The sequence below is a fragment of the Sorangium sp. So ce362 genome, from assembly GCF_051519845.1.
Taxonomy (GTDB): Bacteria; Myxococcota_A; Polyangia; order Polyangiales; family Polyangiaceae; genus Sorangium.
Window position 1 is genome coordinate 11,326,724 of sequence record NZ_CP150332.1, and the last position, 115,343, is coordinate 11,442,066.

General features: G+C 71.7%; 88 protein-coding genes and 1 tRNA gene (2 of these 89 running past the window's edge). 49 read left to right on the plus strand and 40 right to left on the minus strand.

The window, feature by feature from the left end; genetic code table 11:
* The 7 genes from WMF17_RS43395 to WMF17_RS43425 form a co-directional block, all read left to right on the plus strand.
* Positions 1 to 204, plus strand: the end of a protein-coding gene (locus WMF17_RS43395) for a carboxypeptidase-like regulatory domain-containing protein (RefSeq protein WP_437646762.1). Its footprint begins 1,473 nt before the window's first position; 204 of the gene's 1,677 nt are visible here — the last part of the coding sequence; its start codon lies beyond the left edge, outside the window; the stop codon is at positions 202 to 204.
* 57 nt (positions 205 to 261) lie between these two features.
* On the plus strand, positions 262 to 1,491 hold the full coding sequence (locus WMF17_RS43400; RefSeq protein ID WP_437599426.1) for an ATP-binding protein: 1,230 nt from the start codon (positions 262 to 264) through the stop codon (positions 1,489 to 1,491).
* Positions 1,492 to 1,671: 180 nt separating this feature from the next.
* Positions 1,672 to 1,753: transfer RNA gene (locus tag WMF17_RS43405), tRNA-Leu, on the plus strand.
* Between the two features lie 883 nt (positions 1,754 to 2,636).
* Positions 2,637 to 3,647 (plus strand): hypothetical protein, encoded by a 1,011-nt coding sequence (locus WMF17_RS43410; RefSeq protein WP_437599428.1) that lies wholly within the window; start codon positions 2,637 to 2,639, stop codon positions 3,645 to 3,647.
* Positions 3,648 to 3,657: 10 nt separating this feature from the next.
* Positions 3,658 to 5,223 (plus strand): hypothetical protein, encoded by a 1,566-nt coding sequence (locus tag WMF17_RS43415; protein WP_437646764.1) that lies wholly within the window; start codon positions 3,658 to 3,660, stop codon positions 5,221 to 5,223.
* A 15-nt stretch (positions 5,224 to 5,238) separates the two neighbouring features.
* Entirely contained in the window at positions 5,239 to 6,030 is a 792-nt protein-coding gene (locus tag WMF17_RS43420; RefSeq protein ID WP_437646765.1) for a hypothetical protein, read from the plus strand.
* Between the two features lie 163 nt (positions 6,031 to 6,193).
* Positions 6,194 to 6,952 (plus strand): hypothetical protein, encoded by a 759-nt coding sequence (locus WMF17_RS43425; RefSeq protein ID WP_437646767.1) that lies wholly within the window; start codon positions 6,194 to 6,196, stop codon positions 6,950 to 6,952.
* A gap of 180 nt (positions 6,953 to 7,132) precedes the next feature.
* Here the strand turns inward: WMF17_RS43425 and WMF17_RS43430 are convergent, their stop codons facing one another.
* The 4 genes from WMF17_RS43430 to WMF17_RS43445 are packed head-to-tail and all read right to left on the minus strand — an operon-like array spanning position 7,133 to position 12,902.
* Positions 7,133 to 8,203, minus strand: coding sequence for a hypothetical protein (locus tag WMF17_RS43430; protein WP_437646768.1), 1,071 nt, complete (start codon positions 8,201 to 8,203; stop codon positions 7,133 to 7,135).
* A gap of 30 nt (positions 8,204 to 8,233) precedes the next feature.
* The gene (locus tag WMF17_RS43435; protein ID WP_437646770.1) at positions 8,234 to 9,292 is read right to left on the minus strand and encodes a hypothetical protein; all 1,059 of its coding nucleotides are present in this window, start codon (positions 9,290 to 9,292) and stop codon (positions 8,234 to 8,236) included.
* Positions 9,289 to 11,490: a hypothetical protein gene (locus tag WMF17_RS43440; protein ID WP_437646772.1), complete on the minus strand. Its 2,202-nt coding sequence runs from the start codon at positions 11,488 to 11,490 to the stop codon at positions 9,289 to 9,291. The genes WMF17_RS43435 and WMF17_RS43440 overlap by 4 nt, the downstream gene beginning before the upstream one ends.
* Positions 11,487 to 12,902, minus strand: coding sequence for a hypothetical protein (locus tag WMF17_RS43445; protein ID WP_437646774.1), 1,416 nt, complete (start codon positions 12,900 to 12,902; stop codon positions 11,487 to 11,489). Before WMF17_RS43445 ends, WMF17_RS43440 begins: the two co-directional genes overlap by 4 nt.
* Before the next feature lie 811 nt (positions 12,903 to 13,713).
* Here WMF17_RS43445 and WMF17_RS43450 point away from each other — a divergent pair.
* From WMF17_RS43450 to WMF17_RS43470, 5 genes are all read left to right on the plus strand, one after another.
* On the plus strand, positions 13,714 to 14,550 hold the full coding sequence (locus tag WMF17_RS43450) for a hypothetical protein (protein WP_437646776.1): 837 nt from the start codon (positions 13,714 to 13,716) through the stop codon (positions 14,548 to 14,550).
* A 411-nt stretch (positions 14,551 to 14,961) separates the two neighbouring features.
* The gene (locus WMF17_RS43455; RefSeq protein ID WP_437646778.1) at positions 14,962 to 15,351 is read left to right on the plus strand and encodes a hypothetical protein; all 390 of its coding nucleotides are present in this window, start codon (positions 14,962 to 14,964) and stop codon (positions 15,349 to 15,351) included.
* Between the two features lie 164 nt (positions 15,352 to 15,515).
* On the plus strand, positions 15,516 to 16,778 hold the full coding sequence (locus WMF17_RS43460) for a TolC family protein (RefSeq protein WP_437599438.1): 1,263 nt from the start codon (positions 15,516 to 15,518) through the stop codon (positions 16,776 to 16,778).
* Entirely contained in the window at positions 16,775 to 18,304 is a 1,530-nt protein-coding gene (locus WMF17_RS43465; protein ID WP_437646780.1) for an efflux RND transporter periplasmic adaptor subunit, read from the plus strand. The genes WMF17_RS43460 and WMF17_RS43465 overlap by 4 nt, the downstream gene beginning before the upstream one ends.
* 16 nt (positions 18,305 to 18,320) lie before the next feature.
* Positions 18,321 to 21,548, plus strand: a complete 3,228-nt coding sequence (locus WMF17_RS43470; RefSeq protein WP_437646782.1) for an efflux RND transporter permease subunit — start codon at positions 18,321 to 18,323, stop codon at positions 21,546 to 21,548.
* A gap of 40 nt (positions 21,549 to 21,588) precedes the next feature.
* Here WMF17_RS43470 and WMF17_RS43475 read toward each other — a convergent pair whose 3' ends face one another.
* The 3 genes from WMF17_RS43475 to WMF17_RS43485 form a co-directional block, all read right to left on the minus strand.
* Positions 21,589 to 23,226 (minus strand): ATP-binding protein, encoded by a 1,638-nt coding sequence (locus WMF17_RS43475; RefSeq protein WP_437599441.1) that lies wholly within the window; start codon positions 23,224 to 23,226, stop codon positions 21,589 to 21,591.
* Positions 23,223 to 23,639: a response regulator gene (locus WMF17_RS43480; RefSeq protein ID WP_437599442.1), complete on the minus strand. Its 417-nt coding sequence runs from the start codon at positions 23,637 to 23,639 to the stop codon at positions 23,223 to 23,225. Before WMF17_RS43480 ends, WMF17_RS43475 begins: the two co-directional genes overlap by 4 nt.
* A 277-nt stretch (positions 23,640 to 23,916) precedes the next feature.
* Positions 23,917 to 26,763 carry a hybrid sensor histidine kinase/response regulator gene (locus WMF17_RS43485; protein WP_437646784.1) on the minus strand — a complete coding sequence of 949 codons (2,847 nt, stop codon included), beginning with the start codon at positions 26,761 to 26,763 and terminating at the stop codon, positions 23,917 to 23,919.
* Between the two features lie 550 nt (positions 26,764 to 27,313).
* Here WMF17_RS43485 and WMF17_RS43490 point away from each other — a divergent pair.
* From WMF17_RS43490 to WMF17_RS43505, 4 genes are all read left to right on the plus strand, one after another.
* A complete protein-coding gene (locus WMF17_RS43490; RefSeq protein ID WP_437646786.1) occupies positions 27,314 to 27,478 on the plus strand; it encodes a DUF1328 domain-containing protein in 165 nt (54 codons plus the stop codon).
* Between the two features lie 251 nt (positions 27,479 to 27,729).
* The gene (locus WMF17_RS43495) at positions 27,730 to 28,284 is read left to right on the plus strand and encodes a hypothetical protein (RefSeq protein WP_437599444.1); all 555 of its coding nucleotides are present in this window, start codon (positions 27,730 to 27,732) and stop codon (positions 28,282 to 28,284) included.
* Between the two features lie 48 nt (positions 28,285 to 28,332).
* Positions 28,333 to 28,551, plus strand: a complete 219-nt coding sequence (locus tag WMF17_RS43500; protein ID WP_437599445.1) for a hypothetical protein — start codon at positions 28,333 to 28,335, stop codon at positions 28,549 to 28,551.
* Between the two features lie 16 nt (positions 28,552 to 28,567).
* On the plus strand, positions 28,568 to 28,852 hold the full coding sequence (locus WMF17_RS43505) for a hypothetical protein (RefSeq protein ID WP_437646788.1): 285 nt from the start codon (positions 28,568 to 28,570) through the stop codon (positions 28,850 to 28,852).
* A gap of 148 nt (positions 28,853 to 29,000) precedes the next feature.
* Here WMF17_RS43505 and WMF17_RS43510 read toward each other — a convergent pair whose 3' ends face one another.
* Both WMF17_RS43510 and WMF17_RS43515 read right to left on the minus strand, forming a co-directional pair.
* Positions 29,001 to 29,480 carry a hemerythrin domain-containing protein gene (locus tag WMF17_RS43510; protein WP_437599447.1) on the minus strand — a complete coding sequence of 160 codons (480 nt, stop codon included), beginning with the start codon at positions 29,478 to 29,480 and terminating at the stop codon, positions 29,001 to 29,003.
* Between the two features lie 84 nt (positions 29,481 to 29,564).
* A complete protein-coding gene (locus WMF17_RS43515) occupies positions 29,565 to 30,044 on the minus strand; it encodes a hypothetical protein (protein ID WP_437646790.1) in 480 nt (159 codons plus the stop codon).
* Positions 30,045 to 30,971: 927 nt separating this feature from the next.
* Between WMF17_RS43515 and WMF17_RS43520 the strand changes: the two genes are divergently transcribed.
* The 3 genes from WMF17_RS43520 to WMF17_RS43530 are packed head-to-tail and all read left to right on the plus strand — an operon-like array spanning position 30,972 to position 33,484.
* Entirely contained in the window at positions 30,972 to 32,405 is a 1,434-nt protein-coding gene (locus tag WMF17_RS43520) for a sigma-54-dependent transcriptional regulator (protein ID WP_437599449.1), read from the plus strand.
* A gap of 27 nt (positions 32,406 to 32,432) precedes the next feature.
* Positions 32,433 to 33,116, plus strand: a complete 684-nt coding sequence (locus WMF17_RS43525; RefSeq protein ID WP_437646792.1) for a histidine kinase — start codon at positions 32,433 to 32,435, stop codon at positions 33,114 to 33,116.
* Positions 33,113 to 33,484, plus strand: a complete 372-nt coding sequence (locus WMF17_RS43530; protein ID WP_437646794.1) for a response regulator — start codon at positions 33,113 to 33,115, stop codon at positions 33,482 to 33,484. The genes WMF17_RS43525 and WMF17_RS43530 overlap by 4 nt, the downstream gene beginning before the upstream one ends.
* Before the next feature lie 19 nt (positions 33,485 to 33,503).
* Here the strand turns inward: WMF17_RS43530 and WMF17_RS43535 are convergent, their stop codons facing one another.
* Positions 33,504 to 34,934 (minus strand): helix-turn-helix domain-containing protein, encoded by a 1,431-nt coding sequence (locus WMF17_RS43535; protein WP_437646795.1) that lies wholly within the window; start codon positions 34,932 to 34,934, stop codon positions 33,504 to 33,506.
* A 213-nt stretch (positions 34,935 to 35,147) separates the two neighbouring features.
* On the opposite strand from WMF17_RS43535, the gene aceB reads away from it, so the two are divergent.
* From aceB to WMF17_RS43560, 5 genes are all read left to right on the plus strand, one after another.
* Positions 35,148 to 36,770, plus strand: a complete 1,623-nt coding sequence (gene aceB, locus WMF17_RS43540; RefSeq protein WP_437646797.1) for a malate synthase A — start codon at positions 35,148 to 35,150, stop codon at positions 36,768 to 36,770.
* A gap of 75 nt (positions 36,771 to 36,845) precedes the next feature.
* A complete protein-coding gene (gene aceA / locus WMF17_RS43545) occupies positions 36,846 to 38,144 on the plus strand; it encodes an isocitrate lyase (RefSeq protein ID WP_437646799.1) in 1,299 nt (432 codons plus the stop codon).
* Positions 38,145 to 38,375: 231 nt separating this feature from the next.
* Entirely contained in the window at positions 38,376 to 40,727 is a 2,352-nt protein-coding gene (locus WMF17_RS43550) for a glutamine--tRNA ligase/YqeY domain fusion protein (protein WP_437599455.1), read from the plus strand.
* Between the two features lie 190 nt (positions 40,728 to 40,917).
* Positions 40,918 to 41,766 carry a hypothetical protein gene (locus WMF17_RS43555; protein ID WP_437599456.1) on the plus strand — a complete coding sequence of 283 codons (849 nt, stop codon included), beginning with the start codon at positions 40,918 to 40,920 and terminating at the stop codon, positions 41,764 to 41,766.
* An 11-nt stretch (positions 41,767 to 41,777) separates the two neighbouring features.
* The gene (locus WMF17_RS43560; protein WP_437646801.1) at positions 41,778 to 45,719 is read left to right on the plus strand and encodes a serine/threonine-protein kinase; all 3,942 of its coding nucleotides are present in this window, start codon (positions 41,778 to 41,780) and stop codon (positions 45,717 to 45,719) included.
* Positions 45,720 to 45,795: 76 nt separating this feature from the next.
* On the opposite strand, the gene WMF17_RS43565 is transcribed toward WMF17_RS43560, so the two are convergent.
* Positions 45,796 to 50,079: a serine/threonine-protein kinase gene (locus WMF17_RS43565; RefSeq protein WP_437646803.1), complete on the minus strand. Its 4,284-nt coding sequence runs from the start codon at positions 50,077 to 50,079 to the stop codon at positions 45,796 to 45,798.
* A gap of 7 nt (positions 50,080 to 50,086) precedes the next feature.
* Positions 50,087 to 50,848 carry a hypothetical protein gene (locus tag WMF17_RS43570; protein WP_437599459.1) on the minus strand — a complete coding sequence of 254 codons (762 nt, stop codon included), beginning with the start codon at positions 50,846 to 50,848 and terminating at the stop codon, positions 50,087 to 50,089.
* A gap of 247 nt (positions 50,849 to 51,095) precedes the next feature.
* Here WMF17_RS43570 and WMF17_RS43575 point away from each other — a divergent pair, with 247 nt between their 5' ends.
* On the plus strand, positions 51,096 to 52,586 hold the full coding sequence (locus tag WMF17_RS43575) for a serine/threonine-protein kinase (protein ID WP_437599460.1): 1,491 nt from the start codon (positions 51,096 to 51,098) through the stop codon (positions 52,584 to 52,586).
* A 244-nt stretch (positions 52,587 to 52,830) separates the two neighbouring features.
* A complete protein-coding gene (locus tag WMF17_RS43580) occupies positions 52,831 to 53,985 on the plus strand; it encodes a ferritin-like domain-containing protein (RefSeq protein ID WP_437646806.1) in 1,155 nt (384 codons plus the stop codon).
* 69 nt (positions 53,986 to 54,054) lie between these two features.
* Here WMF17_RS43580 and WMF17_RS43585 read toward each other — a convergent pair whose 3' ends face one another.
* A complete protein-coding gene (locus WMF17_RS43585; protein WP_437599462.1) occupies positions 54,055 to 55,134 on the minus strand; it encodes a hypothetical protein in 1,080 nt (359 codons plus the stop codon).
* 333 nt (positions 55,135 to 55,467) lie between these two features.
* The gene (locus tag WMF17_RS43590) at positions 55,468 to 55,686 is read right to left on the minus strand and encodes a hypothetical protein (protein WP_437599463.1); all 219 of its coding nucleotides are present in this window, start codon (positions 55,684 to 55,686) and stop codon (positions 55,468 to 55,470) included.
* Positions 55,687 to 55,991: 305 nt separating this feature from the next.
* Between WMF17_RS43590 and WMF17_RS43595 the strand changes: the two genes are divergently transcribed.
* The 9 genes from WMF17_RS43595 to WMF17_RS43635 all read left to right on the plus strand — a co-directional run bounded on the left by WMF17_RS43595 (position 55,992) and on the right by WMF17_RS43635 (position 69,164).
* Positions 55,992 to 56,765 carry an RNA polymerase sigma factor gene (locus WMF17_RS43595; protein WP_437599464.1) on the plus strand — a complete coding sequence of 258 codons (774 nt, stop codon included), beginning with the start codon at positions 55,992 to 55,994 and terminating at the stop codon, positions 56,763 to 56,765.
* Positions 56,762 to 58,066 (plus strand): FecR domain-containing protein, encoded by a 1,305-nt coding sequence (locus WMF17_RS43600; protein WP_437599465.1) that lies wholly within the window; start codon positions 56,762 to 56,764, stop codon positions 58,064 to 58,066. Before WMF17_RS43595 ends, WMF17_RS43600 begins: the two co-directional genes overlap by 4 nt.
* Positions 58,067 to 58,278: 212 nt before the next feature.
* Complete coding sequence (locus WMF17_RS43605; RefSeq protein WP_437646808.1) at positions 58,279 to 60,405, plus strand: biotin carboxylase N-terminal domain-containing protein; 2,127 nt, start codon at positions 58,279 to 58,281, stop codon at positions 60,403 to 60,405.
* Between the two features lie 205 nt (positions 60,406 to 60,610).
* Positions 60,611 to 61,735, plus strand: a complete 1,125-nt coding sequence (locus tag WMF17_RS43610; protein WP_437646810.1) for a hypothetical protein — start codon at positions 60,611 to 60,613, stop codon at positions 61,733 to 61,735.
* Positions 61,736 to 61,782: 47 nt separating this feature from the next.
* Positions 61,783 to 63,156, plus strand: coding sequence for an SIR2 family protein (locus WMF17_RS43615; RefSeq protein WP_437646811.1), 1,374 nt, complete (start codon positions 61,783 to 61,785; stop codon positions 63,154 to 63,156).
* A gap of 282 nt (positions 63,157 to 63,438) precedes the next feature.
* Complete coding sequence (locus tag WMF17_RS43620; protein WP_437646813.1) at positions 63,439 to 63,870, plus strand: hypothetical protein; 432 nt, start codon at positions 63,439 to 63,441, stop codon at positions 63,868 to 63,870.
* Between the two features lie 115 nt (positions 63,871 to 63,985).
* Positions 63,986 to 66,964 (plus strand): hypothetical protein, encoded by a 2,979-nt coding sequence (locus WMF17_RS43625; protein WP_437646815.1) that lies wholly within the window; start codon positions 63,986 to 63,988, stop codon positions 66,962 to 66,964.
* Positions 66,961 to 68,556 carry a hypothetical protein gene (locus WMF17_RS43630; protein WP_437646817.1) on the plus strand — a complete coding sequence of 532 codons (1,596 nt, stop codon included), beginning with the start codon at positions 66,961 to 66,963 and terminating at the stop codon, positions 68,554 to 68,556. The genes WMF17_RS43625 and WMF17_RS43630 overlap by 4 nt, the downstream gene beginning before the upstream one ends.
* Before the next feature lie 143 nt (positions 68,557 to 68,699).
* Positions 68,700 to 69,164 (plus strand): hypothetical protein, encoded by a 465-nt coding sequence (locus WMF17_RS43635; RefSeq protein WP_437646819.1) that lies wholly within the window; start codon positions 68,700 to 68,702, stop codon positions 69,162 to 69,164.
* Positions 69,165 to 69,626: 462 nt separating this feature from the next.
* Here the strand turns inward: WMF17_RS43635 and WMF17_RS43640 are convergent, their stop codons facing one another.
* On the minus strand, positions 69,627 to 69,878 hold the full coding sequence (locus WMF17_RS43640) for a hypothetical protein (RefSeq protein WP_437646821.1): 252 nt from the start codon (positions 69,876 to 69,878) through the stop codon (positions 69,627 to 69,629).
* Here WMF17_RS43640 and WMF17_RS43645 point away from each other — a divergent pair.
* The 3 genes from WMF17_RS43645 to WMF17_RS43655 all read left to right on the plus strand — a co-directional run bounded on the left by WMF17_RS43645 (position 69,859) and on the right by WMF17_RS43655 (position 74,179).
* Complete coding sequence (locus WMF17_RS43645) at positions 69,859 to 71,580, plus strand: helix-hairpin-helix domain-containing protein (RefSeq protein WP_437599476.1); 1,722 nt, start codon at positions 69,859 to 69,861, stop codon at positions 71,578 to 71,580. The genes WMF17_RS43640 and WMF17_RS43645 overlap by 20 nt on opposite strands.
* 206 nt (positions 71,581 to 71,786) lie before the next feature.
* Positions 71,787 to 73,187: a pyridoxal-phosphate dependent enzyme gene (locus tag WMF17_RS43650; protein ID WP_437599477.1), complete on the plus strand. Its 1,401-nt coding sequence runs from the start codon at positions 71,787 to 71,789 to the stop codon at positions 73,185 to 73,187.
* Positions 73,188 to 73,255: 68 nt separating this feature from the next.
* Positions 73,256 to 74,179 (plus strand): cyclase family protein, encoded by a 924-nt coding sequence (locus WMF17_RS43655; protein WP_437599478.1) that lies wholly within the window; start codon positions 73,256 to 73,258, stop codon positions 74,177 to 74,179.
* Between the two features lie 172 nt (positions 74,180 to 74,351).
* Here WMF17_RS43655 and WMF17_RS43660 read toward each other — a convergent pair whose 3' ends face one another.
* Together WMF17_RS43660 and WMF17_RS43665 are read right to left on the minus strand one after the other, a co-directional pair.
* The gene (locus tag WMF17_RS43660; RefSeq protein ID WP_437599479.1) at positions 74,352 to 75,203 is read right to left on the minus strand and encodes a hypothetical protein; all 852 of its coding nucleotides are present in this window, start codon (positions 75,201 to 75,203) and stop codon (positions 74,352 to 74,354) included.
* A gap of 466 nt (positions 75,204 to 75,669) precedes the next feature.
* Positions 75,670 to 76,671 carry a DUF4349 domain-containing protein gene (locus WMF17_RS43665; RefSeq protein ID WP_437599480.1) on the minus strand — a complete coding sequence of 334 codons (1,002 nt, stop codon included), beginning with the start codon at positions 76,669 to 76,671 and terminating at the stop codon, positions 75,670 to 75,672.
* Between the two features lie 150 nt (positions 76,672 to 76,821).
* On the opposite strand from WMF17_RS43665, the gene WMF17_RS43670 reads away from it, so the two are divergent.
* A complete protein-coding gene (locus WMF17_RS43670; protein ID WP_437599481.1) occupies positions 76,822 to 77,745 on the plus strand; it encodes an NAD(P)/FAD-dependent oxidoreductase in 924 nt (307 codons plus the stop codon).
* A 122-nt stretch (positions 77,746 to 77,867) separates the two neighbouring features.
* Here the strand turns inward: WMF17_RS43670 and WMF17_RS43675 are convergent, their stop codons facing one another.
* The 14 genes from WMF17_RS43675 to WMF17_RS43740 form a co-directional block, all read right to left on the minus strand.
* On the minus strand, positions 77,868 to 78,377 hold the full coding sequence (locus WMF17_RS43675) for a hypothetical protein (RefSeq protein ID WP_437599482.1): 510 nt from the start codon (positions 78,375 to 78,377) through the stop codon (positions 77,868 to 77,870).
* Complete coding sequence (locus tag WMF17_RS43680; RefSeq protein ID WP_437599483.1) at positions 78,374 to 78,763, minus strand: hypothetical protein; 390 nt, start codon at positions 78,761 to 78,763, stop codon at positions 78,374 to 78,376. The genes WMF17_RS43675 and WMF17_RS43680 overlap by 4 nt, the downstream gene beginning before the upstream one ends.
* A complete protein-coding gene (locus WMF17_RS43685) occupies positions 78,756 to 79,322 on the minus strand; it encodes an RNA polymerase sigma factor (protein ID WP_437599484.1) in 567 nt (188 codons plus the stop codon). Before WMF17_RS43685 ends, WMF17_RS43680 begins: the two co-directional genes overlap by 8 nt.
* A gap of 29 nt (positions 79,323 to 79,351) precedes the next feature.
* Positions 79,352 to 80,500, minus strand: coding sequence for a Spy/CpxP family protein refolding chaperone (locus tag WMF17_RS43690; protein WP_437599485.1), 1,149 nt, complete (start codon positions 80,498 to 80,500; stop codon positions 79,352 to 79,354).
* A 158-nt stretch (positions 80,501 to 80,658) separates the two neighbouring features.
* Positions 80,659 to 81,150: a GreA/GreB family elongation factor gene (locus WMF17_RS43695; RefSeq protein WP_437599486.1), complete on the minus strand. Its 492-nt coding sequence runs from the start codon at positions 81,148 to 81,150 to the stop codon at positions 80,659 to 80,661.
* Positions 81,151 to 81,390: 240 nt separating this feature from the next.
* Positions 81,391 to 82,542 carry a methionine aminotransferase gene (locus tag WMF17_RS43700; RefSeq protein ID WP_437599487.1) on the minus strand — a complete coding sequence of 384 codons (1,152 nt, stop codon included), beginning with the start codon at positions 82,540 to 82,542 and terminating at the stop codon, positions 81,391 to 81,393.
* A 13-nt stretch (positions 82,543 to 82,555) separates the two neighbouring features.
* Complete coding sequence (locus WMF17_RS43705; RefSeq protein ID WP_437599488.1) at positions 82,556 to 83,827, minus strand: MFS transporter; 1,272 nt, start codon at positions 83,825 to 83,827, stop codon at positions 82,556 to 82,558.
* A 3-nt stretch (positions 83,828 to 83,830) separates the two neighbouring features.
* Positions 83,831 to 85,123, minus strand: coding sequence for an ATP-grasp domain-containing protein (locus WMF17_RS43710; protein WP_437646822.1), 1,293 nt, complete (start codon positions 85,121 to 85,123; stop codon positions 83,831 to 83,833).
* 48 nt (positions 85,124 to 85,171) lie between these two features.
* On the minus strand, positions 85,172 to 85,993 hold the full coding sequence (locus tag WMF17_RS43715; RefSeq protein WP_437599490.1) for a nicotianamine synthase family protein: 822 nt from the start codon (positions 85,991 to 85,993) through the stop codon (positions 85,172 to 85,174).
* Between the two features lie 15 nt (positions 85,994 to 86,008).
* The gene (locus WMF17_RS43720; RefSeq protein WP_437599491.1) at positions 86,009 to 86,914 is read right to left on the minus strand and encodes a phytanoyl-CoA dioxygenase family protein; all 906 of its coding nucleotides are present in this window, start codon (positions 86,912 to 86,914) and stop codon (positions 86,009 to 86,011) included.
* Entirely contained in the window at positions 86,911 to 88,356 is a 1,446-nt protein-coding gene (locus WMF17_RS43725) for a DUF3526 domain-containing protein (RefSeq protein WP_437646824.1), read from the minus strand. Before WMF17_RS43725 ends, WMF17_RS43720 begins: the two co-directional genes overlap by 4 nt.
* Positions 88,353 to 89,786: a DUF3526 domain-containing protein gene (locus WMF17_RS43730; RefSeq protein WP_437599493.1), complete on the minus strand. Its 1,434-nt coding sequence runs from the start codon at positions 89,784 to 89,786 to the stop codon at positions 88,353 to 88,355. The genes WMF17_RS43725 and WMF17_RS43730 overlap by 4 nt, the downstream gene beginning before the upstream one ends.
* A gap of 39 nt (positions 89,787 to 89,825) precedes the next feature.
* Entirely contained in the window at positions 89,826 to 91,931 is a 2,106-nt protein-coding gene (locus WMF17_RS43735) for a TonB-dependent receptor (RefSeq protein ID WP_437646826.1), read from the minus strand.
* Positions 91,928 to 92,704 carry an ABC transporter ATP-binding protein gene (locus WMF17_RS43740; protein WP_437646828.1) on the minus strand — a complete coding sequence of 259 codons (777 nt, stop codon included), beginning with the start codon at positions 92,702 to 92,704 and terminating at the stop codon, positions 91,928 to 91,930. Before WMF17_RS43740 ends, WMF17_RS43735 begins: the two co-directional genes overlap by 4 nt.
* A gap of 103 nt (positions 92,705 to 92,807) precedes the next feature.
* Between WMF17_RS43740 and WMF17_RS43745 the strand changes: the two genes are divergently transcribed.
* Positions 92,808 to 93,026: a hypothetical protein gene (locus tag WMF17_RS43745; RefSeq protein ID WP_437646830.1), complete on the plus strand. Its 219-nt coding sequence runs from the start codon at positions 92,808 to 92,810 to the stop codon at positions 93,024 to 93,026.
* A gap of 70 nt (positions 93,027 to 93,096) precedes the next feature.
* Entirely contained in the window at positions 93,097 to 93,822 is a 726-nt protein-coding gene (locus tag WMF17_RS43750) for an SDR family oxidoreductase (RefSeq protein ID WP_437599497.1), read from the plus strand.
* A gap of 35 nt (positions 93,823 to 93,857) precedes the next feature.
* Here WMF17_RS43750 and WMF17_RS43755 read toward each other — a convergent pair whose 3' ends face one another.
* Entirely contained in the window at positions 93,858 to 94,823 is a 966-nt protein-coding gene (locus tag WMF17_RS43755; protein ID WP_437599498.1) for a class I SAM-dependent methyltransferase, read from the minus strand.
* A 40-nt stretch (positions 94,824 to 94,863) separates the two neighbouring features.
* Entirely contained in the window at positions 94,864 to 95,601 is a 738-nt protein-coding gene (locus WMF17_RS43760; RefSeq protein WP_437599499.1) for a YncE family protein, read from the minus strand.
* 245 nt (positions 95,602 to 95,846) lie between these two features.
* Here WMF17_RS43760 and WMF17_RS43765 point away from each other — a divergent pair, with 245 nt between their 5' ends.
* Positions 95,847 to 96,098 carry an endo alpha-1,4 polygalactosaminidase gene (locus tag WMF17_RS43765; protein WP_437604371.1) on the plus strand — a complete coding sequence of 84 codons (252 nt, stop codon included), beginning with the start codon at positions 95,847 to 95,849 and terminating at the stop codon, positions 96,096 to 96,098.
* 822 nt (positions 96,099 to 96,920) lie between these two features.
* On the plus strand, positions 96,921 to 98,363 hold the full coding sequence (locus WMF17_RS43770) for a PAS domain-containing protein (RefSeq protein ID WP_437599500.1): 1,443 nt from the start codon (positions 96,921 to 96,923) through the stop codon (positions 98,361 to 98,363).
* Positions 98,364 to 98,385: 22 nt separating this feature from the next.
* On the opposite strand, the gene WMF17_RS43775 is transcribed toward WMF17_RS43770, so the two are convergent.
* A complete protein-coding gene (locus tag WMF17_RS43775) occupies positions 98,386 to 101,163 on the minus strand; it encodes a hypothetical protein (RefSeq protein ID WP_437646832.1) in 2,778 nt (925 codons plus the stop codon).
* 276 nt (positions 101,164 to 101,439) lie between these two features.
* Here WMF17_RS43775 and WMF17_RS43780 point away from each other — a divergent pair, with 276 nt between their 5' ends.
* Positions 101,440 to 101,817, plus strand: coding sequence for an ArsR/SmtB family transcription factor (locus WMF17_RS43780; protein WP_437604372.1), 378 nt, complete (start codon positions 101,440 to 101,442; stop codon positions 101,815 to 101,817).
* Positions 101,814 to 102,317: an SRPBCC family protein gene (locus tag WMF17_RS43785; protein ID WP_437646834.1), complete on the plus strand. Its 504-nt coding sequence runs from the start codon at positions 101,814 to 101,816 to the stop codon at positions 102,315 to 102,317. Before WMF17_RS43780 ends, WMF17_RS43785 begins: the two co-directional genes overlap by 4 nt.
* Here the strand turns inward: WMF17_RS43785 and WMF17_RS43790 are convergent.
* The gene (locus WMF17_RS43790; protein ID WP_437646836.1) at positions 102,287 to 104,119 is read right to left on the minus strand and encodes a hypothetical protein; all 1,833 of its coding nucleotides are present in this window, start codon (positions 104,117 to 104,119) and stop codon (positions 102,287 to 102,289) included. The two genes, WMF17_RS43785 and WMF17_RS43790, sit on opposite strands and share 31 nt — an antisense overlap.
* Before the next feature lie 60 nt (positions 104,120 to 104,179).
* Positions 104,180 to 106,063 (minus strand): hypothetical protein, encoded by a 1,884-nt coding sequence (locus WMF17_RS43795; RefSeq protein WP_437646837.1) that lies wholly within the window; start codon positions 106,061 to 106,063, stop codon positions 104,180 to 104,182.
* 195 nt (positions 106,064 to 106,258) lie between these two features.
* Between WMF17_RS43795 and WMF17_RS43800 the strand changes: the two genes are divergently transcribed.
* The gene (locus WMF17_RS43800; RefSeq protein WP_437599505.1) at positions 106,259 to 106,789 is read left to right on the plus strand and encodes a GNAT family N-acetyltransferase; all 531 of its coding nucleotides are present in this window, start codon (positions 106,259 to 106,261) and stop codon (positions 106,787 to 106,789) included.
* A gap of 53 nt (positions 106,790 to 106,842) precedes the next feature.
* Positions 106,843 to 108,486, plus strand: coding sequence for a 5'-nucleotidase C-terminal domain-containing protein (locus tag WMF17_RS43805; protein WP_437599506.1), 1,644 nt, complete (start codon positions 106,843 to 106,845; stop codon positions 108,484 to 108,486).
* Positions 108,487 to 108,868: 382 nt separating this feature from the next.
* Here the strand turns inward: WMF17_RS43805 and WMF17_RS43810 are convergent, their stop codons facing one another.
* The 4 genes from WMF17_RS43810 to WMF17_RS43825 all read right to left on the minus strand — a co-directional run bounded on the left by WMF17_RS43810 (position 108,869) and on the right by WMF17_RS43825 (position 112,843).
* The gene (locus WMF17_RS43810; protein ID WP_437599507.1) at positions 108,869 to 109,366 is read right to left on the minus strand and encodes a hypothetical protein; all 498 of its coding nucleotides are present in this window, start codon (positions 109,364 to 109,366) and stop codon (positions 108,869 to 108,871) included.
* A gap of 4 nt (positions 109,367 to 109,370) precedes the next feature.
* Entirely contained in the window at positions 109,371 to 109,886 is a 516-nt protein-coding gene (locus tag WMF17_RS43815) for a hypothetical protein (protein WP_437599508.1), read from the minus strand.
* Positions 109,887 to 109,922: 36 nt separating this feature from the next.
* On the minus strand, positions 109,923 to 110,645 hold the full coding sequence (locus WMF17_RS43820; protein ID WP_437599509.1) for a hypothetical protein: 723 nt from the start codon (positions 110,643 to 110,645) through the stop codon (positions 109,923 to 109,925).
* A 326-nt stretch (positions 110,646 to 110,971) separates the two neighbouring features.
* On the minus strand, positions 110,972 to 112,843 hold the full coding sequence (locus tag WMF17_RS43825) for a glycoside hydrolase family 15 protein (RefSeq protein WP_437599510.1): 1,872 nt from the start codon (positions 112,841 to 112,843) through the stop codon (positions 110,972 to 110,974).
* A 115-nt stretch (positions 112,844 to 112,958) separates the two neighbouring features.
* On the opposite strand from WMF17_RS43825, the gene WMF17_RS43830 reads away from it, so the two are divergent.
* Complete coding sequence (locus tag WMF17_RS43830; RefSeq protein ID WP_437599511.1) at positions 112,959 to 113,336, plus strand: SCP2 sterol-binding domain-containing protein; 378 nt, start codon at positions 112,959 to 112,961, stop codon at positions 113,334 to 113,336.
* An 18-nt stretch (positions 113,337 to 113,354) separates the two neighbouring features.
* Positions 113,355 to 115,343 carry the 5' portion of an amylo-alpha-1,6-glucosidase gene (locus tag WMF17_RS43835; protein ID WP_437599512.1) on the plus strand. It continues 69 nt past the right edge of the window, so the window shows 1,989 of its 2,058 coding nt (coding positions 1-1,989); the start codon lies at positions 113,355 to 113,357; the stop codon falls past the right edge of the window.

Below are 115,343 nucleotides of genomic sequence, written 5' to 3' on the forward strand. Positions count from 1 at the left end.
GCCATGCCGTATCCGGCCGTGCTCCAGGGCGTCGTCCGCGACGCGTCGGGCGCCGAGCTCGGCGACGCCGCGGTCGTGGCCTGGCTTCCGGTCGAGAGCAAGGCCGCGCAGGGGACGCTCACGGGGGTCATCCAGGTCGGCGAGACCCGGTCGGCGCCCGACGGCTCCTACGTCCTGCTGCTCCCCCCGTCGACGTCTCGGTGAAGTCGGAGCGAAAAAGGGCGGTACCAGCTCAGCGCGGAGCGAGATAGGCTAACGCCCGTGGCGCAGCCGACGCGCGATGGGATATCGGAGCCTTCAACAGACGATGGCCTGACCTTCGCGCCACCTCTGCGCGGCGATCCGGGACAGCGTACCGAGGAGGAGCGCGCGAGCGCGACGTCCCTACCGTCCGCGCACGAGCTCGCGGTCGCGCTGCACGAGGTCTCGAATGCGCTCACGGTCATCGTGGGTTGCGTCGAGCGGGCCCAGGGCGAGCAAGGCCCCGAGCTGAGCCGTGCGCTTGGCGTCGCCGTGTCGCGGGCGCGTGACGCTCGCCGCCTGATCCGGCGAGCCATCAGCGCCGACGCCGAGGGGCGTCCGGCCGGCGAGGTCGCGCCGACGGCGCTGGGCGAGCCGACGCGCCTGCTCGCCGATGTCGTCGACGATGCGGTGACCGGGCTCGATTCCGAGGCGCGCCGCTCGGCGATCGCGCTCCGCGCGGCGATCGATCCCGCCGTCGCGCGGACCTGCGTGAGCAACGGCGCCGCGGTGGTGCAGATCTTGACGAACCTGCTGCTCAACGCCGTCGCGCTCTCGCCCCGCGGCTCTGCTGTGCGCGTGGATGCCAGGCTCGACGGTGCTGCGGTGATCGTCGGCGTGGCCGATCAGGGGCCCGGGGTGCCGCTGTCGCGCCGCGCGACGCTGCTGAGCTCCGGCGTCTCGACGCGTCCGGGCGGGGCGGGCATCGGTCTCCGTCACTCTGCGGCGCTGGCCAGCGCCGCCGGCGGCGCGCTCACGCTCGCCCCGTCGGAGGAGGGCGCCCGCTTCGAGCTGCGCTGGCCCATCGAGGGCTTCGCGCCTGCCGACCGCCCGTCCGGCGGCGGAGAGGCCGAGGAGGCGCCGCCTGTGCCGCGGAGCAGGACGTCGCTGCTGCCGGGGGCGGTCCTCGACGGCGTGAGGATCCTGGTGGTCGAGGACGACGACGCGGTGGTGGATCTGCTCGACACGGCGCTCACCGCGCGCGGCGCGAGCATCGTCAGCGTGCAGAGCGCGCTCGAGCTGCCGGGCGCGCTCGCGTCCGGTCCGTTCCAGGCGGCGTTGCTCGACATCTCGCCGATCGAGCAGGACGTCCTCGGCACCGTCTCCGCCGTGCGCAGGGCCAACCCCGACGCGCGGCTCGTGGTGATGTCCGGCAGCGCCGTCGCCGCTCCCCTCCCTTCGAACTCCGGCGTGTCCTGGGTGCGCAAGCCGTTCGAGATCCGCGAGATCGTCGAGGCGCTCGTCCGCTGAGGGGCGCGCCTCGGGTCGCATCTCGGGTCGCGCCGCGCACCGAGGGATGGCCGCCGCCGCCGACGCCGCTCGGCCGGCACGCTGCGCTGGGCGGCGCGAGAACCGCGCCGCGGGACGGCTCCGAGAGGATTAGCTTGACTTCCCTGGCCAGCTGGGTAGGTTCCGTCCCGCAACGCACTCGCGAAGGTGGCGGAATTGGCAGACGCACTAGCTTGAGGTGCTAGCGGGTAACACCGTGGGGGTTCAAGTCCCCCCCTTCGCACTGCCTCTCACTCGACGCATCGTTCTTCAATCCTTGTACGCACCTGGCTGAGTGCGTTCCCACACGATTCGTGTGGAGTACCCGCGGTGCCGTCGTTGTATCTCGACGGGGCACGCTCGGTGCTGGAGATCGCGTCTGAGCCTCGACGGCCTGCCCTGGTACTGTTGAGCGGTCGTGTTTGCCCAGCTGGACGCCCGGCGGCGCCCGCGGGCTGCACATGCCCTCGGGCGAGGGGGGGTCCGGCCGAATGAAACCTTCCGCCGTGAGGCGGCCGGAGGCGGACGCATCGCGTCGTTGCTCCTTGTCGCCCTGCTTCAGCAGGGCACCTGGTCGCGCAGAGCGCTGCGCCTACTCTCGGCTGCCTGGCTCGGTCCGGTCGTGTTCGGCGCCCGTGCGCGGTTTCCGAGGAGCGTCGATACCCAGGTCGTCGCGAGGTCGCAGAGACCTCGCCGCGGCCGAGCTGCTCAGCATCGGCGATGCGGTGCGGCCTGTGCGCGAAGGCCTCGCCCTGGCGGTTGATCTCGGAGACGAGTTCCCCCACGGTCGATTTCGTCAATTGTGCTGAGAATTCTGGACGCTCGTTCGGAAAGATCTCTCGGGAAAAGCGGCGCGCGACCGACGAGACGGGCGCTTGACTGCCGTGCCACGAGAGGATGCTATGGGTGACAAATGAAACGACGCCGCGCTGGGCGAGCCAGCACGGCGGCGGCTCCCCCTCGATAGCGCGATGTATGCCATGCGGTTGTGCATCCTACGAGAGTGCTTGTCGCAGGCTCGGATCACGCCATCTTGCGTGGCGGCGCTGTTGTTTCTTGCTGCAAGCCTGGCTGTCGCTGAGCCAGGCCGTGCCGACCCACCTCGGCTCGACGACGTCGGGCCTTCGGTGGCGGCGGGGGGCAAGCCTGGCGTCGATGTCCAGGCGCTGATCCGCGTGGGAGACATCGCCCGCAACCAGGGAAGATGGGAGCGGGCGGAAGAGGCCTATTACCTCGCGTACAGGCTCGGCGTAGGCGGTAGGGTCCGCTGCGAATGGGGAATGGCGCTGCTCGCCCTCCGGCGGCATGTCGACGCCGCCATGGCCATCGACAGATGCCTCAAGGATCCGGGCGCGGGAACGGCCGCCGAGCGGCGCCGTTACACGGACGGCCTCGAGAGAGCCCGGCGCGAGGTGGGCCAGATCGACTTCGACTTGAGCCATCAGGGCGCGCTGATCACGATCGGCGCGGAGGTCCGGGACAGGGACGCGTCGACGACCGGCTATGTGTACGTCGAGCCTGGCGCGCACACGATCAAGGCCACGCTCCCCGGCTTCCTCGATGCCGAGCAAACCATCCAGGTGGAGAAGGGGAAGGCAGTCCAGGTCGTGCTCCGGTTCGTCGAGAGGCCCAAGGAGGCGCCGGCGCCCGCTCGCGCCTCGACCCAGCCCGCGACCCCCAGGAAGGCCGTGGCCAGGCCCCGGGCCAAGCCCCTGACCCGACCGGATCCGCCTGGGCCGTTCGACGGGATGGCGGGCGCGGCGCGGATCGGCGGGATCGGCGCCACCGCGCTCGCGCTCACCGGGGGCCTCGTCGCCTCGGGTCTCGCGGCGCAGTACGGCGAAGAGGCAGAGCGGCGCGCCGCTGTGCTCCGGCGGAACAACGACGACAGCTCCTGGATCTGCGCGTCGCCTTCGTCCAAGCACGCCGTGACATGCGCTGAGATCAACGATTTCTATGATGCGCACGAGATTGCCCGGGACGTCGCGACAGGCTTCTTCATCGGCGCGGGTGTCGTCGCCGCCGCGACGATCGGCGCGTTCATCTACGATGGCGTCGATCGGAGCCGGCGTCCTGTGCGTGTGGTGCCGATGATCAACGGCGATCAGGCCGGCATCTGGTTCAGCGGGGTGTGGTGAAGTGACCTCGATGCAGCGATCCATCCAGCGCACACGCTCGCGGCGCGCTGCCTTCGCGGAGGTCGTGGTCCTGATCCTGGCCTCCTGCGTCCTCGGCGCCGGGTGTGCCGAGGTCCCCTGCGGGCCTCGCCTGCGCTGTGAGCCGCCGCCGCCCGTCGAGGAACCGCCTTGTCCCAACGAACCCCAGGAGGGCCTTGAGGCGACGGACGCGTGCGGCGTCTTCGTCAGCTCGAGCATGGGCGACGATGGGCAGCCGGGGACGAGCGAAAAACCCGTCCAGACGATCGCGCGGGCCATCGAGCTCTTGGCCGAGAAGCCCGAGCGGCGTCCGAGGATCCATGCCTGTGGCGAACGCTTCCCCGAGGCCGTGCGCGTCCGCGGGACCCTGGAGATCTGGGGCGGGTTCGCGTGCAAGCGGAAGTGGATCCACAACGGTGGCGGGAGCAACACCGTGATCGAGCCCGGGCCGGACGAGATCCCGCTTGCGTTCGAAGCCGGCGCCATGACAACGGTCTTCGATCTGGTGGCACAGTCGGCGCCGGCCACGACGCCGGGCGGCTCCTCGATCGCGGCGATCGTGCTGGAGGGCGCCGGGGTCACCTTGCACCGCGGTGAGCTTGTCGCGGGCGACGGCGCGCGGGGCCACGACGGCGCGCCGGGCGAGCTGAAGCAGACGCCGGCCTGGACGGGGCGCCACGGCCGGTTCGGGCAGGACGCGTGTACCGGCGACTTCGTGTCCGGCGCCGACCCGGTGCAGAGCGCCTGTGAGCAAGGGGACTCGATCGGCGGATGGGGCGGTGATGGAACGATCGACCACGGAGCGCCCGGCGGCGACGGCGAGCTGATGCCGATCCCGAACCCCAGCGGCTTCGGCCTCGGTGGCCAAGGCGCCAGCCGCACCGACGATTGCTTGAACGGGCGCACCGGCGCGAACGGGCTCGACGGCGCGAACGGGCTGGGCGCGCGAGGCCTGGGCGCGTTCGACGCGCAAGGGCTCTACCGCGGGGTGAACGGCGGCGACGGCGGCGACGGGCTCCCCGGGCAGGGGGGCGGCGGCGGGGGTGGCACGCGGGCCGGCGCGATGTTCTGCGGCACCCCGCGCAAGGCCGGCGGCGCGGGCGGCGGCTCCGGCGGCTCGGGCGGCTGCGGCGGGCACGGCGGCCGCGGCGGCGGCCATGGGGGCGCGAGCATCGGCCTCTTCATCCTGAGCGCACGCGTGGACCTCCACGGCACCCAGATCGAAGCCGCGCGAGGCGGCGACGGCGGCCATGGCGGTCTCTTCCAGATCGGTGGGGCGCCTGGGCTCGGGGCGCCCGGCGGGCAGGGTTTCGGCGGCTCGCCCTTCGGGTGCTCCGGCGGCGACGGCGGCAAAGGGGGCAACGGCGGGCACGGCGGCGGAGGGCAGGGCGGGCCCTCGATCGCCATCGCCGTGGTGGGAGCATCGCTCCCGGGGGTGACGGGGCCTGATCCCAAGGTGGGAACAGGCGGCAAGGGCGGGCTGGGGGCGAACCCGAGCGTCCCTGGGTCCGCGGGCGACGATGGGCTGGCCCTCGGCGTGGCCGGCTTTCCCCAGTGAGCCGAGGAGGAACGAATGAATCGGTCGGCGCTCGTTGGTCTCGCGATGGTCGCGCTCGCGGCGGTCTCCTGCGGCGGCGACGGGGGCGACCACCCCCCCGTGGAGGTCGCGCCCGTCGACGTCGCGGAGCTGCTCGCGCGCGCTGGGCACAGCTGGGACGATGACATCTTGGCTTCGACCCCTGGGATCCGTGATCTCGTGTGCAAGGACGACGTCTGGCTCCCCGAGGTCGACTGGCTCCCGCTCAGGTCGCCGCGGCTCGTTCGCATCGTGTTCGTCGCATGGGACATGCCCGCTGGCACGCTTCGAGGCTGGGATCTCGTGCGGAACGCGGCGGACCGCCGCATCTGGTCGGCGGCGCTGCCCGCCGCGGAGGTGGGCTTCGGCTGCGACGAGCGCTATACGACGGGCTTCTTCTTGCTGGCGAGCTGGCCGGAGGACAACGTCTCTGTAGCCGTCGGCTTCCAGCGAGCCGATCGAGACGCCTTCTCCGAAGATATTGATTCCAATGACGGTGTGCTGGTCGACTACTATGCCTCGGTCCACGTCGACAAGGCCAACGTGCCGGCGCCGGACACGGCGACCTTCTACCTGAAGAACCTGTTCACGGGCGCCACGTTCAGCACCGATGTTCCAACCGATGGCAACGGGGACGATGCTCCGGATCATTCCGCTGAGCTCGAGGTCGATTACGGAGAGCTCGGCCTTGGCGTGATGACCGATGTGGTGACGTGCGTGGTGTACAAGCGCGATGGCGCGGAGCTGATGAACCAGTGCCTTACCGTGCTAGTGACCTCACTCCCGTAGCGCGCGGTCGGGCGGTTCGGCGTGCAGAGGACCTCGCCGCGGCCGAGCTGTCCGGCGCCCTCGACGTGGGCTTGGGGCGAGCCCGAGCGTCCCTGGATCGGCGGGCGAACATGGGCTGGCCCTCGACGTGGGCAGTTTTCCCCAGGGAGCCGAGGAGGAACGGATGAAGCGGTCGAAGCTCGTTGGTCTCGTGATGGTCGCGCTCGCGGCGGTCTCCTGCGGCGGCGACGACGACCCGCCCGGTGTCGCGGAGCTGCTCGCGCGCGCCGGGCACAGCAGCGACGATTACAACGTGGCTTCGAGCCTTGACCGTGTTCTCTGGTGCGAGGACGACCTCTGGCTCCCCGAGGTCTACGGGCCTCTGCTCGAGTGGCCGCGGATTGAACGCATTGTGTTCGTCGCATGGGACATGCCCGCTGGCACGTTCAGAGGTTGGGATCTCGTGCGGGACAAGGCGGACCGTTTCTACTGGTCGGTGGCGCTGTCCGCCGAGGAGGTGGGGTTCGGCTGCGAGGAGCGCTACACGACGAGCTTCTTCTTGCTGGCCAGCTGGAAGGACAACAGGATCTCTCGAGCCATGGGCCTCGAGCGAGGCACGCGATCCGCCTTCTACTACGGGGTTTCGTCCGATGACGCTGTACTGGTCAACCTCTCCGCCGGGATCGACCCCGACAGGGCCGATGTGCCGGAGCCGGACACGGCGACGTACTACCTGAAGAACCTGTTCACGGGCGCCACGTTCAGCACCGACGTTCCAGCCGAGCGCAACGAGTCTGGGCATTATTGGGCTCGGATCGAGGTCGATTACGGAGCGCTCGGCCTTGGCGCGATGACCGATGTGGCGACCGGCGTGGTGTACAAGCGCGACGGCGTGGAGCTGACGAACCATGGCCTTACCGTGAGGGACACGACGCTGCCGTAGCGCGCGGTCGGGCGGTTCGACGCGCAGATGCCCTCGCCGCGGCCGAGCCGCTCAAGGCCCGCGACATGGCCGAGCTCGCGCGTCATGGACCGCCATGGTCGCAGGGAGCACGGGCGTGCCTCGGACGAGCGACGGGACCGGGACGAGCGCCGATGGCGCCGTGAAGGCGTGCGCCCTGCGTCAGGACATCAGGCCGAGCGCGAAGAGCGCGTCGGACCAGAGCGGCCAGAGCGTGCGGTAGGGGTGGGTCGCCAGCACCACGCCGCCGCTCGGCAGGCGCCGGACGTAGAACCGGGCGCGGTGGACCAGGAACTCGAAGTGGTCGAGGGTGATCTCGACCTGCGAGAGGGGCGAGCCGTTGCCCGTCTCCGTGCCCTGCTCGTCGCGCCCCCTGAACGGGAGCGTCCGCTCGTAGATCTCGCGCGCGCGCGGCTCTGCGGCGCGCCACGCGCCATCGGGCTTCTCCGCCGCTGCTTCGAGCGCCTCGAGCAAGGCGGAAGGCGGAGTTTCCAGCGCCTTGAGGACGGCTGCACGGGAGAGCGAGCTCGAGTGCCCGGTGCTATGTCTCAGCGCAACGCACGCCCCAGGCGGCGCGGCTTCCACCCGCGCGCGGAGCGCTTCCAGCGACAGCCCCGCGGTGCGCGACACCCTGTCCTTGTCGTGGAGGCAGAGCCACGAGAGGGCGAGATCGCGCGCGATGTCGCGGGCGTCCGCGTTGTACGTCGCGCACAGGGCGACCGGCGCGAGCCAGGTCCGCGCCGTCGTGCAGCCGCCGGTCGGGACGCGCCCGCTCGCGTCCGGCGCGCAGAGGCGGAGCAGGACGTCCTCGATGTCTTCCAGCGCCATGTGCCACGCGAGCACGGCCTCGGCCTGCACGGAGCGCGGGCCCCTCCCCAGGGCGAGATCCATGTGCATGGGGGAAAAGGCCTCGATCTGGCGGGCGTGCATGTGCATGGGACCCATCGGCTTGAGACGTTCGCTCTTGTCGGTGAAGCAGCGAAGGATGCAATGGACGAAGTGTTCGTAACTCAACGATGCGACGAAATAGGTTTCCGCGTCGGTGCGCCCGAAGTGGGCGCGGAGCATCGCGACCACCTCGTCCACGGAGGTCGTGTTGCATTCCGTGTCGCGGTCCATGATCGCGCGCATACTGTACTGTGGCTCCTTGATGAGGGCCGACAGCGCCGCGCCGAACGCATCGACCCTCTGTGCCTCGTCACACCAGGCGAAGAAAAACGGCCCTTCTCTCATCGCTTGATCATCCTCATGAGGTAGCCTGCGTCAGGACAGGAGGCCGAGCACGAAGAGCGCGTCGGCCCAGAGCGGCCAGAGCGTGCGGTAGGGGTGCGTGGCCAGCACCACGCCGCCGCTCGGGAGGCGGCGAACGTGGAAGGGGGCGTGCTCTTCCAGGAAGCGCGTGTGCTCACGCGTCGTGATGGTTATCCAGAAGGCGGGTGGGACCTCCCCCGCGGCTTCGTCCTCGATCTGGCGGCGTAGCTCGAGGAGCTCGCGCGCCTGGGGCTCCGCCGCGCGCCACGCCTCGTCGGGCACCGCCGCGGCCTCGAGCGCATCGAGCAGCGTGGCCGGCGGCGTCGCGAGCGCCTTGAGCACGGTCTCGCGCGAGAGCGAGCCCGTGAGCTCGCTCGTGCCTTTCATGGGCACGCGCGCGCCGCGCGGCGCGGCTTCCACACGCGCGTGGAGCGCCTCCAGCGACGTACCGGCGATGCGCGAGACGCTCTCCTTGTGGTGGAGGCTCACCCACGAGAGGGCGAGGTCGCGCGCGATCTCCGCGGCGTTCGCGTTGTAGGTCGCGCACATCTCGACCGGGGCACTCCAGTCCTGGTTGGTCGTGCAGGCGCCGGTCGGCACGCGCCCGCTCGCGTCCGGCGCGCAGAGGCGAAGCAGGAGCTCCGCGATGTCGCCCTGAACCAGGTGACAGGCGACCGCGGCCTCGGCCTCGACGCAGCGCGGGCCCCTGCCCACGGGGATCTCGTAGGGGTAAAAATCCCACTTCCGTTCGCCCGCACTCAAGCAGAGCGGGCCCCAAGGACAGAGACGTTCGCTTTCATCGGTGTAGCACTTGAGGCCGAACAGCATGCCGCGCTCGGAGTCGCTCAGGCTCACGCCGGACAGGAGGTGAACGTTGTTCGTTCCTCCGAAGTGGGCGCGGATCATCGCGAGCACTTCGTCCACGGAGCGTGTCCGGCACCCTTGCTGGTGGCTCATCATCAGGCTGATGAGAGCCCCCGGACTGACGAGGGCCGACAGGGCGGCGGCGAACGCGTCGAGCCGTTCTGCCTCGTCACACCACGCATAGAACCAAGGTTCTGATTCGCTCATAGCCGGATTACCATGATGAATCTATCGGAGTCTATCAAGGTCACGTTCTTGCCCGTCTTCCAGTTGAACAGGTAGCCGTCCCGAACCGTGATGTTCGGGTCATTAAACTTCGCGCCCTGCTCCATGATGAGCTCGTACCGGGCCACATCTCCATCGAGCCTCCTCTTCTTCAACGCCATCATCGCGTTCGTGAGCTGATTGCGAACCTTGCCGACATCGATCTTCCCGCCCTTGGCCTCGCTCACGATCAGCTGGTGCCCGCTGGATATCGACACGAAGTCGGGCGCCGCCCCCTCGCTACCCCCAGCGCTCGATTCCCTCGGAATGCCGACCACGTCGCGCACGGCATCGTCGCCGACCCCGATGAGCGATCTTCCGTCGTCCACCAGGAACTTGGCCGCCTTCTTCTCGAAGATGTTCACCTCGAACTTGGTGATCGCCCCGGTGAGCCCCTTGTACCCCCTGACGCGGTTCGTCTTCACGATCTTGGCGAACGCCTCCTCGATCTCGGCGATCTCCCCGGCCACCCGGATCGCGGACGGCCTGAGCCCCCCGCTGGTCTTGACCACCCGCCACATCGGCCCGACCGCCCCGAGCCCGAAGCCCAGTCCCGAGAAGATCCGCTCCTCGTCGCTCAGCTCCTCTCCCGACGGCAAGCACCACGCCTTCCCCGTCACGGCCTCGCACAGGTCGAGCGCCGGCCCCACCACCGGCACGAAGCCGACTCCGATGCGCGTCGTCGCATGCACGAGCGTCTGCATCACCCCCGCGTACGCCTCGAAGCCCTCGCCGACCGTCGACATCGCCCCCGCGAATGCGCTGATCGTCTGGTAGAGCTGCGTCTGCTCCAGGTCGAGCCCGTCCCCCGTCCACTGGTTGAGGCTGTCCTTCATCTGGTCCGCGAGCGCGTCGAACCTCGGCTTCAGCACCGTGTCCACCTGCGCCCGCAGGTCCGCCGGCACCGGCGAGTCCTCGAACCAGTCCGACGCATCCATGTACCGCCGCACAACCCCGGTGATCCGGTTCTGCGCCTTCAGGAACGCGTTCGTCTCCGCCAGCGACACCCCCATCCGGTCGCGCAGCGCGATCTCCAGCGCCGCGCTGTTCGCCCGCCACGCCCGCACGTTCGCCACGAAGTCCGCCCGAAGGACCACCACCCGGCCGCTCACGTCCGCCTCCAGCGCCGCGATCACGCCATCCGCGTACGCCGCGTACGGGTCCCTCCCCTCGTCGAACGCCCCGTCCACCTCCGCGATGTCCGGCACCTCGACCCACGGCACCTCGCTCTCCCCGAGCGCGTACGCCCCCGTGTCGTCCGGGTTCCACCCCTCGGCGCGCGCGTCCTGCGTCGCCAGGTCCGCCACCTCGTCCGCCTGCGCGCCGAACTCGTCCATCAGCCGCGCGAGCTCGTCCTCGAGATCGCTGACGCTCTTCTTCAGGTCCTCGACGAGCTGCTCCATCGCCGCCCGCGTCTCCGCGCCGACCACGTCCTTGTACCGGTCGAGGATCGCGTCGAGATCGGTCCGCGAGATCTCGTCCAGCGGCCGGCTGACCAGGTCCTTCAGCTCGGTGTCGAGCTGCTGGAGCAGGTCCATCTTCTCCGCCAGGCGCGCCACCCGCGGCGCGTTCGCCACGAGCGCCTTGCGCTCCTTGGCGATCTCGGCGAGCAGGATCTCGATGTCGCGCGCGAGCGCCGGGTTGATCTCGGCGAGGCTCAGGTCGACCTCGGTGCTGCCGGAGAACTTCGCCCCGCTGCGCCGGACGTTGAAGAGCGGCTTGTTCAGCCCGAGCGGGACCGAGACGAGCGTCACCAGCTCGTGCGCGTCGGTGCACCAGTCGTCGCCGCCCGAGTTGGCGACCGCGAAATGGAACTCGTTTGCTCCCATTCCCAGCAGCACCGAGTCGAAGTCCGCCTCGGACCGGTGGCTGCGCGATCCATCGCCGTGGGTCACCAGCGTGCCCGGGACCTCGTAGGTCGGCAGCGGCGTGTCGTTCACGCGGAAGAACGGGTCTCCATCCTCGACGAGGAAGGGGCCTTCGCACGACGTGCTGGACTGCGTGCTGACCCAGTCGAGGCTGTACGGCGTGCCGGCCCGCGCGAACGACGGCGACAGCACCGCCAGCGCTGTGACCAGCACGAGCCTCTGGAACACCGCGGCGCAGAAGCCACGCAGCGCAACATCCTTCGAGCCTCTCATGTCCCCTCCGCGTCGCGCACGGCGGCGTCATATGCCATCGCGGCGCCCTTCACGTCACCCGCCGCGAGCCTCGCCTCGGCCGCGTCGAGCGCCGCCGCGGCCATCCCCTTCTCCCGCAGCGCCGCGAGGCCCGCCGCGATCTTCCGCGGCAACCCCGTCCTGAGCTCGGCCTCCGCGGCGTCGAACCGCTCCCGAAGCGCCGCGCACCCGGCCTCGCGCCACGACGACCCCGCCGCCCCGCAGAGCGGCCGCAGCTGCACCAGCGCCGAGAGCTCCCCGCACCGCTCGGCCAGCAGCGGCAGCCTGAGCTTCTCGCTCACCGGCGGCGCCGCCGACAGCGCCGCGACCTGCGCGCGCGCACGCTCCCCGAAGGCGTCCGACGCCTTGCGGGTCCGCGCCCCCGCGATCGCCTCGCGCGCCCCCTCGTCCATCTGCGACACGCGGAGCGCCTGCCGGCGCAGCGTGATGCCGCCGAGCAGCGCCGCCGCCGTCGCGTCGCTCCGGGCCACCCGCCGCTGCACATAGCCCAGCATCGCGCTCAGCGACCGCAGCGCCCCCGAGGTCATGTCCGGCAGCACCGCGCCGTGCGTCGCGAGGAACTCCCTGTGCGGTGCCATCGCCTCGTCGAAGGAGGCCGCGAAGACCTGGAGCGCCGCCGACGACCTCAGGATCTCGGCGGCGAGCTCGCCGGGCGCCCGGCTCGCCTCGCGCGCCGCCGCGAGCACCGCCTGCTCCACGCCGTCGAGGCCGTCGATGTCCGACCGCGACGCCTGCTCCGAGAGCGCCGCGTACGTCGCCGTCTCCGCCGCCTCGGTCGCGCGGTACGCGGCGAAGCGCGCCGCGACGCCCGCGTACTTCGATCGCAGCGGGGCCGCGTCGCTCCGGCCCTGGTCGAAGATCGCCTGCACGACCGCCATGGCTTGCTTGTCGGCCGCGAGCGCCGCGGCGAGCGGCTCCGTCTCGGCGCTCGCCTTGTCGATCATCGCCGCCTTGAAGCTGCCTGTCGCGTCGACCGGCGCCTGCGCGAGCAGCGCCCTCTGGCGGTCCCTCGCCTCGTCGAGCAGCGACTCGAGCTTGCCCGCGAGCGTCGCCCGCAGCGACTCGGCGTTCCTCGCGTCGTCCCGCACGTAGTCGATCGCCTCGTCCACATGGCGGAACCAGACGTCGAGCGAGGTGCCGCTCGCGACGATCGCATCCAGCGTCTTGTTGGTCGGCCACGTGGCCCACATCTCGATGGGCAGGGCGCCGTCCTTCTCGGCCTGACTCCACGCGATTCCCGGGCCCAGGTTCTCGCCCACGCAGTGCTCCTCGCCGCCCACCGCCGCCGCGCAGAAGCTCCCGAACGTGCGGTCCTCCCGCTCCCACAAACACCCGGCCCCCGCCGCGCCAAGTGCCAGGGCGCCGACAGCCACTGCGAGGATCGTCCTCCGTCGCCACGGTTTCGATCTCTCGCTCATGCTCATTCCCTCCACCCCGCGATTTTTCTCGCCCATGCACGCTCGCCCGCACGTTCTCTAGACACAAGCGTCCTCACGAAAGCGGTAGGACATTGCTCGGCCCTGGATCGCGCTCCGAGCGCCATGTCGTCCGTCTTCAACGCACGGACCGTCGCCGGACGGGGAGGCCGTCGCCTGGCGGCGGAGGAGTCCTCCGGTGCGTCCGACTCGTCGCGGCGCGGTTGGCCCTCCCTGATGAAGCCGTGGCGAGTGCTCCGGCGCGGTTCTGAGGGGCCATCGGCATGCTGGAATCCGGCCAGTTCGCCGCAGCTTCGAGCGACACGATGGGATAACGAGGCCGCGCCGCGGCACGACGAGCGCGGATGGCGCCCTGAAGACGTGCCCGTTGGCCGGATGCAGCAGACGGCCCGGTCCATTTCCTGGACGGCCCGGTCCATTTCCTGGACGGCGCGCCTGGGTTCCTGGACGGCCCGGTCCATTTCCTGGACGGCGCGCCTGGGTTCCTGGACGGCCCGGTCCATTTCCTGGACGGCCCGGTCCATTTCCTGGACGGCCCGGTCCATTTCCTGGACGGCCCGGTCCATTTCCTGGATGGCGCCGCGAACGTCCTGGACAGCATGGCGCCCTCGCCGCCGCCGCATTCTTGCTCTCCTCGGCGTTTCCGGTCGAGCGCTCTTGCCGCTCGTCGCTTCCGCCTGTTAGCCAGGAAGGCTTGGGGAGAGGCACTCTCCCCAAGAACAATCCCTCGGCACATCAGGAGATTCCGATGCCCAAAGCGAAGACCGATCTGGACCTGTGGATGAACGAGGCGCTCGCCTCTCCGGATACCAACGAGCTCTCCCTCTCCGTGCCCCTTCATGTGCTGTTCGGTGAAGCGGTCGACGTCGCGAGGTTCCACAAGAGCTACTGGAAGCCGGAGGTGAAGGACGGGAAGGTGGTGCGCCGCGGCCTCGAGATGGCGGCGAGCAAGAAGAAGAACGGGAACGCCCTGACCGCGAAGACCGGCGAGGAGATCCTCTCGCTCCAGCGCGCTGCCGTGGAGGCGGGCACGCGTTACCTGCTCGCCGTGGACCCGAAGAAGGCGAGCCCCTTCGAGCGCGGGCAGGTCGTCCTCGACGAGATCACCGCGACGCTCGAGTGGCTGTTCGACGATGGCGTCGAGGACGCGAACGACGCGAGGCTCACCAGGCTCGGACAGGCCCACGCGGGCGACCCCGCCACCGCCGACGCGCTCGCGCTGGCCCTGGACGACTATGCCGCCCTCGCAGCGCCCCACCGCGAGGCGATGGACGGCCTCGGCGGGTTCGACGTGGCCATGCTCGACGAGGCCAAGGAACTCGCGGCCGGGCTCCGGGCGCACCCCACCCAGAGCGCTGGGCTCGGCGAAAAGGCGCGCGAGGCGCTCGTCCTCCGCAACAAGGTGATCGGGCTCCTGAACGCGCGGATGGCGACGGTGCGCGCGGCGGCGCGGTTCGTGTTCCGGGACCGGCCGGACATCGTGCGCGAGGTGACCAGCGCCTATGGGCGGCGGCGCCGGGCCGAGTCTGCGCGCCGGGCGAAGAAGAAGGCCGACGCGCCGCTGCCTCTTGTAAGCCCGATCTGAAGCGGCCGTAGCCCGCCGTCCCGCCCCGCGCCGCGTTCCTTCACCCAATGCACCGAGGACGGCGTCCCGAGATGGGATGTGTTCTGCCCGATCCTCATCGATACGCGATGGACTCGCCTTGAACGGCCTGTAAGTTGGCCCGCGCGAAGGGGGCCAGTCCGGATTGATCCCGACCTTCAGGGGTTCGTTATGCGGTTCGCGCTCAGGCAATGGTCACGTTGGCCCAGAGCGAGCTCACATGAAGGCGTGAAGGCAGGAAGATCCTTGGTCTCTTCTTCCTGCTTCCTGCCTTCACGCCTTCATGTTCAAATCGGACCCCTACCCTCCGACCGGCGGTAGCTAGGTCCCCTCGTTCTGCGAGGCGCGGGCCCTCCTTGACGCTCGTCCCATCCTCCTCCACCCTCGTGGCGGATGTTCCGCGTCCGGCGACCCCACCGTAACCGCAGCGCGATCCTTCGCTGGATCTGCGCCGCGCTCTCGGTGTTCCTCGTCGTCGGTCTCCTGGCTCAGGGACATACCCTCCAGGCGCTCGGCGTGGCGATCGCTTGCGAGCACCCGATGCTCGAGTCGTCCTCCGCCCATGACGCGGACGACGGGCATCCGGACAGCTCGCACGACGACTGTCCGCCCAGCTGCAACGACTGCGCTTGTGGCCGCATCCCCATGACGCTGTCCCTGGAGGAGGTGCTGCCCTACCTCCTCCTCGAGGCGTACGAGATCGCCGCATCGACGCCGCCCGAAATGCCTGGGCGCTGCCCCACCTGCCGCCTCGAACGGCCGCCCCGACGCCCGCGCGCTTGAGGCGCCCGCGTCAGGCATCGCATCCACGAGCACGGCAACCGCGCTCGGGTGCGTGAGCGCCCTCGCGCCACGCCGCCCCGCGCTCGGCCCCCTCGCGCGATCCTGACCGGGCACAACCGCGGTTCTTCGCGCGAGCGCTCCACGCGCTCGAGGGCTGCCCGTCCATGCTCCATCCCTGCGTGCGTCGTCCGTTCGTCGCCTCCTCGATCGCCCTTTGCCTCCTGCTCCTCCTGCTGCTCGCGCCTGCGGCGGCGCGCGCCGCGGATCCGCCCCTCACCCGCGCCCGCGTCGCCGACCTCGCCCGCGCAGCGCCGAGCGCGCGCGTGGCCACGGCCGAGGCCGGCGTCTCCCGCGCCGCGACCTCGGCGGCCGGCGTGCTCTCGCTCGAGAACCCCGTGCTCACGGGGATGGGCGGCGTCCGGCTCAACCCCGACGGGAGCAAGCCGGCGGCCGCTGAAGCGTCCCTCGAGTGGCCGATCGAGCTCGGCGGTCAACGAGGCGGGCGCATCACCGCGGCGAAGGCCGAGCAGCGCGCCGCCGAGATCCACGCCGAGGACGGCCGGCGCCGCGTCCTGCTCGCCGCCCTGCTCCAGCACGCCCTCGTGCTCCGGGACGAGCGGCAGGTGCAGCTCGCCCGCGCGCGCGTCGCCCTCGCAGAGCGGCTCCACGCCGCGGCGGAGCGCCAGCGCAGGGCGGGCGAGGTGCCGGAGGTCGACGTCGCCCTGGCGCTGCTCCAGAAAGGACGCGACGTCGCAGCGGCGAAGGCGGCGGAAGGCACGCGGGACGCCGACAGGGCCGCGCTCCTCGCCCTGCTCGGCCTCACCTCGCCGGGCGCGCAGCGCCTCCCGGTGGAGGGGCCGCTCGTGCCTCCCGGCGAACCGCCGGCGCTCGCGTCGAGCCTCGGCGAGGTCGAGCGGCGCCCCGATGTCGGCGCCGCCGAGGCGTCGCTCGATGCCGCGCGCGCCAAGGCGGAGCGAGAGCGCTCGGCCAGGTGGCCGACCGTCAGCGTCATCGCCCAGGTCGAGCACGACGACGGCGCGAACATCGGCATGCTCGGCCTCGCGGTCCCGCTGCCGATCCTCAACGCCAACCGGGCCGGCGCCGCGACGGCCGCCGCGGAGATCGATGTCGCCCGGGCGCACGCCGACGCCGCGCGGGCCGGCGCCGTGGGCCAGATTCACCAGCTGTACGCGCGCTACCGGGCGACGAAGGAGGCCCTCCAGGCCCTCGCACCGACCGCCACCCTCATGGAGCAGGCGGCCGCGATCTCGGCGCGAGGGTACGAGCTCGGCGAGAAGGATCTCGCGAGCGTCCTCCTGGTGCGCCGCGAGGTCATCGAGACCGAGGCGGCGCTGCTGGAAGCCGAGCACGCCCACGCGGCGGCCAAGATCGAGCTCCTTGTCGCGGCGGGGAGGGCGCTCCGATGAGCGCTCCCCAGCGGAAGATCGAGCTCTCGCCGAAGGCGGTCGCCGTGATCGCTGCCGCGGTGCTGGCGCTCGTCGTCGCGGCCGTCGCCCTCACGGTGCTCATCGAGCATCGACGCCACGGGCACGAGGCCGGCCACGGAGACGAGGACGGGCACCACCACGGCGAAGGCGAGGGCCACGCCCACGGCGAAGGCGAGGCCCACGCCCACGGCGAAGGCGAGGACCACGCCCACGGCGAAGGCGAGGACCACGCCCACGGCGAGGACCACGCCCACGGCGAGGGCAAAGGGCCCGCGCACGAGGCCGGGGAAGTGCACGCCCACGGCAGCGGCAGGGTCGAGCTCTCGCCCGCGATGATCCAGAACGCCGGGCTGGAGATCCTCACCGCCGGGCCGGGCAAGGTCGCCGTGACGGTCACGCTGCCCGGCGAGGTGGCGCTCAACGCCGAGGCCATCGCGCACGTCACGCCCCGGGTGCCGGGGACGGCGCGGGAGGTGAAGAAGCAGCTCGGCGACACGGTGAAGCGCGGAGAGGTGCTCGCCGTGCTCGACAGCCGCGAGCTGGCCGAGCTCCAGCGCGAGCTCCTGGCGGCCAAGGAGCGCCTCTCCCTCGCCGAGACGAGCTTCACGCGCCACGAGGCGCTCTGGAAAGAGCGGATCTCGGCCGAAAAGGAGTACCTGGCGGCCAAGCAGGCGGTCGCCGAGGCGCGGATCGAGCACCGGAGCGCCGCCCATAAGCTCAGCGCCACCGCGGGCTCCGGCGCGACCCGGGGCACCGGCTACGCGCTGGTCGCCCCGATGGACGGCACCATCATCGAGAAGCACATCGCCATCGGCGAGGTCCTCAAGGAGGACACCCAGGTCTTCGTCATCGCCGACCTGTCCACGATCTGGGTCAACGTCACCGTCTACGCCAAGGATCTCAGCCGCGTGCAGGTCGGCCAGACGGCCTGGGTCAAGGCCGAGGGGATCGAGCAAGCCGCGCAGGGCACGCTGGCGTACCTGGGGCAGGTCGTCGACGAGCAGAACCGCTCCGCGGTGGCCCGCGTCATCCTCCAGAGCCCGGGCGCAGCCTGGCGCCCCGGGCTCTTCGCGACCGCCGACATCGCCGTCGAGGAGGTGGCCGCGCCGGTCGTCATCTCGGACGAGGCGATCCAGCGGATCGAGGGCAGGGAGGTCGCCTTCGTCGAGCAGCACGGCGGCTTCGAGGTCCGCCCGGTGAAGATCGGACGCCGGGGCATGAGATCGCCGGGGTCCGGGGCGAAGGGCGCCGACAGGCGACCCGGAGCCCCGAGCGTCGAACCGGGGTCCGGGGCGAAGGGCGCCGACGGGCGACCCGGAGCCCCGAGCGTCGAACCGGGGTCCGGGGCGAAGGGCGCCGACAGGCGACCCGGAGCCCCGAGCGTCGAGGACGCGCCGGTCGTCGAGATCCTGGCGGGGGTCGCCGCCGGCGAGCGCTACGCCGGCAAGAACAGCTTCATTCTCAAGGCGGAGCTCGGCAAGTCCGAAGCCGGCCACCAGCACTGAGGAGCGCGACGGCCCCATGCTCACCTTGCTCTCGCGGCTCCTTGCGCTCTCGGTGCGCCATCGCTTCCTCGTCGTCGCCCTCACGATCGCGGTCGGCGCGCTCGGGGCCTACAACTTCACGCGCCTGCCGATCGACGCGGTCCCGGACATCACCAACGTCCAGGTGCAGATCAACACCTCGGTGAAGGCGCTCTCCCCCGTGGAGGTCGAGCGTCAGATCACCTTCCCCATCGAGTGGGCCATGGGCGGGATCCCGGGCGTCCAGCAGGTGCGCTCGCTCTCCCGCTACGGGCTCTCCCAGGTGACGGTGATCTTCGAGGACGACACCGACATCTACTGGGCCAGGCAGCTCGTGGCCGAGCGCCTCGGCGCCGCGAAGGAGAGCCTGCCGCCGGGGCTCGGCGAGCCGCAGCTCGGCCCGATCGCGACCGGCCTCGGCGAGATCTACATGTGGACGCTCGAGGCCGCGCCGGACGCCCGGCGGCCCGACGGGCAGCCGTACGACCTGACCGATCTACGCACGATCCAGGACTGGATCGTGCGGCCCCAGATCCGGACCGTGCCAGGGGTCACCGAGGTCAACTCGATCGGCGGCTATGAGCGGCTCTACCAGGTCTCGCCGGACCCGGCGAAGCTCGTCGGCTACGGGCTCTCGTTCCGCGACGTGCTCGAGGCGCTCGCGGCCAACAACGCCAACGCGGGCGGCGGGTACATCGAGCACAAGGGCGAGCAGTACCTCGTCCGCGCCACGGGCCTCGTGCAGAGCGAGGACGACATCCGGGGCATCATCGTCGGCGACCACGGCGAGGTGCCGATCCGGATCGAGGACGTCGCCGAGGTCGGCGTCGGCCGGGAGCTGCGCACGGGGGCGGCGACCGAGGACGGCGAGGAAGCGGTCATCGGCACGGCCATCATGCTCGTCGGGGAGAACGGCCGCGCCGTCTCCAGGCGCGTGGACGAGCAGATGAAGGCGGTCAACAAGTCCCTGCCCGAGGGCGTGACGGTCAAGACCATCTACGACCGCACCTACCTCGTCGACGCCACCCTGAGCACCGTGCGAGACAGCCTGCTCGAAGGGGCCGCGCTGGTCGTCGTGGTGCTCTTTCTCCTGCTCGGGAACCTCCGGGCCGCGCTGATCGCCGCGCTGGCGATCCCGTTCTCGATGCTGATCGCCGTCACAGGCATGGTCGAGGGCAAGATCAGCGGCAACCTGATGAGCCTCGGCGCCATCGACTTCGGGCTCATCGTCGACGGCTCGGTGATCATCGTCGAGAACTGCGTGCGGCGCTTCGCCGAGGAGCAGCGCCGGCTCGGGCGCGTGCTCACCCGGGACGAGCGGCTCGGCCTCGCCTACGACGCGTCCCAGGAGGTCCGCCAGGCGACGATCTTCGGTGAGCTCATCATCGCGATCGTCTACCTGCCCATCCTCACGCTGACGGGCATCGAGGGGAAGATGTTCCGGCCCATGGCGCAGACCGTCGTCCTGGCGCTCGCGGGGGCGACGATCCTGTCGATGACGTTCGTCCCGGCGCTCGTGGCGCTGCTCCTCACGGGCAGGGTGTCGGAGCAGGAGAACTTCCTCTTCCACCACGCGAAGCGCGCCTACGGCCGGGTGCTCGCCTGGGCGCTCTCCCACAAGCCGTTCGTCGTCGCCGCCGCAGGCGTCGTCCTCGTCGCCTCCGGCCTGGTCGCCGCGGGGCTCGGCCGCGAGTTCGCGCCCAAGCTGAGCGAGGGCGCGCTCGCGCTCCAGCCGGCCCGCATCCCCTCGATCAGCCTCACGACGAGCGTGGCGATGCAGGCGCAGCTCGAGCGCCTGCTCAAGGAGCGGTTCCCGGACGAGATCGAGCACATCTTCGCCCGCACCGGGACGGCCGAGGTCGCGACCGATCCGATGGGCCCGAACGTCTCCGACACCTACCTGATGCTGAGGCCCCGGAGCGGATGGACGAAGGCGGCGACGCAGGAGGAGCTCGCCGAGGCCATCGAGGAGGTGATCCGGGAGCTGCCGGGGCAAAACTACGAGTTCAGCCAGCCGATCGAGCTCCGGTTCAACGAGCTCATCAGCGGCGTGCGGAGCGACGTCGCGATCAAGGTCTTCGGCGACGACCTCGAGGTGATGCTGAAAGAGGCGAGCAAGATCGGCGCCCTCCTGCGGGCGACGCCGGGCGCGGCCGACGTCAAGGTGGAGCAGGTCACGGGCTTGCCGGTGCTGACCATCGACGTGGATCGGCGCATGGCGGCGCGCTACGGGCTCAACGTCGCCGACGTGCAGGCGGTCGTCGAGGCCGCGATCGGCGGCGTGAGCGCCGGCGAGGTCTTCGAGGGCGACAAGCGCTTCGATCTCGTGCTCCGGCTCCCTGACGTCATCCGCCGCGACATCGGGGCGCTCGAGCGCCTCCCGATCCCGCTCCGGCGCAAGCAGGAGCACGCGCCCGGCCCGAGCGGTCCGACCCTCGCCGCGGCGGCGCGGGCGCCCGACCGGGCGGCGTTCGTGCCGCTCGGCGCGGTGGCGAACCTCCGCGTGGAAGAGGGCCCCAACCAGGTCAGCCGGGAGAGCGGCAAGCGCCGCGTCGTCGTCCAGTGCAACGTGCGCGGCCGCGACCTCGGCGGCTTCGTCGCCGACGCCGAGGAGCGGATCGACGCCGAGATCAAGCTCCCGCCGGGCTACTGGATGTCCTGGGGCGGCCAGTTCGAGAACCTGCTCGCCGCCGAGCGGCGCCTGGCCGTGGTGGTCCCGCTGGCGCTCGGGCTGATCTTCGGCCTGCTCTTCGTCTCCGTCGGGACGCTCGGCAATGCCGCCCTGATCTTCACCGGCGTCCCGCTGGCGCTCACCGGCGGCATCCTCGCGCTGTGGGGCCGCGGGCTCCCGATCTCGATCTCGGCGGCCGTGGGCTTCATCGCGCTCTCGGGGGTCGCGGTGCTGAACGGGCTCGTGATGGTGACGTTCATCGAGAACATGCGGCAGCGCGGCGAGGCGCTCGACGACGCCGTGCTCCACGGCTCGATCGCGCGGCTCCGCCCCGTGCTCATGACGGCGCTCGTCGCGGCGCTCGGCTTCGTCCCGATGGCGCTCGCCACCGGCACCGGCTCCGAGGTGCAGCGCCCGCTGGCGACGGTCGTCATCGGCGGGATCCTCTCCTCCACCACGCTCACGCTGGTCGTCCTGCCGGTCCTCTACCGGCTGACGCATCGACAGGGAGCGCCGAGGGCGCCCGCGGACGCGGGGACGGGCTCGGCGGGATGAGAGGACCGCGCGCATCGAGGCGCGACGCGATGACGGGCGCTCAGCTCGCCAGGGGCAGCGAGAAGTGGATCGTCGTCCCCTGGCCCGGGGTGCTCTCGACCGCCACGGTCCCGTGGTGCGCCTCGACGATGCCGCGCGCGATGTACAGGCCGAGCCCCGCGCCGGTGCGCGACTCCTGCGCGGCCTTCCAGTAGCGATCGAAGAGGTGCGGCTGATGCTCGGGCGGGATGCCCGGGCCCGTGTCGACCACGGAGAAGCGCGCGAGATCGCCGACCCGGCAGAGCGACACGCTCACCACGCCGCCCTTCGGCGTGAACTTCAGCGCGTTGCCGAGCAGGTTCGAGAAGACCTGCAGCACCCGATCCCGGTCGGCGAGGACCTCCAGGCCCGCGTCGAGCGGCCCCTGCGTCACCCGGCAGCCCTTCGCCTCGGCGAGCGACGCGGCGGCCTCGAGCGCCTCGCGGACGAGCGCCCCGCCCCGCTCCACCCGCGGCGACACAACGAGCCGCCCCGCCTCGATGCGCGACGCGTCGAGCAGATCCTCGATGAGCCGCGTCATGCGCTGGATCCCGCGGTCCATCCGGTCGACGAGCTGGACGGCGTCGTCCTCCTCGCCGTCCTTCCGCTGGAGCAGATCGCTCCGCAGCAGCGACGCCGTGATCGCGATCGTGTTGAGCGGGTTCCGGAGGTCGTGCGACACGATCGCGAGCAGGTCGTCCCGGGCGCGCGTCGCGGCCTGCGCCTCGTTGTACAGCCGCGCGTTCTCGAGGGCGACGGACGCCGACTGCGCGAGCTGGGTGAGCAGCACCTCGTCGCTCTCCACGAACGGCCCGTCGCGCCGGTCGAGCAGCTGGAGGCTCCCGATGCACTGGCCGTCCCGCCCGCGCAGCGGCGCCGCGACGAGCGAGCGCGGGTAGAGCTCCGCCGGCGCGCGCGACAGCACGTCGGCGCACGTGGGATCGCCCGCGATCTCGTCGCCCGTCAGCCGGACGCTCGCGCTCCTCCGCTCGATCAGGCCGCACGCGGTCTCGCGGATGCTGTCGCGGTCCTCCCGCGCGGCGTACTCCTCGGACATCGAGAGGCCCGTCAAAGGACGCTGCTCCACGCCCCGCGAGGCCAGCCGCGCGACCGCCACGTTCGCGTCGAGCAGCGCGCGCGCCTCCTCGGTGGTGCGCTGGATCAGCTCGTTCAGCGAGAGCGACCGGTGGATGCGCAGCGTCGCCTCGGTGAGCTGCGCGAGCTGGTTCGCGTGGCGAGCGAGCGCCCGCCGCGCCTCGTCCTCGCGGCGCTCCGCCTCGTTCAGCCGGAGGACGTAGCGCAGGCTCTGCACCAGCCGCTCGGGCGTCAGCAGGTTCTTCGGCACGTAGTCCGCCGCCCCCCGCTTCATCAGATCGACCGCCAGCGACTCGTCGCCCTGCCCGGTCAGCATGATGAACGGCGCCGTGAGCTTCGCCTTGCGCGCCGCCTCGATCACCGTGAGCCCGTCGCCCCCGGGCAGGTAGAAATCGAGGAGCACACAGTCGATCTGCTGCTCGTACAGCACCGCGAGCGCCGAATCGACGGAATCGGCCTCCCTGATCTCGGCGTCGACGCGGCCGATCCGCAGCGCGCGCAAGATCGCGAACCGATCGACCGTGTCGTCGTCGACCACGAGGAGACGAACCGACCTATGGCTCAAGGCATCTCCACGAGCGTCCAGTACCGGTTCAGCGCCGTCATGAGCTCGACAAAGCTCAGAAAAGTCACCGGCTTCAGCAGGTAGCCGGCGACGTTCAGATCGTACGCGTCCACCTTGTCGCGATCGTCGTTCGAGGTGGTCAGCACGACGACAGGCGTCGCCCTCAGCGCCGCGTCGGACCGGAGCTCCCGGAGAAACTCGATGCCGTTCATCCTGGGCATATTCAGGTCGAGCAGGATGAGGCGCCGGTCTCTGGGCACCTGGGTGCCGCGCAGCAGGTCGAGCCCCTCCACCCCGTCGCCCGCGACCCAGAGCGGGTTCGTGATCTTGCCCCTCTCGAACGCTCTCCGCACGTTCATCACGTCGACGGTGTCGTCCTCTACCAGGATAATATTCAGGATTTTACCGTCCATCCTCGTCCTCGTTGAGGGGCAAAGCGCTGGCCCGTCGATAGCATACGAGAGCAACGCTGCACGTGCGCGGGGTGATGGCGACGGAGCTGGAGGCCGGCTCACTCGTTTCCGGGGGACGGAGAAACCGCAACCGGCCTGCTTCGCGCGGCTGACATTAACGTGGGCCTACGGCGCCGGGAAGAGCCGAGTGGAGATAGCGTGGGCTCGGGTGCCCCATGACGGCCGCCCGCGCCGGACGGCGCGCTCGCACGTGCCATGGGCCGCGCCCCGGGAGGCGCTACGGCCAGCTGCCGCGGGGGCCCGCGCGGCCGACGAGGTGCGCTACCGCCGTCACCAGGCTGCTCGGCTCGATGGGCTTGGCCAGGTGCATCTGGAAGCCGGCGGCGATCGCCTGACGGCGGTCCTCCATGCGCGTGTACGCGGTGAGCGCGAGCGCCGGCAGGCCGCTCGCGGGGACCTCGGCCCCCAGCGCGCGCAGCCGCCGCATCATCGCGTAACCGTCCTCGCCCGGCATGCCGATGTCGCTCACGAGCACGTCGAACTCCTCCGCGCGGAGCGCCTCGAGCGCCTCGCAGGCCGAGGCCGCCTCGCTCACCGAGGCCCCGGCGCGCACGAAGATGATGCCGAGCAGCTCGCGCGCGTCGGTCTCGTCGTCGACCACGAGCACCCGGATGCCCTCGAGCAAGCGGCGCGCGGCGCCCCCCGGCGCGTCGCTGTCCCGGTGCTGCGGGGACGGCAGCGACGCGTGCGCCTCGGCGCGGATCGGCAGCTGCACCCGGAAGCGCGCGCCCTTGCCCTCTCCGTCGCTCGCCGCGCTCACGCTGCCGCCCTGGGCCTCCGCCAGGTGCCGCACGATGGCCAGGCCGAGCCCCAGGCCGCCGTGGGCCCGGGTCACCCCCCCGTCCGCCTGACGGAACCGCTCGAACAGGAACGGCAGGAAGCTCGTCGGGATCCCCTCGCCGTTGTCCTCCACCTCGACCTCGAGCATGGCGTCGACGCGCCGGGCAATGGCCCGCACCTGCCCCCCCGAGGGCGTGAACTTCACCGCGTTCGTGAGCAGGTTCCACACGATCTGCTGGAGCCGATTGGCGTCGCCGAGGAAGATGCCCACGTCCTCGACGACCCAGGCGTTGACCGTGACGCCCTTCGCCAGCGCCGCCGGTCGCACGAGATCGAGCGCCGTGGCGAGCACCTGCCGCACGTCGACCGGGTCGGTGCGGAGCTGCAGCTTCCCCGCGATGATCGTCGAGGCGTCGAGGACGTCCTCGATGAGCTGCGACTGCGCCTTCGCGTTGCGCTCGATCGTGGCGAGCCCCCGCTCGAGCGACTCGGTGTCCACCTCGCCCGTCCGGAGGATCCGCGCCCAGCCCAGGATCGACTGGAGCGGCGTCCTGAGCTCGTGCGACACCGTCGCGAGGAACTCGTCCTTGAGCTTGTTCAGCTGCTCGGCGTGCTGGCGCGCCTTCTGCTCCTGCTCGAGGAGCTGGGCGCGCTCGGCCTCCGAGCGCTTCTGCTCGGTGATGTCGTGGAACGAGACGCCCACCCCGTCGCCCAGGGCGACGGCGATGGCGCGGAACGTCTGCGGCGCCCCTTCATGCGCGCAGAAGAGCTCGATCCGGGCAGCCTCCCCGGTCTCCACCACGTGCGCGTACGTGTCAAAGGCGCTCGCGAGCGAGCTGCCCGTCATCTCCACCAGCATTCGCTTGCCCTCGAGATCCTTGCCGCGGCCGCCGACGATGGGCCCGGTGGCGGGGTTCACGTAGACCCACTCGAAATCGGAGATCGCGCCGGACGCGTCGCGCACGCTGCGCAGGATCATGAACCCGTCGGGCGACGCCTCCTTCACCGTGCGGAACCTCGCCTCGCTCGCCCGCAGCGCCTGCTCGATCGACTTCCGCTCCGTGATGTCGGTCGCCGTGCAGGTGATGCCGACGATCTCGCCCGCGTCGTCGGTCAGCGGCTCGATCGAGATGTCGAGGTGCTGCGTGCGCCCGCCGGCGTGCAGGGCGATCTCGCGCCGCTGGCCGACGCCGCTGGACAGCACCTCGCGCTTCGCCCGGTCGAGCGCCCTCGCGGCGTCCGGGTCCTCCAGCACCTCCGCGTCGGTCTTCCCGAGCACCTCGCGCTCCGACTTGCCGAACGAGTTGTGCATCCACGTGTAGCGGAGGTCCCGGTCCTGGTTGAACACCATGACCGGCGACCCCCGGAGCGCCTTGCGGAAGCGCTCCTCGTTCACGCGGAGCGCCTGCTCCGCGCGCAGGCGCTGGGTCACGCTCTGCTGGAGCTCGAGCGCGAGGCGCTCCGCCTTGCGGCGCGCGGCGATCTGCTCGGTCACCTCGAACGCCGTCGCCACGACGCCCTCCACGGCGCCGCTCACGTCGTGGACCGGATTGCACAGGACGTTGTACAGCCGCTCCACCACCTCGCCGGTCCAGTGCATGAGCCGCAGCGGGATCTCGCTCGCCACGCTCGGCGAGCCGCTCGCCATGACGGCCTCGAGCTGCGCGTGCAGCGCCTGCCCGCGGAGCTCCGGGACCGCCTCGACGAGCGGCTTGCCGAGCAGATCGTCGCGGCCGACCATCTGGCAGAAGAGCGGGTTCGCGAGCTCGAACACGAGATCGGCGCCCTTGAGGAGACAGATCGGCGCGGGCGCCTGGGCGAGCAGCGAGCCGCTCCTGCCCCGCTCGAGCTCGGTGCGCTTGCGCTCGGTCTCGAGCGCCGCCAGCTGGAGCCGGGTGTGCTCGCTGACCGCCTGGGCGATCCCCGCATCCACGCGCTCGGAGAGCGCCTCGACCTCGCTCAGGCTCGGCGTGATCCCCGCCTCCTGGAGCTCGCGGAGGATGGATCGCCGGAGAACGCCATATTCGCGGACCATCACGTTCAGGTTGAACCCGTTCTCCCAGCGCATCTCCCCGTGCTCGCGCGCGGCCTCGTCGCTGCCGCTGGTGGACGCCCCCATCTCCAGGCTGGCGGCCACCTCGTCGAGGAAGCTCGGTAGCGAGTTGATGATCAGGGGCTTCGGCATGTCGCGCACCGCCGAGCTTCGCCTGCGCAGCTCGCCGACGAACCGCTCGATGATGGCCTCGCGGCGGGTCCTGATGAGCGTGGAGAGCGGGATCGTCATGGTCGGGTCGTTCGCGGCGTGGGGCCCATCCCGGCAGACATCGCCGTCAGGGGCCCGGGCGACCAGCGGGGAGCGGCCCTGGGTGACCTGGGACGCGGGTGGCGTCAGCGAGCACGACATATTCGGCGAGCTGGCCGAGCGCCACAAGGCGCCCCGCCAGCGCAGCCCGCGCGGCGACGGGCAGGCGACCGCCGCCTTCATGGGACAGCCGCCCGCGGTCCTCCGTCGAGGTCGGCCTCGACACGGGTGTTGAGCCGAGCCCGATTTTCCACGCACGCGCACAAGCCAAGGCGCGAGCAAGCGCTGTGCCGAGCTCGGACGGCCGGTGTTCGCGGTGATGTGCGGCGCGCGCTGTCACGAACGAGGCAATATGCCGCAGCTCCTCCGTCCGCTCCGGCCGCGCGACGGCGCCTGAAGCGGGCTGTGGGGCGTCGGGGGGATCCGCCGTCTTGAACGACGCGTTGGTCGACATGAGACATCGCGGCACGGCGGCTGCAACACCGCTGGTTCGAGACCCTGGAACATCAACTCACCCGATCTGGAGGTTATCATGCTCAATTGGAGTGTTGCGTTCTTCATCGTCGCGATCATCGCAGCCATCTTCGGTTTCGGCGGCATCGCCGCGAGCGCCGCGTCGGTGGCGAAGCTGCTCTTCGTGATCTTTCTCGTCCTGGCGGTCGTCTCCCTCGCGCTCGGCCGCCGCGCCCCGACCTGACGCCCCTGTGTCATCGATGTCGGCCTGCGCGCGCCCGGAGCGCACGATCGGGGCGATATGTCTCGCCGGGGGCGGGCGATCTCCGCGGTTCTGCGTGGCACGCCGGTCGCAACAGGCCCTGGCGAGACCCATCAGGGCGCCGGGAGATCGATCCCGGGCAGCTTCGATGGGGCTTTTCATGTCGTGATGTCGTGCCGGGCTGTTGCCCGGGCGCAAGGTCGGGCCAGAGCGGCAGACCGGAGGAGATCATCATGCTGACCGTCCGTACATTCCTTCCTATCGCCATCGTCATGAGCGTCTTCGCGGGCTGCGAGTCCCCCTCAGACGCGCAAGCCAAGGCCGAGCGCGCGCAGCGCGAGGCGGAGCAGAAGGCGGCGGAGGTCGCCGTCGACCTCGACAAGAAGGTCGCCGAGATCGACCAGCGGGCCGGGCGGGAGACCGACAACGCGCTCCGGGAGGCCGCGGAGAAGCTCAACAACGCTGCCCTGGAGGCCCGGGAGAAGACCGTGGACGCGCAGGCGGAGCTCCTGAAGGCGCGGGAGGACGTGCGCGCGTCCACGACGCGCAAGATCGAGGACCTGGAGAAGGACGTCTCCGAGCTTCGCGCCAGGGCCGAGAAGAAGCTGTCCAAGGACGACGTCGACACGATGGTGAGGGAGCTCCAGGACAAGTCGGAGGCCGTCCGCAGGAGCCTGCGCGACCTCGACGCCGCCACGAGCACGAACCTCGATCAGGTGAAGAAGGGCGTCGACCAGCGCGTGCAGGAGCTCGATCGCGCGATCCAGGAGGCGAAGCGGCGCGTCTGATCGCACCCCGCAGGCCTGACCCAGCAAGCTCAACACGAGGAGGACACGATGGATAACCAGAAGGCATCTCAGCAGAACCAGCCGGCGGACATCGAAGGCGAGGGCAACCCCACGGCCGATCGGCGTTACCGGGAAGGCGTGGAGAGGTCGGTGAAGGGCGGCAAGATCGAGGAGCACGCGGAGGAGGCCGCCCAGGCGCTGGATGGTCCCGAAGGCGACGAGCTGCGCGAAGCCCAGGAGGCGACGCGGCGCGGTCGACCCAGCTGATCCCGGCGAGCCAGCGATGATCCGCGAGCTCCGCTGCAACTCCTGTGGCCGCCGGTACATCTTCGTGTCGACGGCGGCCATTCCCTGCCGGGCCTGCGGCTCGGCCCTCGACGAGACGGAGCTCGAGCGTGGCGTCTACGAGCTCGCCTCGGACGACGCGCGGAGCGCCGCCTCGCCTGTCCCGTCGAGCCCGGCGGACACCATGGTCCCCGAGGATCTCGGCTACGGCGAGTCCCACGGGTACGGGCCCGCGCACGGCGGCCCGACTGGCCCCGGCGACGCGCCGGCGACCACCCCGTGAGCCCACCGGCCTCCCGCTGACCCCTGCAAACCACGATGACCCCGGGCTGCCCGGCCCGGGGGCGCGCCGCCGGGCGCGGGACCTGCCCGCGGAGCGTTGGATTGAAGGATGGGAGAGGAGGCTCGGCGAAGGGGCGCGCCGTCAGGCGTCAGGCCGCGGTCGCGGTGCGCTGGGCGGCGTGGCTCGAGCCGTGGGCGCGGCGGGAGTGGGCGATGAGCGCGTCAAACAGCTCCAGCATCTGCTGGCCGAGCCGCTCGTTCGTCTCCTCGCTCAGCTCCGCCTCGATCCACGGCAAGAGCTCCCGCTCCTCCTCGTCGATGTGGCGCAGGACGAGCTCCCTCAGGTTGGCGAGCTTGGCCTTGAAGCTCGGGTCCTCCGGCGCCGTGTTGACGACGCGCCGGATCTCGAACCGCGCGACCGTGTGCTCCTCGCAGGCCGCGCCGACGAGCTCCGGCTCGATCGCGAGCAGCTCCGGGAAGAGCACCACCTGCTCGGCGAGCATGTGCGCGAGCAGGTGCTTCGTGAGCTCGTCCGTCACCCGCCCGACATCGCCGATGCCCGAGATCGCCAGATCGAATAGCCTCTCGGCTTCGCGGTGCTGCCCCTTCAAGAGCTGTGTCGCTTTCATGCATTCTCCTCCCGGATACCGGACGTGGTATTGTTGTTTATCGAGGCGAAACAGGGACCTTGTTGTCCTCGCGCTGCGACCGGCTCAGGCCGCGGCGCGGGCCGCCAGGTGCGCGAGGCCGCGCAGCGGCTCGCCGCGGGGGCCCTCGAGCGAGAAGGTGACGGCGCCGCTGCCGCCGAGCAGCTCGCGCATCGTCAGCGACAGGCCCGCGAGCTCGTGAACCGCAGGGGCCTGCGCGTCCGAGCCGGGGCAGAGGACAACGCGCCTGACGCCGGGGAGCCCGCCGAGAACGGCGCGCATGAGCGAGGACCGGACCGTGAGCTTGTTCGCGGTCGAACCCGCGACGAACACAGCCGTGCTCACCGCGCCGAGGCGCCGGAGCTTCTCTTGCAACCGCGATTGAAACGTCGAGGGGGGCTCGTTGGGCAGCTGGACCACCGTCTCGACGTCGCGCGTCTGGGTGCTCAGCCAGGCGGCGCATTCGGTCCAGGGCGCGCCGGACTCAGCAACCAGCAGGCAGGTCTCTTCTCGGCGCTCGACCCTTCGCCCCCTCTTGTTCTTCATGAGACCCCCTCAAGCAACCCTCGTGCCGATTGGGCATATTCTGGATGCGCGCATGTCTGGGGCGCCAGATGTGACCTGTCGATGTGGAATTTCGCCTCTCACCGGCAACTCGGACGGAGTTGACAGATTGACAGAACCAGGGCAGTCGAGGTGCTCAGGCCAACGCTGGCACGCGGCGCCGGCGCGTGACCGATGGCAAAATAGGGGCTTATCGCCCCATCTCGCTCGGCGCGCGGGTGTCCGTCGCAGGGAAGACCGCGAATTCCATTTTCTCCGCGAACGCCCCTTCCCCGCGTCGCCCGACAGCGGTCCTGCGCCGCCCTGCGCGCGTGCGCCCGAGCTCGCTGCCGACCGCGGGCTTCGCGCGGCCTCGCGCGCGCGGCCGCCGCCTGCGCTGCATCTGCGCGGGACCCGATACGTACGTTTGTCGCGGCCGCGCCCGCCCTCGGAGCGGCGCCCCCCGCCGCGCCGCCTCCCCGCGCGCACCGGAGAGGCGCGCGATGTGCATCACCGGGCGACGTGCTGTCAGCCTGTGGAAATCCAGGCAGCGGGTAACCCGGCCGGGGACGGCGACCGAGGGTGGTGGGGTCATTTGAACATGAAGGCGGGAAGGCGGGAAGAAAATCATCAATGATCTTCCCGACTTCCCGCCTTCATGTGACATCTCTCTGGGCAAATGCCCCCACCACCCGACCGAGAGCGCGGCCGCTCTCGGTGAGCGCGCGGCGGAGGAGGGAGCGCATCGGCGCCGCGTCCACGAGGCGCCGTAGGCAAGGTTGAGGCAGGAAATCGCACCTGTGGCGAAACGTCACGCTCGAAACACCGGGGATAAGCGGCCTGGGCTTGATGGCGCGATGTCTCCGTGGCACGTTCCCTGCAACTGCAGGCAGCGGTCGACCTAGTGAAGCTGCCGGGGAAGGACACGCGATGAGCGGCAGGATACTCGTCGTCGATGACGACGAAGCGACGTGCGATCTGGTCGAAGCCCTCCTCAAGAGGCAGGAATTCTCGGTGGCGGCGCGCACCTCCGCCAAGAGCGCGCTGGAGCTCGTGAGCGATGACGACTTCGACGTCGTGTTGACCGACGTCGGCATGAGCGAGATGAGCGGCATCGAGCTGTGCGAGCGCATCCTCGGCGCCCGGCCCGACATGCTCGTCATCGTCATGACGGCGCTCGGGAGCATGGAGACGGCGATCTCCTCGATGCGCGCGGGGGCGTTCGATTTCGTCACGAAGCCGCTCGACGCGAACCTCCTCGGCCTGACGGTCTCGCGCGCCGTCCAGCACCGGCGCCTCCGGTCCGAGGTGAAGCGCCTGCGTGAGGCGGCCCACGACGTCCAGCAGACAAAGGGCCTCGTCGGGCGCAGCCCCGCGATGAAGCGCGTCTACGACCTCATCGGGCGCGTCGCGCGGAGCGACGCCTCGGTCCTCGTGCATGGCGAGACGGGCACCGGCAAGGAGCTCATCGCGCGGGCGATCCACGAGGCCAGCGGCCGCCCCGGCCCCTTCGTGGCCGTCAACTGCGCCGCGGTGCCCCAGGCGCTCCTCGAGAGCGAGCTCTTCGGCCACGCGCGCGGCGCCTTCACCGACGCGAAGACCCAGCGCACCGGCCTGTTCCTGGAGGCGAGCGGCGGCACCATCTTCCTCGACGAGATCGGCGAGATGCCGCTCGAGGTCCAGCCGAAGCTGCTGCGCGCGCTCCAGGAGCGGAAGGTGCGCCCGGTCGGCTCGAACGCCGAGATCCCCTTCGACGCGCGCATCGTGACGGCGACGAACCGCGACCTCGAGACCGAGGTGTACGAGAAGCGGTTCCGCGAGGACCTCTTCTACCGCGTCAACGTCGTGAAGATCGACCTGCCGCCCCTGCGCGAGCGCGGGACGGACGTGCTCCACCTCGCGATGCATTTCCTCGAGAAGTTCTCCTCCAGGAGCGGCAAGGGCGTGCTCTCCCTGTCGACGGCGGCCGCGGAGAAGCTCACCGGCTACAACTGGCCGGGCAACGTGCGCGAGCTCGAGAACAGCATCGAGCGCGCGGTGGCCCTCGCGCGCTTCGAGCAGATCACGGTCGAGGACCTGCCGGACAAGGTCCAGGCCTACCGGCCCGACCGCTTCGTCGTCGCCGTCGACGAGCCGGCGGAGATCATGACGATGGACGAGCTCGAGAAGCGCTACATCAAGCGCGTGCTCGCGCTCGTCGGCGGCAACAAGTCGCGCGCCGCCCAGATGCTCGGGTTCGACCGGCGCACGCTGTACCGCAAGCTGGAGCGCTACGGGGAGCAGGATGGTCTGGGCGGAGACGAAGGCCCGGACAAGGACAAGGCTGCCTCTTCGCCGGGGTCGGCGAGCTCGTCGCTGAGCTGAGTTGAGGCGCGAGGTAAGGCGGAAGGAATGACGGAAAAGGCGCTCTCCGAGTCGGTCGACAAGCTGTTCGCGCGCACGGGGCACGACGTTCGAGGGCCGGCGGGCGTCGTGGCCGGCGCCCTCGACGAGCTGGAGCGCGCCCTCGGGGGCGAGACAACGGCCCGGAACGCGGCGTTCTTCACCATGGCGCGCCGGGGGGTGCGCCGCCTGCTGCGCCTCGCCGACCGCTACACCGCCGCGTCGGAGCTGTCGCGGCGGCTGGACGCCCCGATGCACGCGCTCGACCTCGAGGCGCTCGTCCGCCAGGCCGTCTCGGAGGCGTCGTTCGTCTATGGCAGGCGCCAGGTCACGGTGGCGCTCGACCTCGCGCCCCTGCGCGGCTCCGCGCACCCGGCCTCGATGACCGTGGCGCTCGCGGACGCGCTCATGCTCGCCCTGCGCGCCGCCCGCGCGCGGGTCGCCGTCGAGCTCTCGGCCCACGGCGACAAGGCGCGGGTGGTGCTCACGAGCGACGCGGACACGCCCTCGGTCGAGGAGCTCTTCCAGGCCTCGCTCTCGCCGGACGCGGACCCGTTCGACGAGGGCGCGCTGCCCGTCCGCGTGATCGACGGCGTGCTCAGGGCGCACGGCGGCACGGCGCGGGTCGAGCGCGCGGGCGCGGAGACGCGGATCACCCTGGAATGGCCGCTGAACGAGGCGGGCGCCCGATGAGCGAGGAGCTGCCGCAGGTCCTCGTGCTGGACGACGACGACGACACGGCGTCGCTGCTCGGCATGGCGCTCCGCCGCCGGGGCTTCCGCGTGCTCGTGGCGAGCTCGTGCGAGGAGGGGCGCGCGATGCTCTCCGAGCACCCCGTCGACGCCCTGGTGACGGACGTGTCGCTGCCGGACGGCAGCGGCCTCGATCTCCTCGCGTCGCTCGCGAGCAAGCCGCGCGCGCTGGTCGTGGTGAGCGGCTTCGGCGGCGACGACGACCGCGAGAAGAGCCGGGCGGCCGGGGCGCACGTGCACCTGGTCAAGCCGGTCGACGTGACCCGGCTCGTGTCGACGCTCAACGAGCTGCTCGGCCGGCCGGGCTGAGCGCGCGCTCAGCCGTCGTTCACTTGTCGACGGACGCGTAGAACGAGACGCCCCGCCGGTTCTCGTCGAGGCGCAGCGGGTGCTGCAGCGCCGGCAGCGCCCGCTGGGCGCAGTCGAGGCGCTCGCAGGTCCGGCACGTGACGCCGACAGGGACGGCCGCGCCGACGTTGTCGAGGTCGATCCCGTCGGCGTAGACGAGCTCGCGGGCGTAGCGCACGTCGCAGCCCATGCCGATCGACTGCACCGTGTGGGGGACGTGGTAGCCGCCGCGGTCGCTGCGCACGGTGCGCGCGATGCAGAAATAGACCGCGCCGTCGGGCATCTGAGAGAGCTGGATCCGGATCATGCCGGGGGTCATCAGGGCGGCGTGCACGTTCCAGCGGGGGCACGCGCCGCTGAACCGCGCGAAGCGGATGCCGGAGCCGCTGAAGCGCTTCGAGATGTTGCCCGCGATGTCGATGCGGACCATGTGCATCGGCACCCCCTCGGCGCCGGGGCGGCGGAGCGTCGTCAGCCGGTGGCACACCTGCTCGAAGCTCGTGCCGAAGCGGTGCGCGAGGAGCTCGATGTCGTACCGCTCGGCGCGCGCCGCCTCCAGGAACGGCTGGTACGGCATGAGGATCGCGGCGGCGAAGTAGTTGGCCAGCGCGACGCGCGCGAGCGCGCGGGACTCGGGGGTCGTGAGGTTCTCGTCGCGCAGGATGCGGTCGATCGCTGCCGACTGGGTGAGCAGCCCGAGCTGGTGCGCGAGCTGGAACCGGCGGCTCCGGGGCGGCAGCACCTCCGAGATGCTGAGCACGCGCCTGTCGGGGTCGTAGCGCCGCATCGCCTGGCGCTCGTCGGCGACCCGCACGATGCGCACCTCGATGCCGCGCGTCGCGTGAAGGTACCGGACGAGGCCGCGGTAAACGTCGTCCGCGTCGAGCTCCGCCTCGCGCCAGAGCGCCTCGGCGCCCTCCTCGATCTCCGGGAAGTGGTTCATCCGGCGCTGGATCAGGTCGCTCACCTCCTCGGACGGCAGGCGCGAGTTGTCGACCGCGACGAACCCGTCCCCCGCCAGCCGCTCCCCCAGCGTGTCCAGCGATTCCCGGGTCGTCGCGTATGTGCGGTAGAGCGTGAGCACCGCGCGCGCGACGTTCGGTGACGTCGCGACGAGCTCGCGCAGATCGGCGTTCGTCAGCCCGTGGCTCTCGAAGATGGGATCGCCGAACACCTCGTGGAGATCGGCTGTCAGCCGTACGTCCTCTTCCGACGCGAAGTTCTGGAGGTCGAGCTGGAATATCTGGGCCAACCGGATGAGAAGTGGGGCGGTCAACGGACGCCGGTTGTTCTCTATCAAGTTCAGATAACTCGCCGAGACACCCAGGCGCTCCGCCAGATCGACCTGCGTCATGTGCTCGCGACGCCGGAGCGCACGGACCTTGGCTCCGAGAAGAGGTGCATCGGCCATGAGAACCCTCCCGAACGTAGCTGTGACTACTGAACGGACATGTAGGCGCGGCGCGCTGCCGTCAGAAATTTACAATAGTTTACACATTGACTGGCTGTAAAGGCCTTTCGTCGACATCGTTATCCGCCTGCATTTCAAAGCGAAGTTGACGTTGAAACCCATTCGACAAACATAGGTTCCTTGTAACGACGCGCAGCGTTGCAGGAGATGTGGATGAGCCAGAATCATGCGACCTCGAACCTGAGCTTGCTCGCCCCCCGTGTTGCGGGCGACGCGTCCGTCCTCACGCCAGAGGCGCTTCGCTTCCTCGCGAGTCTTGGACGTAAGTTCGCTGACCGGGTACCGGCCCTGCTCGAGCGGCGGCGCGGGGTGCAGGCGCGGCTCGACGCGGGCGAGCGGTTCGATTTCCTCCGCGAGACGCGCGACGTGCGCGAGGCGGACTGGACGGTGGCACCGCTGCCCGAGGACCTGCTCGACCGGCGCGTGGAGATCACCGGCCCCGTCGATCCCAAGATGATCATCAATGCCTTGAACTGCGGCGCGAGCGTGTTCATGGCGGACTTCGAGGACGCCACCTCGCCGACGTGGAAGAACCTCATCGAGGGGCAGGCGGCGCTGCGGCTCGCGGTGCGGCGCGAGCTCCGCCACGAGGAGCCGGCCACGGGCAAGCGCTACGCCCTCGGCGAGAGGCTCGCGACCCTGCTCGTGCGCCCGCGCGGCTGGCACCTCTGGGAGAAGCACGTCGAGCTCGACGGAAAGCCGCTGCCGGGCGGGCTCTTCGATTTCGGACTCTTCTTCTTCCACAACGCTCGTGAGCTCGTCCGCCGCGGTACCGGTCCTTACTTCTACCTGCCGAAGATGGAGAGTCACCTGGAGGCGCGGCTCTGGAACGATGTGTTCCTGTTCGCGCAGGATGCGCTCGGCCTGCCCACCGGCACGATCAAGGCGACCGTCCTCATCGAGACGCTCCCCGCGGCGTTCGAGATGGACGAGATCCTCTATGAGCTCCGCCAGCACTCGGCCGGGCTCAACTGCGGTCGCTGGGACTACATCTTCAGCTTCATCAAGAAGCTCCGGAACGACCCGGCCTGCGTGATGCCGGACCGGTCGCAGGTGACGATGGAGCAGCACTTCCTGCGCTCGTACACCCAGCTGCTCGTGAAGACCTGCCACCGCCGCGGCGTGCACGCGATGGGCGGCATGGCGGCGCAGATCCCGATCAAGAGCGACCCCGAGGCGAACCGCGCCGCGCTCGAGAAGGTGCGCGCCGACAAGCTGCGCGAGGTGAAGGACGGGCACGACGGCACCTGGGTGGCGCACCCGGCGCTCGTGCCGCTCGCGCGCGAGGTGTTCGACGCGCACATGCCCGCCGCGAACCAGATCGAGCGGAAGCGCGAGGACGTCAGCGTGACGGCGGCCGACCTCCTGCGCGTCCCGCCCGGCGCGCGCACCGAGGCCGGCCTGCGCCACAACATCCGCGTCGGCGTCCAGTACCTCGAGGCGTGGATCAGCGGCCTCGGCTGCGTCCCGCTCTACAACCTGATGGAGGACGCGGCCACCGCCGAGATCTCGCGCACCCAGGTCTGGCAGTGGATCCGCCACAGGGCGACGCTGGACGACGGCGCGCCGCTCACCGAGGAGCGCTTCCGCGCGCTCGTCGACGGCGAGATGGCGGCCCTGCGCGGCGCGCTCGGCGAGGCGCGCTTCGACGGCGGCCGCTTCGCCGACGCGCGCCGGCTCTTCGAGCGGCTGTCGGTCGGAGAGACCTTCGAGGAGTTCCTCACGCTGCCTGCTTACGAGCTCCTGATCTCGCGCGCCGGAGCGCACAGCTCGTGACGCGCAGCCGGCTTGTTTTGACGTCGACACAGCGGCAGCTGCCGCCCGCAACCCCAACGCACTAGGAGCCCAGTCATGTCCGCTGCCTTCCCGCTCAACACGTCGATCTCCGCCGATTCCCTGCACGCGACGCCGAGCGACGTCGCCCCCGGCCGATGGAGCGGCATCGTGCGCCCGTACTCCGAGGCCGACGTCGCGCGCCTCCGCGGCACCGTCCGTATCGAGCACACGCTCGCCACCCTCGGGGCCAAGCGGCTCTGGAACCTGATGCACAGCGAGCCCTACGTGGCGGCGCTCGGCGCCCTCACCGGCAACCAGGCGATGCAGCAGGTCCGGGCCGGGCTCAAGGCCATCTACCTGAGCGGGTGGCAGGTGGCGGCGGACAACAACGAGGCCGGGACCATGTACCCCGACCAGAGCCTGTATCCGGCCAACAGCGTCCCGACGCTCGTGCGCCGCATCAACCAGGCGCTCCTCCGCGCGGACCAGATCGAGAACGCCGAGGGCAAGGCGGGGCGCTACTGGCTCGCCCCCATCATGGCCGACGCCGAGGCCGGCTTCGGAGGGCCGCTGAACGCCTTCGAGCTCATGAAGTCCATGATCGAGGCGGGCGCCGCGGGCGTGCACTTCGAGGACCAGCTCGCCTCCGAGAAGAAGTGCGGGCACATGGGCGGCAAGGTCCTCGTCCCGACCAGCCAGTTCATCCGCACCCTCGTCGCGGCCCGCCTCGCCAGCGACGTCATGGGCGTGCCGACCGTCCTCGTCGCCCGCACCGACGCCGACAGCGCCAAGCTCATCACCTCGGACGTCGACCCGCGCGACAAGCCGTTCATCAGCGGCGAGCGCACGCCGGAGGGCTTCTACGTGCTGAAGGGCGGGCTCGATGCGGCCATCGCGCGCGGGCTCGCGTACGCGCCCTACGCCGACCTCGTCTGGTGCGAGACCTCGACGCCGGACCTCGACCAGGCGCGGCGCTTCGCGGAGGGGGTCCACAAGCAGTTCCCGGGCAAGCCGCTCGCCTACAACTGTTCTCCCTCGTTCAACTGGAAGAAGCACCTCGACGACGCGACCATCGCGCGCTTCCAGCGCGAGCTCGGCGCGATGGGGTACAAGTTCCAGTTCGTCACCCTCGCCGGGTTCCACGCGCTCAATCACAGCATGTTCGAGCTCGCCAGGCAGTACCAGCGCCGCGGGATGTCAGCGTACTCCGAGCTCCAGCAGGCCGAGTTCGCCGGCGAGCAGTTCGGCTACAGCGCCACGCGCCACCAGCGCGAGGTCGGGACGGGCTACTTCGACGAGGTCGCCCAGGTGATCTCGGGCGGCGCGGCGTCCACGCTGGCCCTGCACGAGTCCACCGAGGCCGCCCAGTTCTGAGCGCCCGCGCCGCTCTGCCGCGCACGTCCGCGCGTCGTCCACGCCGTTCCTGGCCCGCCCGCGCTGCGTCGCCCGCGCCCGCCCCGAGGGGAGCGCCGCGCGCGGCGAGGGGGCGGGCCGCGCGGCGCCCTCTCCACGGTGGTCCAGGGGGGGCCGTTCGAGTAGGCTCCGCTCGGGCCGCGATACCCGGCTGCGCCCGGCCGCGTCGCCCGAGCCGAGGTGAAAACAGCTGTGACAACGCAGAGCCCCAGACCGAGCGACGCTGACAGCGGCGGCGCCGCGTCCAATTTCATCCGCAACATCATCGCCGAAGACCTCGCCGCAGGCAGGCACACGCGGGTCGTGACCCGGTTCCCGCCCGAGCCGAACGGATACCTGCACATCGGACATGCGAAGTCGATCCTGCTCAATTTCGGGCTGGCGGCCGACTTCGGGGGCGCGTGCCACCTGCGGTTCGACGACACGAACCCAGCGGCCGAGGACCTGGAGTATGTCGAGGCCATCCAGCGCGACGTGCGCTGGCTAGGCGGCGACTGGGGTGACAAGCTCTTCTTCGCGTCGGACTACTTCGAGCGGCTGTACGCGTTCGCGGTGGAGCTCATCCGGAAGGGCAAGGCGTACGTGTGCAGCCTGAGCGAGGCGGAGACCCGCGAGATGCGCGGCACCGTCACCGAGCCCGGGCGAGACAGCCCCTACAGGAACAGGTCCGTCGAGGAGAACCTGGAGCTCTTCGCCCGGATGAGAGCAGGGGAGTTCCCGGAGGGCGCGCACGTGCTCCGGGCCAGGATCGACATGGCCGCTCCCAACATGAAGATGCGCGATCCGCCGATCTACCGCATCAAGCGCGCGCGCCACTACCGGACGGGCGACGCCTGGTGCGTCTACCCGCTGTACGACTTCGCTCACAGCCTCTCCGACGCGATCGAGGGGATCACCCACTCGATCTGCACGCTGGAGTTCGAGAACAACCGGGAGCTCTACGACTGGTTCATCGAGAACCTCGACGTCCCGTCCCGCCCCCGGCAGTACGAGTTCGCGCGGCTCAACCTGAACTACACGGTGATGAGCAAGCGCAAGCTGCTCGGGCTCGTGAAGGGCGGCCACGTGACGGGCTGGGACGACCCGCGCATGCCCACCCTCGCCGGCCTCCGGCGCCGCGGCGTGACGCCCGAGGCCATCCGCTCCTTCTGCGAGGAGATCGGCGTCGCCAAGACGAACAGCATGGTCGACATCGCGAAGTTCGAGTCGTGCGTCCGCGACGACCTGAACCTCCGCGCCCCGCGCGTCATGGCCGTGCTGCGCCCGCTCCGCGTCGTCCTCGAGAACTACCCCGAGGGGCAGGTGGAGGAGATCGACGCGCCCTACTGGCCCGAGGACGTGCCGAAGCAGGGCTCCCGCAAGGTCCCCCTCTCCCGGGTGCTCTTCATCGAGCGCGACGACTTCCTCGAGGACCCGCCCAAGAAGTGGTTCCGGCTCGCGCCAGGGCAGCAGGTGCGACTCCGCTACGCCGGGTTCATCACCTGCCGCGAGGTGGTGAAAGATCCGACCACAGGAGAGGTGGTCGAGCTCCGGTGCACCTACGATCACCCCACGAAGAGCGGTGAGGCGCCCGACGGCCGCAAGCCGAAGGGGACGCTGCACTGGGTCTCGGCCACCCACGCGATCCCCGTCGAGGTCCGGCTCTACGACCGGCTCTTCGCGGTCGAGCGGCCGGACGCGGTCGAGGAAGGAAAGGACTTCCTGGATAATTTGAACACTGGTTCGCTGGCTGCCCTGACCGGATGCCGGGTGGAGCCGAGCCTGTCCACCATCGAGCGGGGCAGCCATGTCCAGTTCGAGCGCCAGGGGTTCTTCTTCGTGGATCCGGTCGACTCCGCGCCCGGCGCGCCGGTCTTCAACCGCACGGTGGCGCTCAAGGACTCGTGGTCGAAGCTGGCCGGCGAGAAGCCCGCTCCGGCCGCGGCGCCCGAGGGCGCGGCCGCGAAGGCGCCGCCGAGGCCGAAAGCCGAGCGCGCGACCTTCGAGGAGCGGCTCGCGCGGCTCGACCCGGCGCGCGCCGAGAAGGCCAGACGCCTCGTCGAGGCGCGCGGGATACCCGGCGACGACGCCCTCGTCCTGGCCGAGGACGACGGCCTCCTCCGGCTGTTCGAGGAGGCCGTGGCGGTCCACGACAACCCGAGGAGCGCCGCCAACTGGGTCATCCACTCGCTCTCGCGCGAGCTGAAGGACAGGAAGACAGGCGACCTGCCCTTCTCAGGTGCGCAGCTCGGCGAGCTCCTGGCGCTGATTGATGACGGGACGATTTCCGGAAAGATAGCGAAAGATGTACTCGCTGAGATAATGCAGCAGGGCGGTAGCCCGCGGGCCATCGTGGAACGCAGAGGGCTCCGGCAGGTGGCCGACGAAGGCGCCCTGGAGCGCATCGTCGACCAGATCATCGCCGGGCACCCCGGCGAGGTTTCCCGCTTTCGCGCCGGGAATACGAAGCTGATCGGGTTCTTCGTCGGCCAGGTCCTGAAGGCCTCCGGCGGCAAAGCGAACCCCGACCTGGTCAATACGCTGCTGACCAGGAAACTGGCGTAAATCTCCCACCCACACGCTGCTTCGCTTCCCCCCTGCTCGGGGTGCGCGGGAGTGCTGCGCTCTGCGTTGTCCCGCGCCCAGCACCTGACTACGTGATGCCTGTCATGGCAGTGTGGAGAAAGATATCCCGCAAAATGTCCATAAAATAATTGAACTTGAGAGATGGATTGGTATAGATGAGATTAGGACTATGGAATCTGCACGCCAGTTCGCTCTCATCGTCTGCGTGGCGGTATCGTCCTCGCAGGTTGCTTGTATCGCGTCGACCGAGCTCGATGGGCTCGATGGCGAGGATGAGGCGGTGGCGGAGGTGCAGCAGGAGGTCGTGGTCTACAACGCGCTGACCCGCAACGCGCTGACCCGCAACGCGCTGACCCGCAACGCGCTGACCCGCAACGCGCTGACCCGCAACGCGCTGACCCGCAACGCGCTGATGGGCAATTCGCTCACGAGCGAGGCGCTCAGTGACCCCGAGGCGAGGGAGCTCCTCAGCTTCATCGTGAGCTGCGCTCTCCCCGAGCACGAGAGCGTCGAAGTCGACGTCGGCCGCAAGTCGTACTTCTTCGCCGGGGAGCTCGGGCTCGCGCCCGAGTGGGGCAAGAAGAACGGCTCGTGTGGCGAAAAGTGCCAGGAGTGGGTCTCGGCCTGCTTGCTCTCGCGCGTGAACTACCGCGGCGAGCATGTCATGATCTCGCTCCGCGGAAAGGACGACGCGCTCTCGTCCACGAAGAAGGAGCGCGACAGGTACGACGCGCCGGAGGCGACCTACTACGGCAACGTGTTCCTGGACACCCAGCGCCGCTTCGCGTGCCTCGCGCCCGGGAAGAGGTCGATCCCGCGCGTCTGCGGGCCCTCGCTCAACGGCTGCGTGGTCGACGTCGTGGGCGAATGTGAAGACGTGTGCGATGGGCCACGGCACGACGGCAGCTTCACGGACTGCCGCGACCGGGCGCCCGTCTTCACGCTCCCGTGCGGCACCGGCATCTTTCCGCGCGGCACCGACCGGTACAAGGCTTCGGTGAGCGTCTTCCTCGAGTAGCATCGCGCAGCGTGGAGTCCGGCGCTGTCCTCGCGAGCCGCTTCGTCGTCGAGCAGCAGGCTGCGGCCGGGGGGATGGGGACGGTCTACCGCGCCCACGACCGCCTCGACGGCCGCCCTGTCGCCCTCAAGCTCCTGCACAGCCGCGAGGCCTTCGACGTCGAGCGCTTCGAGCGCGAGTCGCAGATCCTGGCCGAGCTGAACCACCCGGGGATCGTGCGGTACGTCACCCACGGCCGGACGGGCGCCGGCGACCACTACCTCGCCATGGAGTGGCTGGAGGGCGAGGACCTCGCGGCGTGCCTCGCGCGCCGGAAGCTCTCGCTCGCCGAGAGCCTCGGGGTGCTGCGCAGGACGGCGGACGCGCTCGCCTTCGCGCACTCGCGCGGGATCATCCACCGCGACGTCAAGCCGAGCAACATCTTCCTCGTCGCCGGCGACGTCGGCCAGCTCAAGCTCGTCGACTTCGGGATCGCGCGGCCCGACGGGGAGTCGCGGCGGCTCACCTACACGGGCGGGATCCTCGGGACGCCGGGGTACATCTCGCCCGAGCAGATCGAGAGCGGGAGCCCCCTCGACGCGCGCGCGGACGTGTTCTCGCTCGCGTGCGTGTTCTACGAGTGCATCGCGGGCCGCCCGGCCTTCGAGGGGGCGCACGTCATGGCGGCGCTCGCCAAGCTCCTGTTCCAGCAGACGCCCCGGCTGCGCGACGTCCGCGCGGACGTGCCGGAGCCGCTGGAGCTCCTCGTCGACCGGATGATGGCGAAGAACCCCGAGGAGCGGCCGCGCGACTGCGGCGACGTCGGGGTGCAGCTCGCGCAGATCGCGGAGGCGCTGGACGCCTGGGCGACGCCGCGGCCCGCCACCCTGGCGTCCCAGCGCGACTCGACCATGCGCTCGGCGCGGCCCCCGGGCTTCCTCACGCGCAGCGAGCAGCGGCTCGTGTCCCTCGTGCTCGCCGGCGAGCCGGACGACGTCGAGATGAGCGTGGCGGCGGCCGGCGGCGTGCCGAGCGTATCGGACGTCTCGAGCGTGCTGCAGGAGCTCTCGAACGAGGGCCCGGGCTCCGCGGTGCCGCGCTCGGAGGTGCGGGCGGCGGTGGAGCCCTACGGCGCCCACATCACCGAGATCTCGCGCGGGTCGCTCATCGCGATTCTCGCCGGCGCCGGGAGCGCCGTGGATCGGGCCGAGCGGGCGGCGCGGTGCGCGCTCGCCCTGCGCGCGCGGTTCCCGGGCATCCCGCTCGCGGTCGCGACGGGGCGCGGGGTGTCGTCGGCGAAGCTCATCGAGGGCGACGTGATCGACCGGGGGGTGCGCGCCCTGCGGGCGGCGCAGGGCGGGGTCGTCCGGCTCGACGACGTGACCGCCAGCGTCGTCGGCGGGCGGCTCAAGGTGGACTCGGACGAGAAGGGGCCGTTCCTCGCGAGCGAGACGGCGGCCGACGAGAGCACCCCCGTCCTCCTCGGCAAGCCGAGCCTGTGGGTCGGCCGCATCCGCGAGCTGTCGATGCTGGAGGGCGTGTTCTCCGGGTGCGTGAGCGAGTCGCTGGCGAGCGCGGTGCTCGTGCTCGGCGCGGCCGGGGCCGGCAAGTCGCGGCTTCGCCTGGAGTTCCTCACCCGGGTGCGGCGCCAGCTCGCGGGGCTGGAGATCCTCTCCGGCCGGGCCGAGTCGGTGGCCGCGGGGTCGCCGTTCGGCCTCATCGCGGACGCGATCCGCCGGACGGCGGGGATGCGCGAGGGCGAGCCGGTGGAGTCCCGGCGGCGCAAGCTGAAGCGCCGGCTGGGGCGCCACCTGAGAGGCGACGCGCTGAACCGGGTCGCGGCCTTCCTGGGCGAGCTCACGCGGACGCCGTTCCCCGACGGGGAGACGAGCGGGCTGCGCGCGGCGCGCGAGAACGCGATGCTGATGGCCGACGCGACGCGCGCGGCGTGGGAGGACTGGCTCGCCGCCGAGTGCGCGGCGCAGCCGGTGCTGCTCGTGCTCGAGGACCTGCAGTGGGGCGATCCGGCGACGGTGCGCCTCATCGACCAGACGCTCCGGAACCTCCGGGACCTGCCGCTCATGCTGCTCGCGCTCGCCCGACCCGAGGTCAGCAAGCAGTTCCCCGGCCTGTGGACCGACCGCGAGGTGCAGACGATCAAGCTCGGGCCGCTGCCGGCCAAGGCGAGCGAGCGGATGGTGCGGAGCGCGCTCGGCGAGGACATGTCCGCCGAGATCGTGGCGCGGGTCGTGGAGCGGGCCGACGGCAATCCGTTCTACCTGGAGGAGCTCATCCGCGCGGTCGCGGACGGCAAGGGGGACGTGCTGCCCGACTCGGTGCTGGGCACGGTCGAGGCGCGGCTCGACGCCGAGGGGCACGAGGCGAAGCGGGTGCTGCGGGCGGCGAGCATCTTCGGCGATCGCTTCTCGAAGCTCGCGGTGGCGGCGCTGCTCGGCGGCGCCACGCGCGTGAGGGAGACCGAGACGTGGCTCGACGCGCTGGCGGCGCGCGAGCTCATCGCGCCGGCCTCGACGCCGGGGTGGCTCATCCCGACCGACTACGTGTTCCGGCACGCGATCGTGCGCGAGGCCGCGTACGCGATGCTGACGGAGCCGGACCGCGCCCTCGGGCACAAGCTGGCCGGCGAGTGGCTCGAGCGCAGCGGGCACACCGACGCGATGGCGATGGCGGAGCACTTCCGGCTCGGCGGCGAGCCGGAGCGCGCGGTGAAGTGGTACCGGCGGGCCGCGGAGCAGGCGCTGGAGGCGAACGATCTGGCGAGCGCGCTCGCGCGCGCCGAGATGGGCATCAAGTGCGGGGCGGCCGACGAGGAGCTCGGGCGGCTGCGGCTGGTGGAGGCCGAGATCAGCCTGTGGCAGCAGGAGACGGCGCTCGCCGCGCAGCGCGGCACCGAGGCGGCGAGCCTCGTCCGGACCGGCAGCACGGCGTGGTTCCGCGCCATCGGGCAGGTGATCGTGGCGGAGGGGAAGCTCGGCCACTTCGATCGCGTCGAGGCGTGGGTGGCGCGGGCGGCCGAGGCCACGGGCGCGATGAGCGCCCGGATCATGTGCCTGTGCGAGGCCGCGACGTACCTGATCTTCGGCGGCCGCTACGCGGCGGCCGACAAGCTGATCCAGATGCTCGACGCTGTCGCGAGCGAGCCCGCGGGGCTCGATCCGCAGGCGGCGGGGCTCTACCAGCAGGCGCGCGCGATCCGGGCGCAGACGAAGGGCGACATCGGGGCGGCGCTGAGCGGGCTCACGGCGGCGGTCGCGGCGTTCGAGCAGGCCGGCGACCGCCGGAACGCCTGCGCGGTGCGCGAGAACCTGGGCTTCCTGTACTGCGAGCTCGGCGATTTCGAGGTGGCCGAGTCGGCGCTCCGGACGGCGCTCGCGGCCGCGCAGCGCATGGGCCTCGACGATCTGGAGACGGCCGCGCTCCAGAACCTCGGCTACGTCATCGCCCACCTCGGGCAGCTCGAGGAGGCGAAGCTCCTCGAGCTGCGCGCGGCCGCGGCGTTCCAGCAGCAGGGCGACCGGCGGATGGAGGGCGTGACGCTGACGTACCTGGCGAAGATCCTGCTGCTCTCGGGCGATCCCGCGGCCGCCGAGCGCGAGGCGCGCGCCGCGGTCGAGGCGCTGACGGTGGCGCCGCCGCTCCGCGCCGCCGCCGTCGCGGTGCTCTCGCGCGCGCTGCTCGCGCAGGGCCGCCGGGAGGAGGCGCTGCCGGCCGCGCGCGAGGCGTTCGCGCAGCTCGAGGCGGCGGGCTCGCTCGAGGAGGGCGAGTCGCTGGTGCGGCTCGCCTACGCCGAGGCGCTCGCCGCCGCGGGGGCCGAGCGCGAGGCGGCGGCGGCGCTCGCCGCCGCGCGCGAGCACCTGCTCAGCCGCGCGGAGAAGATCAGCGACCCGAGCTTCCGCGAGCGCTTCTTGACGTGCGTGCCCGACAACGCGAGGACCCTGGCGCTCGCCGGGTGACGCCTCAGGGGGCCTCGCCCCCGGCCGCGTGGAGCCGGGCGGGCGCGCCGGAGGGCCCGTGCGGTAGCCGGTGCGCTCACGCGGGCAGCGTCGGTCGATCCGAGGCGGCCTCTGCCGCTTCGCGCTCGGCGATGGCGGCGGCGTGGCGGCGCAGCCGGTCGGCCATCACGTTCGGGATGCGCTCCGCGGCCAGGAGCGCGGCGGCCAGCGCGCTGCGCGCGGCGGCGAGCCGGCCGCAGCGCAGCGCGGTGACCGCGCGGATCTCGAGCACCTCGATGTGCTCCTGGCCGACGGAGCTCTGCGCCGAGCGGTCCACGAGGGCGTCCCACGCGGCGTCGCTCCCGCCCCGCGTCGCCAGGTCGATCATGGCGCAGAGCACCTCCTCCGAGGGGCCCATCAGCGCGTCGGCGCGGCCCTCCGCGCGCGCCTGCTCCTGCATCTCGCGCATCCGCTCGAACAGCGCGCGGGCCTCGGCCTGCTCGCCGCAGTAGAAGAGGAAGCGGGCCTCGAGGAGCAGGGCGACCGGCCGGCACGTCCCGCAGAACCGGTGCTGCTCGATCTCGAGCGCGCGCTCGATGTGCGGCTTCGCCGCCGCGAGGTCGTCCATGAGGTAGAGGTACTCGCCGAGGTTGTACTCGCCGACCCGCTCCAGCCCGCTCTGGCCGAGCTCGCGCGCGAGCGACAGCACCCGCTCGAGGTCGGCGATCATCCGGGTCTTGTCGCCGCGGCACGCCCAGAGGAGCGCGCGGTTGTTCGTCACCGAGCCGAGGTGCAGCGTGTCGTGGTGCGCCTCGCAGAGCGCGATCGCCTGGCCGAGCGCCTCCTCGGCCTCGTCGAGCCGGCCGAGCCCCTGGAAGACGAAGCCGAGCATGAGCAGCGAGATGACCCGCGTCTCGTAGCCGTCGTCGCCGAGCGAGGAGGAGGCGGCCGCCGCCCGCTCGAGCGCGGCGGCCGCCTCCTCCTCGCGGCTGAAGCGGTGCAGCGAGCGCCCGACGCCGAGCGCGAGGCGCGCGGCGAGCGCCGGCGACAGCGCGATCCCGGCGGCGAGCGCGCCCGCCTCCTCGACGCGCTCCTCGGAGCTCTTGAACTCGTCCATCCAGTCGAGCGCCGTGGCCTCGTCGAGGAGGATGTCGATCTGCGCCGGGACGTCGCCCCGCGCGCGCGCGATGGTCCGCGCGCTGGCGAAGTCGGCGAGCGCGTCGTGGTAGCGGCCCAGGCGGTAGCGCATGAGGCCGCGGCCCCGGTGCGCGGCCGCGCGGTCGGGGCGCGCGCGGGCCGGCGCGCCGCCGTGCGCGGGGCGCGCCGGCCCGCGCCCGCCCGCGCTCGGGGCGGTCGGCTCGATCGGCTGCTCCAGCGCGCGGCTGTAGAACGTCTCCGCGTCGAGGTAGGCGTGCCGGGCGCGCGCGCGCTCGGCCAGGGTGAGGTAGGCGGCCTCGGCGACCTCGCCGAGGCCCGCCTGGGCCGCGTGGTACGCGAACGGGATGAGGCGCGCGTCCTTGAGGTGCGGCGCGTCGCGCTCGCCCACCTCGTCCCCGGAGGCGTCGCGGTGCAGCTTGAAGGCCGCGAGGTGGACGCGCCGGCGGAGCGGCTCGGGCGCGCCGCGGGACACCGCCTCGCGGACCAAGGCGTGGCGGAAGCCGATGCGGCCTCGCCGGTCCTGGACGAGCAGGCCCGCGGTGAGCAGCCGCTTCACGGCGACCTCGGCGTCGAGCGGGAGATCGTCGGCCTCGCCGTGCTCGTCGAGCCGCTGGAGCACGCCGGCCACCTCGGCGACGGCGACGTCGGGGCCGAGGAGCGCGATGAGGCGCGCGTGCGCCTGGAGCGCGGGCGGGAGCGCGTCGATCTCGCCGAGCGCGAGCCAGTCGAGGAGCGGCATGTCGGGGAGGCGATCGAGCTCGTCGGTGGCCAGGTACCAGGCGTCGCCCCTCGGGTGCCGGCGCACGATGCCCTCGCGCTTGAGGCCGCGCACGAGCTCGATGAGCAGGAGCGGGACGCCCTGCGCCCGCTCGACAAGGTGCGCGAGCGCGGGCTCGGGCACGTCCTCCGCGGGCAGGAGCAGCCGCCGGCAGAGGGCGATCGCGCTGTCGCGGTCGAGCGCCTCGAGGCGGTAGGTCTCGCGGCGCGCGGCGCGCTCGCCCCAGTCGGGGCGCGCGCTCTCGAAGGTCGGCCGCCCGAACGCGCAGATGAACAGCCGCGTCTGCGCCTCGGCGAGCGCCGCGTACTCGAGCGCGGCCAGCGCCGCGTCGTCCGCCGCGTGCGCGTCGTCGAGCACCACGAAGAGCGGCGTCCGGCGCGACCGCCGGCGGAGGGCCTCGCCGGCCGCCACGGTGAGCGCGGCGCGGAGCGCGCCCGGGGCCGCGGAGAGCGCGCGGAGCTCCGGGTAGCGCCCCTCGGCGACCGCGGCGTCGCTGATCCAGCCGAGCGCGAGCGCGACGGCGGCCCCGAGCCGCGCCTGCTGCGCGGCGCCGAGGCGGCGCCGGAGGAGCTCGCGGCCGCCGTCCGCCGGGGGGGACGACGGCAGCGAGAGCGCCTGCTGGAGGATCTCCCGGATGACGCGGTCCGCCCCGCCCGCGACCGGCTCGCCGGTCCGGAGCTCGATCACCTCGGCGCGGACGTCGAGCTCGCGCAGCCGCTGCACGAGGGCGCCGGCGAGGCGGCTCTTGCCGTGGCCGGCCACGCCGATGACGCTGGCGATGGTGGGCGTCGCGTTCTCCACGGCGTCGCGCGCGCCCGCGACAAGCGCGTCGAGGACCTCGCTCCGGCCGAAGAGCGGCTGGGAGCTCGTGTCGAACGCGGTGTCGGCGTCGGGCCGGGCGGAGGCCGGCCCGGGCTGGACGGAGGCCGGCCCGGGCGGGGGGAGGGAGTCGCCCGGGGGCTGCGAGCCGCTGTCGCCGAGCGCCGCCACGGCGGCCGGCGACAGGGCGAGCCCCGGGGGATCGCCCGGCGCGGAGCGATCGTGACGGTGGAAGAGCGGGCTCAGGAACCGCCGCGAGCCGTCGGGCCGCGCCTGGACGGACACGGACGCGACGTCGAGCAGCCCGCGCGAGAGGACGCGCTGCTGCTCGAGCTCGCGGCCGGCGTGCATCGCGCGGCGCAGCGGGCTCGCGCCGTCCGCGTGGTCGAAGACGGCGACGAAGCGGCTGCCCGCGGCGTGCGCGAGCTCGCCGCCGAGCGCGCTGAGCCGCCGCTGGAGGGCCACGACGTCGAGCTCGGCCTCGAAGAAGAGGAGCGCGACGGCGCGCCGCTCGACGCGGCGGGCGCTCGGCGGCGGCGGCTCCGTGTTGGGGCGCCGGAGGCGCGAGGGGCGGCGCTCCTGATCGCGCTCGAAGCTCTCCAGGGCGGCGCCGAGCGCCGCGGCGCTCTCGAAGCGCTGGCTCCTGTCCTTGACGAGGCACTGGAGCACGATCTCCTCGAGCGGGCGCGAGATCGGCGCGAGCGAGGAGGGGCGCGGCGGGCGGCGGCCCAGGTGGTCCTGCCGCACCAGGGCTGGGGGGCCCCAGAACGGCGGCTTGCCGGTGAGCAGCTCGAACAGCACGACGCCGAGGGCATAGAGGTCCGCGCGCGCGTCGACGTCGCCGCGGCCGTCGCACTGCTCGGGCGCCATGTACTCGGCGGTGCCGGGCGCGTCGCTCTCGGCGGTGATGCAAAGCGACGCGCCCGACACCGCCGCGAGGCCGAGATCGATGATGGTGGCGCGGTGCCCGCCGTCCCGGGCGGCCGCGGTGAACGGCGCGCCGGACAGGATGAAGAGGTTCTCCGGCTTGATGTCGCGGTGCACGTAGCCGCGCGCGTGGACCGCCTCGAGGGCCTGGAGCGCGGCGCGGACGAGGGAGCACGCCGCGCGCGCCGGCATCTGGCCGGCGACGCCGGACGCGACCATGCGGTCGGCGAGCGTCGGGCCGTCGAGGTACTCCATGACGAAGTACGGCAGCCCGGAGGGGAGCTGGCCGCACGCATGGACGACGGGCACGTGGGGCGGGCCGATGTCGTGGAGGGCGCGCATCTCCTCGACGAGGCGGACGCCGGCGTCGGGCCGGTCGGCGCGCGCGACCTTGATCGCCACGGTCGGACCGCCGTCCTCCGGCTCGGCCGCGAACACGGCCCCGAACCCGCCCGCGCCGGCGAGCCGGAGGCCGCGGTAGCCCGCGATGCTGGGCGGCGGCGCCTCGAAGAGCCAGCCGGCGCTGGAGTCGTCCGCGCCGCTCCGCGCGCCCGGCTCCGGGCCGGCCTGCCGCACCACCGGGCCGTGCTGCGGACACCCGGGATCCACGTGCGCGACCCGCCGGCCGCAGTCCCTGCACCGCGCGGCGAGCGCCCCGGCGCGGGCAACGCGTCCGTCTCGACGAGCATCGGGCAACATGGGGGCCTCAGGGCAGGAACGTCGTAATCACCGCGGACGACGACTCGCCACCATGGTTGGTGCAGCTCGGGCGATAGCCGCCGGCGGCGCTGAGCCCGCCGCACGCGAGATCGCATGAGCCCACGATGTGAATGTTCGGGCATTCCCGGACGTTGCCGTCGGCTCTGAGGAGCCCCGCGGCGCAGTCCCTGCCGAGGGCGCGAGAGCTCTCCGCGTTCGACTCGTTGTAGCAGGCATAGAAGCGAGGGGATCTCGTGAACAGGTTGCCCCAGAACGCGCCCTCCTCCCTCGGATACGACGAGACCTCGCTCCGGTCGGGGTACCTGAGGGCCACGTGTGGCCCGCGGGACGAGATCATCACCGAGATGCCAGCCCGGTTTGCGCGGGACGCCACGCAGGCCGAGATCCACGGCTTCCGGGAGGCGCTCAGCGGCTCGTCGCGCCAGCCCGGGGCGAGCCCGAGGTGCCCCGAGTAGACCTCCTCATGCAGCTCGCCGAGCTCGTCGTGCCACGAGAACCTGAGCGACTGCGATGGGTTCAGCGCGCAGCTGACAATGTATTGAAGGAGCTGCCTGGACATCGCGCCGAGCTCGCCTGGGTCGGTGATGGCGGTGATGGCGGTCTCCGCGAGGCTGCTCCCCTCGAGTCTGTTCGGGGCGAGCGCGCTCGGGTTGAGCGCGCTCGGGTTGAGCGCGTTCGGGTTGAGCGCGTTCGGGTTGAGCGCGTTGTAATTCCGGAGCGCACTTGAGACTTCTTCGACCGACCCCAACTCCGCAGGAAATCCGTCGCTGCCACCGCAGCACGGCAATGAGACCAACAGAAACATGCGCAGGTGCCGCGCGTGAATTCGCCTCTTCATCTGTTCCCCCCATTCTGCTAGCAGATGGAATAGGCTACCGTCGGGATAACGATGGATTTACTGTACCACCAGGTGAAGCGACGTGTAGCGCCAACACGATCGTCCCGTGCTGGTAAAAACGTCGCTCGGGTGAGCCCTTAGTCGTATCGGGGGGGTTATGACACTGGATGCGATAGCAACGCGTGATAACGAGACGCGGGCATTCTCCCTGGAGGAGAGGTCGTTCTCCCGAGGCGAGCTGCCGTGCGGCGCGCGCGCGGGCAATTACAGCGTTGGAGCGCCCATCGCCCGGGGCGGATGCGGGGCTGTGTACGAGGCGAGACATGTCCAGACGGGCGCGCGTGTGGCGATGAAGGTGCTGCACGGGACGCTCGCCGCCTCGCCGAAGATGGTGAAGCGCTTCCTGCGCGAGATCGAGGTGGTGCGGCTGCTCAACCACCCTGGGATCGTCGAGATTCATGACGCCGGCGAGCTCCTGGACGGCCGGCCGTTCTACGTGATGGAGCACCTCGACGGGGTGACGCTCGACGTGCTCCTCCGGCAGGAGGGGAGGCTCTCGCCGGAGCAGGCGCTCGACCTGCTCGAGCCGGTCTGCTCGGCGCTCGACGCGGCGCACGCCGCCGGCATCATTCATCGCGACGTGAAGGGCAGCAACATCTTCGTCTCGCGGGGCGCGCCGCGGGCGGTCAAGCTGCTCGATTTCGGGATCGCCAAGCTGATGGAGCCCGACGAGGGGCTCAGCGGCTTCACCACGGCGGGGAGGGCGCCCGGCACGCTCACGATCATGGCGCCCGAGCAGATCCTCGGCGGCCCCCTCGACGCCCGCGTCGACGTGTATGCGCTCGGCGTCCTGCTCCACCGGCTCCTCACGGGCAAGCTCCCGTTCTACTCGCCGGACGCGGCGGAGCTGCTCCGGCAGCACCTGGAGGAGCCCGCGCCGCGCCCGAGCCGGCGGACCCCGTTGCCGCCCGCGCTCGACGCGGTCGTGCTGCGCTGCCTGGAGAAGCAGCCGGAGCACCGCTACCCGTCGGTGAAGAGCTTCCTCTGCACGCTCCGCGAGGCCGTGGGCGAGCCGACGTCGGGGCGGAGCAGCATGCCGGAGATCGAGGCCGACGCGATCGCGGTCTACCTCGACCTCCGGCTGCGCACCGACGCCGACGACATCGACGATACGCTCGCCGAGGAGCTCGGCCTCGTGCTCGACATCGCGGAGGAGCGCCTCCGCGACGCCGGGCTCACGCTGGTGTCCGTGACCGGCAGCGAGATCCTCGGCGTGCGGCTGCTCTCCGGCGAACCCGGGGTGGCGCTGCGGGAGCGCGCGGCGGTGATCGAGATCGCCGCCGCGCTCCACGAGGAGATCGGGCTGAGGAGCCGCCCGGACACGCTCGTGCACCCGAATCTGTGCCTGCACGCCGGGCGGGTCGTGGTGCGCTCGATGATCCACCCGGAGATCCTCGGCGGTGATCTGGCCCGGGTCGGCGCGTGGGCGCCGGTCGAGCCGGTGCACGGGCTCTGCGCGACGGAGGAGGCGGTCCGCGGGGTCGACGGGCTCGATCTCTCTCCGGGGCCGGGTGGCCTCGCGCGCATCGGCGAGCTCTCGGCGCAGGGCTCGTCGCCGGCGCCGACGCTGCGGAGCCGCGCGGTCTGAGGCGGCGGGCGCGCGGTCCTCGCCGCGCGCCGCGCGCCGCGCGCCGCTCGGCGTTCCGCGACGTGCGGTGTCAGGGAAGCGACGGGCGCGCGCCCGGCGTGGACCCCCTGGCGGACTCGGGAGCTCCCGGAGTCGATATGACGACGCAAAAACGATCGTGAGGCGATTGCCGCTGGACGATAGATGCCATTATAAGGGCCGCCCGTGGGCGCCGGTCCGCGCCTCGCCGTTCCGGAAAGCTTTCATGTCCATGCGCCTCCAGCAAGCTATCCAGACCCTCCTCGATTCCGCCCCTCTCCTCCGCGACGCATCGAGCAGCGGCAACGTCCGGGTGCTCGCGTCGCTCCTCGGGCCAGCCTTTCGCGGCTTCGTCCAGCGCCGCGGCAAGGGCGTGGGCTCGACCGATATCTCGGTTGGATACGAGGCCAGCTTTAACTGGAGTTACGGGCGGGACGACCCCGACATGGCGAGGCTCTACCACCTGGCCAAGACGTCCCAGTGGAACGCGACGACCGACCTCGACTGGTCTCGGGACGTCGACTGGTTGGATCCGGCAATGCCGCTCTTGCCCGACAGCTGGATGCCGCCGTCCAAGCTGCCGAGCTGGGGCAGGCTCTCCGCGCGGGAGCGGGCGACGCAGCGCCACGGCCTCCTCTCCTGGATGCTGAGCCAGTTCCTGCACGGCGAGCAGGGCGCCCTGTTCGCGGCGTCGCAGGTCACCGAGTGCGTGCCCTCGCTCGACGCCAAGCTCTATGGGAGCACGCAGGTCGCCGACGAGGGGCGCCACGTCGAGGTGTTCCACGCCTACCTCACGCAGAAGCTGGAGAAGCTCTACGAGATCAACGACAACCTGTATGTCGTCATCGACGCGATCATGAGCGACGGGCGGTGGGACATGAAGTTCCTGGGGATGCAGATCATGATCGAGGGCCTCGCGCTCGGCGCGTTCGGCTCGATTCGCCAGGTGACGAGCGAGCCGCTCCTCAAGGACGTCCTGCGGTCGGTGATCACCGACGAGGCGCGTCACGTGCATTATGGAGTCCTCGCGCTGAGCAGGTTCTACCGCGAGGGCATAGGCGAGCGGGCGCGGAGGGAGCGGGAGGACTGGGCGTTCGAGCTGTCGCTCTTGCTCCGCAACCGGTTCCTGGCGCACGAGTTCTATGACGAGTTCTACGCACATCGCATGACGCGCTGCGCGTGGGATAAGCTCATGCTCGACAGCGACCTGATGGGGTTCTTCCGCCGGACGATGTTCAAGCGGATCGTCCCGAACCTGAAGCGGATCGGCCTGCTCTCCGGGCGGATCCGGCCGCGCTACGCCTCGATCGGGCTGCTCGAGTACGAGCATGGGCGGTCGGCCAGCGAGCTGACGGCCAAGGAGCTGCTCGACGACGCGTGAGACCGGGGCGGGCGAGGCCCGGGGGCGGCGCGCGCAGGGCGGACGCCCGCGCCGTCCTCCGGGGCGCGATCAGCAGGTGGCGCCGAGGCAGGCCGCGACCTCGACGGCGCACTGCTTCTGGATGCAGCTGAAGTCGCCGTTGCAGACGGGGAGCAACGGGAGGGCGCACGTCATGAACTGATCGACGAAGAACTGGACGTCGGCGCAGCCCCGCGACACGCAGTTCGAGACGCACGCCAGGCTGAAGGCCGGCGGCGACTGCTCGGTGTCGATGCACCGGGAGGCGCAGGCGATGACCTCCTGGCAGTCGGCGACCTCGCACGCGCCGCAGTCCGCCGGACAGACGGCGCACGTCTCGAAGCTCTCGCAGACGCCGTTCGGGCACACCGAGCACACGCCGCAGTCGCGCTGGCACGACGCGCACGTCTCCGTCCCCGAGCAGGCGCCGTCGCCGCAGGAGGCGCAGGCGCCGCAGTCCGCCGGGCACGAGAAGCAGCTCTCGATCCCGGCGTTGCACACCCCGTTGCCGCAGGGGGCGCAGGCGCCGCAGTCGGGGGCGCACGAGGAGCAGTCCTCCGACGCCGCGCAGAAGCCGTCGCCGCAGCCCGCGCACACGCCGCAGTCGGCCGGGCAGGTCAGGCACGTGTCGGCGCCGCTGCACGCGCCGTCGCCGCAGCTCGGACAGAGGCCGCAGTCGATCGGACAGCTCGAGCACGACTCGGGCCCCAGGTCGCAGGCGCCGTCGCCGCAGCTCGGACAGAGGCCGCAGTCCGAGGCGCAGTTGCCGCAGTTCTCGGGGCCCGCGCAGGCGCCGTCGCCGCACGCCCCGCAGACGCCGCAGTCGCTCGGGCAGCTCGAGCAGGTCTCGGCGCCGTTGCAGGCGCCGTCCCCGCACCCCTGGCAGCTGCCGCAGTCGGGGGCGCACGAGGAGCAGTCCTCCGCGCCGTCGCAGACGCCGTTGCCGCACGCCCAGGGATCGGCGCCGGACGAGCCGAAATCTTCCCATGTCTCGGTGCGGCCGCAGCCCGCGCCGAGCCCGGCGACCGCAGCGGCAACGAGCGCGGACCAGGCGAGGGCGCGCGCGGAGAAGAAGCCAGGGCGATGCCGCCCGGACCGCAGCAGGAAGCTCAGTCGGCTAGTGGTACCCATACGATCGGCCCCCGGGGCATGAGAGATCGGGTTGTAAGGAGGAGCGGAAGCGGCTCGCGGGTCGCGGCTGCGCCGCGCCGTCCACAAACGACGTGCGGACGGAACATACATGGAGAGCGTCGGCTGAAGGCGTCAAAGCACAGGCGCGCCGCCCTCGCCGTGCGGCCGGGGTGACGGGGGTGGGCGGCGGGCTACCGGGCTCGGCGTCCGGCCGGAGAGGCGGGACGGAGCCGCAGGCACAAAATGAAAGAGGGCGACGCCTCCGGAGAGGCGCCGCCCAAAGCACTCCGCGGTGCGCGCTTCACCCAGGAAGCGGCGCGCCGCGCAGGAGGCTCACTGCGCCGGAGCCGCCGCCGGGTCGGCCGCGGGGGCCGCCGGGTCGGCCGCGGGGGCCGCCGGGTCGGCCGCGGGGGCCGCCGGGTCAGCCGCGGGGGCCGCCGCCGGGTCGGTCGGCGCCGCCGACGGGTCGGTCGGCGCCGCAGGGCTGCCGCCGCAGGCGACGGCGAGAGACGAGACCGAGACGGCGACGAGCGCAAGAACGAGCTTGTTCATGGGAATCCTCCGAAATAGAGGGCGGCGAGGCCGCCCCCAAACAGCAGACGTATGAGCCGCACGTCGAAAATCCGGCGGCCACCCACCCAGACGCCGCAGGTCGACAGAACGGCTCACAGTTTTTTCGATGAGCCGCCCGGGCCCCACCAGGCGTCTAGAAAGCCGTGGGAAGCCCGGTGCGCACCCGGCTCTGCTCCGGACAGGAGCCGCCCGGGACGCGAGGCTCCGCTCTGGCCGAGCGGCCCGCTTCCCGCGGCGGCGTCTCGATCACACCCCAGCTGCTCCTTATTCAGGTACACGAACCCATGGCTGTGAGACCTCAGCGAGGGCGCCTGCGCCTTGTCGACCCGGCCGCCCCGGTGGCGGAGGCTCAGGCGGAGCTGGGTGAGGCAGGGTTCGCCCCGGAGGAGCGCGGCCGGAGCGAGCTCCAGCCCGGAAGCGCGCGCGGAGGGAACGCCGGGGACAGGCGGAGCGCCGTCGCGGGCGGGCCGGCGGAGCGAGGGGGAGGCCTTACGGAGCTGCCGGACGCGCAGCTCGTGGTGCTCGGCGCGCGGGGGGACGTGAACGCGCTCGAGCAGCTCTACCGGCGGCACGCGGCCTTCGCCATCCACCTCGCGGCGCGCATCGAGGGCTCGGCGCGCGACGTGGAGGACATCGTGCACGACGCGTTCCTCCGCGCCTTCGAGCGCCTGGGCGACCTCGTGGATCCCGCCGCCTTCCGCGCCTGGCTCGGCTCGATCGTCGTCCACAAGGTCCGCTCGCGGATGCGGCGCGCGCGGCTGCTCGGCGTGCTCGGGATGGGCAAGTCGAGCGAGCCGGTCGATCTCGACGCGCTCGCGAGTCCGGCCGCCTCTCCCCACGCGCGCGCGCAGATCGCGCAGATCTACGCCCTGCTCCAGACGCTGCCGGCCGACGACCGGATCGCGTGGATCCTCCGCTCGGTGGAGGGGCACGATCTCGAGACGGTCGCGCAGATGACCGACTGCTCGCTGGCCACCGTCAAGCGGCGGATTTCTCGGGCGCAACACTTCCTCGACGGTCACTTTGTGGATCCAACCAACAGCGAGGCGTCATCATGAGCCGGCGAGCGCTACCCCGGATTGCCCCGGCAGATCTGCGCGACCACGCGACCGAAGAGCGGATCGCGCGCGTCTGGGGCCGCATCGAGCACGACCTGGCGGCGCGCGAGCCGTCGTCGCCCCGCCGCGCGGGCGTGGCCGCGCTGCTCGCGGCGGCGACGTTCTCGGCGTTCGCCGGCGGCCTGTGGCTGGGCAAGGCGATCTGGAGCGACGGGCCGGCGGCGTCGGCGCCCACCGCCGTGGCGCCGGCCGACGACGCGCCGTCGCTCGTCGACGTGTTCGCCGCGGGCTCGCGGGGGCGCACCTTCCAGCTGCCGGGCGGCGGCACGATCTCGCTCACGGCGGGCACCACCGTCGAGGTCGTGCAGGCGGACGGCGGCGCGCTGACGCTGCGGCTCGTGCAGGGCGAGGCGTGGCTCGACACCGTGAGCGGGACGCGCTCGGCGGCGCTCTCGATCGTCGCCGGCGAGGCCCGGCTCGCCGCGGCGGCGGGCAGCGTGCTGCGCGTGAGGCACAACGTCGACGACATCGACATCAACGTCGCGGACGGGTCGGTCAAGCTCACGTCGCCGGCCGGCTCGCGGGAGCTCGGGCGCGGCGACGCCGAGGAGGGCGTGCCGATCCGGCAGCCCACGGCGGTCGTGGCGCCGCCGGAGCCCCGGCGAGCCCGCGTCGCGTCGCTGCCGCGCTCGAGCGCGGAGGTGGCGCCCATCGCCCCGCCGGTCGACGCGCCGGCCGCCGCGCCGGTCGCGGCGCCGGACTGGCGCGCGCGGTACAACGCGGGCAACGTCGCCGAGGCGCTGCAGAGCCTGAAGCAGCAGAGCGGCGGCGTCGACGGCGCCATCGCCTCCGCGAAGACGGCGAGGGAGCTGATGGACCTCAGCGATCTCTTGCGCGCGAAGGGCGGCGACCGCGCCGCCGCGATGCGCGCCTTTGCGCGCGTCGTCGAGGGGTTCCCGGCCGACGCCTACGCGCCGATCGCGGCCTACAAGCTCGGCGATATCTACGCCAGCATGGGCGAGCAGGCGCAGGCGGCGAAGTATTTCGGGCAGGCGCGCTCGCTGGCCCCCGAGGGCAACCTCGCGGAGGACTCGTTCTGCAAGCGCATCCGCACCGAGGTCGCCGCCGGGCACAAGGAAGAGGCCTCGCAGATGGCCAAGGAGTACGTGGCCACGTACCCGGACGGCCGGTGCGAGGACGTCCAGCGGATCGTCTCGGGCGAGGTGGAGGCCGAGGATGGGGAGGAGGAGGCCGCGCCGCCCCAGCCGCAGCCGGCCCCCGACGCGGCCCCCGCGCCGTGATCTGCCCGCGCCCCGCCTCGTCGCGATTCGCGTCCTGCTGAGCTCGGCCGATAGCCTTGACATCCCGCAGCGGTTCTGTGCTTGCTTGCCGAGCCGGAGAACCGCTGAGGATGACCACCGCCGTCCGCACCAGCTCCCTACCCGCTCGCAACGACGCTCAGGCCCTCCCGCCGTGGAAGCTTGTGTTGCCGAGAGGCGGCTATGTCTCCTCGATGGAGGCGCTCACCACGGCCATGGGCGTCCCGGGGTTCGTGCTGCTCGACCTGGGCACGCTGGCCGGCGGCCAGGACGCGCACCGCCTCCTCGGGCTGCGGTATCTGATCGCCAACGGCGAGGTGTGGAGGGCGCACTTCGGCTGGCAGCGCGCGCTGGAGGCGGCGCTGCGCAGGGAGCTGCTCGGCGAGGAGCGGGTGCAGGAGCTCCTGTCGGCGGCGGAGGGCCTCCTGTCGCGGCTCCGGGAGGCGCGCGCGTCGATCACGCCCGCGGACCGGGACGGGTTCGCTCGGTACCTGGAGGGCGGGCTGCTCCGGGCGCTGAAGCGCCGTGATTTCGAGGAGGAGCGCTTCCTCAAGTTCCTGATCCTGGAGCAGGACGTGCCCGCGCTCCGCGACCAGGCGGCGGAGCTCCTGCGCTCCCGGGCGGGCGATCTCCTGCGGGACGACGCGCAGGTGCTGGATCTCCTCTACGCCGCGGTGCACCGGCTGGACAGCTATCCCGCCACGACGGTGAGCGCGGGCCAGCTCAAGTACGTCCTCGTGGCGGACAAGGGGGAGATGGGCGTGCGGGCCACGCGCGAGGCGATCGCCCTCGGCAAGATCCCCGTGGTCCTCTACAGCCTGAAGGACGACGACAACGCGCTGCAGGTGCGGATCGCGCTGGAGGGCGGCGGGTTCGCGGTGGGCCTCGAGGGGAGCTTCCGCGAGAGCTACGCGAACACCACCCAGATCGCGGACAAGGTGAGGGCCGAGTTCGAGCGGCGCTTCGAGGACGGGTGGCAGGAAGAGCTGTCGCGCGCGGGCCTCTACCCGGGATATGGCCCGCTCGCGGAGAACGCCGCGGCGATCCGGCACTTCCGGCAGAAGAACATCGTCTTCATCGGTCCGATGCAGGACGTCGTGGAGAACGCCGGCGACAAGCGCAAATTCCGCCTGATGGCCCAGGAGTTCGACGCGACGGCGGTGACGCCCGGGCTCGTCATCGACAGCGATGACCCCGACGAGATCCAGCGGATCATCCTGGAGACGCACGAAGCCGGGCGCTTCACCTTCCCGGGGCGGCTGAAGGCCGCAAACGGCGGCGGCGGGCGCGGGCAGGCGGTCATCCCGACCGCGGAGCAGGTGCCCCAGGCCATCCAGAAGGTCCTCGGCGAGATCAAGGCGTACAACTGGCAGCCAGGCGTGATGTTCGAGCAGAACATCCCGGAGACGATCCACCTGGAAGTGCAGGTGCTGCGGGATCGCTACGGCAACACGCGGCACTTCGGCATGCGCGACTGCAGCGAGCAGCGCGCGAGCCAGAAGATCCAGGAAGAGGCGCCGCCGGCCCTGCTCCGGCGGTATCCCGGCCTGGAAGACCGGATCTGCGGGCTCGCCGTGCAGATCGCGGAGCGCGTGGGCTACGTGGGCGCGGGCACCGTGGAGCTGATGTTCAAGGACGGGAAGTTCTACTTCCTGGAGATGAACACGCGTATCCAGGTGGAGCACCCCGTCAGCGAGGAGAGCTACGCCATCAAGCGGAAGCGGAGCCGCGTCCCGGTGAACCTCGTCGCGTGGCAGATCCGCATCGCCGACGGGCAGGCCATCGACTTCGAGCAGCAGCACGTGGTGCAGACGCACTGCAGCCGTGAGTTCCGCATCAACGCGGAGAGCTGGAACCCGGATCTCAGGGACTCCCGGGACGGCGGCAAGGGGCTGTTCCTGCCCAACGCCGGCGTCTTCGATCGCATCGCGCTCCCCGACGCCGGCCCGATCCGCGAGGCGCTCGAGGACAAGGGCCTCACCGACCTGAAGATCCGCTTCGACTGCGGCTTCGAGGCGGGGGACGTCCTGGTCAACAAGGACCCAACGTTCGGCAAGCTCATTGTCTCCGTGAGCAGCAAGGACCCGGACAGGGCCTATGAGCTGCTGCGGCTCGCGTCCCTCGAGGTGCTGAAGAAGATGAGGATCGAGGGGCGGCAGGTGCGACCCGACGGGACGCCGATCGCGGGCTCGCCCTTCAAGACGAACCTCCAGGATCACGTGCGCATCCTGAGGATGCCGCTGTTCAAGCGTCATTCGAACAACGATGGTCGAGGCCGTCACGTGAACTGGGTCGTGGCCGCGTTCCGCGAAGAGGCGTAGCCGGGGGAGATCGCCGCGCTCGGCGCGTGGCGCTCGTGGGGAGAGCGCTGACAGCGAAATATTACGGGTGCGCGCGGTCGCTCTCGATACGAGGGAGCGCCGTCGGGCAAGCGCAGCCCTGGCGAGCGGGTCACCGGCGACAAGAAAGAGGCAATCCAGACGGCAACGGGGTATGTGGCCAGGTACCCCGATGGCCGGTGCGAGGATGCCCAGCGGATCATCTCCGGCGTGGACGCGGCTGCAGAGGGAGGGCCTCGGCCGCCTGCCCCCGACGCGCGCCCGGCGCCGAGATCCATCTGCGCCCGCCCTCGTCGCGGCCGTCCTCCTGCTGGGCTCCGCCGCCCCCGCCGCGGCGGCCGAGCCGCGGGCGTTCGTGGCGGGCAGCGGCGGCGCCCCCGCGCCGAGCGCGCCGCCGCTGTCCGCCGCCACGGCGCCCATCGAGGTGCGCGTCGCGCTGTCGCGCGACGCGGCGGAGGAGGTCTCGAGCGTCCGCGTGCGGCGCCTGCTCGAGATCGAGCTCCCGGACAGCGCCGAGCTCGCCACCGATCCGGTCGGCCCGCTCGGCGACCGCGTGGCGAACGTGTGGATCGACCGGCCCACCGCGGCCCGCCTCGAGATCCAGGTGCGCCTCGACGGCCGCGCGGTCGTGCGGCGGCAGATCGCCGTCTCCGGCCTCACCTCGGACGTGGCCGCGCGCCTCGTCGCGATCGCCGCCTCCGAGATGATCCGCGCCGAGCTGCGCCGGGCGCGCGCCCCGCGGCGCCCGCCGTCGCCGCGGCGCCCCACCCCGGACGAGGTCGAGCTCGCCTCGCGCGATCTCGACGCGCTGTCCGTCTCGGCCGGACCCTACGCGGCGGTCGTCACGGGCGGGCCGCAGGTGCTCGGCGGCGCCGGCCTGACGCTCGGCCTGCGGCGCCTGCGGCTCACCGAGTCGCTCTTTGCCCGCCTGCTGGCCACCCCGTCCGGCGGCGAGACGCTGCGCTGGCTCGAGGGCGGCCTCTCGGGCGATTACCGCTTCTGGCTCGCCGCCTCGTGGCGCCTGTCGATCGGCGCCACCGCGTCGGTCGCCTCGGTCAGGCTGCCTGCCGCCGCTTCCGTCGACGGCATCGCCGGCGAGCGCGACACGTGGTCCGCCCGCGCTGGCCTCGGGCTCGGCCTGGAGACCCGGCTGGGCGGCCCCGTGTGGCTCGGGCTCACGCTGGACCCCGGGGTGGTGCTCCGGCCGGCGCCTTACGAGTCCGCCGACGGCAAGGCGGGCGCCGTCGAGGGGGTCTGGCTTGGGGTCGGCCTCTCCCTCGCCACGGAGCGGCGCTCCTCGCCGCCGCGGTGAGGCGCGGCGCCGCCCGCGGGCGCGGATCCGCGGTATCGTGCTCGCCGATGGATGACGAGATCCTGGAGCAGCTGCGCGAGCGCTACGCAGCAGAGGGCCTGATCGTCTTCGCGGGCGCGGGCGTGTCGGCGGCGGCGGGCATGCCCACCTGGAGACAGCTCGCCGAGAAGCTGCGCGACCGCGCGCGGAAGCGGAGCGCCGACCCCGCGGTCGTCGACGAGATCCAGCAGTACATCTCCTCGAACCAGCTCATCAACGCGCTCTCCGCCGCGAAGCTCGCGCTCGGGCCGCAGGACTTCAACTGGACCGTCGACAAGGAGCTCGACGACACCGGCCGCGACGTGCCCGAGCTGGCGCGGGCGATCGCCGCGCTCAAGCCGAAGCTCAAGGCGGTGCTCACCACCAACATCGACCGCTTCCTCGAGCGCGCGTTCCAGGGCGAGTGGCGCGTGATCGACCGGCCGGCGGCCGACGTCGTCATGGACAGGCGCTTCATCCTGAAGCTGCACGGCACGCTGCGCGCGTGGGACACCTGGGTGTTCTCGCGCGACCAGTACGACCGGGCGATCTTCGGCTCGCCCCTCCTCCAGGACGCGTTCGGCGCCCTCTACCGCGCGCATTCCATCCTGTTCGTGGGCTTCGGCCTCGCCGACGACAACATCGACCAGACGCTCGCCCGCGTGCGCGCGCTCGCGGGCGGGCAGCCGCCCATGCACTTCGCGCTGCTCCCGGAGGGCGTGCCGCCGTTCCGCCGCCGGCTGCTCGAGGAGTCGGGCATCCGCCTCATCCTCTACGAGAACCAGGCCGGCGATCACGCGGAGGTCGCGCAGGTCCTCCTCGGCCTGGAGCCGACCGCCGCGCCGCCGCCGCCCCCCCCGGCGCCGCGCGTCGCGACGCCGGCGCCGCACCCGGCGGTGAGCGCGCGCCCGACCGCGGCGCCGCCCGCGAACGCGCTCCCGGCCGCGGCGCGGCCGGTGCGCGTCTTCTTCTCCTACGCGTCGCGCGACGAGGAGCTCCTCGCGCGCCTCGAGGCGCACCTGAGCCCGCTCAGGCGCGAGGGGCTGATCGCGCCATGGCACAGCGGGAAGATCGGCGCGGGCGAGGACCTGGAGCGCGCGATCGGCGAGCAGCTCGAGGCGGCCGATCTCGTCCTGCTCCTCGTGAGCGCCAGCTTCCTCGCGTCCGAGCAGGGCGACGCGCAGGTGACGCGCGCCATGGAGCGGCGGGCCGCGGGGCAGGCCGCGGTCGTGCCGATCCTGCTCCGCCCCTGCGACTGGGAGACGACGCGCTTCGCCGAGCTCCAGGCGGTGCCGCGGGACAGGAAGCCCGTGACCAAGTGGTCCGACGAGGACGAGGCGCTCCTCCAGGTGGTGCGGGAGATCCGCGCGCTCGTGACGAAGCTGCGCGCCTCGCTCAGGTGAGCTCGGGCGCCCTCGCCGGGGCGGCGGTTCCGCCGCGCAGCGCGCGTATTCCTCACTCTTCCGCCTCCCCGGCTCGTGAGGGATTGCCGCGGCCGGCGCCCGCGCGATGGGGGTCGGGCGGCCTCGTTCGCCCCGAGATCTCTCGCGCTTTTCTCGGGCTCTTCTGAGCCTCTGGCCTTGCCGCGCTGCGGCCGGCAGCGGGCGCGGATGCACATCGAGGCGCGCATGCGGCTTGCTTGGCCCGCTGGGCGGACAATGCGAACGAGCGGAGAGGTGGCCATCGTGAGCCCATTGCACAGAGAGCGGATGGTGACGGCGCGCGAGAGCAGCCAGCCCGAGGCACGGATCGCCGAAGAGGAGCCCCCGCCGGAGTCGGGCCGGCAGCCGGCCGTCTACACGGCGCGGGGCGGTCCGACCGGAGAGCCCTGGCCGGAGCGCGCGCCCGCGCTCACGCCGGACGAGGCGCGCGAGCTGTCCGAGCGCTGGAGCGCCATCCAGGCGGGCTTCATCGAGGCGCCGCGGCAGGCGGTCGAGCAGGCCGACGCGCTCGTGACCGAGGTGATCCAGCGGGTCGTGCAGGGCTTCCGGGAGGAGCGCAGCGCGCTGCAACGCCTGCTCGACGGCGAGCCCGGGCGACCGGAGGTGTCGACGGAGGAGCTCCGGCTCGCCCTGCGCAGGTACAGGTCGCTGCTCGGGCGCCTGCTCGCCTTGTAGCGCAGCGCGGGCGTGCGACGTCCAGCGCAGCGCGGGCGTGCGACCGGGGCGTGCGCCCCCGCCCGCGGGTGGCGCCCTGTAGCGGGGGCTCTTCGCTTCTGGCATGGTCGCCGCCATGCTCGTCCGCAGTGCTCTCCCCTCGGTTCTACGCGGCCCGCAGCGCGACGCAGGCCGCCTGACCGGCGCCGCGCTCCGGCGCCGCGCTCCGGCGCTGCTCGGCGCCGCGCTCGCGCTGCTGCTCGGGTGCTCCGGCGCAGCGCAGGCCCCCGCCGCGCGCCCGGCGCGCGTCGTGAAGACGCCGCCCGGGCAGCCGAAGGCGCCGGAGGGGCCGCCGCTCCTGCCGGCCCAGGTCATCGCGGAGCTCGAGGGCGAGGACGCGACGCCGTACTTCGCCCGGCGAGGCGACGAGGCGCTCCTGCTCTACGCGGCGGGAGGCCGGTTGAGGACCCGCGTCATCGGCGCGGACGGGGCGCCGCGCGGGGACCTCGTCGACGCCGGGCCGGTCGCCGCCGACGTGCCCGTCGCCGCGCTCCGCGCCGGGCCGCAGGGCTACATCGCCGCGTGGATCGAGCAGATCGGGGGGAGCCGCGCGGTGCGCGTGCTCGCGCTCGACCCGGCCGGCAAGCCGGTCGCCCCGGCGAGCCCGGTCGCGCAGACGGCCGAGGAGATCACGTGGCTCGACGTGCTCCCGAACGCGAAGGGGGCGCTCGTGCTGTGGGAGATGCCGCGCGAGGACCAGGGCGGCGTGGCCCAGGGCGACGTCGACCGCGTCGACGTGGTGATGACGGTCGTGGCGCAGGACAAGGGCGCCGCGATCAGGCCGACGGCGCCCGCGTCGGTCGCGCGCGACGTGCTCGGGTGGCACGCGGTCGCCACAGCGCGCGGCGCGGCGGTCGCCCTCGTGCTCCCGCCGGCCGCACGGCCCCCGACGGCCCAGGGCAAGCCCGCGCGCAAGGCGGAAGCGGAGGACGCCGCCGACACCGAGAAGCTCGGATCCATCGCGCTCCTGGAGATCGACGCGGCCGGCAAGGTCTCGGCGCCGGTGGCCGTCAGCCCCGAGCCGACCGCGCAGATCGATCTCGAGATCGCCGCCGTCGGTGGGCGCTACCTGCTCACGTGGACCGACGAGCGGGACATCGACAGCGCCGTGTACCTCGCGGCGGTCGAGCCGGGCGGCAAGGTGGTCGTGGCGCCGCGGCAGGCGACGCCGCCGTCCGGCGAGCAGGCGCTCGTGTCGCTCGTCGCGCCCTCCGCCGGCGGCGGCCGGGCGCTGCTCGCGTGGGAGGACCAGCTGCGCCCCCGCGACGGCGGCGTGGAGGCCGGCGGGGCGGGGCGCCTCATCCACCTCGCGTCGGTGGGTCCCGACGGCGCGCTCGGCGCCGAGCGGGCGGCGCTCGTCTTCAGCGCGAGCGGGCCGCCCGACCTCGCGGCGGACGGCGACGGCTTCGCGGCGGTGACGCTCGCGCCCGCGAGGCTCAAGGCGGCCCGCGACGCGGCGGCCGCGCCGCCGATCTGGCCGACGTTCGTGCGCTTCGGCCCGGACCTCTCGGTGCGGGCGGCGGAGCCGGTGCGCGCCGCGCCGTTCGCGGCGACCGACGGCGTGCCGTACCTCGTGCGCGGGCTGAGCTGCCACAAGGGCGCGTGCGTGACGCTGGCGAGCGCGGCGGCCGGGGCCGGCCCGCAGCAGGGCGGCGCGGGCAAGGCGTCGAGCGCGGCGGGCGCGCGGGCGCCGCTCGCGCTCGTGTCGCTGCCGGTGCGCGAGAGCGCGTGGCGCGCGCCCGCGTTCCGGGCGGACAAGGCGCCGCCGCCGCGCGCGACCGCGGTGCGCGCGCTCGCCGAGGGCGACCACCTCGCCAGGGTGGCGGCCGCCGAGCTCGACGGCGGCGCGGCGCTCGCGGCGTGGGTCACGTACTTCGTGGAGGGGGCGTCGGACGCGGCGCCGCGCGGGCAGGACCTCTCGGCGACGCTGGCGGTGCGCGCCGCGTCGCCGGGCGGCCTCGGCAAGGTGAACGTCCTCTCGCAGAAGGCGTCGTCGCTCGGCGGCGTCGCGATCGCGACGGCGCCGCCGCCCCCGGCCGATCCGAAGGGCAAGGGCGGCGCGTCTGCGGGCGAGAGCGTGATCGCGTGGGTCGCGCGCGAGCGGGGCGAGACGCAGGTCTACGTGACAAAGGTCGACGCGACGGGCGCGAAGCTCGCGCAGAAGAAGCTCACCACGGCGGCGCGAAAGAAGAAGGGCGGCGCCGCGAGCGAGGCGTCCGACGTGGCGATCGCCTACGACGGCGCGGGCGGCTTCATCGTCGCGTGGGTCGACACGCGCGACGGCAACGCCGAGGTGTACGCGGCGCGGGTGGACCGCGCGCTGAACAGGACGGTGCCGGACCGGCGCATCACGAACGCGCCGCTCGACGCGGCCGAGGTGCAGATCGCGGTGCGCGGCCAGGAGGCGTGGCTCGTGTGGTCGGACGCGCGGCCGGCGGGCGGCGCGGCCGGCGCGGGCGGCGAGGCCACGGGCGACGTGTTCTTCGCGCGGCTCGACGCGAAGACGCTGCAGCGGATCGGCGACGAGTCGCGCCTCCACGCGTCGCCCGAGCACTCGCGCAGCCCGGTGCTCGCGCCGCACGAGGGCGGCGTCCTCGTCGGCTGGGTCGACGAGCCGGCCGGGGAGGACGCGGCGGCCGGAGGGGGCTCGGCGGCTCGCGGGGGCTCGGCGGCTCGCGGGGGCCCGGCGGCCGGCGGGTCGGGCGGGCGCGCGTGGCTCGTGCGGCTCGACGACGGCGGCGCGGTGCAGGGCGCGCCGGTGGCGGTGGCCGGCCCGGACGGCACCCCGGTGTCGTCGATCGCGCTCGCGTGCGACGAGGTCTGCCGCGGCGTGCTCGCGTCGGCGCCTGGAGACTCGGTGGTGCTGAGCGCCTTCTCGCTGGCGCCCGGCGAGGCGGCGGCGCCCGCGCTGAAGCAGCTGGCGTGGCTGACGGGCAGCGCGTCGCAGGACGTGTCGCCGGTGTTCGCGGGGCGCTCCGGCGGGTCGCTGTTCTTTGCGGACGACGCGGTGAGCGGCTCGGGGCGCGTCCGGTGGATGACGATCGCGTGGCCGTGAGCGGCGCGGGTCGCGCGCGTCGTCGGCGCGCTGCGCCTGCGCGCGCGGGCGCGCTCCTCCTGGGGGTGCTGGCCTCGGCGCTCGGCTGCCCGGGGCCGCCGGAGGTGCCGGTCGCGCCGTCGGGCCGGGCGGCGGGCGCGGGCGTCTTGCCGGCCTGCAAGGAGAGCGGCTGCTCGCAGGCCGGGGCGCTGCTCGCGGCCGCGCGAGCGTTCAGCGACGTGCGGCACGACTACCTGCTCGACACGTCGAGCGCGATGGTGCCAGGCCGCGGGCTGTCGCGGAGCGCGGCGGGCGTGTTCTCGCCGGTCGGCCTCGCCTGCGCCCAGCCGAAGGCGGCGACGGGAGCGCCGGCGGCCGCGGGAGCGCTGGCGGCCGCGGGAGCGCCGGCGGCCGCGGGAGCGCCGGCATCCGCGGCGGCGCAGGGCGGGCCTGCGCCTGGGCAGGGCGAGCGCGCGATCGACTTCCGCTACGTGGGCATCGCGGTCGACTCGGTCCTCGTGGGCGCCGACGTCGATCTGCCGGCGTACTTCAGCGCCGGAGGCACGCTCGACAAGCGCCGGCTGCGGCTGGTCGCGATGGCGCTCGTCGCGGACGAGGATCCGCAGTTCTTCGACCCGACCGAGAGCGTCGTGCCGGCGCCGGGCGGCGGCTGCGCCTGCGGTCGCGCGACGCACTTCATCGGGGCCGTGAAGCGCGGCGCGATGGTCGCCTACGAGACGGACGTGACGGCCGGCGAGGCGCACGGCACCGCGATCGGCCTGTTCAAGGCCCGGATCGAGGCGGGGGACCGCCGCGTGACGATGACCTCGGTCGGCGAGCTGGCCATCGAGGGCGTCGAGGGCGCGCCGGTGGCGGGCGGGCCGGGCGGCGCCAAGGGCGGCGGGCAGGCGTTCGGCGCGCTGCGGATCGAGGTGAAGAAGGCGGTGCCGCTGGCGTACGCGATCTACCCGGTGGCGGACGTGTGCCGCTTCTCGCTCGCCGAGCCGGAGATCGCGCCGCTGCCGGTCGACCTCGGCGTGGTGCCGTACGGCGCCACCGGGACGGCGCAGGCGCTCATCACGAACCGGGCGCAGGTCGATGTCCGGGTGACGCACGGCGAGCGCACGGTCGAGGTGCCCGCGCACGGGAGCGCGGAGCTCACGTTCTCGTGGACGCCGGAGGGCGCGACGGCCGGCTGCGAGCGGCAGACGCGGCGGGACACGTTCGTCGTGCAGCCGAAGGACGCGGCCTCCCCGGTGGTGCCGCGCGAGCGGGCGGTCGTGGTGCCGCTGCAGGTCACGACGGGGATGCCGACCTTCTCGAAGCACGAGCCGATCGCCACCGAGACGGGGCGGTCGCCGGACTACGGGCGGGCGAGCGCCGACTGGACGTGCCCGGCCGGCTATGTGGTGGAGCAGTGCGAGCCGCAGCTGTCGAGCTGCCTGTCGTCGACCGGCAGCTGCAACGCGGAGGGCTACCGGCTCACGGCCGAGGTGACCGCGGACGGGCGCGGGTGCTCCTTCCGGTGCACGGGGCCGAGCTCGTCGATATGGGGCGACCACGGGTGCGCCTACACGGCGGCCATGGTGTGCCGGCTGGGGTGCAGCAAGTAGGGGCGGGCGGTGCGGTGGGCCGTGCGCGCTCCGCGGCGGCTTCGGCCTGGCGCGATCCGTTGTCGTGAACCGACCCGGCTTTGCGCGGCTCCGCCGCGGTGGCCGCGAAGAGAGCCGTCTCGCGGCGTTCAGCTGCAAAGGACGTGGGATTCTGCCCCTCGTGCCCATGGGGTGCCATAATTCCCTCCGATCCGGTGAAGACGACGCTGCTTGCGAGCACCCATTGGCTGATGGAGGAGGACGGCGACGGGCGCGTCGTGTGGCTCGCGCGCCAGCCGGCGCCCTTCGCCTCCATCGCGGAGCTCACGAGCGCCAACGCGGCAGTGCTGCGGTCGATCGCATCGCGACACCGGAGCGCCGGCATCGTCGTCGACATGCGTCAGGCGTCCGCGCGCAACGACGCCGCGTTCGAGAAGGCGATGCACGGCATGCGGGCACAGATCACGTCGAGCTTCGCGCGGACGGCGGTATTGGTTGGGACGCAGGCGGGCCTGCTGCAGGTGAGCCGCCTCACGCGCCAGGACGGCGCGACAAGCTTCGCGACCACGAGCGAGGCGGAGGCGCTCCACTTCGCCCGCGGCGAGTGGACCGAACCGTCGAGGGGTTGAGGACTCGAACGGTTGCTCGACGAGCGATATCGTCCCTCGGCGGGGGCCAGCCACAGCGGCGTAAGTGCGCCGGGCTTGACCGGAGGTGGTGGAGGACGTCCTTGGAAGTGCGCCGGGCTTGACCGGAGGTGGTGGAGGACGTCCTTGGAAGTGCGCCGGGCTTGACCGGAGGTGGTGGAGGACGTCCTTGGAAGTGCGCCGGGCTTGACCGGAGGTGGTGGAGGACGTCCTTGGAAGTGCGCCGGGCTTGACCGGAGGTGGTGGAGGACGTCGCGGGAAGCGGTCAGCGCTTCGTCGAGGAGGGGCGCCGGTCGCGCGGCCGGGCGGGCACGCTCGACGGCAGGTCGCTCAACCCTCCGTCTTTCCGTATGTCCGATAGAGATCTCGGGGCGTTGCTGGAACCTCACGACGACATGTTGAAGGACATGGCACAGAGCCTCGCTGCGGGAGATCGCGCCAAGCTCATCGGTAGTCAGCACGTTGCCGTCCGGAGAGGCCGCCACGATCCACCTTCTGCCCGCCGTTCGTGCAGGTCGGTCCGCTCGGCTCGGGCGCGATCGTGATGTCGATCAGCGCCCGCGACGCACCTTCGCCGTCAGCGCCGCTGTCGCCGCGTTCGCCCTCGGGGCCGTCCGCTCCCGGCCCACCGTCGAGCATGGCCTCCCCGCTGCGGGTGCTATATTTGCCGCCCTCCATGCTCGACAAGCTCGACATCGCCCGCGCCCTCCGCGAGATGGCCATGCTCCTCCAGCTCAAGGGAGAGAACCCCTACCGAGCGCGCGCCTACGAGACCGGCGCCCAGGCCCTCGAGGAGCTCACGGACGAACTCGGCGCGCTCATCAATGAAAAGCGGCTCACCGAGCTCAAGGGCATCGGCGCCGCGCTCGCCGCCCAGATCGCCGAGCTCTACAAGACAGGGCGCTCCGTGCAGCTCGAGCAGCTCCGCGCCGAGCTGCCCCGCGGCGTCCTCGAGCTCTCCCAGGTGCCGGGGATGACCCTCAAGCGGATGAAGGCGCTCCACGACGCGCTCGGCATCGGCAGCGTGGAGGAGCTCAAGACGGCCTGTCTCACCGGGAAGGTCCGCGCCGTGAAGGGCTTCGGGGCGAAGATCGAGTCGAGCCTCCTCGAGGGTATCCACCGCCACGAGACCCGCGACGAGCGCATCCTCCTCGTCGACGCCCTGGAGCTCGCCGAGCCGCTCCTCGCCCACGTCCGCGGGTGCGAGGCGACCGAGCAGGCCGACGTCGCAGGCGCGATCCGGCGCTGGGAAGAGACGGTGGCCGAGGTCGACATCGTGGCCGCGGCGGACGACGCCGCGCAGGTCGTCGACTGGTTCGCCCGGTTCCCGCGCGTCGCCGAGGTCGAGGAGCGCGGCGAGGCGCGGTGCAAGGTGAGGTTCTCGGGCGGCCTCAGGGGCGAGCTCCTCTGCGTGCCGCCCCGGTACTACGCCGCCGCGCTCCACCACAGGACGGGCGCGCCCGCGTACATCGAGGCGCTCGGCGCGCTCGCGCGCGAGCTGGGGCTCACCCTCGACGAGCGAGGGCTCCTCCGCGACGACAAGCGCCTCCCCGCGAAGACGGAAGAGGAGCTCTACAGGCACCTCGGCCTCCCGTACATCGCGCCCGAGCTCCGCGAGGGCGCGGAGGACATCATCGCTGCCGTCGCGCGCGACGACCGCGACGACGAGCTCATCGTGGAGGGTGAGCTCCAGGGCATTGTGCACTGCCACACGGTGTACTCCGACGGCAAGAACACGATAGAGGAGATGGCCCTGGAGGCCGAGGCGATGGGGATGAAATACCTCACCATCACCGATCACTCGCCCGCCGCCCACTACGCCGGCGGCGTCGGCCTCGACCGGCTGAAGCAGCAATGGGACGAGATCGCCCGCGTGCAGGAGCGCGTGAGCGTGAAGCTCCTCCGGGGCACCGAGTCCGATATCCTGGAGTCGGGGGAGCTCGATTATCCGGACGCGATCCTCGAGCAGCTCGACGTGATCATCGCGAGCATCCACTCGCGCATGAAGATGGACGCGGACCAGATGACGCGCCGGCTCGTGCGCGCGATGAGGCTGCCGGTCTTCAAGATCTGGGGGCACGCGCTCGGCCGGCTCATCCAGCGGCGCGAGCCGTTCGCGTGCCACGTCGAGGAGGTGCTCGACGCCGTGGCCGAGTCGAGGGCCGCCGTCGAGGTGAACGGGGACCCGTACCGCCTCGACATGGAGCCCCGGTGGATCAAGGAGGCGCGCAAGCGCGGTATCCGCTTCGTGATCTCGACCGACGCGCACTCGACGAACGCGCTCCACAACCTGCGCTTCGGCGTGGGGACCGCGCGGCGAGGCGGCCTCCGCCGGGGCGAGGTGCTGAACGCGCTCGGCCCGGCCGCGTTCAAGAAGGCCGTGCGGCCCGCCGCCTGACGCGCGGCGGCGCGACGCCGCGAGCGGCCGAGACATGAGAAGCACTATTTACTTTGTCGCGGCGTACACTCCCCCCGCGCGCCACGAGGGACAATCCATCCTAGCGGACCTGTGTCCGTTTTCCAGGGCTGCCCGCGTTGACCCGCGCGCGATGGCCGGCCGAGCGCCTCGACAGACGGTGCGCGTCGTGTGACCGTTGAGCTGCCATGACGACGCCGATGCCGACCCCTCCGCCCGCCGAGAACATCGTCTCTCTCATCGGCCGCACCCCGATGATCCAGGTCACTCAGCTCGACACCGGCCCGTGCGAGCTCTTTCTCAAGATGGAGAGCCAGAACCCCGGCGGCAGCATCAAGGATCGCATCGGCCTGTCGATGATCGAGGCGGCCGAGCGCGACGGCCAGCTCGGGGGCGAGCGGCGGCACGTTGTCGAGGCGACGGCGGGCAACACGGGCCTCGGCCTCGCGCTCGTCGCGGCGCGGAAGGGCTACCGGCTGACGCTCGTCATCCCCGACAAGATGAGCCAGGAGAAGATCTTTCACCTGAAGGCGCTCGGCGCGCACGTCGTGATGACGCGCTCCGACGTCGAGAAGGGCCACCCGAGCTACTACCAGGACCTCGCGGCCCGCATCGCGCGCGAAGAGGGCGCGTTCTACGTGAACCAGTTCGAGAACCCCGCGAACGCGCTCGCGCACGAGACCGGCACCGGCCCGGAGATCGACGCGCAGCTCGACCGCAGGATCGACGCGATGGTGTGCGGCGTCGGCTCCGGAGGCACCCTGACCGGGCTCTCGCGCTACTTCGCGGCGGCGCAGCCGCGCTGCGACATGGTGCTCGCCGACCCGGAGGGCTCGGTGCTGGCGGGCTACGTCAAGACGGGCAAGCTCGGCAAGGCGGGCTCGTGGCTCGTCGAGGGCATCGGCGAGGACTTCCTCCCCCCGATCCTGGACCTCTCCCGGGTCAAGCTCGCGTACACGATCTCCGACCGCGAGAGCCTTGAGACGGCGCGGCTGCTCCTCTCCAGGACGGGCATCCTCGCCGGCTCGTCCTCCGGGACGCTCCTCGCGGCGGCGCTGCGCTACTGCCGCGAGCAGTCGTCGCCCAAGCGCGTCTGCACGCTCGTGTGCGACAGCGGCAACAAGTACCTGTCGAAGATGTACAACGACTTCTGGATGGCCGATCAGGGCTTCACCGATCGCGAGCCGACAGGGGACCTGCGCGACGTGATCACGCGCCGCCACGCCGACAGGGCGGTGGTCACGGTGCAGCGGGCGGACGCGCTCCTCGTCGCCTATGCGAGGATGAAGCTCTACGATGTGTCGCAGCTCCCCGTCCTGGAGGACGGCAAGATCGTCGGCCTTGTGGACGAGTCGGATCTCCTCCTCGCGGCCGTCGACGACGTGACGCGCTTCCGCCAGCCCGTGGAGACGGCGATGACGACGCGGCTCAAGACGGTCGACGTGCAGACGCCGATCCGGGATCTCCTCCCGATGTTCGACGCGGGGCTCGTGCCGATCGTGACCGACGGCGACGAGTTCGTCGGGCTCGTCACCCGCATCGATCTGCTCAACTACCTGCGACGCCGGGTGAAGCTGCACGAGGTCTGAGCCGGCCTGACGCGACGGCCCGGCCGTGCGCCTTGTGGCGGGAGCGGGCCTGTGGTGACATGTGCGCCATGCAGAAGGCGCATGGAACCGGCGTTGTCAGTTTCCTTCAAGCGGGGGTCAGGGGGGCCGCGGCGTACGCGCTGTGCCCGGCGGCGCTCGCCCTGTCGGCGTGCGCGCCTGCCGCGGGGTCGCCGCCCGCCGCGGCGCCGTCGTCCGCGGCGCAGGCGGAGGGGGCGGCGCCGCCGTCCGCGGCGCAGGCCGTGCCCGCGCTCCTCGACATCGCCACGGCGCGGGTTGTCGACCTGACGCACCCGATCACGCCGGAGATGCCGCTGTATCCCGGCAACAAGCCCTATGCGTCGGAGACGCTCAGCACCGTCGAGAAGGACGCGTATTTCTCGAGCCGGTTCTCGATGGACGAGCACGCCGGGACGCACGTGGACGCGCCGGCGCACTTCAAGGCCGGGGCGCCGACCGTCGAGCAGATCGCGCCGGAGCAGCTCGTGGGGTCGGCGGCGGTCGTGGACGTGACGGCGAAGGTCGCGGCCAGCCCCGACCATCAGGTCACCGTGGACGATCTCCGGGGCTGGGAGGCGCGGCACGGGGCGCTCGGCGCGAGGCACATCGTGCTGATCCGGACGGGGTGGGGGGCCCGCTGGTCCGATCCGGCGAAGTACCTGAACCAGGACGCGCAGGGCGTGATGCACTTTCCCGGGGTCTCCGTGGAGGCGAGCCGCTATCTGCGCGAGCGCGGCGTGCGCTGCGTCGGCATCGACACGCTGTCGACCGATCCGGGGCCGAGCCAGTCGTTCGACCAGCACAAGGCGTTCCTCGGCGCCGGCGGCTACCACATCGAGAACCTGGCCAACCTGGAGCAGCTCCCCGAGGCCGGGGCGGTCGTGGTGGTCGCGCCGCTCCCGCTCACGCGCGGCAGCGGCGCGCCCGCCCGGGTGCTGGCGCTTGTGCCAGCCTCCGGCGTCCCGGGGAAGTAGGCGCGAGGCCGAGCGCCGGCGGTCACCCGCTTCGGATACGGGCCCACCTCGACGTTTTCGGTGCTCGGCGTACTGGAGTACGCCTCCGCGCCGAAAACGCCGATCTGGGCCCGTCTCCTGTGCGGGTGACCGCCGCTCTGCGCGGCATGTACCAGAGGGGGTGACCGGCGCTCTAAGGGAGGAAGACGGTGATCACGCGCGTGGTCGACTCCGGGATGCCGGTGAGGTTGTTGACGCAGCTCGGGTAGTACATGCCGCGCAGGTTGAGCTGCTGGCAGTAGCTGTGGCACGTCCCGCGGATGCTGATCATCCCGCATGGTATGGCGGCTCCGCTGCCGTCGAGGTGACCGGCGGCGCACTCTCGGGCGAGCGACCGCGCGTGGTCACGGTTGGCCTCGTTGAAGCAGGCGTTCAGATACGGGGAGGGGGCGAAGAGGTTGCCCCAGAAGGCGCCTTCCATTCGCGTGTAGGTCGAGAGCTCGGGTGAGTCGGTCTTGTCGATGGCCGAGTGGCTGCCCCGCGACGAGATCGTCACGGAGGCGCCGTACCAGTTCGTCCGCGACGCGAGGCACGCGGAGAGCCACTGCTGGTCGTTATGGCCGAGCGGCTTGTCGCTCCAGCTGGGCACGAGGCCGATGAGCCCCCAGTACTCCTCGTTACGAACCATGCCCGAGCCGTCGGTCCACGAGAAGCTGAACGACTGCGCGGGAGTGAACGCACAGCCGACCACATAGCTGAGGAGCTGGCGCGAGAGATCGCCCGCCTCCCCCGGGGCCTGGATCGCGCTCAGGGCGGCTGGGCTGAGGGCGCCGGGGTTGAGGGCGTTGGGATTGAGCGCGTTGGGGTTGAGGGCGTTGGGATTGAGGGCGTTGGGATTGAGGGCGTTGGGATTGAGCGCGTTGAGGTACTCAAGCGCATTAGGGGCAATTCCTACGAACCCCTCCTGTTCTTCCTGGTCCGTGACGCAGGACACAAGAAACACGAGCGCCAGCGCTGCGAAGTCAGCGGTGCTGATTCGGTACATGGTCGTCCCCCCTGTTCGTTCCTTCGCGGTCCCGTCGAAGGTCGAATTGGTTGTACCGAAGAATGGCCATCGATGTCCAGTGTTCGATAGAGCATCCGTGTGGAATCATTGAATCGTTGATTGCGAGTCTGCTCTGTCCAGAGCGTGGAGAGCGAGCGTGAGGCTGTGTGTCGCGTCGCGCGCCGCCGCTCGTCGCGCTTCGCCTCGAATCGAGCGAAGCGAGCGAAGCGTGATTGATGATCGAAATCTCACATCCCATGAAGGGACAACAGGACGAGGGCGAGCTGGCTGTGTGTCGTTGCCATGCGCTGTGCGACGGCATGCGCGCGCACGGAGCGGGGGAGCGACGGCGTGGGGCACAACGCTTACGAGCGCGCGCCGAAGCGGTCTTCAGCCGGCGTTATCGGGAAGGCACGTACGCGGGGGCGGGTGGGCGGTCGTCGAGGGGATCGGGCCTTCGCCCGGCTCAACCGGGGCCGACCTCGCCTCCGCCGCCGTGCGGGCCCTGCGCCGGCGGCGCGCCGGTCGGGTGAGGCTGCGGGCCCTGCGCCGGCGGCGCGCCGGTCGGAGGAGGATAAGGATGCATGGGGCCCGCCTGGAAGGACGGACGGAAGGTCGCCGCGGCGCGCCGCTGCTGCCGCCGGACGAGGGCGCGGAGGGCGTAGAACAGCGCCCCGCCGAGCGCCGCGAGGAGCAGCAAGGTGGGACCGGCCGCCGCCAGCAAGACCACGGCGCTCACGACGACAGTGCCCGCGTTCTCGACTCCCTCCCTGGCCGCGCGGGCGATCCTGCCGCCGGCGCCCACGGTCGGCTCCTCGCGGCGCGTCGTGATCGAGATCTTCACGGTCGCATAGGCGATCTGCCCCTCCAGCAACCGCTCCTGCGCCTCGATCTGCTCGATCGTCTCGCGCACGCTCCCGAGCTGCTTCTCGACGGCGACAACGTCCGCGAGGCTCCCGGTCCTGTCCGACAGGAGGTCGAGCAACCGCTTCTCCTGGGCGCGGGCGTTGCGCAGCCGCGCGCCGATGTCCGCGCGCTGCTCGGTCACGTCCTCGGCCTTCTCCGCGTCGGCGACCACCTCGCCGGCCGAGGCCACCACGGCGCGGAAGGCGCCGACCTTCGCCGAGGGGACCCGCGCCTCGAGCGACGCGCTGCGGTGGGGGCCGCCGTGCACCCTGGCCTCGCTCACGTAGCCGCCGTGCTCCTCGACCGCGGTCCGGAGCCGCTGTATCGCCGGGTCGAAGGCGTCGACGAGGATCGTTGTATCGACGGTGATCCGCATCGCGCGCTGGGCGAGCGGAGGCACCCCGGGCGCAGGCGCCTGCGCTTGCAGGTCGAGCGCCGCCGCCTGAAGGGGCGCAGGCGCGGACTCCCCCGGCGCCGAGCTCGAACGATCCGATCTGGCGCACGCGCCGGTCAGGGTCAGAGCCGAGAGCAACGCGACGGACAGGCTCGTTCGCAGGCGCATGCGGCCAGCATAGCGGTCGAGGGCAAGCGCGGCGAATGACGCGCACGAATCGGTCGCCGGGACGCGCGCCGAGCGGCCGCGGGCCCACCCCGAGCGGCCGCGGGCGCGAGAGGGGGCCCGGCGCGCTCATTGCGAGGCGGCCGCGGACCCATGTCGACAAGCAGAGCGGATGTCCGGGGATACGACGTGATCATCATCGGCGGAGGACCGGCCGGCCTCAGCGCGGCGCTCATCCTGGGGCGGTGCCGGAGGCGGGTCCTCGTGTGCGACTCGGGGCGGTACCGCAACCACGCCGCGCACGCGATGCACGGCTTCCTGTCGCGCGACGGGATCGCACCGTCCGAGCTCAGACGGATAGGGCGCGAGCAGCTTCAGCCCTACGGCGTCGAGATCCGGGAGGCGGCCGTCGCCGACGTCCGCCGCGAGGCGACGCGGTTCGAGGTGACGCTGGAAGGAGGCGAGCGCCTGCTCTGCCGCAAGCTGCTGCTCGCCACAGGGCTCGTCGACCGGCTGCCGGACGTTCCGGGCCTGCCCGCCATGTACGGCAAGAGCGTGCACCACTGCCCCTACTGCGACGGCTGGGAGGCGCGCGACAAGGCGATAGGCGTCTACGGACAGGGATGTACGGGGGTCTCGCTGGCCCTCAACATGAAGACGTGGAGCGATGACGTGATCCTGTTCACGGACGGTCCAGCGTCGCTGTCCAGGTCCGACGCGGGCCGGCTCGCGCGGCACGGGATCGGCGTGCGCGAGGAGCGGATCGCGCGGCTCGAGGGCAGGGACGGCATGCTCGAGCGCGTTGTGCTCGAGGACGGCAGCGCCGTGGAGCGCCGCTCGCTCTTCCTGAAGACGAAGCAGGAGCAGGGGGCGGATCTGGCCAGGAAGCTCCGCTGCAAGATCACGGAGGAACACGGCGTGGAGACGGCGGACAAGCACGAGGAGACGACCTGCGAAGGGGTCTTCGTGGCCGGAGATGCGTCGAAGGACGTGCTGCTCGCCATCATGGCCGCCGCCGAGGGCGCCGACGCGGCGTTCGGGGTCAATTGCGCCCTGCAGGAGGAGGATCTCGCGTAGCGAAGCCTGCAGTCGCAGCGCGTGTGGCGTTTTGCCTCGGGGTGTGATCCGTGGGTCGCCACGCGAGCGGCCGCCGGTACGCCGGCGATCTCCGGGCGATCAGCTCCCCCGGCCTGCAGCCCTCAATCGCCGCGGCCGCCCGGTCCGCGGCCGCGGCCGGGGTGCCCGGGCCCGTGCGGCGGCGGGCCGGGGCGCCTCCGCCGATCCGCCTCGAATTCCTCGTAGCGGGTGAGCTGCTCGGGCGTGAGCACGCTCTTCACGCGGGCATCGGTCCTGTCGCGGAGGGCGTCGAGCGCGGGGCGGCACTCGGAAAGAAGCCGGTCCCGCTCGACCTCGGCCTCGGCCAGGGTGGACCGGAGCTCGCGCACCTGGCGATCCGTGAGGTCGAGGTGGCGGCGCATCGCCCGGAGGCGGAACTGGGCGCGCGCCTCGGCCGGAGGACCCCGGAAGGTGGCCTCGAGGTCGCGCAGGGCCATGCCGCGGCCGAGCGCCGCGCCGGCGACGCCGCCGAAGAGGAACACGGCGGCGAGCACGGCCAGGGGCTTCCAGCGCGCGGGGGAGGGCGGGGGCGCGGGGTGCGGGGGCGCGGGGTGCGGGGGCGCGGGGTGCGGGGGCGCGGGGGGTACGGTCATTCGATCGCCTCGATGGTCTCCACGGAGGCCATGATCGCGCTGTCGACGTCGCGCTGCGTCCGCAGGAAGAAGAGGACGCTCGCGGCCGCCGCGAAGGCGGTGACCACGATGGCCGCGCGACCGGAGCGGACGATGCCGTCGGCCATCGCGGGGCGCGCGGGTGGGCGAGCGGCCGCCGCGGCGCGGAGGACGGCCTCGGTGAAGGCCGCGTCCGGCGCGAGGTCGTCGGTCGCGCGGGCGACGCGGGCCAGCGGGTCGTCGGCCGCCGCGGCGGCGCGCAGGACGGCCTCCGTGAAGCGGTCGTCGGCGTCGAGGCGGGCGGTCGCGGCCGCGAGGCGCGCGAGGTCCCGATCGAGCTCGGTCCGTTCGTCGTCGCGGTCAGGCATGCGGCGCCTCCTTCTCGGTCTGTCGCGCGCGGAGCGCCGCGCGGGCGCGCACCAAACGTTGCTCGACGGCGCCCTCGGAGCAACCGAGCGCGGCCGCGGCCTCCTTCGCGGGCAGCCCCTCGACGGCGACGAGGACGAGCGCGGCGCGCTCCTGGGGCGGCAGCGCGGCGAGCAGGGCGTCGAGCTCGCGCAGCGCGACGCGCGCCTCGGCGGACACGAGGCCGTCGAAGCGCGGCTCGGCCGGCGCCTCGCGCGGGGTGTCGCGGCGGCGCCGGAGGGCGTCGAGGCAGGCGTTCGTCACGATGCGGTACAGCCAGGTCTCCACCTTCGATCTCCCGTCGTAGCGCCCTTCGCGCAGGGCGCGGTAGGCATCGACGAACGCCTCCTGCAGGGCGTCCTCGGCCTCGGCGAGGTCGCCCACGATGCGCGCGGCGAGGCGGTACATCGGCGCGCGCGTGTGCTCGACGATCTGCCGGAAGGCCGCGTCATCGCCTCCGGCGACGCGCGCTGCGACGAGCCTGAGGTCGACGATCACGTTCCCCCGCGATTCTGCGCCCATGGCTCCGCGCGCGCCACCGGGACCGGCGCTCAGCGGCGCTCGGGGCCGCGCTCGCCGCCGCGGTCACCGCGGAAAGGGCCGCGCTCGCCGCGCTCGCCGCGGAAGTGGCCGCGCTCGCCGCGCTCGGGCCTGCCCGCGGCCGGGCCCTTCTCGAGGCGGTCGGCGAGCTCCTTGCGCTGCGCCTCGTCGAGGACCGGGACGATCGCGGCCAGCGCCTCGACGCTGCGGTCGAGGTGCGCCCGCGGGCCCATCTTCGCGTCCGCGGCCGGCAGGAACGCGCTCGCGTCGAAGCGATCGGCGGCGAACGTCTCGAGCCGTGCGCGCATCTCGGCGCGCTTCGCCGCGTGATCCCCGACCCGCGCGCTCCGGTCGGCGTCGCTCGGACGCATGCCCTCGAGGGCCTTGTCGATCTGCGCGCGCTGCTCGTCGCGCAGGTCGAGGCCTCGGAGGAGGTGGCCCAGCGGACCGCCCTTCATGCCGTGGCCGCCCTTCATGCCGTGGCCGCCCTTCATGCCGTGGCCGCCCTTCATGCCGTGGCCGCCCTTCATGCCGTGGCCGCCCATCCCGCCGCGTTCGCCGTCCGGGCCGCGGTGGTGCCGGCCGTCGGGCCCGCCGCGCCGGCCGCGCGCGCCCTTCTCTCCGCGCTCGTCCATCCTCGCGGCGATCGCGTCGACGAGCTGTCGGCGCTGCTCCTTCGTGAGCGTGGCGTGCAGGGTGCTCAGCGCCCCGGCGACGCGCGCCCGGCGCTCCTCGGCCGCGCGGCCCGCGTCGGGCAGCTTCGCCTCGATCGCCGCCCGATCGATCTTGCCCGCGCGCACGCCCTCGGCGAGCGCCGCGAAGACGGCCCCGTCCTTCGGGCGCGCCTTCGCGCCGTCGTGCAGGCCCTCGAAGGCGCCCTTGATCGTCGCCTTCTGCGCGTCCGAGAGATCGACCTCGTGGAGCGCTGCGCGCAGGAGGTGCTCCGGGCCGCCGTGGTGGCCGCCGAAGCCCTTCCGGTGGCCGCCGTCCTCCCCGTGGCGGCCGCCCTTCGACGGCCCCTGGGCGAGCGCCGCCTCGGCGGCCTCATCGCTCGGGGACGTGTCGCCCTGGCCCGTCTCCGCGGTGCAACCGGCCGCACCGACGAGCGCGCCGACGAGCGGCAAGATCCCACCAAGCCTCCACCAACGAGACTGCATCATGGACTCTTCTCCTGGGTCGCCCGCGTCGTGCCGAGCGGGTCGTTCATCCCTGGGACGCCGCCGGGCAGGGGCTCCCTACGAAGGTCCGCTTCTTTTTCCTGGAGGCGGGCCCGGCAGCTGGCGAGGCGCTCGTCGCCGCGGGCCCGCGCGGCCCGGCCTCACCGCACGCTGGTGATCAAATAGGTGCGCATCCCCTGCGGCGTGGAGACCTCGGCCTCGTCGCCCTCCGACAGGCCCAGCAGGGACGCGCCGAGCGGGCTCGTCGTGGCGAGGGTCTGCACCTCGATCCCCTCGAACTGCATGCGCTCGCCGCCGGCGGCCGGCAGCAGGAAGTAAAGAGCGCGCCGTTTCCCGCTCTCCAGCTCCACCAGCGCCGAGCTCTCGATGCCGGCGCCCGGGCCGAAATCGCGCGCCGCGAGGGCGCCGAGCTTCGCGAGCGCCTGCTCGAGCTGGAGCACGCGCTCGCTGTGGCCCCGCGCGACGTACGACGCCTCGGTGGCGCGCATGTCCTTGTCGCCCTCGGCGCGGTTCTCCTCGTGCGTGACGGCGCTGGCGGCGTCGCGCGCCCGCCCGGTCGAGCGCTCGAGCTCGCGAGTGAGCTGGTCCTTGATGGCCGCGAGCAACGCGCGCTTGTCGATGGCCGGAGGCATGAAGCACCCTACCAGACCGGGTCGCGGCGGTCACTCCGCCGTCAGCCAGGAGCGCTGCTCTCGACAAGGGATCGACTTCCCGGAGCGGCTCGGGCGGCTCGACGGCCGAGGCGTCGCGCTCGTCGGCGGGGCGCAGCGGGTGTCGAGGCCGGGGCACAGGGGGCGATGGCCGGTGTGGGTGAGCTTAGGGCGGCGCCTCGACCCCTCGAACGCCTTGATTCGGCCCGCCGCGGCGCCCCCTCAGACCCGGCGCAGCCGCTCCGCCGCGCGCTCCAGCGTCTCGTCCCGCTTGGCGAAGCAGAACCGCAGGACGGGTCCGGGCTCCACGCCGGAGAGGAACGGGGAGATCGGGATCGAGGCGACGCCGTGCTCGCGGATGAGGCGCAGCGCGAAGTCGGCGTCTCGCTCGGTCGTGATGGCGGAGTAGTCGAGCAGCTGAAAATACGTGCCCTCGCACGGCAGCGGGCGGAACCGCGAACCCTCGATGAGCCTCAGGAACCGATCCCGCTTCGCCTGGTAGAAGGGCGCGAGATCGGCGGCGAGCGGGTCGCGCATCACGACCTCGGCGTACGTGTGCTGGATGGCCGCGTTCACCGCGAACGTCACGAACTGGTGCGCCCGCTGGATCTCGGCCGAGAGCGGCTGCGGCGCCGCGCAATAGCCCACCTTCCAGCCGGTCGTGTGGTACGTCTTGCCGAAGGAGCTGATGACGACGGAGCGGTCGGAGAGCTCCGGGTACCGCGCGAGGCTCTCGTGCCGGCGCCCGTCGAAGAGGATGTGCTCGTACACCTCGTCGCCGACGACGATGACATCCCGCCCGTCGAGGACCCGCGCGAGCTCGCGCATGTCGTCGGCCGACAGCGCCGTTCCGGTCGGGTTGTGCGGCGAGTTGATGAGCAGGAGCCGCGTGCGCGGCGTGAGCGCGCGCCGCACCTCGTCCCAGTCGACGCGGTACTCCGGGAAGCGGAGCGTGACGAACACGGGCGTTCCGCCGTTCAGCTGCACGGCCGGCGCGTACGAGTCATAACAGGGCTGGAACAGGATGACCTCGTCCCCGGGCCGGACGAACGCGGTGATCGTGCTGAAGATGCCCTCGGTCGCGCCCGAGGTGATCGTGATCTCGGTCGCCGGATCGTAGCGGCGGCCATAGAGCCGCTCGATCTTCAGGGCCAGCGCCTCGAGCAGGGCCGGCACCCCCTGCATCGGGGCGTACTGGTTGTGGCCGGCGCGCATGTGGCGCGCGACAGCGTCGCAGAGCTCCGGCGCGCAGTCGAAATCTGGAAAGCCCTGCGACAGGTTGATGGCGCCGTGCTCGTTCGCGAGGCGCGTCATCACCGTGAAGATGCTGACGCCGGTCGACGGCAGCTTCGATGGGAACGCAGGCGTGGTCATGGAAGGCTCTATATCATCGCTTCTGCTCGGCCGCGCTCCCCGGCAGCGCCCCGCGGAGCGCGAGCGCCGCGACCGCCGCCGCCGAAGCCAGGCCGACCGACACGAGCAGGAGCCAGGGCGCCGCGCCGACCCTCCCGGAGCTCTCGTCGAAGAGCCGGCCGATGATCAGGTTGCCCGCCCCGGCGGAGAGCCCCGCCGCGAGATAGAAGATGCCGTAATGAACGCCCAGGCGGCGCTCTCCGGCGAGCAGCGGAATCATGTTCATCGTGAACGGATACGCGAGCATCATCCCGAAGGTGAGGATCGCCGTGCCCGCCAGCGCGGCCGCGGTCACGCCGGCGGCGTCCTCGACGCCGGCGAGGGACACGGCGGCGAGCGGAGCGAAGCCTGCCCCCATGACGGCGAGCCCGAGCGCGATCGATGCCGCGGGCGAGAGGCGCGCCTCGCTGAACGCCGCCACCCGGATCTGCAGCGCGATGACGAGCACGCTCGAGACCATGAACGCGGCGCTGACGCCCGTCTGGCTCGGGCTCACGCGCGCGAGCGCGAGCGGCAGCGCGAGGTACAGCTGATTGAACAGCACCGCATAGCCGCCCAGCGCGAACGAGAAGAGGAGAAACGGGCGGTTCGCCGCCGCCTCCTTCCAGTCCTGCCGCGCCGTGCGCGACGAGGCCGCCTCGCTGCCGCGCCGCTCCGGCAGCGCGAGGCGGAGCAGCGCCGCCCAGACGAGGAACAGCGCCGCGGACGCGAGCGCCAGCGGCCGGAACCCGGAGGAGAGCAGCGCGACCCCGAGGAGCGGCCCGAGGAGCGCGCCGACCTGCGAGAGCACCCCCGAGAGCGCGAACGCCATCGGTCGCTCCTCGCTGCCCACCGTGGCCAGGTACGCCTTGAGCGCCGGGGTGAACAGCGCCGCGGCGAGCCCGGTCAACACCGAGGCGGCGAGGAGCGTCGCCGGGTGGGACGCGAAGCCGAAGAGGGCAAACCCGGCGCTGCGGACGAGGCAACCCGTGACGATGATGGAGCGGTACTCACGACGATCCGCGAGCGCGCCGCCGATCAGGAAGAGGCCCTGCTGGCTGAGGTTGCGCAGCCCGAGGATGAGCCCGACCAGCGAGCCCTGGATGGCCAGGCCGCGGAGGTGGCCAGCCAGGTACGGCATGAGCATGTAGAAGCCGAGATTGAAGCCGAGATCGGTGAGCAGGAGGACCTTCACATCCCTGTCGACCGAGCGCAGCTTGGCGAGCGTCCCCGCGCTCGACGGGCGGCCGGGCGTCGGCGGCGGCATCGATCACTCCATCCGTACCGCGAGCTTCTGGTACGCCCACTCCGCCTTGCGACGCGCGCCGCGGCCGCTCCGATCCACGGCGATGACATGGCCGATGAAATCGTTGTTGTCCTCCGGCTCCCGCACCGTCTTGCCGACCACGTCGTCCACGACCAGGCGATGGATGTCGGGGTCGGCGTCGACCTCCGCGACCCCGTCGAGCTCGACGATGCGTCCCCCGCGCGGAGGGAGGAGGAAGTGGAGCGCCGCGCTCCTGATCCCTGTGGGCGCCGGCGTGGCGCTGGGCGCCCGGTCGAGCGACAGGTCGATGAGCACCTCGAACAGGTCGACGCCGGTCACGAGCTGGATGAGATCGAAGAGGAAGCTGCCGCCCATGCGGGCGTTGATCTCGACGAGCCTCGGTCCGTCCGGCGACAGCTTCACCTCGGTGTGCGCGAGCCCGTGGCCGTAGCCGACGGCGGTGAGCGCCTCGCAGACGAAGCCTTCGAGTCGGCGCGCGGTCTCGTCGGGGAGATCGGCGGGGTGCATGAGCGCCGACTCGATGAAGCGCGGATAGCCGACCAGGCTCTTGTCGGTCACGCCGAGCGCGGTGGTCCTGCCACGGAAGCTCACGGTCTCGACGCTGAACTCCTCGCCCCGAATGAATTCCTCGATCAGCGCCACGCCCGGACGCCGCTGCCCTCGGATGTTGACCGGCGGCCCGCTCACGGCCGAGAACGCCGCGCGGAGCCCGTCCGCGTCGCGGACGGCGACGACCTGCTCGCTGGCGCACAGGTCCACGGCCTTGATGACCACGGGGAAGCCGACCGAGCGCGCGAAATCGACGGCCGTGTCGACGTCATCGGTGGCGAGGAAGCGCGGCCCCGGCAGGCCGGCGCGCCGGCAGGCCTCGCGCATCAGGTGCTTCTCCCGCGCCACGCGCAGCGCCGCGGGCGGCGTGCCGGGGAGGCCGAGCTCGGCGGCGACCCTCGCCGCGGTCTCGAGATAGTAGTCGCACGTGGTGAGGACACCATCGTACCGCCGCTCGGCGTGGAGCGGTCGGAGCACGTCGAGGAGGCGCACGACGTCGTTCGTCTCGGCGACGATCACCTCGTCGGCCAAACCGAGCATCGGGTGCTCGTCCCCGACGCCCGCTCCCGTCCCGCGCGCGAGCAATCCAGCGCCGCGCGCCCAGCCGGTGTAGTGCTCTGGCTTGCGGCTCACGAACGTGAACCTGTGCCCGAGCTCCTTCAGCCTGCGCGGCAGCACGAGGCCGACCGAGCGCACCCAGCTCTCTACGATAAGCAAATTGGCCACGATGGTTCCTCCTTCAACGGCGCGCCGCCCGAGGAGGCGCGACCCCGATCATTCTCCCGGCCTCTCCGCGATGATCACCGAGTTGATCACCTCGTCGTGCGGGTGGATCTCCACGAGCGGCACGAACGGAGCCATGCCATGGATGTCGACCTCGGGATAAAGCAACGCGCGGAGGCGCCGTGAGCTACGGACCAGGAGCAGCGCTCCCGGGCGCATCGACGCGCAGAGATGGCGCAGCAGGCGCCCCTTCTCGCGCTCGTTCATGCCGACCAGCGCCGCGAGGAACACGCAGTCGAACTCCGAGAGATCCGCGCACGACATGGCGTCCGCGCGGATGAACGAGAGCCTGTCCGAGAGCCCGAGCCGCCGCGCGAGCGTCCGGGCCGAATCGCAGGCTTCCTCGTCGATATCGATGTTCGTCACCGTGAGGCCGTGACGCTCGGCGAGCAGCATCGAGGTGAACGGCAGCGGCCCGGAGCCGATGAACAGCACGCTCCCCGGCAGCGCGTCGCGCACGCCCCGCAGGGCCGAGAGCTCAAGCCTCGTCAGCTTCTCGTAGTTCGGCACGTAAGGAAACCGCTGGAGCTCGGCGGCCGGATCGGCGGCGGCGCCGATGCGCCGCGCCCAGTGGCGCTCCAGCTCGTACTCGCCGCGCGCGCAGACGCGCCACAGGGCCTCCCGGATCGCGTCCACGATCGGGTCCTCGAGGACGCTGTCGGCGTCGCGCCGCGAGCCGGACCTGGAGATGCTCACGAGCTCGCTGAACAGGTGATTCACCCGCTGGCTCGGCTCGAGCGAGCCCATCGTCGCGAGCTCCTGGTAGATGCGGTGAATGCGTGCCGACAGCGGTGATTCGATGGCAGTGCTCATGGTACCCTCCACGCTTCAACGGAGCCGTTCGTCCGGGATGCTGTTCATCGGCAAGGGCTCGACGCTCCCCTCGTAGGCTGGAGGGAGCATCGGGCGGAGCCGCGACGCGGCGCCCTCCGGGAAGCCCGCGGGCACACAGGGAAGCCGCTCGTCCATGCCGGTGCGGAGGCTGAAGCGGGCCCGGATGCACTCGGGGAGCTGCCGGAAGTCCGTCACGTACCAGAGGCTCAGCGCGGTGCGGTCCTCGTCGCTGTCATTGGCGTGGGCGGCGTGGAGGAGCCGCGCGTCGATGACCACCAGGTCGCCGGCCGCGACCGGGAGCGGCACCTCGTCCTCGTAGGACTGGAAGGCGGGCGAGCTCGGGTCGCGCATCCTCCGCAGATCGGGCGTGTACGAGTCGCGGAGGTGGTCGTGGAGCGGGTGGCGTTTGCGGTGGCTGCCCGGGATGACGCGGAGACAGCCGTTGCGGGGTGTCGTGTCGACGAGATAGTAGATGAGGATCAGCTCTTGCGGGTCCGGCGCGTACGCGCTGGGGTGATTCCAGGCCGTGCCGTCCTGGTGCCAGAACGTCCGCGGCGTCCTCGGCAGCTTGTTGAAGACGATCCCGTGCTCGTAGCGCGGATCGTCGAAGCCGAGGTGACGGAGCGCGGCGAGCGTCCGCGGGTGGTCGATGAGATCGACCGACTCCGGATCTCGCAGGATATCGAGGAGGCTGCCGATCGCGACGTGCTTCTCCCGGTACTCGTCGGAGCCCTGGGGGGCGAGGATCCGCCCCGCGAGCGCGCGGCACCGGCGCACCTCGCCCGGCCCGAGGGCGCCGGGGACCACGGTGTATCCCTGCGAGAGGAGGCGATCCCGCTCGGCCCGCCATCGCGGCGGATCCGGGAGAGGGCTCGCGATCGGCTCATCCATCCCATTCATGAGGGCTCCTTTCGGGGCATACTCGCCCCTTCGAACCACGAGGTCTCGGGCGCGCGGGCCTCTGGCCGCGGCGTCGCGTCGACGCGGCGGATGGCCCGCGGGAGCGCGGCGCCGAGCAGCGCGAGGACGCCGAGGAGCCCCGCGAGCGCGGAGATCTGCGCCGGCTGCCCGGCGCCCGCGAAGCGGTGGCGCGGGACGGCGTCGACGTCGAAGGCCGCGAGGCCCTTGCCCCTGAAGAGGAGCGGATAGACGTGCTGCTTCAGCTGCTCATGGTAGGCGGCGATGCTGTCCCGGAAGGCGAGCTCGGTGGCCATGTCCGTGCCCGCCATCCGGTCGAGCAGGAGCTGGAGCGCGAGGGGCGGCAAGGCGAGGGCCGCCCGCTCGGTCCAGCGCTCCCGGCGCGCGAGCGCCGTGTGATACGCCTCGACCTCCCGGGCGACGTGCGCGTCGCCCATCTCGTGCATGGCGTAGTACCAGGGCCAGGAGAAGCGGTCCTCCGGCACGGGGGTGGAGGCCCACTCGGGGCGCCGCGCGAAGAACGGATCGAGCGTGGCGCGCTTCGGCCGGTCCCAGCCCGCGTTCATCTCCTGGCGCTGCGCGAGCGTGAGCTCGACGCCGCCGCGGGCGGGAGAGGCGGTGAGGATCGCGAGGTTGACGATCGAGGGCAAGAGGACGCACCAGGCCATCCAGGCGCCCACGAGCGTGATGGCGTTCCACGCCGATGAGCGGCCCAGCGAGGCGACGAGGAAGACGAGCACGAACCAGAGCGCGACGTACGCGAGCGAGGCGAGCGCGAAGGCGCCGGCGCGCGCGTCGAGCGGCAGGCCGAGCCAGGCGACGGCGAAGGCGAACAGCGCGAGCGCCACGGCGGAGACGAGCGCGGCGCGCAGCGCGAGCCGGACGGCGAGCAGGCGCGACAGGCGCGTCGGCTGGGAGCAGACGAGCGCCTCCGTGCCGAGGTCGTCGTCGCGCGAGCGGACATCGTAGCTCACGCCGATGATGAAGAGCGGGACGAGGAAGATGAGGACGAACCCGTAATCGAAGCTGCCGGCGAGCTGCTCGAGCGGATTGGCGATGTCCGTCTGGTAGAGCTGGGGCACGAGGCCGATGAAGCGCAGGTGACGGCTGTACGGGTGCACGTCGCGCAGCCCGGTCGACAGCGCCGTCCATTCGTTCGGTTCGTGCGCGATCGGCATCGCGAGGTGGTAGAGGACGAGGCCGAGGTCGTCGTGCGGCGCGTGGGTCTTGCGGAGATAGCTCTCCTCCTCCCTGAGCGCAGGCTCGAGCGCCGCGATGACCTCGCGCTCCGCGGCGACGCGGGCCGCGCCGTCCACGATGGCGGCGACGCCGGTCGCGAGCAGGAGAGAGGCGGTGACGAGGAGCACCCGCGCGCGGAGGAGCTGGCGGAGCTCGAGGCGAGCCCACGCGACGAACGGGCTCATGATGCCTCTCCGTGGCGGCGGGTGAAGAGCACGACGCCGAGCGAGAGCGCCGCCGCCCACGCGAGCACGGCGAGGCCCGCGGGCGCGACGCGGGACAGCGCCCATCCGGCGGGAGGCCGCCTGTGCTCGAAGGGGGAGAGCTCGCTCCACTCGGCCCGATCGACCCGCTGCGCCCTGTCGTCGTGCCAGCGGATCCTGGTGATGTGCAGGTGGTTCAGGTGCTGGATGAAGGCGTAGCGGTGCGCCTCGGCCTGCTGCTCGAAGTCGACGAGGTGGTGGGCGTCGGTGCCGGCGAGCCCCATCGAGAACGACCGGATCGCGAGCAGCGGCGTGAACAGGCCCGCCCGGAGCGCCAGCCCGTCCTGGGCGCGGTGCGCGTCGAACAGGCGCGTGGTGTAGTCGTTGAACAGCGCGGTGGTGACCTTCTCCGCCTCGCGCATCACGACGCCGCCGTAGTTGACCGGGAGGTCCTCGACCCGCGACGCGCCGTGCTCGGCCAGGGTGCGGCGCTGCAGCTCCTGGAAGTGGGGATTCCCGGGATCGTGGCTGTCGCCGACGCCGCGCATGGCGCGCGCCAGATCGAGCTCGACCTGGGCCCGCGAGGGCGTCGGGTGGAGGCGGCTCGCGGCCTGGGTGGCGAGCCGCGGCACGACGATCCAGAGCGCGATCCACAGGCCGAGCAGCGTCAGGAGGGCGCCCTGCGCGCGGCGGTGGAAGGACGAGACGAGCACGCCGAGCGCCGTGCAGGCGGTCAGATAGACGGCATAGCCGCCCGCGAGGAGGCCGGCGCGCAGGAGCGTATCGCTGGAAGCGTCGAGGATGCCCGTGAACCGCGCGCCGGCGAGCGCGAGGGCGAGGAGCGGCGCGAGCCAGAGCGCGACCGCGAGCAGCGTCCCGAGGGCCTTGCCGGCGATGAGGACGCGCGCGTCCACGCCCTGGGAGACGGCGAGGGCCCATGTCCCTGCCTCGCGCTCGCCGGCGACGCTGGCGAAGGTCATGCAGAAGATGAGCAGCGGGAGCAGCACCTGGAGGACGAAGGCGGCGCTCGGGGTCCCGAAGCGCGCGAGCTCGCTCGACTGCGCGGCCTCGCTGAAGCTCAGCGCGTTGCGCTGGTGCGGCTCGAGGAAGAGGGAAGTGCCGGCGAAGGACTCGAGGCCTGGGTCGAAGAAGCCGAGCGGGCTCGGCGGCCGGAAGGCGAAGGAGCCGTAATGGGCGGCGCGGTGCGGGTGGCGATCGGGCTGGTCGACCCACTGGCGGTGGACGAGCTCCTGGAGGGCCGCGCGCTGGCGGGCCTCGCCTGTGTGGCGCGCCGCCTCGAGCAGGAACGCCGCGACGAGGAGCGCCGCGACGAGCGCGGCGGCGACGCGGAAGGTGCGGTTGCGGAACGCGCGGATCGCCTCGTGCCGCGCCGCTGTGAAGAGGGCTCTCATGCGCTGACTCCCTGAGGGGCTCGTCGGACCGCGGCGGTCTCAGAAGCTCAAGGTGCCAGTCACGTACGCCGAGCGAGCGCTGCCCGGGTTGTGCTGGGCCCCTGCGGCGCCGAAGTCCTTGTACCAGATGGACGTGTCGTACGACCGGTCGAGCAGGTTGTTCACCTCGACGCCGACCGAGAGGGCCTCGGTGACGTCATAGGCCGCGCTCGCGTTGATGACGACGTAGTCGCCGACCTTCCGCGAGCCGTTCTCCTCGGTGAGGTTCTCCTTGTTCAGGTAGTAATCGCCCTGCGCGTAGCAGAAGAGCGAGACGAGCAGCTCCTGCACGGGGCGCACGTCGACTCCACCCTTGGCGCTGAAGCTCGGGACATGGTCGAGCTCCTTGCCCTTGTTCGCGGCGAGCGCCGGCCCGGGCTCGACCTGCTCGGAGATGGCGCGGCTGAACGCGCCCCACACCGAGAGGAACCCGAACGGCCGCAGCGTGAGCTCGACGTCGAAGCCGCGCCGCATCGTCTCGCCGACGTTCTCGGCGTCGCCGGAGCCGTCGCCCTTGTCCCGCACCTCGCCGCTCGCGCGCTGCTCCCAGTAGGCGAGGTGGCTCGTGATCCACGGGAAGACGCTCGACCTGTAGCCGATCTCCCATCCGTCGTTGATCGACGGATCGAGCGGCGCGCCCTGAACGGCATAGGCGCCCTTGCCGGTGCCGATCTGGAACGTGCGCCCGTAGTTGGCGTACAGACGCTGTCCCTTCACCGGCGTGACCATGACGCTCGCCTTCGGCTGCCAGATGAAGCCGTAGTCGTTGAGGTCGTGATCGACCCTGCGGGCCGCCTCGCCCTCGGGCTGCTCCAGGAAGCCGCCGGCGCCGGCCAGGCGGTCGGCCCGCAGCGCGGCCACCAGCTTGATCGGCTTGATCGGGCTCGCGCTCGCCTGCACGTAGGAGCCGGCGGCGTGAAGGGCGAAGTCCTCGTCGCGGAACGCGGCGCCCTGCCGCTGGCGATCGATCGTGGGGATGCGCTGGGTCCGGTTGTCCTGGAGCTGGTAGTCGACCCCCCACGCGACGGTGAGGCCGAGCGCCCGAGGGTCGCGCGCGCGGTACGTGAGGACGGAGATCGCGCCGTACTGCCTGTCGTTCTCGGCCCGCAGCTGCTGGTCGAGGTCGGGATCGAACTTCACCCACCGGTCCCGCAGGAACGCCTGCCCATAGCCCTTCAGCTGCCACGAGAGGCCCTGGGTGAGCTCGTGATCCAGGTGGACGCTCGCGTGGAGGGTCGTCTGCCGGCCGCCGTCGGTCGCCGCGTGGGCGGGCGACGCCGTGGGGCGCGCGCGCGCGTCCGCGGCCGACAGGTAGCCGGGGGCGTCCGCGTCGAGGAGCATGCCGCGCAGGATGAGCCCGACCCGGAGCCCCCTGGACGGCTCGTAAAACCACTTGGCCGAGCCGGCGACCCTGTCGGTCCTCGCGTGATCGCGGTAGTTGTCCGAGCCGCGGTACCCGGCGAAGTAGGTCTGGCTCAGGGCGTCGTGCTCGGTCGCGACGAGCACCTGGGGCTCGACGGTCCAGAAGCTCCCGGCGACGAGCCGGGCGATGCGCTCGCTCCCCGCCTTGCGGGTGATGACATGGATGTTGCCAGCGACGTTGTTCAGGCCGTAGCGCGGGTCGTTCGTGCCCTTGACGACCTCCATCCGCTCGATCTCGAGCGGGAAGACGGCCTTCATGTCGGGGAGGCCGACGTGGTGGTTGCTGGGGATGCCGTCGATGAGGAGCTTCGTGTGGGCGACGTCGCCCTGCGTGTTGAAGCCGCGGAGCCCCACGTCGGCGTTGATGATGCCCTGGTTGAAGGACTCGACGTAGACCGCCGGCACGCGCCGGAGCAGCTCGAGCGGCTCGGCCGTGCTCTGCCCCTGGATCACCTCGCCGCCGAGGATATCGACCGAGGTCACGACGTCGGCGCTGTCGAGCGGGCCGACCCGCTGGCCGATGACGACGACCTCCTCGCCGAGCGCGACGGAGGCGTCGGGCGCCGCGGTCTCGGGAGCGCCGGCCGGCGCGGCGCCTCCCGGGGGCGCCGCCGCGGCGGCGGGGGTCGAGAGGAGCGCGGCGAGCGCGGTGGCGAGGCCGGAGGCGCGCGCGCGCGGGGTCATGACAGGGCCTCGGGCGCAGGCGCGGCGGGCGCGCCGCCGCGCGGGGGGAGCGGGGGAGCTGCGTCACCGGGGGGGTCGAAGTGCCGGCGGTACAGCGAGAGGACCTCGGCCTCGGACAGGCGGGCGGCGCTCGTGATCTCGACGAGCCGGCCGGCCTTCATGACGCCGATCCGGTGCGCGATGCTCGCGACGGCGCCGAGGTCGTGCGTCACCATCAGCATGGCGGCGCCGCGGTCGCCCTCGCGCCGGATCGCGGCGCAGAGCTCGCGGACGGCGCCCGGATCCAGCCCGGAGGTCGGCTCGTCGAGGAGCAGGGCGCTGGCGCTCTTCGCCTGCGAGAGGGCGAGGACGACCTTCTGCCGCATGCCCTTGGAGTAGCCGCTCGCCGCGCGATGCACGGCGCCCTCGGGCAGCCCGGCCGCGGTGAGCAGCCGCGAGAGCTCCGCGGAGGGAGGCACGCGCGCCTGCGACAGGCCGAGGAAATAAGCGAGGTTCTCGCAGCCGGTGAGGTGCGGGTAGAGCCGCACCTGCTCAGGCACGTAGGCGATCCGCCGCCGCGCCCCGATGGGATCGGGCTCCACGTGGGCGGAGCCCACGTAGGCGGCGCCGGAGGAAGGCCTCGTGAAGCCGAGAAACAGGCTCAGCGTGGTGGTCTTGCCCGCCCCGTTGGGGCCGAGGAGACAGAATACCTCTCCGGCCGGGACCTCGAGATCGAGCGCGTCGAGCGCGGGGACGCCCCCGTAGGTTTTCGAAAGCTTGTTCGCCGTGAGCATGACTGGGCAGCCGGGGCGATCGCCGCCGGAGCGCACCTTATGCGAGCTGGACAACTGAAAGTCAATTGCAAATGTTATACAATTGCATTTGCGACGCTGCTTCGTGTCATGGTCGACGCGGCGCGGCCGCAGATCGGCCGCCCCTCCCCAGGACGACGCGGCGCGAGGCCTGTTCGCCAGCGCGTCGCGGCGCGTCCGTGCGCTCTGGACGAGCGTGCGGGTCAACCCGGGGAGCGAGGGCGACCGCGCCCGGGCCTGGATCGAGGCCGGCGCGCCGCCCGACGCGGCGCGCCGGCTCCGCGCCGGCGAGCCGCGCGCGTGATAGCGTGCCTGCCGCCGGCGCGGGGGGGCGACGCTTCGTTCACCTCCGCGGGCGGCAGAGAGGGGACACCGTGCGTCTGAAGGACAAGATCGCGCTCATCACCGGGGCGAGCAGGGGGATCGGGAGGGCCAGCGCGCTCGCGCTGGGCCGCGAGGGGGCCGTCGTGGTCGGCGTGGCGCGCACCGCGGCGGACCTTTCCGCGCTCGAGCGGGACGTCCGCGCCGCGGGCGGCCGCGGGCTGATGATAGAGGCCGACGTCACCCGCGCGGCCTCCGTGGCTGCCTGCGTGGAGCGGACGGTCCGCGAGCTCGGGCGGATCGACATCCTCGTCAACAACGCGGGTATCGGCGGCTACCGGCCGTTCCTCGAGTGGTCCGAGGACGACTACGATCGCATCATGGCGACGAACATGAAGGGGACCTGGCTGTTCTGCCGTGAGGTCATCCCCCACATGCGCCGCCAGGGCGGCGGCCATATCGTCAATGTCGCCAGCGTCGCCGGCCTGCAGGGCTATCCGAACGAGGCCATCTACTGCGCGTCCAAGTTCGCGCAGGTCGGCCTGACGCAGGCGCTCGACCGCGAGTTCTGGCAGGAGAACATCAAGGTGAGCGCCGTCTGCCCGGGCGGCGTCGAGACCCACTTCGCGCTCGGCGACGGGCGCACCGCGGGCTCGGAGCGCATGCAGGGCTTCTCCACCGCGGAGGACGTGGCCGAGGCCGTGGTGCTCGCCGCGCTGCCGCGGGATCGCTCGCGCATCGTGCAGATCGTGATGCGGCCCATGAACGAGGCCACCTAGCGCGGGGCCCGGAGGCGGCGATCACCTCGCCCGTGTCATCGATCCCGGTGCAGGGGCGGGGGGGGCTGCTGGCGGCTCGAATGCGGGAACGGCTTCGTCCCGCACACGATGTAGCCGACGCTGCCGCCGGCGCTCGCGTACGTCCCCCGGGCGATGGCCTCTGCGTTCCTGTGGGCCGCGGCCAGCGCCGCCGCCCAGCACGCCTCGAACACGTGCTCCTCGCCGCCGCCGGCGAGGAAATAGCGATGCGTGTCGGACCGGCTCCAGATCCAGAAGTCGCGCCGGGCGAAGTCGGCTATCTCCTCCACGGTCGCGCGCTGCTCCGCGGACGCATAGGGCGGCAGGACCATGCTCGCCTTGTCGTTGAGATAGACCTGGATATCGAGGAGACCGTGCCTGGCGAAGAGCTCGGGGACGAGCTCGCCCAGCGAGCTGTGCCCTTCACCCAGAGCCGCCTTGCCCCGCTCGCACAGGAGCTGGAAGCGCACGAGGGTGAGGGTCTCCTCGACCGGCGCGTGCAGCACGGCCGCGTCGAGCAGGGCGCCGGCCAGGTTGTTCGGCTCGGCGGCGGCCACGAGCCCGCCCGGCCTGGCGACGCGGACCATCTCGGCGATCATCGCGGCCGGATCCGCGGCGTGGATCAGCACCGTCTGGCACGTCACGAGATCGAACGTGTCGCCCTCGAACGGCAGCTGCTCGGCGAGCCCGACCTGATAGCGATACCGCTCGGCCTCCCCGCGCGCCGCCGCGCGCTCGGCCGCCTTCTCGACCCAGACCGGATCGCGGTCGACGCCGGTGATGCGCGCCGCCCTGGGCAGGACGCCGCCGAGCACGCGCCCCCAGTGCCCGACGCCGCACCCGACATCGAGCACCTCGCGCACCCGGCTCAGGCCCCACCTCCGCGCGAGGAGCTCGACGTAATCGTGATTCCACCAGCCGTCGCGCGATTCGCCGAAGTACTCGGCCGAGTGCGAGGGGTGCTCGGCGAACTCATTTCCCATGACAAGGCACCTCGGGCGGACCTCACGAGAAGGTGTGGTCTCAACGTATCGCCTCCGGTGCGCCCGCCGCAACTCGTGCCCGATGCGAGAGCTCGCGCCGGCGCGCCGGAATGGCTCTGAGGCCGCCCACGGCGTGGGCGACGAACGCGCGCCGCCCGTCGGCCGAAGCGACGACCGCCCCGGGATCCCGCGCGAGCGGGAGCTCGCCGAGCCGCCGGAGGTCCGCGGTCGCGAAGCTGGTAAGCGCGGGGTTCCACCGGCTCGCGACGAGCAGCGTCGCGCGGTCCGGCGTCATCGCGAGCCCCACCGGCTCGGTCGCCACGGGCACCAGGCAGCGACGCGCGAGCGGGGCGGCGGCGCCGGTCGGATCGAGCACCTCGAGCAGGCCGCGGTCGCGCAGCGAGGCGACGACGCGGCCGTCGCCCAGCACGATCACCTGGGCGGGCCGGCCCGCGAGCGGGGTGCGCGCGAGCGCGGCGCGGGCGTCGAGGTCGACGGTGTGGATGGCGCGATCGTCCTCGTCGGCGACGAAGGCGAGGGTGCGGCCGCCGAGGTCCGCGAGGGCGACGCCGGAGCCGGCGTGGGTCGGATCGAGCGGCGCGGGCGCGGGGCCCGCGGTGCGCCGTGCGCAGGACGGCGGCGGCGTCGGTCCGGCGGCGGCGATGATCGGCGGCGTCGGTCCGGCGGCGGCGGCGCTCGGCGCCGGCGGGGCCGCGTCGCGCGGGCGGGGGGTGCAGGAGATCAGGAGGGCGAGGGCGGTCGGGGCGGCGGCTCTCATGCCCGGGCCGTCGGGCGAGCGGTCGAGCGTGTGACAGGCGCGTCGCCGAGGAGGGACCGTCTCCTCGGGTCGCCGGATCGATCGCGCGGATACCCCTGTTCTGCAGGATCGACAGCGCCCCCTCGGCGTGCTGACGCTGCGGAGGGCCCCGAGGGAGACGAGCGCAAGAATATCCGGCAGATCGACGTCCTCGGGCCGATCATGGGGCCCGGTTCCAGACCTGCAAGGACAAGGGCCTGGACGCCATCGAGCCCGACGAGGTCGACGGCTACGCCAATGACTCGGGGTTCCCCTTCACCTACGAAGACCAGATCGCCGACAGCCGATTCATCGCGGAGCTCGCCCACGGCATGGGCATGTCCGTCGGGCTCAAGGGCGCGTGCAGGAGAAGGGAAGGTTCGATGTCGAAGCGGTTGAGCCCCGGCGCTGTCGTCGCCGGGGGTGGTGCACGTGGAGCTCTGCTTCGCGCTCCCGCACGCCGATCATGGGGGAGATGATCATCGAGGCCGAGCGACGAGGAGAGCTGCGAGGCGGCGGATCGGGCGACGACCGAAGGCCGAAGAAGAGCGCTCGATCCTCGAGCGAGCCCGCGCGATCGGCCCGTGCGAGATCGAGGATGCGTTGCTCGATCTCGATCTCGGGGGCGAGGCGCTGGTCCGCTGGCTCGCGGAGCCGATACGCCCATCGTGAGCTCCTGCAGGAAGACAGGAGACCGGGCGCGCGACCGCCGAGCTGCGCCTGCGACACGCAGCGCCCGCCCATCCCGCCAGGGTTCGAAGCAGGCACAGCAATCATAACCATCGCTCGATTGCAACAGCCAAGTTGATCGAAATGGTCGAGGGACCTGCGTTGATGCGCATGCGCGCTGATGCGCGCGAGTCGCTCAACATGCATGCGCCGAGCCTTCCGGGAGCGCGCGAGACACCCACGGGCGCGCAGCATCGCGCGTGTCGGCGCGCGCCTGCACCCCATGGCGGCGCACGCCGGCGATGGCGATCTCCGAGCATGAAGGCGAGGAGAAAATCTCGATCATCTTCCCGCCTGCATGTCTCCCTCCCCGGTCCGCGCGGGCCACCACCCGGAGGCCGGTGCCCCTCGCAGCGATGGAGCTGGCGCCCACGCGCTGTCAAATGGTATCACCGGGGCACGGCTCGCTTTGTAGCTCGTGCTCGACCGTCCCAGCACCAAGGTCCTCCCGGCAGTCTCCTACCTGTTCGCACCTGGTGTCTTGACGGTGACCCGAGCTCGGTTCTTCACCCATCGCGAGAGGCCCGGGAGCGCGCCGGGCTCGCGACCTCTGGCCTTGTTGCAAGGAAGCAATGGATAACAGGCTCGCCTCGATCTCGTGTACGACGCTGCTGAACGGCACGCCCATGCCGATGGCGTTGCTCTCCGGCACGGGGGAGGTGGTCGCCTGTAACCCGGCCTGGGAGGGGCGCGTCGGTCCTCCCGGGCGGGTCCTCGAGCGCGTGCACGAGGACGATCGCGGCGAGCTGACGGCGCGGATGACGGCCGCGCGCGCCGCCGCGGGCAGCGTCTCCGCGACGGCGCGCCTCGTGGACGCCCGCGGCGAGACCACCCCGCTGCAATGGACCCTGTGGCGCGCCGACGACACGGCGCTCTGGGCCGCCGTGAAGCCCGATCGCGATGCGTGGGAGACGCAGGCGCGCGTCCTCGTCGACGTGTTCCAGACGATGGATGCGGTGATCTGGGCCTGCGACCGGGCGGGCACGCTTCAGGTCTCCGACGGCAATGGGCTCGCGAACCTCGGGCTCAAGCCGGGTCAGCTCATCGGAAAGACCATGCTCGAGCTCTACGGCGAGGGCGCGCAGGTCCACGAGCTGTGCAGGCGCGCGCTCGCCGGCGAGACGGTCCGCATGGACACCGTGGCCGACGGCGTGCACTGGATCGTGCACTACGCGCCCCGCCGCGGCGAGGACGGCGAGATCGATGGCGTGCAGACGCTCGGCATCAACCTGGCCGACCACGTCAACCTCGCCGCGCAGGCGGAGCTGCTCCGCGCGTGCATCAGCAGCATGCCGATCATCATCTGGGCGTTCGACAAGGACGGCGTCTGCGTGGTGGCGCAGGGCGGGGCGCTCGCGCAGGTCGGCGCGATGGAGCGAAACGGGCTGGGCAAGCACATGAGCGAGCTCTGCGGCAACACGGACGACGTGCGCGAGGCCTTCCAGCGCGCCCTCTCCGGCGAGGTCGCGCACGCCGAGCAGAACCGGCAAGACGGCGTCTGGCGGACCAGGTTCGTCCCCCAGAAGGACGTGCTCGGCGAGATCATCGGCGTCGGCGCCATCAGCGAGGACATCACGCAGCAGCGCCGCGTCGAGCAGCAGCTGCGAGAGCAGCTGCGGCTCACCCAGGATCAGCAGGAGTCGATCGCGCGGCTGTCGAGCCCGATCATCGAGGTCTGGCAGGACGTGCTCATCGTGCCCTTGATCGGCGCGGTCGACGCGGATCGCGCGGCGATGGTGATGGAGTCGCTGCTCGCGGCCGTCGTGGAGCGGCAGGCGGCCTTCGCCATCCTCGACCTCACCGGCATCGATTCGGTCGACACGACCACGGCGCAGCACCTGATCAAGATCACCAACGGGCTGACGCTGCTCGGCTGCCGGGCCGTGGTCACCGGCATCCGCCCGCCGGTCGCGCAGACGATGGTCGGGCTGGGCTTCGATCTCTCGCAGGTGTGCACGCTGCGCAGCCTGAAAGAGGCGCTCCGCTGGTGCATGCGCGAGGCGCGGCGCCGCTGAGGCGCCGCGCCGCGCCGCCCGCTCAGCCGGGGCTCGACGGATCCGCCGGATCCGTGCCGGCGTCGCGCTCGTCGCCGTCGCGAACGCCGTCGCCGTCGCGGTCGACGCCGCTCCGCGGGCCCGAGCCGGGCGGCATGCAAGTGTACGTCACCCGGTGCCCGGTGAGCACGGAGAACCAGCGCAGGCCGACGTCGCTCACCGGCGGGGCCGCGCTCCGATCGGTGGTGAACTGACCTCCTCCTGCATAGAGCAGGCCGATCTCCTCCAGGAAGAACGGGATCTTCGCCACGAGGTCGCACTCCCCGACCTCGGCGCGCTCGAGGAGCAGGTCGATCCGCGGCCAGGCCGCCGCCGCGTTGTGCGCGCCGAGCGTGACCTGCTGCCCGACGATCGGCGCGAGGTTCGTGTCGAACGCGAGCATGAAGTCGACGGCTTGCTGGCGCAGGATCACGCCGGAGGCGTCGAGCGGGAAGCCGTTCGGCGTGAAACTGCTCTCCTCGAACCCGATCGCCTGGTGGAAGCGGAAAAGCGTGTCCATGACCCCGTCGTGCATGAACCCGAAGCCGCGGATCTGGTCGCCCATGAACTCGTTGTCTCCGGGGTGGAAGAGGCTCGGGACCGCGGCCATGCCGAACATGCCGACCTTCTGGTACATGTTGCGCAGGTGAGGGTTCTTGAAGCTCTGACCGTTCTCCTGTCCGACGCTCGAGCCGTCCGACCCGAAGAAGCCGGGGAAAGGCTCGCCGACGTCGGCGTTCGCGTCGGGGTCCAGGCTGTGGCAAGAGGCGCATGAGAACGTGCCGTCGACGCCCTCGCGGACGAAGTGATCGCGCCCGGCCTGCTGGTCGGGGGTGAGGGAATTGTCGAGATTCCGGATCGGGTTCGGCGGATACGTCAGCTGGAGGATGAAGTCGGTGAACGCCTCCATGTCGTCGTCCGGGATGGGCGCGTCCCGGCCGAGCAGGCCGGTGAAGCCGGCCTGGAATCGCCTGAACGCCGCGCGCTCGTCGAAGGACCCGCTGTCCGGCTGCGCGGTGGGCTCGTCGTTGCCGCCCGTGCGGTCGCCGCGCCAGTGCATCGGCCCGTGGTTGGCCATCCCGCGCAGGCTCTGGGTCGTCATCGGCCCCTTCATGGGCTTCAGCGTGGTGTCGGCGGGGAACGGCGGGTTGATGCTCGTGAACGGCCCAGCGTTCGTCTGGGTGGTCGCGTCCGGATTGCCGAGATCCCAGGCCAGGCTGTCGAGGTCGCCGAACACGTGGCAGCTCGCGCACGACGAGTCGCCGTGGCTCGACGTGAAGCTCGCGTCGTGGAGGAACACCCGCCCGCGGACCACGCTCTCCGGCTCGGGGTTGTGGAGCGCGATGTGCGCGGTCTCGGCGCGCGTCACGGTGTTGATGATCGAGATGGAGTTGTCGAAGCGCGTGAGCACGTACAGCCGGCCGCGCGGCTGATCGAGCGCGAGCCCGCTCGGCCCGCCGCCGCTGACCGGGATCTGGCTCGCTAGGCTCGGCGTGAAGGTGTCGCTCTCCAGCTCGGCCGTCGTGAAGACCCCGATCTTGCTCGACCCGAACGCGGCGACGTAGAGCTTCGACCCGTCGCTGGTCACCGCCATATCGACCGGCGTGGCGAGGCTCTTTGCGTTCTCCGGGTTGGGCACGGGGGCGCAGCACGTCGCGTAATCGATGTGCTTGTTCAGGTGCCGCGGCAGGGCCGCGCCGCCGCCGAGCACGGTGATCCGGCTCTCGTGCAGGTGTCCTCGGACGCTCGATCCGGCGAAGGTGCCCGGGCCCTCGAAGCGGTCGAGGTTGAACGCCTCGGTGTTGGAGACATAGACCTTCCCGTTCGCCGGGTTGACGACCATGTTGTAGAGGATGGTCCCCACGCCGGTGAAGAAGCCGGCGCTGCCGGGGCGCTGCTGCGGGGGGCTGGCCATGGCGTCGATGACGAAGACGTCCTTGTCCGGCAGCGAGAACCTGATCTCGTCGTCCCAGGGGCGGCCGAGGGTGTCGACCCAGTGGTCGCCGTCGTGGCGGACGATGAGCGATGTCGACGGCTGCGGCTCGCCGAGGAAGTTGGTGATCGGCGGCGGCAGTCCGCCGCCCTCCTCCACGAGCACGCGGTGGACGGCGGTCGTGCGATTGCCGGTGTGAAAGCCCGCGGCGTAGACCGAGGCCCCGTCCGGGCTGACCGCGAGCGCCCTCGGCGTGTCGGTGAAGAAGGTGAGGATCGTGAGGGGCGCGCCGCCGAGCGACGCGTCATTCACGACCGCGTTCGCGTTGAACACCCAGACGTCCGCGCGGCCGACCCCGGGCGTCGTCAGCTGCGGATCGAACGGCGCGTTCTGGCCCCGGTGGGCCGCGGTGATGAACGCGCGCGAGCGACCCGGGCCTGCGAAGACGATGTCGCGCGGCTCGTCCCCGACGAGGAGCGTGCGCACGAGCCGCGGGCGTGAGGGAAACGACACGTCGACGACGCTGACGCTGTCCGAGAGGTGATTGACGACCCACACCTCGTCGTTGCTGCGCGCGGCGACGGCGACGGGCTCGAGGCCCACGCTGACGGACGAGAGGTGCGAAAGGCCGCTCGAGGTGACGCGGAAGATCTCCAGGCGGTTGTCGGGTGTATTGGCCGCGAGCAGCAGCTTGCGGTCGGGCGAGAGCGCGAGCGGCCTCACCTGGCCGCTCTCGAAGAGCGTATACGACGGAGCCGCCTCCGCCCGGTGCCCGACCAAGAGGCACACGAAAACGGCGGCGGTGATGAGCAGGGAACTGAGAGAGCGTGGATGACGATGTAGGACCATCCTGACCTCCTTGCGGGGTAAAGGGGAGATTATCCCCTCAGCATAGAACCGCATGGCGGTGCCCTGGAATCAAGTGTTTATTGCATTCATTGATGCGCGCGGTCCCTCATTCGTGCCCGGCGCGGGCGGTGCTGAGGGATCGATATATGCATTGGTGGAACGAGCGGGCGCTCATTGGGGGGGACGCTCACGTCGGCCATGCCGGTGCGCCCCATCCACCGCCGGGGTGCGCCGCGCGGCTTGACGACGCGTAACAAATCGGTTACGCGTCTCCCCATGGACGGGGTTGCCCAGGCGCTCGCGGATCCGATCCGCCGGGAGATCCTGCGGATGCTGCGCGACCGCAGCGCCACGGCCGGCGCCATCGCCGGCGCGTTTCCGGTCAGCCGCCCGGCTGTCAGTCGGCACCTGCGTGTCCTGCGCGAGGCGGGCCTGGTGCGCGACGTCCAGTGCGGCCGCGAGCGCGAGTACCGCCTCGAGCTCGGCCCGCTCGCCGAGCTCGAGGCGTTCCTGCGAGCGCTGCACGCCGAGAGCCCGTGGCATCGCCGCTTTGACGCGCTCGAGACCGAGGTGCACCGCGTCGGCCGACAGCGGCGCATGGCGACCGCGACCCCATCCAGCAACGAAACGAAACGCAAGAAGGAGACAGCATGAGCCCCCGACCCACCGGCCGCGTCCGGAGCACGGCGACAGGCGCCGATCTCGTCATCACGCGCAGCTTCCGCGCTCCCATTGAAGACGTCTGGCAGAGCGTCACCGCCTCCGAGAGCACGGCGCGCTGGATCGGCCCGTGGGACGGGGAGGCGGGGCCCGGGAAGACGGTGCGCCTGCAGATGGCGTTCGAGCAGGGGGCGCCGTGGTGCGACGTCTCGATCGAGGCGTGCGAGCCGCCGCATCGCGTCGCGCTGTCGGCGAAGGGCGATTACGGCGCGTGGCGGCTCGAGCTGTCGCTCGCGGCGAAGGGCGAGACGACCGAGCTCACCTTCGTCCAGCACCTCACCGATCCCGCGCTCGCCGGCGATACAGGGCCTGGGTGGGAGTATTACCTCGACATGCTCGTCGCCTCCCGGCTCGGCGAGCCGCTGCCCAGCTTCGCCGACTACTACCCGGCGCAGCGCGATTATTACCTGGGCGACGCCAGCACGCAGGCGTAGCCGGCCGCGCCCACGCCGATCGAGGGGTTCGTCGACGTGACGGGCGCGCCACCTCGCCCCTCCGTATCCAGCTCGACTTCACCCATCGCCGCTTCGCCGAGATCGAGCTCCGGCCGGTCCCGGGCCTCGCCGGCGCCGCTGGCGCCGCCGCCTTCGCCCTCGCCGCTCGACCCGTCGTCGACCTCGAACAGCGTGTTCCCCATCACCACGTACCAGGCGCCCTCGAACCAGCGTGCGTGTCCTAGACGCGAGCCTATCTCGCGCGGAGCGGCGCCCGGGGCGCCCAGGTAGCGTTTCGGCGGGTTGAGGAACATCACCTCGCCGGTGTCGCTGACGCCGTCGTGGCCCAGGCGCGCAGGCGGATCGTCGAGCTGGCTGGGGGTACTGAAGAAGCTGAGCTGGTGCTGCGCGCCGCTCGGGGTTCTCAGCCAGACCTGCTCCGAGCCGCGCGGGCCCTGGAGAAACGCGATATAGCCCGCGTGGAGCTGGTAGGCGCCCGTCTGGGCGCCCTCGGGGCGAGCGACAGGGGCGACACCGAGCGGCGCCTGCCCGGACGGGGTTGCGAGGATGGTTTTATGCTGACCGGAATTGAGGATCCTCGTGAACACCACATTGCGCCCGTCCGTCACGGGGCGCGTGATCTCCTCCGCGCTCGTTGCCAGCAGCGTGCTCGTTCCATTTCTGCGCGTGTAGAGTGACGAGCGGCCCTCCACATAGGCGAGGAGCCCGTCCTCGGCGACATCCAGCTTGGAGCGGTCCAGCGCGGCGCCGAGCGCGAGCTCGTCGGTGCCCGACGCAAGATCGCGCAGGTACGTGCCGCTCCCCGAGTACGCCATGTAATCGCCGCTCACGAAAGCGAGACGGCCGTGCTCCGCCAGCTTCAGCAGGGCGCCGTCGCGCCACTCGTACACGGTGCCCGCGCCACCCCCGCCGAGCCCCACCGGCACCTCGATCACGGCGCCGGCGCCGGTGAGAAACCCTCGCATGGTTTCGTTGAACTGGGACGGATAGGGCAACGGCACCTTGAGGATCCGCGTGATGACCCGTGTCGCTCGATCGAGCGAGAAGAACTCCAGTCGTGCGTTGACGAACAGGATCCTCGATCCATCGAAATCGAGGATCTGGCCGGGCATCTCCTCGATCGCCGTGAGCAGCGGGCTTGTCTCGACGTGGATCGTGGAGCCCGCGACGGTCATGCTGCTGAAGGTGTCGATGACATTGAATTCCAGCCCGAAGCGACGGCCGCTGAGCGCGCTGAGGTCGACGACGGTGTCGAGCGCCGCCGTGCCCCGCGCGAGTTCGACCGAGGTCGGCGGGGTCGTCGTATCGCGGAAGACGGCGAGGACCCGGATGGTGCAGTCCTCCGGGTGGTCGTCGACGCAGGTCGCGGCGAGCCGGAGCGCCGGATGGGCGACCGACTCGTGCCTCGGCGCCAGGATCTGGACGGTAGGCGGTTGGTCCTTGAGCACGGTGCGCTGCGCGGACACGCTGGTGCCCGTGACGTCGGTCGCCGTGACGGTCAGGATGTGCTCGCCGTACGGCAGCCCGAACATCGAGATGCCCGCCCTGTAGGTGGTGCCTCCGGTGTTCGTGAGGATCACGGAGCCCGCGCCGAGCTGCGCCGTGACACGCGCGATCTGGAGCGTGGAGCTCACCTGGACCTGGACGCTGACGCTCCCGTCGATCCATGCGCGCTGTCCGGGATACACGAATGTCACATCGATGGCCGCCCAGGCCGCGCGCGCAGGCAGCATGGCGAGCGCGCAGACCAGCGACATCAAGAGAACACGGATGGTTCGCATGCTTCTCCTCACCTCTCGCACCTCACCGGTGCGTACCTTCGGATCAGGAAAATTCTCCGCTTATCGGCGGTACGGCGGGTCGGGCGCGATGAAGGCGCCCGGCGCCGCCGCCGGGGCGCTCAGGGGCTCATCGTGGCGACGAAGACCTCGGTGCCGGCCGCCGCCGCCGCTCGTCGGCGGGTTGAAGGTAGCGACGTAGGCGTCGGTAGACCCTCCAGAGGGAATCGGACCGGTTCCGAAGTCCACGGGGCCGAACGCGCGGCCGGTGAGGGCGACCGTGCCGGTCGAGGACAGGCAGATATCCTCCACGTCGGCATCGAAGTTGATCGACCAGAGCTCCACCCCGCTCGCATCGAGCTTCGCAAGGCCGCGACCGGCGACGATGATGTCGCCGGCGGGATCGAGCACGATCCTGTCGCCGAAGCGGACCGAGCGGCCGAAGATAGGCTCGCCTGCGGCATCCAGCTTGACGAGGACGGAGCCGGCGGGGAGGGTCCCGCTGCCGAAGTCGATGGATCCATCCGTCTCGCCCGTGACGAGGATCTCGTCCTCCTCATTGATTGCCACCGCGTGCGCCGTCACGCCCTTATACAGGTCGGCCGAAGTGGACAGGAAATATTGCACCCAGAGCACATTGCCCGTCGGATCGTACTTGGAGACGATGAATCTGCTCGTATAGGGGGGGGCGGCGTTGGGGCTATCGGTCACCACCGCCACGGGGTTGCCAGCGCTGTCGAGCGCGAGGCGCGCATTGGTGTAAGATCCTGGTAGCGACTTCATCCAGAGGAGGGCCTTGGTCGCGGCGTCGATCTTCGCGAGGTAGGCGGTCTCCCACTGGAGGTGGACGACGTACATATTGCCAAGAGCATCGATGGCGATCTTCTCTACGGAGTGCACCCCCGGGAACGCATAGGGGCCGTTGCTCCAGATGTGGTTGCCGTCGGGGTCGAACTGGGCCACGAAGAAGGACGTGTCTTCGGCGGGGATGGGGCCCCCGCCCAGATCGGGGCCCGGGGCCCAAGGCGCGCCCGTGTACGTGCCGGTGAGGAGGACGTTGCCGTTCTCGTCGACGGTCACGGCACCTCCGCGCTCGTCGCGCTCGGTCCCGAAGCGCTGGCTCCAGAGCGTCGTGCCCGAGGGATCGAGCTTGAGAAAGAAGACGTCTGACTGTCCAGCGCTGGTCAGCGGGCCGGTACCGAAGTCGATGGTCCCGCTGAAGGAGCCCGAGACGTAGTAATTGCCGTAGGCGTCGCTCGCGATGGACCAGCCCTCGTCGGCGCCAGGGCCGCCGAAGCCTCGCGCCCACGGCGGCGGCTGAGCGCAGTGGGGCTCGCCGTCGCACCCGGCACCGCCGCCGCCGCCGCCGGTGCCGGGCGCGCCGCCGCCGCCGCCGGTGCCGGGCGCGCCTCCGTGGCCGCCGGTGCCGGGCGCACCGCCCTCACCGCCGTGGCCGCCGGTGCCGGGCGCGCCGCCGTCGCCGCCGGTGCCGGGCGCGCCTCCGTGGCCGCCGGTGCCGGGCGCACCGCCCTCACCGCCGTGGCCGCCGGTGCCGGGCGCGCCGCCGTCGCCGCCGGTGCCAGGCGCGCCGCCGTGGCCGCCGGTGCCGGGCGCGCCTCCGTGGCCGCCGGTGCCGGGCTCACCGCCGTGGCCGCCGGTGCCAGGCGCGCCGCCGTGGCCGCCGGTGCCGGGCTCACCGCCGTGGCCGCCGGTGCCAGGCGCGCCGCCGTGGCCGCCGGTGCCAGGCGCGCCGCCGTCACCGCCGGTGCCAGGCGCGCCGCCGTCACCGCTCGAGCCTCCTGCACCCTCCGCGACGCCGCCGCTGCCGCCTGTGCCATCTGCGCCGCCGTTATCCCCGCCGCGCCCGATGGGCTCGCACGCGGTGAGGCCGGCAAGGGCCGCGATGGTCAGGGCGGAAGCGCCCCTTGGGCGACCCCTGAGCCTCAAGCCACGACGTTCAATGGTTTCGGACATGTCGGCTTCGTTGCTCGACAGGAGCGCCGCGTTCATCCGGCCTCCACGAAAAGTGGTTCGCCCTCTCCCCCTGGCTCTTCAACCACGCGCCTTGCTACGCTGCGGTATCGTCCTGGCGGCGCTCGACGCAGGCCGGTAATGGGGTTTGAGCAGGCCAGAGGGGTTGCCATGGCGGATTCCAGTACAGTTGTTCTCGATGAGGCGATCTCGTCCGATGCCCTGCTGCTATCCAACCTCATCGAGCTGTACATTCACGATCTCAGCGACGTGTTCCCCGGCATAGAGTTGATGGCGGACGGGCGCTTCGGCTACGACAAGCTCCCTCTCTACTGGTCCGAGCGGGACCGCCGGTTCGCCTTCGTCCTTCGATGTGGCGGGCGCGTCGCGGGGTTCGTCCTGGCGACGCGGGGCTCACCGGCGGCGGCTGACCCGGATGTCCTCGATATCGCCGAGTTCTTCGTCCTGCGGCGATACCGCCGCTCCGGCGTGGGCCGCCGGGCGGCCGTCCTCCTCTGGCAGCGCATTCCGGGCAAGTGGACCGTGCGCGTCTCCGAGGGCAACGCAGGGGCCCTCGCGTTCTGGCGCGGCGTCGTCGCGGAGTTCACGAACGGCGCTGCGACGGAGTCGACGCGCCCTGGCCAGCCGCATGCCTGGCGGGTGTTCTCCTTCGAGAGCGTGCCCGAGCGCGTCGCCCTCTGACGCCGGTGTGGGCGGAGAGCGCGGGCCCGCGCGCTGGGCTATCTTCAGGGGACATGACCGCCGGCGACAAAGGCACGCCCAGAGGCCCCTCTCTGCGGATCGTCTGCGTGAACGACGTCTACTCGCTCGAGAACCTCCCTCGCCTCGCGAGCCTCGTGAGGCATCACGCCGCCGGGCCGGCGGATCGCTTCATCGCGGTGATGGCCGGCGACTTCCTCGCGCCGAGCCTGCTCTCGAGCCTCGATCACGGCAGGGGCATGGTCGACTGCATGAACGCGGTGCCGATCACGCACACCATCTTCGGCAACCACGAGGCCGACGTCGAGCTCCCGGAGCTCAGGGCGCGGGTGCGGGAGTTCCGGGGCACGTGGCTCAACACCAACATGCCCTCGTTCGCGCCGGCGCTGCCCACGCACGAGATCCTCGCCGTCTCGAGCCCCGGCGGGCGGACGGTCCGGGTCGGCCTCCTCGGCCTGCTCGTCCACGTGCAGGGCCTGTACCGGCGGGGCGCGTTCGGGGGGATCCCCATCGAGCCGGTCAACGAGACGGCCGTTCTCTGGACCCGCCGGCTCGTCCGCGAGGAGGGCTGCGCCTGCGTGATCCCGATAACGCACCAGAGCCGCGGCGAGGACCTCGCGCTCGCGCGGATGCAGCGCGACCCCCGCTTTCCCGTGATCCTCGGCGGCCACGAGCACGAGGTGCTCCTCGACGACGTCGACGGCTCTTGGGTCGTCAAGGCCGGCACCGACGCGGCGAGCGCGGCCGTCATCGATCTCGCGTGGCCTGCCGAGGCGCCGCCCGCCGGCGTGCCTGACCTGCCCGCGGTCACCGTCCGCATCGAGGACGTCGGCGGTTATCCCGAGGATCCGGCGATGCGCGCGCGCGTGGACCGCCACATGCAGCTCGTGCGCGACCTCGACGCGGCCACCCTCCTCCGGCTCCCGCCGGGGAGCGCGCTGTCGTCCGTCGGGGCGCGGACGCGGCAGACCTCGCTCGGGGCGCTCCTCTGCTCGCGGTTCCGGGACGCGCTCCAGGCGGACGGGTGCCTGTTCAACGGCGGCGGCATCCGCGGCGATCGCGCGTACCGGGAGCGCTTCACCTACGGGGATCTCAAGGCCGAGGTGCCCTTCAGCAACGAGCTGGTGGTGGTCCGCATGCCCGGCCGCGTCGTCCGCGAGGCCGTCGCCGCGTCGCGGTCGCGCGCCCCCGCCCAGCACGCCGGCTATCTCCAGATCGACGATCGCATGGCGATCGACGAGCGAGGCGTCCTGACCGCGATCGGCGGCCTCCCGCTGGTCGACGACCGCGCGTACCGGATCGTCCTCCCGCGCGCGCTCCTCGGCGGCATGGATGACGTCGCTCCGCTGGTCCGCTTCGCAGAGGAGCACCCCGAGGAGGTGCCGCCGGCGGACAGCGGCCGCGAGCCGAAGCTCGTCCTGGCCGAGTCGTTCGCCGTGGAGCTCTGGCGCCAGCTCGGCACCTTCGAGGCGATCGACGCCGACCGCGACGGCCGCATCTCGGCCGACGAGCTGAGGGCCGCTGTCTCCAGGGCGACCTCCGAGACGCCGTCCGAGGTGGTCGTCGGCGAGATGCTGAAGGCGCTCGACAGCGACGGGGACCGGTTCGTGACGCGCAGCGAATCCGGCGCGCTCGCGCCCGCGCCGGCCGCGGGGTCGCCCGGTCGATCCGACCCGTGAGGGCTCTCCTCGCAGAGGCGCCGCGGGTCCCGCCGCCGAACCGCTCGAAATTGTTCTCGTTAGACGCCTCTGGACGGAGGATCGAATTCGTCGAGCATTGTAGCGCTCTCCTGGCCCATCGCGGGATGTCCGTACGCGGCCGGAGCGCATCGTATGCCGATGCGCTCCGAGCGCTCCAGACCCGACTCCGACCCGGACCGCCAACACTGCCACGCGGGAGATGGGTGGCACCCGTCTCGCGGTGTACGTGCCTCCAGCAAGAGATGGGTGGCGCCCATCTCCCGGCGCGCCCGCGCTCGACGTCGTCTCGATGGAACAGCCGACGGGGCGCGTTGCTAGCTCAGGCCGCGCCGCGACGACGTGCGCCCGCGCGCCCTCACGCTCACTCGAAGTCGCAGAGCAGCGCTTCGTAGAACGCGTCGCTCATGAGGTAGTCTGCCCACCACGGCTCGACCGCCGTCGCGCCCCGGCGCTGCTGGAAGAGCACGAGATCGTCCAGCTCGCCGTCGTACCAGCCCCACAGGAAGCGGGCCCGCAGCACGTCCACGTTTCGCCTGCGGAGCTCGGCCACGGCGTCCTCGACCGACTCGTCGTCGAACTCGTCGACCAGCGCCTCCGCCTCGTCGATGATCTCGCCGAGGTAGGCGAGCCCCTTCTTGGTGAGCTCGAACCGCGCCTTGCGGCGGTTGACCTCGACGAGGTCCGCGTTCACGAGCTCCTGCAGGACGTCCTCCAGCGGGCTCAGCTCGGACGGCAGCACGAGGGGCATCTCCATGCCTCCGTCGGCGGGCTTCAGGTCCATCTTCTTCAGCACGTAGATGCCGGCATAAACCAGCTTCTGCTCGCGCGACACGACCGGCTGTCTGCGTCTATCGAACATCGTCTCACTCCGCGCTGTGCCAGGCCTCCGCCTCGAGGCGGATGTGCCGGCGACCGTCTTCGTCGGTGTCGAGCCACGCGTCGACGTCGCCGTCGGCGTAGTACACGGGGGTGAGCCCCGCCGCCTTCGGCCGACGGATGCGCGCGGCGTGGGGGTTGCACATGGCGAGCACGATGGCGTGCTCGCCGGAGAGCGCGGCCGGCAGCCAGCGCTCGAGGAACGCCGACAGGAGCACGGTCACCGAGTAGTCCTTCGCGACCTCCTCGACGAAGAACTCGAGCTCCACGTCATCGGGCAGCACCTCCGGCTCGTCCGCGGCGTGCACCGCCACGACGAGCGCGCCCGTCACCCGGAGCGGCTCGCGATCCGCGCGGCCGTCGAGCCAGAGCTCGGCCACCCGGCACCAGCCGAACTGCGTGGACTCCACGTCCGGCTGGTCGCGGTGCTGTTCGAGGTTCAGCAGCTCCAGCGCGGGACGGCCGCGGAACGGGAGCTCCGAGATGCTTCGCAGGGGCTGCATCGCGGCGGGCGGTGCGCTCTTCGGCAGGCGGCGCGGCTACGCGACGAGGCGCTCGGGCCTGCGGCCGCGCTCGCCGCGGCGGACGCCGAAGCGCGAGCCAGCGCCGGACTTGCCGCTCCCGAAGCGGCTGCCGCCCGCGTTGTTGTAGCGCCGCCCGGTCTGCGACGACTTGCTGCTGTCGACGCCGGACGAGTTCGAGGCGCGGTACGAGTCGCGCTGCGATCGGAGATCGGACGCGCGGTTGGGCGGCGTGGTGTACGGCTGCGTGTAGACCGGCACGTAGTTCGGGCGAAACGCCGACGAGAGCATCGAGCCGAGGATCATGCCGGACGCGATGCCCATCAACGGCGAGTGGTAGTAGCCGTAGGCGCCGTAACCGGACGTCTGGATCTGTGCGGTGCCTTCGCCGGAGACGTCACGGCGGATCGTGAACACCTTCTCGGGGTCCTGCACGCCGCCGTCGCCGTTCTTGTCGAAGAACCCGGTGACGACCTGCGTCTTGGCGTCCAGGTCCTGCACGGCCACGCTGATGACCTCGCTCCCCTGGTAGATCTCGTTGACGCGCCGCTCGAAGTCCTCGGGCCCCTCGGCGGTCTTGTACGCCTCGTTGATCTTGTCGAAGTCGAGGTCGACGTTTGTGTTCTCGGTGGTCGCCCACCGCTCGCCGGAGCGCTCGCTGGTGCCGCTCTTACCGCAACCGGAGGCCGCCACGGCGAAGGCCGTCAAAACCACGACAGGCAGGATGGTCTTCGTTTGCATTTAGGGGGATCTTTCTGGCGCCGTCGGGGGATTCCGTCAAGCCGTCGCCGAAGCCGGCGAGCCGCCAGGCCTCGGAGATCCGCGTTGCGGGGCCCGGACGGCCGGCGAGCCCGAAGACGCCGCCCGTCGCGCGGAGCCAGCGACGTAGGGCAGAGCACAAAAACGGCCTCCGGCAGTCAAGTCAAGAAATTTCGTCCGCATCGATCGCGGTGGACATCCGAATTTTCTCAATTTCTACGACGAACCCGCCCATCCCGCTAAAATCCGTGTAATTACGAGTTCTTATGACAGTCCGACATGGGCACACCTGAAGCCGTCGGCCGAAGTTACGCTGCGGACGGAATGTGCACCTTCTTCCCGGCGCGCTTCGCGTCGATGATGTGAGCCGTGTTGACGAGCCCGATGTGAGAGAACGCCTGCGGGAAATTGCCGAGCTGGCGACCCAGCTCAGGGCTGTACTCCTCGGCGAGCAGGCCGACGTCATTGCGGAGCGAAACCAGCCGAGCGAGGAGCGCCTCCGCGTCGTCCAGGCGACCGACCATCGCGTAGTTGTCGGCGAGCCAGAAGCTGCAGATCAGGAACGTCCCTTCGTGGCCCCGCAGTCCATCCACCCCCGTCTCGGTCGCGTAGCGCAGGACGAGACCCTCCCGGGTGAGGCCCTTCTCGATCGCTGCGACGGTGGACAGCATGCGCGGATCGTCGGCGGCCAGAAAGCCCATGTGCGGTATCAGGAGCACGCTGGCGTCGAGGGCGTCCGAGCCGTACGATTGCGTGAACGCGCCGATGCGCGCGTTGAATCCGCGCGTGAGCAGGTCGCTGCGGATCTCCTCGCGCAACGCGCGCCAGCGCTGGGTCCGCTTCCCCAGTCGATGCTGTCCGCCTACTCCGAACTCCTCGATCATGCGCACGGCGCGATCCACGGCCACCCAGGCCATCAGCTTCGAATGCGTGAAGTGTAGCTGTTTTGCCCCGCGGATCTCCCAGATGCCTTCGTCCGGCCGCTGCCAGGCCTTCTCGACGAAGTCGACGATCTCCACGATGGGGTCCCAGGTGTGCGGCAGATCCGGCAGCCCCTGCACGTGGGCATCATAAAGCGTGTTGAGCACCTCGCCGTAGACGTCGAGCTGAAACTGATCGTATGCGCCATTGCCGATCCGCACTGGCTTGGATTCCTCATATCCCGGGAGCCACGGCAGCTCGATCTCGGTGAGCCGGTGCTCGCCGGCCACGCCGTACATGATCTGCAGCTGCGCAGGAGCGCCGGCCACCGCGCGCATGAGCCAGTCGCGCCACGCCTCGGCTTCCTCCAGGTACCCGCCGCGCATCAGCGCGTCGAGCGTGAGGGTGGAGTCCCGCAACCAGCAGTAGCGATAGTCCCAGTTGCGAACGCCGCCGAGATCCTCCGGCAAGGAGGTCGTCGGCGCCGCCACGATTCCGCCCGTGGGCGCATAGGTGAGCGCCTTCAGCGTGAGGAGCGACCGCACCACGGCGTCACGAAAGCGGCCCTGGTAGGGACAGCGGCTCGCCCACGCTCGCCAGTGATGCTCCGCTCGCGCGAGCTCCCGCTCCGCGTCGACGGGGTGGTCGGGGGCGTGCTCGTGCGACGGGAAGAAGGTGAGGGTGAACGGCAGGCGCTGCCCCGCGCGGACGATGAAGCTCGTCTCCAGTCGTGCGGCGTCCCAGTCGAGGTCGAGCGGCGCAGGGCTGCGGAACACGAGCGCAGCCGGTCCGGACGTGAGCGTGGCCCGGCCTCCATCGCACTGGATCCAGGGGATCAAGCGGCCATAGCCGAACCGCGCGATCAGATCGGAGTGCATCGGGACATGGCCCTCGATCCCCTCGACGATCCGGATGACGTCGTGCGCGGCGACAGCCTGGATCGCTTCGTCGACCTGGGCGGCATCGTGCGCGACGACCCCCGGAGGCATGAAATCGATCAACCGCGCCCGTCCGCTGTCACAGATGAACTCGGTCTCGAGGACCAGCGTGTCCGGCCGGTACCGTCGCTCCACGGCTCGTATCCTCGTCGCTGGCCGGAGCGCCCAGTACCCGTGGTCGTCATGGCCGAGCAGCCTCGCGAAACACGCGTCCGAGTCGATGCGCGGAAGGCACAGCCAGTCGAGCGAGCCGTTACGCGAGATCAAACCGACCGTCGTCGTGTCACCGATGAGACCATAATGTTCGATCGGAGTTGGCATGGCCAAACCATGCGCGCCGATGCCCGGCCCGCAAGCCTGGAGGCGAGCAGGGCACGCCCCTTGCTTCGTCGAAGCCGCGAAGGCGAGACTGGTAACCCGGAACCACGGAGCCATCATGCGGCAAGCAAGGGAGCTCATCGAGGCCCTCGTGATGGGGCGGTACGACGCCCGTTTGCGAGGCACGCGCAAGGTATGTGCTTTGCAGTTCACCGACGACGAGCGCGTCGCGGTGGAGGTCAACGATGGGTCGTTCGGCATCGCGCCCGAGGGCGCGCGCGAGGATTGTCAGCTCTCCTGCTCGCTCGACGACTTCTCGCGCATCGCTCGCGGCGAACAGAACCTGATCACCGCGATCATGCAGGGTCGCGTCGCAGCGCGAGGAGACCTGGCCATCGCGCAGATGTTCCAGAGCGTCTTCTGCCCGGGCGACGGACAGGCCGCCGAAGAGACGCCCCGGGGGACGAGCGAGCTCCCGAAGCGACGCGGGGGCTGATTATCGTCGGAGGGAGACATGGAACGTCAAGTGAGCATCCTGGACGGCGGAACGTTCGTCGTCAGCGACCTGCGCGGCAACATCGAACATTCCGTCAACCGCCCGCTCGGCCTCTTTCACCTCGATACGCGCTTTCTCTCCGAATGGATCTTGACGATCGACGGCGTCGTGCCGGCCGCGCTGTCCACCGACGACGTGCAGTACTTCCAGGCCCAGTTCTTCCTCGTCCCGAGGCCTGCGGCGATGTACGTCCAATCGACCCTGTCGGTCGTCCGGACCCGGTTTGCGGGAGACGGGTTCCACGAGGACCTCCTGCTCATGAACCACGACAAGTCCCCTGTCGATCTCGACGTCCGCATCCGAGCCGCCGCCGATTTCGCCGACCTGTTCGAGGTCAAGGACATGCTCGAGAAGAAAGGCGAGCACTATCACCGCATCGAGGACAACCGGCTCGTGCTCGGATACCGGCGCGAGCGCTTCGTGCGCGAGACATGGATCTCCGCATCGCAGCCCGCGCGGATCGAGCTGGGCGGCCTCGCCTTCCGGGTGCACATCGAGCCGCACGGCACCTGGAGCACCTGCCTCGACGTCCTGGCGGCGATCGACGGGCTGGAGGAGCAGCACAGCCGGGTGAAGTACGCCCACGGCGAGAGCCATGCGCGCCCGAACATCGGCACCAGCCTCGAGAGCTGGCTCGACAGGGCACCACGACTCATCACCTCGAACGATCCCCTCGCACGCACGTACCAGCGGAGCCTCATCGACCTGGCCGCGCTGCGCTTCTTCTCGAAGCTCATGCCGGACGCCGCCATACCGGCCGCTGGCCTGCCGTGGTTCATGGCGGCGTTCGGCCGCGACAGCGTCATCACGAGCCTGCAAGCGTTGCCGTTCGTCCCCGAGCTCTCGCGCTCCACGCTCCGCTACCTCGCGCGCCGCCAGGGCACCCGCCGGGACGACTTCCGGGACGAGGAGCCGGGGAAGATCCTCCACGAGGTCCGGTGGGGCGAGCTGACCGCCTTCGAAGAGCGGCCGCACTCGCCCTATTTCGGCGCTGCCGACTCGACGCCGCTCTTCCTGATCCTGCTCGACGAGTACGAGCGTTGGACCGGCGACGCGGAGCTCGTCCTGTCGATGGAGCACGCCGCGCGCGCGGCGCTTCAATGGATCGACGAATGGGGGGATCGGGATGGCGACGGGTACGTCGAGTACGACACGCGCAACCCCGCGACTGGCCTGGAGAACCAGTGCTGGAAGGACTCATGGGACTCCATCGTGTTTCACGACGGATCGCTCGCGCCGCGGCCTCTCGCGTGCTGTGAGATCCAGGGGTACGTCTACGACGCGAAGGTGCGGAGCGCCCGGCTCGCGCGCGAGGTCTGGCGGGACCCCGAGCTCGCGGCACGCCTGGAGCGAGAGGCGGAGGAGCTGAAACGTCGATTCAACCAGGACTTCTGGCTCGACGATCGCGGGTTCTTCGCGCTCGCCCTGGATGGCCAGAAGCGCAGGGTCGATTCCCTGACCTCGAACATCGGCCACTTGCTCTGGAGCGGCATCGTCGAGGAATCCAGGGCCGAACGGGTGGTCGAGCACCTCCTCGGCCCCCGCCTGTTCAGCGGTTGGGGTGTGCGTACCATGGCCGACGACGAAGGCGGGTACAACCCCATCGGCTATCACGTGGGTACGGTCTGGCCGCACGACAACTCGTTGATCGCGCTCGGGCTCCAGCGCTACGGCTTCAGCGTGGAGGCCGGGCGTGTCGCGACGGGCAACCTGGCGGCGGCTTCCTTCTTCCATTACCGCTTGCCCGAGGCGTTCGCCGGGTATCCGCGAGAGCTCACGAAGTTTCCGGTCGAGTATCCTACTGCGTGCAGCCCCCAGGCGTGGGCCGCCGGGGCTCCCCTGCTCTTTCTCCGCGTCTTGCTCGGGCTGGAGCCTATGGGCAACCGCCTGGTCGTCGATCCGGCGGTTCCTGCCGAGCTCGGGGAGATTCGACTCCTCGACATCCCT

Coding starts and splice junctions, on each gene's coding strand:
- WMF17_RS43555 (WP_437599456.1), top strand. CDS start 40,918: ATGGAATCTGCACGCCAGTTCGCTCTCATCGTCTGCGTGGCGGTATCG.
- WMF17_RS43580 (WP_437646806.1), top strand. CDS start 52,831: ATGTCCATGCGCCTCCAGCAAGCTATCCAGACCCTCCTCGATTCCGCC.
- WMF17_RS43485 (WP_437646784.1), bottom strand. CDS start 26,763: ATGACGATCCCGCTCTCCACGCTCATCAGGACCCGCCGCGAGGCCATC.
- WMF17_RS43790 (WP_437646836.1), bottom strand. CDS start 104,119: ATGCGAACCATCCGTGTTCTCTTGATGTCGCTGGTCTGCGCGCTCGCC.
- WMF17_RS43725 (WP_437646824.1), bottom strand. CDS start 88,356: ATGAGCCCGTTCGTCGCGTGGGCTCGCCTCGAGCTCCGCCAGCTCCTC.
- WMF17_RS43440 (WP_437646772.1), bottom strand. CDS start 11,490: ATGAGAGGCTCGAAGGATGTTGCGCTGCGTGGCTTCTGCGCCGCGGTG.
- WMF17_RS43645 (WP_437599476.1), top strand. CDS start 69,859: ATGCTCGACAAGCTCGACATCGCCCGCGCCCTCCGCGAGATGGCCATG.
- WMF17_RS43735 (WP_437646826.1), bottom strand. CDS start 91,931: ATGACCCCGCGCGCGCGCGCCTCCGGCCTCGCCACCGCGCTCGCCGCG.
- WMF17_RS43730 (WP_437599493.1), bottom strand. CDS start 89,786: ATGAGAGCCCTCTTCACAGCGGCGCGGCACGAGGCGATCCGCGCGTTC.
- WMF17_RS43770 (WP_437599500.1), top strand. CDS start 96,921: ATGGATAACAGGCTCGCCTCGATCTCGTGTACGACGCTGCTGAACGGC.
- aceA (WP_437646799.1), top strand. CDS start 36,846: ATGTCCGCTGCCTTCCCGCTCAACACGTCGATCTCCGCCGATTCCCTG.
- WMF17_RS43430 (WP_437646768.1), bottom strand. CDS start 8,203: ATGAGAGAAGGGCCGTTTTTCTTCGCCTGGTGTGACGAGGCACAGAGG.
- WMF17_RS43775 (WP_437646832.1), bottom strand. CDS start 101,163: ATGGTCCTACATCGTCATCCACGCTCTCTCAGTTCCCTGCTCATCACC.
- WMF17_RS43810 (WP_437599507.1), bottom strand. CDS start 109,366: ATGTTCGATAGACGCAGACAGCCGGTCGTGTCGCGCGAGCAGAAGCTG.
- WMF17_RS43655 (WP_437599478.1), top strand. CDS start 73,256: ATGCAGAAGGCGCATGGAACCGGCGTTGTCAGTTTCCTTCAAGCGGGG.
- WMF17_RS43465 (WP_437646780.1), top strand. CDS start 16,775: ATGAGCGCTCCCCAGCGGAAGATCGAGCTCTCGCCGAAGGCGGTCGCC.
- WMF17_RS43525 (WP_437646792.1), top strand. CDS start 32,433: ATGACGGAAAAGGCGCTCTCCGAGTCGGTCGACAAGCTGTTCGCGCGC.
- WMF17_RS43470 (WP_437646782.1), top strand. CDS start 18,321: ATGCTCACCTTGCTCTCGCGGCTCCTTGCGCTCTCGGTGCGCCATCGC.
- WMF17_RS43760 (WP_437599499.1), bottom strand. CDS start 95,601: ATGAGAGCCGCCGCCCCGACCGCCCTCGCCCTCCTGATCTCCTGCACC.
- WMF17_RS43575 (WP_437599460.1), top strand. CDS start 51,096: ATGACACTGGATGCGATAGCAACGCGTGATAACGAGACGCGGGCATTC.
- WMF17_RS43600 (WP_437599465.1), top strand. CDS start 56,762: ATGAGCCGGCGAGCGCTACCCCGGATTGCCCCGGCAGATCTGCGCGAC.
- WMF17_RS43715 (WP_437599490.1), bottom strand. CDS start 85,993: ATGAGCACTGCCATCGAATCACCGCTGTCGGCACGCATTCACCGCATC.
- WMF17_RS43825 (WP_437599510.1), bottom strand. CDS start 112,843: ATGCCAACTCCGATCGAACATTATGGTCTCATCGGTGACACGACGACG.
- WMF17_RS43820 (WP_437599509.1), bottom strand. CDS start 110,645: ATGCAAACGAAGACCATCCTGCCTGTCGTGGTTTTGACGGCCTTCGCC.
- WMF17_RS43690 (WP_437599485.1), bottom strand. CDS start 80,500: ATGATGCAGTCTCGTTGGTGGAGGCTTGGTGGGATCTTGCCGCTCGTC.
- WMF17_RS43720 (WP_437599491.1), bottom strand. CDS start 86,914: ATGAATGGGATGGATGAGCCGATCGCGAGCCCTCTCCCGGATCCGCCG.
- aceB (WP_437646797.1), top strand. CDS start 35,148: ATGAGCCAGAATCATGCGACCTCGAACCTGAGCTTGCTCGCCCCCCGT.
- WMF17_RS43435 (WP_437646770.1), bottom strand. CDS start 9,292: ATGAGCGAATCAGAACCTTGGTTCTATGCGTGGTGTGACGAGGCAGAA.
- WMF17_RS43595 (WP_437599464.1), top strand. CDS start 55,992: ATGGCTGTGAGACCTCAGCGAGGGCGCCTGCGCCTTGTCGACCCGGCC.
- WMF17_RS43695 (WP_437599486.1), bottom strand. CDS start 81,150: ATGCCTCCGGCCATCGACAAGCGCGCGTTGCTCGCGGCCATCAAGGAC.
- WMF17_RS43675 (WP_437599482.1), bottom strand. CDS start 78,377: ATGACCGTACCCCCCGCGCCCCCGCACCCCGCGCCCCCGCACCCCGCG.
- WMF17_RS43585 (WP_437599462.1), bottom strand. CDS start 55,134: ATGGGTACCACTAGCCGACTGAGCTTCCTGCTGCGGTCCGGGCGGCAT.
- WMF17_RS43650 (WP_437599477.1), top strand. CDS start 71,787: ATGACGACGCCGATGCCGACCCCTCCGCCCGCCGAGAACATCGTCTCT.
- WMF17_RS43785 (WP_437646834.1), top strand. CDS start 101,814: ATGAGCCCCCGACCCACCGGCCGCGTCCGGAGCACGGCGACAGGCGCC.
- WMF17_RS43415 (WP_437646764.1), top strand. CDS start 3,658: ATGCAGCGATCCATCCAGCGCACACGCTCGCGGCGCGCTGCCTTCGCG.
- WMF17_RS43815 (WP_437599508.1), bottom strand. CDS start 109,886: ATGCAGCCCCTGCGAAGCATCTCGGAGCTCCCGTTCCGCGGCCGTCCC.
- WMF17_RS43660 (WP_437599479.1), bottom strand. CDS start 75,203: ATGTACCGAATCAGCACCGCTGACTTCGCAGCGCTGGCGCTCGTGTTT.
- WMF17_RS43590 (WP_437599463.1), bottom strand. CDS start 55,686: ATGAACAAGCTCGTTCTTGCGCTCGTCGCCGTCTCGGTCTCGTCTCTC.
- WMF17_RS43680 (WP_437599483.1), bottom strand. CDS start 78,763: ATGCCTGACCGCGACGACGAACGGACCGAGCTCGATCGGGACCTCGCG.
- WMF17_RS43830 (WP_437599511.1), top strand. CDS start 112,959: ATGCGGCAAGCAAGGGAGCTCATCGAGGCCCTCGTGATGGGGCGGTAC.
- WMF17_RS43685 (WP_437599484.1), bottom strand. CDS start 79,322: ATGGGCGCAGAATCGCGGGGGAACGTGATCGTCGACCTCAGGCTCGTC.
- WMF17_RS43740 (WP_437646828.1), bottom strand. CDS start 92,704: ATGCTCACGGCGAACAAGCTTTCGAAAACCTACGGGGGCGTCCCCGCG.
- WMF17_RS43480 (WP_437599442.1), bottom strand. CDS start 23,639: ATGGACGGTAAAATCCTGAATATTATCCTGGTAGAGGACGACACCGTC.
- WMF17_RS43520 (WP_437599449.1), top strand. CDS start 30,972: ATGAGCGGCAGGATACTCGTCGTCGATGACGACGAAGCGACGTGCGAT.
- WMF17_RS43505 (WP_437646788.1), top strand. CDS start 28,568: ATGATCCGCGAGCTCCGCTGCAACTCCTGTGGCCGCCGGTACATCTTC.
- WMF17_RS43625 (WP_437646815.1), top strand. CDS start 63,986: ATGCTCGTCCGCAGTGCTCTCCCCTCGGTTCTACGCGGCCCGCAGCGC.
- WMF17_RS43510 (WP_437599447.1), bottom strand. CDS start 29,480: ATGAAAGCGACACAGCTCTTGAAGGGGCAGCACCGCGAAGCCGAGAGG.
- WMF17_RS43490 (WP_437646786.1), top strand. CDS start 27,314: ATGCTCAATTGGAGTGTTGCGTTCTTCATCGTCGCGATCATCGCAGCC.
- WMF17_RS43615 (WP_437646811.1), top strand. CDS start 61,783: ATGGATGACGAGATCCTGGAGCAGCTGCGCGAGCGCTACGCAGCAGAG.
- WMF17_RS43780 (WP_437604372.1), top strand. CDS start 101,440: ATGGACGGGGTTGCCCAGGCGCTCGCGGATCCGATCCGCCGGGAGATC.
- WMF17_RS43755 (WP_437599498.1), bottom strand. CDS start 94,823: ATGGGAAATGAGTTCGCCGAGCACCCCTCGCACTCGGCCGAGTACTTC.
- WMF17_RS43705 (WP_437599488.1), bottom strand. CDS start 83,827: ATGCCGCCGCCGACGCCCGGCCGCCCGTCGAGCGCGGGGACGCTCGCC.
- WMF17_RS43495 (WP_437599444.1), top strand. CDS start 27,730: ATGCTGACCGTCCGTACATTCCTTCCTATCGCCATCGTCATGAGCGTC.
- WMF17_RS43605 (WP_437646808.1), top strand. CDS start 58,279: ATGGAGGCGCTCACCACGGCCATGGGCGTCCCGGGGTTCGTGCTGCTC.
- WMF17_RS43700 (WP_437599487.1), bottom strand. CDS start 82,542: ATGACCACGCCTGCGTTCCCATCGAAGCTGCCGTCGACCGGCGTCAGC.
- WMF17_RS43460 (WP_437599438.1), top strand. CDS start 15,516: ATGCTCCATCCCTGCGTGCGTCGTCCGTTCGTCGCCTCCTCGATCGCC.
- WMF17_RS43535 (WP_437646795.1), bottom strand. CDS start 34,934: ATGGCCGATGCACCTCTTCTCGGAGCCAAGGTCCGTGCGCTCCGGCGT.
- WMF17_RS43515 (WP_437646790.1), bottom strand. CDS start 30,044: ATGAAGAACAAGAGGGGGCGAAGGGTCGAGCGCCGAGAAGAGACCTGC.
- WMF17_RS43530 (WP_437646794.1), top strand. CDS start 33,113: ATGAGCGAGGAGCTGCCGCAGGTCCTCGTGCTGGACGACGACGACGAC.
- WMF17_RS43800 (WP_437599505.1), top strand. CDS start 106,259: ATGGCGGATTCCAGTACAGTTGTTCTCGATGAGGCGATCTCGTCCGAT.
- WMF17_RS43420 (WP_437646765.1), top strand. CDS start 5,239: ATGAATCGGTCGGCGCTCGTTGGTCTCGCGATGGTCGCGCTCGCGGCG.
- WMF17_RS43455 (WP_437646778.1), top strand. CDS start 14,962: ATGTTCCGCGTCCGGCGACCCCACCGTAACCGCAGCGCGATCCTTCGC.
- WMF17_RS43565 (WP_437646803.1), bottom strand. CDS start 50,079: ATGTTGCCCGATGCTCGTCGAGACGGACGCGTTGCCCGCGCCGGGGCG.
- WMF17_RS43805 (WP_437599506.1), top strand. CDS start 106,843: ATGACCGCCGGCGACAAAGGCACGCCCAGAGGCCCCTCTCTGCGGATC.
- WMF17_RS43665 (WP_437599480.1), bottom strand. CDS start 76,671: ATGCGCCTGCGAACGAGCCTGTCCGTCGCGTTGCTCTCGGCTCTGACC.
- WMF17_RS43450 (WP_437646776.1), top strand. CDS start 13,714: ATGCCCAAAGCGAAGACCGATCTGGACCTGTGGATGAACGAGGCGCTC.
- WMF17_RS43670 (WP_437599481.1), top strand. CDS start 76,822: ATGTCGACAAGCAGAGCGGATGTCCGGGGATACGACGTGATCATCATC.
- WMF17_RS43500 (WP_437599445.1), top strand. CDS start 28,333: ATGGATAACCAGAAGGCATCTCAGCAGAACCAGCCGGCGGACATCGAA.
- WMF17_RS43640 (WP_437646821.1), bottom strand. CDS start 69,878: ATGTCGAGCTTGTCGAGCATGGAGGGCGGCAAATATAGCACCCGCAGC.
- WMF17_RS43610 (WP_437646810.1), top strand. CDS start 60,611: ATGCCCAGCGGATCATCTCCGGCGTGGACGCGGCTGCAGAGGGAGGGC.
- WMF17_RS43425 (WP_437646767.1), top strand. CDS start 6,194: ATGAAGCGGTCGAAGCTCGTTGGTCTCGTGATGGTCGCGCTCGCGGCG.